Below are 112,015 nucleotides of genomic sequence, written 5' to 3' on the forward strand. Positions count from 1 at the left end.
TTCCCACTTGATCCGCTCTTCGGCCGACATGGCTGCGACACGTGCCTTTTCGGCCTCATAGGCGGCGGTTTCCTCGGCGAAGGTCGCCTGCGAGTTCGCCTCCGCCTGCGCAGCCGCGGCGACCTGCTGCTGATAGGCCGCGGTCTCAGCGTCGGCCCGCGCCTTCTGCTCGGCGTTCAGCCGCGCGGTGTTGGCGCGTTCCTCGGTCGTCGTGCCGTCGGGCAGCGGTTCGAGGGCATGCGCCGGCGCGGCGATCAGCGCCAGCGCGCTTGCCGCCATGAACAATGTCTTCGTCATCGAAGCTCTCCTTATAAGGATGATCCTGCGACCAGAACGCGCATCCGCCCCGGGCGTTCCGCGACATTTGACCGCGGCCGCGCGCCCCGCCATGCTGGTACGACCAGCACCCTTGCCGATGGAAAATCGCTTGCCCGCATCGCCTCCGCGCCGCCTCAACCGCCCGGTCTTCTTCGTGCCGCTCGCCGTGCTGGCGGCGGCGGTGCTGTCGAGCCTGTGGCAGCGCGAGGCCTTTGTCGCGGCGGAGATTGCGATCAACGACTGGGTGCTCGCATGGTTCGGCCCGGCCTTTGCCGTCGCGGGGGTCGCCTTCCTCGTCCTGCTCGCCGCGGTGGCGCTGTCGCCGCTCGGCAAGACGATCATCGGCGGTCCCGACGCCAAGCCGCTGCTCGGCCACTGGCGCTGGTTCGCGGTGATGCTCTGCACCACCATCGCCACCGGCATATTGTTCTGGGGCGCCGCCGAGCCGCTGTTCCACCTCAATACCCCGCCGCCGATGCTGGGGCTCGAACCCGGCAGCGACGGCGCCGCGGCCTTCGCGATGTCGACGATGTTCCTCCACTGGACGCTGACGCCTTACGGCATCTACACCGTCGCGGCACTCACCTTCGCGCTCGTCTATTACAACCGTCGCGAGCCGTTCAGCCTGTCGTCGCTGTTCGTCCCGCTGCTCGGCCAGCGCGCGCATGGCCCGGTCGGATCGGGCATCGACATCATCTGCCTCTATGCGCTGGTCGCGGGCATGGCGGCGTCGATGGGCGCAGGCATCCTGGCGCTGGCGGGCGGGATCGAGGGGCTCGGCGGTTTCGCGGGCGGCGCGGGACTGCGCTGGGCGATCATGATCGCGATCGTCGCGAGCTTCCTGATCTCGGCGGCGACCGGGCTGCAGAAGGGCATCGCCGGGCTGTCGGTGCTCAACACCTGGATCTTCTTCGCGATCATCGCTTTCGTGGCTGTAGCCGGGCCGACCGCCGAGATGCTCGGCCTGTCGCTGCGCGGCGGCGCCGATTATGTCGCCACCTTCGTGCCGCGCAACCTGGGGCTCGACGTCGATCGCGACTGGCACCGGCAATGGACGATCTTCAACTGGGCGAACTGGATGGCCTGGGCGCCGGTCACCGCACTGTTCCTCGGCCGCCTTGCGGTCGGCTACAGCGTCCGCGCCTTCATCCTGTTCAACCTGATCCTGCCCGCGCTGTTCGGCGCGGTGTGGATGACCGCGATCGCGGGCGCGACGATCATCCTCGACCAGCAGAGCGGCGCCAGCCTCTTCGCCATCCTGTCGAGCCAGGGTCCCGACCCGGTGCTGTTCCGCCTGTTCGACGCGCTCGGCGGCGGATCGGTGGTCACCGCGATCGTGCTGTTCGCGATCTTCCTCTCTTATGTCGCGGGCGCCGACGCCAATGTCTCGGCGATGAGCGCGCTGTCGACGCACGGCATCAGCCCCGAACGCCCCGAGGCCGCGCTGTGGATCCAGATCGTCTGGGGCGTGACCGTCGGGCTGGTCGCGATGGTGCTCGTCGCCGCCGCGGGGCTCGACGGCATCCGCATGATGTCGGTGCTCGGCGGCTTTCCCGCGCTGTTCGTGATCGTCGGCGCCGCGCTGTCGCTCGGCGTGATGGCGTGGCGGGGGCGACCGACCGCCGCCCCCGCCCTGCCTGAATAGGCTCTTACCAGATCTTGGTGCGGTCCTCGGGCTTCAGATAATATTTGGCGTCGGCGCCGACGCCGAACGCCTGATACCAGGCGTCGACGTTGCGCACCGGGCCGATGATCCGCCAGCGCGCCGGGCTGTGCGGGTCGCTCGCCACCTGCTGCTTGATCGAATCCTCGCGCGCCTTGTCGCGCCACGCCTGCGCGAAAGCGAGGAAGAAGCGCTGGTCGCCGGTCAGCCCGTCGATCACCGGCGCGGGCTTGCCGCCCAGCGAGCGGTGGTAGGCGTCATAAGCGACCTCCAGCCCCGCGAGGTCGGCGATATTCTCGCCCATCGTCAGGTCGGGGTTGATGAAGGCGCCGGGCGCCGCCTCATAGGTCGCATATTGCGCGCCGAACGCCTTGGCCGCGGCGTCGAACTTTGCCGCATCCTCGGGGGTCCACCAGTCGCGCACCGCGCCATTGGCGTCGATCTTGCGCCCCTGGTCGTCGAAGCCATGAATGATCTCGTGCCCGATGACCGCGCCGATCGCGCCATAATTGACCGCATCGTCGACGCTCTCGCTGAAATAGGGCGCCTGGAGGATGCCCGCGGGAAACACGATCTTGTTCTCGAGCCCGCCATTATAGGCGTTCACCTCCTGCGGGTTCATCGACCATTTCTTGCGGTCGACGGGCTTGCCGAGCTCGCCCAGCTGATAGGCATATTCGAACTTCCCGCTGCGCTGGACATTGCCATAGAGGTCGGCCGGATCGATCTTCAGCCCCGAATAGTCGCGCCACTTGTCGGGATAGCCGACCATCACGTCCATCTTCTGGAGCTTCGCCAGCGCCGCCTCTTTCGTCGGCGCCGCCATCCAGCTGTTCGCGCGGATGCGGTCGCCCATCGCCAGCTTCAGATTGGCGACCAGCGCCTCCATCTTCGCCTTGGCGCTCGCGGGGAAATATTGGTGCGAATAGGTTTCGCCAACCAACTCGCCGAGGCTGCCATCGACAAGCGTCAGCCCACGTTTCCAGCGCGGGCGCAGCTCGCTCACCCCGCTCAGCACCTTGGTATAGTCGAAGCGGCTGTCGACGAAGGCCTTCGACAGATAGGGCGAGGCCTGGTTGGCGACATGGAATTGCTGCCACAGCTTCAGCGTGTCGAGCGGCGCCTTGGCATAGAGCGCCGAAATGTCGCGGATCGCGGTGGTCTCGTTGACGATCATCCGCTTCTGCGGACCGATCCCCGCGCCGGCGAACCAGGCGTTCCAGTCGAGCCCGGGCGCATAGGCGGCGAGCTCGGCCGACGACATCGGGTTGTTGATCTTGCCGATGTCGCGGCGGTCGGCGATCTTCCAGCTGACCTTGGCGATCTCGGTCTCCAGCGCCATGATCGCGTCGGCTCCGGCCTCGGCGTTTTTCGCCCCGGTCAGCCCCAGCGTGCGCACGATATAGGCGCGATAGGCGTCGCGCTGCGGCTTGAACTGGTCGTCGAGATAATATTCGCGCTCGGGCAGGCCCAGCCCGCCCTGCCCCAGCCACAGCACGTTGATCGTCGGATCGTCGGTGTCCGCGTAAGGACCGCCGCCGACGATCGTCATCCCGAACGCACCCTGCGACGCGCCCATGAAGCGCGCCATTTCGCTCTTGCCCTTGATCGCCGCGACCTTCGCGAGGTCGGCCATCAGCGGCTTGGCGCCCAGCGCCTCGACTCGCGCCTCGTCGGCGAAGCTCTGGTAGAGGCCGCCGACCTGGCTCGTCGCCGGCGCCCCGGTCACGACCTGGCGCAGCTGGCGCTGGGTCAGATTATAGACGTCGTAATCGACCCCCGCCGACGCCTGGTCGGCCGGGATTTCGGTCTTGGCGAACCAGCCGCCATTGGCGAAGCGGTCGAAATCGTCGCCCGGCCGCACGCTGGTGTCGCGCGCGCCGAGATCGACACCCCAGCTGCCGAAGGTCAGCGCATTCAGCGAGGCATCGTCCTTCGCCGATGCCTCGCCCGCCCCATCGGCCTTGAGTAACGCGAAGGGCGCCATGTCGTTCGCCAGCACCGGCACCGCGACCAGGGCCGCGGCCATTGCGAGGCCCGCGGCCCCCGTCAAAAATTTCTTCATTCCCCAGCTCCTTTCGTGCGCCGGCCCCGTTCCCGACGGGCGGCGGACATGCCAAGTCTTGTCCGCCTCGCGCGAAAATGCGTCAAGCCGACGGGGGCGCATTGGTCGAAGCCATTGGGGAGTTGGTGGAAAGCCGGCACGGAGCGCGGCGTTGCAGCATGGCTCCCGACTTCCTATCTAGACCATGACCCGGCGCAAAACGCCCCCTTGCGCGCCAAGAACAAATCTGGAACACAGCCCTCCCATGAGTCTCACCCATATTTCGGTGCGCGGTGCGCGCGAGCATAATCTGAAGGGCGTGAACGTCGACCTGCCGCGCGATGCGCTGGTCGTCATCACCGGCCTGTCGGGCAGCGGCAAGTCGAGCCTCGCCTTCGACACCATCTATGCCGAGGGCCAGCGGCGCTATGTGGAGTCGCTCTCCGCCTATGCGCGCCAGTTCCTCGAGATGATGCAGAAGCCCGACGTCGAGCATATCGACGGCCTGTCGCCGGCGATCAGCATCGAGCAGAAGACGACGTCGCGAAACCCGCGCTCGACGGTCGCGACGGTCACCGAAATCTACGACTATATGCGCCTGCTGTGGGCGCGCGTCGGCATCCCCTATTCGCCCGAAACCGGCGAGCCGATCAGTGCGCAGACGGTCAGCCAGATGGTCGACCGCGTGATGGAACTGCCCGAGGGTACGCGCGCCTATCTGCTCGCCCCCGTCGTGCGCGGCCGCAAGGGCGAGTATAAGAAGGAGCTCGCGCAGTGGCAGAAGGACGGCTTCACGCGCGTCCGCATCGACGGCGAGTTTTACGAGATCGGCGAGGCGCCCGCGCTCGACAAGAAATACAAGCATGACATCGAGGTCGTCGTCGACCGTATCGCGGTGCGCGAGGGCCTCGGCACGCGGCTCGCCGACAGTTTCGAAACCGCGCTGAAGCTCGCCGAGGGGCTCGCCTATGTCGACCTCGCCGACGGCCCGGTGCCGGGGCGCGAGGAGGAAGACACCGGGGGGGCGATGAAGGGCGCGGGCATCCCCGCGAACCGGCTGATCTTCTCCGAGAAATTCGCCTGCCCCGTTTCGGGCTTCACCATCGCCGAGATCGAGCCGCGACTGTTCAGCTTCAACGCCCCGCAGGGCGCCTGCCCCGCGTGCGACGGGCTCGGCGAACGGCAGGAGTTCGACCCCGACCTCGTCGTGCCCAATCATGCGCTGAGCCTCAAGAAGGGCGCGGTCGTGCCCTGGGCGAAATCGAACCCGCCCTCGCCTTATTATATGCAGGTGCTCGAAAGCCTCGGCAAAGCCTATGGCTTCGACCTGACCACACCGTGGCAGGACCTGCCCGGCGAGGTCCAACTCGTCATCCTCTACGGCACCGGCGGCAAGCCCGTCGAGCTGACCTTCAAGGACGGCAAGCGCAGCTACACGACGCACAAGGCGTTCGAGGGCGTGATCGGCAACCTCAACCGCCGCATGCTCCAGACCGAAAGCGCGTGGATGCGCGAGGAGCTGTCGAAATATCAGACGCCGCAGCCGTGCGAGACCTGCCACGGCGCGCGGCTGCGCCCCGAACCGCTCGCGGTGAAGATCGCGGGCGAGAATATCAGCCTGTCGGCACAGCGCTCGGTGGCGGACGCGCTCGAATGGTTCGGCACGCTTGATGCGAAGCTGAACGACACGCAGCGCCAGATCGCGAAAGCGATCCTCAAGGAAATCAACGAGCGGCTCGGTTTCCTCAACAATGTCGGGCTCGACTATCTCAACCTCAACCGCACGAGCGGCACACTCAGCGGCGGCGAGAGCCAGCGCATCCGCCTCGCGTCGCAGATCGGCAGCGGCCTCAGCGGCGTGCTCTACGTCCTCGACGAACCGAGCATCGGGCTCCACCAGCGCGACAACGACCGGCTGCTCGCGACATTGAAGCGCCTCCGCGACCTCGGCAACACGGTGATCGTCGTCGAGCATGACGAGGATGCGATCCGCCACGCCGATTATGTCGTCGACATGGGCCCCGGCGCGGGGCTGCACGGCGGCGAGATCGTCGCCGAAGGGACGCTCGAACAGGTGCTCCAGAGCGACAAGAGCCTGACCGCGGCCTATCTCAACGGCACCAAGCGCATCGAGATTCCCAAGCACCGCCGCAAGGGCAATGGCTTCGACCTGGTGCTGAAGGGCGCGCGCGCGAACAATCTCGACAATGTCACGGTCAAGATCCCGCTCGGCACCTTCACCTGCGTCACCGGCCTGTCGGGCAGCGGCAAGTCGAGCCTGATCATCGACACGCTCTATGCCAGCGCGGCGCGCGTGCTCAACGGCGCGCGCATGGTCGCGGGGCCGCACGACAGCCTGAAGGGGCTGGAGCATTGCGACAAGGTGATCGACATCGACCAGTCGCCGATCGGCCGCACCCCGCGGTCGAACCCCGCGACGTACACCGGCGCCTTCACGATCATCCGCGACTGGTTCGCGGGGCTGCCCGAAAGCCAGGCGCGCGGCTACAAGCCCGGGCGCTTCAGCTTCAACGTCAAGGGCGGGCGGTGCGAGACCTGCACCGGCGACGGCCTCATCAAGATCGAGATGCACTTCCTGCCCGACGTCTATGTGACGTGCGAGACGTGCCACGGTAAACGCTACAACCGCGAAACGCTCGAGGTGAAGTTCAAGGGCCACAGCATCGCCGACGTGCTCGACATGACGGTCGAGGACGCCGCGGAATTCTTCAAGGCGGTGCCGTCGATCCGCGAGAAGATGGCGATGCTCGTCCGCGTCGGGCTCGGCTATATCAAGGTCGGGCAGCAGGCGACGACGCTGTCGGGCGGCGAGGCGCAGCGCGTCAAGCTCGCCAAGGAACTGTCGCGCCGTTCGACCGGGCAGACGCTCTACATCCTCGACGAGCCGACCACCGGGCTGCATTTCGAGGATGTCCGCAAATTGCTCGAAGTGCTGCAGGCGCTGGTCGAGCAGGGCAACAGCGTGATCGTGATCGAGCATAATCTCGACGTCATCAAGACCGCCGACCATATCGTCGACATGGGCCCCGAAGGCGGGGTCAAGGGCGGCGAGGTCGTCGCGAGCGGCACGCCGGAGCAGGTCGCGAAAAACCCGCGGAGCTACACCGGCCAATATCTGGCGCCGATGCTGGTGAAGGAGGCCGCGACGGGGTAAGAGGCCCGCGTCCCATGCGGCGGGAGTTTCACGCCATGCCCCTCGATCCCGGGCGCATTGCCCTTCGCCTCGCCCTCCCCTGCGCCTTCGTGCTGCCGGCCGCCGGTCACGCGGAAGCGACGACTGGCGCAGCCACCCCCGAACAGGCGCTCGAAGCCTATGTCGGGGGTTTGCGGGCGGGGCGCGTCGAGCTGCTCGAAGCCCTGTTCCTGCCCGACGGCCAATTCTGTACGCTGACCGAGGGCGCGGCGGCGCCGATCGGCTGCAAGCGCTTTGCCGAGGTGCTGGGCGGCTGGGCCGCGCATCCCGACCCCGCGGCCGGCGGGCGTGTCCTCGACCGCCGCGACGCGACGCCGGCGATGACCGCGGTCACCTATGAGCTGCATTTCGGCGGCGATATCTATGTCGACCAGCTGCTGCTCTATCGCACCGGCGCCGGATGGCGCGTCGTCGCCAAGACCACCGCGGTCCGCTGAGCTAGTGCCACACCGCCGACAGCGGGTAGACCGCGATCAGCCATAAAAGGCAGCCGACGACCACCCGCCGGTCCTTCGTCGCGATCGCCAGCGCCGACACGGGGAAGAAGCTCCACGTCACCACCGCGTTGCGCAGGTCGAACGCGGGCCAGGTCGCGAGCCAGGCGACCGTGCCCAGCAGCGCGATGTTGCACAGCAGCACCGCGCCGATCACCCGGCGCCGCTGCTTGTCGAAATGGGCGTTCAGGTCGTCCCACGCCTCGGCATCGTCGGGGAAGACGAGGCTGGCGGCGACATAATAGAGCGCGGTGACGAGGAAGCCGCCGAACAGCACGGGCCAGCTGATCGGGATCAGCGCGCGCACCGCCCAGCCGTACATCCAGAAGGTCACGACGTCGCACGACACGAACAGCCCGAGCAATGCGGTCGGCCAGCCGATGCGCACGCGGTGGCTGGCCTTGAGCGCGCGCGCCAGCCCGCCCAGCCCCTCGGCGAGCGCGAGGCCGAGGATCAGCCCGAACAGCGAAAAGACGAACTCGAACCCGCTCATAGGCCCCCGCGATTCGCGCCGCCGCCGCGGTCCGTGCGGGCGCGCAACAATATTCCAAAGGTCATAAAGGTCACGCTACGCTCTGGTAAAATGATACCCGCGGCAAAGCGCTGCCCGCGGTCGCGCCGCGCAAGTCCGTCCCGGGGACGGCCGTCTTTTCGTCGATGAAATGCCCCAGCCACGCATCACGCTGGCACAGCGAAATAATGTAGGAAAGCGTTATTTGCGGGGGCCTTATCCTATTTTCTCGCCGCGGGTCCTTGGCCCGGCTCAGGACGGGCTTTGCCCCAGGTTCCGGCTCGAGGACGCCGGGGCGGTTCGGGAAAAGATTATCTCACGCAAAGGCGCAAAGGCGCGAAAAAGAAAAAGAAGAGATATCTCACACAAAGACACGAAGAGGGCTGCGTCCCACCGCTACCGGTTGATTGCCCAACGACGGCCGCGTCGATCACAGCCGGACAAAGTCCGGCCATATTCCTCCAACGCCCGACCGACACGCAGCGTCCGAACCGCCAACTGCCCTCTTCGTGTCTTTGTGTGAGACTTGACACCGTTAGCGGCCGAACCCGCCGCCAAGCGCCTCACGCAACCTCTTCCGCGCCTTTGCGCCTTTGCGCCTTTGCGTGAGATAATTCTTCTTAAGCCCCCATCAGCGCCGCGGTGACATCGTCGGTGGTGTAGATGCGGATCGCCGGCGGCTCGGGCGACAGCGCGCGCATTTCGGCGACGAAGGCGCGCGACGCTGGTACCGCGAAATGGGCGCGGACCGCGTCGATGCTCTCCCATTCCTCGACGAAGACGAGGCGGTCGGGGTTTTCGACATCGATATGGCAATTATGCGCCACACACCCCGCCTCGCCCCGCGACCGCGCGCTATGCAGGGCGCCGAGCGCGATCATGCGCTCGCGATGCTCGGGAGTGAGGATGACGTGGCCGGTGATGAGGATCATAACGTAATTTACCTATTGCAATATCAAAGCAACGCGTTCTCCAAATCCTTCAGCTTGTCTATTATCCGGAACACTAATTCCTTATCATCTTGAGGATTAGGAATATTAACCACCGTACCGAGCGCGTTGTGCGCAACGTCTCCTCGGCGGCTCGCCAACGCGTCGAGATCTATGAAAAGCTGCTCGGGAATCTTCGTCTCGTCGATGCCTATCGGAACGAGCATTTTCAATACGTTGTGAGATTTGAAACCCTGATTGGAATCCACAAACCGATTATGAGCATGAATGCAGGCCACTTCTGCGGAAATTGCAAAGCGCGCCGCATCAATCTCGCCAAACTGCCCGGGAATCCCTCCCATTTTTTCTGCCTTGTAGAGGGCCATCAAGCAGCCGAACAATGGGCTATTCCGAGATTGGGTAGTTACCGCGAGCGCGTCGGCGAGCGCGTCCTTGGCAATGCTCTCGAAATATGTTTCTAGTTCCGCTCCAACCAGAATTCGAAAAATTGCCGCTCCCATAATCTGTTCATCTGAGTAACTACCTGTCGCAGAAAATCGCCGCGGCAAAAACCTTACTCGCAGGGCTTTGATGCGGCGATCTAAGCTAACCAGCCTACTCGAACGGGCCATAACACTAGCTCACCGGCGGGACATCAAGCGGCAAACCGATAACCCCAGACAAGGTTGATGCCCAAAGCGTATAGCGATCCCTCACCGCCCCTAAACTTTTGGTTGTCCCACTCACCGCCATGTCGAACTCGTAGCTGTCAGTTGATAACCTTTTAAAGGCTTCGACAACCTCTTCCTTCTTTTCATAACACTTATCGACAACCACCCTGTCTGAAAAATAGTGAGCGATGACGTCAAATACCGCTCTATTTATCCGAGTTTCAAATGAACTTCCGTTCCATTTCCTAAAAGCTTGACGGCGTCCAAATATATTCTGAGTAGCCGTTATCGATCTCTCCAAATCATCGAAGCACTTTACGATGTACGATGAAGATCCATCCCATGTCTTATTGAGTCTATTCGTTGTTAAATCTAAGATCTCTTTCAAACTACCCCTATACTCGCTAATATATAGCTTGAACGCTAAATACCGTATGACAAGCTCGTTGTCCCTCATGCGAAAGTCTGGCCGCTTTATATTAAGTGCGCTCCTCAGAACTTCACTTTGAATTACAAAATCATTGAGCGCTTTTGTGAATGGTCCGGGATGCAGCGCCTGACGAAGCTCTTGGGGCGAAAGTTGAACGCTGCCGCTATTTATTCTCAAAAACACTTCATAAAGATAGTCTTCGTCCGGCCAAGCCCGGATGACGACCGTTCTCACAGTCGCATTTTCGAAATCAGCAGATGAACCTCCTAGGAGATCTCCTTCGAAATCAGAGAATGTTCGAAGATTTAAATCTTTCCGAACATCCAATCCCTTTAAAGCGAAAGACTTATATTCCTTATCGTTTAACCTTGCTGAAAACTGCCTCAGAGAAAGAAGTCTTTGCTTTCCATCTATGACAATGTACGAGCCTCTTCTATCCTCTCTTTCTGCTAGGATTATCTGAGGGGTAGGAATACCGATTATTAGACTTTCAATATATTTACTTTTTCGATCAATAGTCCATGCATCACGCCGCTGATACTCAGGATCCAGAAATATGTTTCCCTTTCGAAGTTGGCTGATGACTGTTTCAACAGTCCAATCCGTAGCTGATATTGCAGCATTATATCTTAGCGGTTTAGCCGAGGCGACAAGATCAGACTCATCCTCTTGAGGAAATAGCGGCGCAAACTCGACGTCTTCCATTTCGGTTTCGTCAGATCTCGGCACGAAAAATCTCCTATGGTCGGCGGATGGCTGATAACTTATTCACTGCAAACTGGAAATGCGAAACGTAAATCTCACAGGGGAAACGATGACACTTCCATGACAGTTCCTGTCACAAACGCGTCACACAACTCCCCCATTGGCGGCTCAGCGAGTCGCCGCGGGGGTGGTGGTTCGCTCCGTTAGCGACCCCCGACAGGATCATTTTCATGCTGCAGAAATTCGCCCTTATCGCCGGCGCCGCGACGTGCGTGCTGGCGCTTTCCGCGTGCCAGGACCAGGCCTCCTCGGGCGGCGCGGCGCGCGATTATATCAGCGCGGTCGGCTCGTCGACCGTCTATCCCTTCGCCACCACCGTCGGCGAGCGCTTCGCCGAAGCCACCGGCAACAAGAAGCCCAAGATCGACAGCACCGGCACCGGCGGCGGCTTCGAGCGCTTCTGTTCGGGCGTCGGCGGCGACACCCCCGACATCGCCAACGCCTCGCGCCGCATCAAGAAGAAGGAATTCGACACCTGCGCCAAGAATGGCGTGACCGAGATCGTCGAAATCCAGGTCGGCATCGACGGCATCGCGCTGGGCGAAGCCGCGCGCGGCCCCGGCTTCAAGCTGTCGGAAGAGGATGTGTATAAGGCGCTTGCCGCCAACCCCTATGGCAAGGCGAACACCGCCAAGACCTGGAAGGACGTCAATCCGGCGCTGCCCGCGGTCGCGATCTCCGTCTTTGGCCCGCCGTCGACCAGCGGCACTTACGATGCGTTCAAGGAGCTGATCCTGGGCAAGGGCTGTGACGCCAATGCGGGCATGAAGGCGCTGAAGGACAGCAACAAGGACAAGCATGACGAAGTCTGCACGACCTTGCGTGGCGCGCCTTATTATGTCGAGCAGGGCGAGAACGACAACCTGATCATCTCGAAGCTCGACAAGAACCCGACCAGCCTCGGCATCTTCGGCTTCAGCTACCTCGACGCCAACAAGGACAAGATCAAGGCGGTGCCGGTGCAGGGCGTCGCCCCGACCTATGCCGCGATCGCCGACGGCAGCTATCCCGGCTCGCGCCCGCTTTTCATCTATGTGAAGAAGAAGCATGTCGGCGTGATCCCCGGCCTGGCCGAATATGTCGCCGAGTTCCTGAAGGGCGCGGGCGAAGGCGGCTATCTGGGCGCCAAGGGTCTGATCGTGTCGCCCAAGGCGATTACGGACACCGCCGCGGCCAATGCCAAGGGCATGACCCCGCTGAACGGCGCCGAGCTGAAATAAGGTCCTCCCGCAGGCGGCCGGAACGGGGCCTCATTCCCGAGCCGGCCGCCGCTTTTTTAAAAGCCGTCGGGCATTTCCTTCTCCGTTCGCATCGAGCGAAGTCGAGATGCCCATCGGTTCGGCGATCGCCCTCGGGGTGTCTCGACTTCGCTCGACACGAACGGAAATATAGTCGTGACACAAACGGAAAACGGATCGTGCCGCGAACGGATATGGATCGTGACACGAACGGGGATGTGGGCGAGAAATATGACCGCGAGTCACGAAACTGCCATGCGCGCCCGCTTTGGGTCGGCACGGGCATGATGATAACGGGGATATAGTGACCTTCAACGCCGCCGCCTTGTTGCTCCTGATCGCGGGGCTCGCGCTGATCGGCTGGATCGCCGGGCGCGCGCGGTCGACCCTGCTCGCGGGACGCGCGCAGGCCAAGCTGCACTCGCGCCCGCAATATCACGGCTGGTACGTCGCGCTGTGGCTCTTCGCCCCCGCGGCGCTGTTCCTCGCGGTGTGGAGCGCGGTGTCGCCGGGGCTGATCACCAACGACGTGCTGGCGAGCGACGCGGCGAAGCAGCTTCCCGCCTTCGGGTTCGAGCGCGGCGCGATCCTCTCCGACGCGCGCAACGTCGCGCAGGGCAGCCAGGCCGCGGTGCGCATCCCCGCCGCGGCGCCGCTGGTTGCGCCCTATGCGGAGGCGACGCACCGCTATGCCTGGATCGGCATCGGCGCGATGCTCGCGCTGGCGCTGGCGGGCGGGCTTTACGCCTTCACGCGCATCAAACCCGATTTCCGCGCCCGCACGCGGGTCGAGAAGATCGTGATGCTGGTGCTGCTGCTCGCGTCGCTCGTCGCGATCCTGACGACCTTCGGCATCGTGCTGTCGCTGCTCTTCGAATCGATCCGCTTCTTCCGCCTCGTCTCACCCGCCGAATTGCTGTTCGGCACCCACTGGGCGCCGACGAGCGGCGCGCCGGTCGACGACACCTTCGGCGGCATCCCGCTCTTCTGGGGCACCATCCTGATCGGCGCGATCATCGCGATGATCGTCGCCATTCCCATCGGGATGATGACCGCGGTCTATCTCACCCAATATGCCGCGCCGCGCGTGCGCCGCTGGGTCAAGCCTTTGCTCGAGATCCTCGCGGGCGTGCCGACCGTGGTCTATGGCTATTTCGCCGCGCTGACCGTCGCGCCGGCCTTGCGCGAATTCGCGGTGATGCTCGGCATTCCCAACGCCTCGACCGAAAGCGCGCTCGCCGCGGGTATCGTGATGGGCGTGATGATCATCCCCTTCGTCTCGTCGATGGCCGACGACAGCATCAACGCGGTGCCGCAGGCGATGCGCGACGGCTCGCTGGCCTTGGGCGCGACGCCGAACGAGACGATCCGCCAGGTGCTGATCCCCGCCGCGCTGCCCGGCGTGATGGGCGGCATATTGCTCGCGGTCAGCCGCGCGATCGGCGAGACGATGATCGTGGTGATGGCCGCGGGCCTCTCCGCCAACATGACCGCCAACCCCTTCGCCAGCGTCACCACGGTGACCGCGCAGATCGTCAAGCTGCTGACCGGCGACCAGGAGTTCGACAGCGCCAAGACGCTCGCAGCTTTCGCGCTCGGCCTCGTGCTGTTCATCGTGACGCTGCTCCTCAACATCGTCGCGCTGCGCATCGTCAAAAAGTATCGCGAAGCTTATGAATAAGATCACCTCCCCCACCGACTGGAAGGGCGGCACGATGCAGGCCCGCATCGCGAGGCGCTACGCCGCCGAGCGCCGCTTCAGGCTGCTCGGGCTGGCCGCGGTGTTGCTGTCGGGCGCCTTCCTCGCCTTCCTGCTGTTCGTGATGGTCGGCAACGGGCTGCGCGGCTTCACCTACACCAATGTCGCGGTGCCGGTCGATTTCAGGGCGATGCCGCTGACCGTCGATGCGGCGCGGCTGGGCGATGCCGACGCCGATCAGGTGATCGCAGGTGCCGGGCTCGCCGACATCGTCGCCTTTGCCGCCGACGAGGCGCTGGGCGACGGCGGGTCGGCGATGATCAGCGAAAATGCATGGAAGGAAGTGCGATCGGCGATCAAGGCCGACCCCGAATTGCTTCAGGCCTCAACGGTCTTCCATCTCCCCGCCTCGTCCGAGGTCGACATCGCCGCCAAGGACGGCGGCAAGGGCGCGATGGGGGCGAAGGTCGACGCGCTGACACGCGACGGCAAGCTGTCGACCGGCATCCACTGGCCCTTCTTCCGCAACGCCGACGCCACCGACCCCGCGGTCGCGGGCATCTGGGGGGCGCTCAAGGGATCGGTGCTGACGATTCTCATCGCCTTCCTGATCGCCTTCCCGACCGGGGTGCTCGCCGCGCTCTACCTCGAGGAATATGCGCCGAAGAACCGCTGGACCGACCTGATCGAGGTGTCGATCAACAATCTCGCGGCGGTGCCCTCGATCATCTTCGGCCTGCTCGCGCTCGCGGTGTTCATCAACTGGTTCGGCCTCTGCCAGGCAAGCGCGCTCGTCGGCGGCTTGACGCTCGCGCTGATGACGATGCCGGTGATCGTCATCGCCAGCCGCAACGCGATCAAGGCGGTGCCGCCGTCGATCCGCGACGCCGCGCTCGGCGTCGGCGCCAGCCCGGTGCAGGTGGTGTTCCACCATGTCCTGCCGCTCGCTTTGCCCGGCATCCTGACCGGCACGATCATCGGCATGGCGCGCGCGCTGGGCGAGACAGCGCCGCTGCTGCTGATCGGCATGCGCGCCTTCATCGGCGACGTCCCCGGCGGCATCTGCTCGCCCGCGACGGTGCTGCCGATGCAGATCTTCCTCTGGTCGGACGAGGTCGACCGCGGCTTCGTCGAAAAGACCTCCGCCGCGATCATCGTGCTGCTCATCGTGCTATTGTCGATGAACGCGCTCGCAATCTATCTTCGCAACAAGTTCGAAAAACGTTGGTGATCATGACCCAAGACGACCTGACCATTACCGACCCCAAGATGACGGCGCACCATGTCGACGTCTTCTATGGCGAGAAGCAGGCGATCAACGACGTGTCGATCGACGTCGGCACCGAGTTGGTGACCGCCTTCATCGGCCCCTCGGGCTGCGGCAAATCGACCTTCCTGCGCTCGCTGAACCGGATGAACGACACCGTCGCCGGCGCGAAGGTGACGGGCAAGATCGCGCTCGACGGCGAAGACATCTACGCGCCGTCGATGGACGTGGTGCAGCTGCGCGCGCGCGTCGGCATGGTGTTCCAGAAACCGAACCCCTTCCCCAAGTCGATCTACGACAATGTCGCCTATGGCCCGCGCATCCACGGCCTCGCGCCGAACAGGAGCGACCTCGACGGCATCGTCGAAAAGGCGCTGCACCGCGCCGGCCTGTGGGACGAGGTCAAGGACCGCCTCCAGGAAAGCGGCACCGCGCTGTCGGGCGGCCAGCAGCAGCGCCTGTGCATCGCCCGCGCGATCGCGGTCGACCCCGAAGTCGTGCTGATGGACGAGCCCTGCTCGGCGCTCGACCCGATCGCGACCGCAAAGATCGAGGAGTTGATCCACGAACTGCGCGGCAAGTTCGCGATCGTGATCGTCACGCACAATATGCAGCAGGCGGCCCGCGTGTCGCAGCGCACCGCTTTCTTCCACCTCGGGACGCTCGTCGAATATGGTAAGACGACGGACATCTTCACCAACCCGAAGCAGGAACGCACCAAGGATTATATCACCGGCCGCTACGGTTAAGCCCCGGTACTCAAGGACGGAACGATGGCAATTGTGAATGATCATACGGTCAAGGCCTTCGACGAAGACCTCAACCGCCTCCGCGGCCTGATCAGCGAGATGGGCGGCCGCGCCGAACAGGCGCTGCTCCAAGCGATGAGTGCGCTCAACAACGGCGACCTCGACCTCGCGGCGCAGGTCGTGCGCGACGACAAGAAGATCGATGCGCTCGAAAGCGAGGTCGAGCAGCTCGCGGTCCAGACGATCGCGCTGCGCGCCCCAATGGCCGACGACCTGCGCGAGATGATCGCGGCGCTGAAGATCGTCTCGGTCGTCGAGCGCATCGGCGACTATGCCAAGAATATCGCCAAGCGCGTCGCGCTGATGGACCAGACGCGGTCGATCGAGGCGATCCCGCTCCTCATGTCGATGTCGAACATCGTCGCCGAGTTGATCCACGACGCGCTCGACAGTTTCGCCGCGCGCGACGCCGAGCTCGCGGTGCGGGTGACCGTCCGCGACAAGAATGTCGACGATTTCTACAACAGCATCTTTCGCACCCTCGTGACCTTTATGATGGAAAATCCGAAATATATTTCGGAAAGCGCACACCTGCTGTTCGTTGCCAAGAACCTCGAGCGCATGGGCGACCATGCGACCAACATCGCCGAGATGGTCTATTATGTCGTCACGGGCGAGCGGATGGAGGAACGCGAGCGCGGCGAACAGCCCGAAGATGGCGCCGCGGAGCAGGAGCAAGGCTGATGCCGCAGCCCGACCTGCTGCTGATCGAGGATGACGAGGCGATCGCCGAGCTCATCGTCTGGCATTTCGCGCGCGAAGGCTTTTCGGTGCGCCAGACGCCCGACGGCGAACAGGCGCTGATCCTCGTCGAGGAACGCGTCCCCGACATCGTCCTGCTCGACTGGATGATCGAAAGCCTGCCCGGCATCGAGGTCTGCCGCCGCCTGCGCCGCAACCCCAAGTCGGCGAATGTCCCGATCATCATGCTCACCGCGCGCGGCGAGGAAGAGGATCGCATCCGCGGGCTCGAGACCGGCGCCGACGACTATGTCACCAAGCCGTTCAGCCCGCGCGAGCTGGTCGCGCGCGTCTCGGCAGTGCTCCGCCGCCTGCGCCCCGCGCTCGCCGGCGAACTGCTCGCCTATGCCGACATCGAGCTCGATTCGGTCGCGCACAAGGTCGTGCGCGGCGGGCAGATCGTGAACATGGGCCCGACCGAATTCCGCCTGCTGCGCCATTTCATGGAGCATCCGGGCCGCGTCTTTTCGCGCGGGCAATTGCTCGACAGCGTCTGGGGCCAGGACAGCGACATCGAATTGCGGACGGTCGACGTGCATATCCGGCGGCTCAGGAAAGCGATCAACCTGCCGGGCACCGCGGACATCATCCGCACCGTGCGTTCGGCGGGGTATGCGCTGGATTCGGGCAAGGGTTGAGCTGGCCGGTTTGGGGCGTTTGTTGCCATTCCCAACCCCTCCTCTTCAGAGGAGGGGGTGCGAGACTTACGAACTTGTTCGTTAGTCGCAGCGGGGTGGTGCTCTCGGCTGGGCGTGCTCCTTCGGCCACCACCCCGTTCGACTAAGGCCCGGCTGCGCCGGACCAAGTCTCTCTGCCCCTCCTCTGAAGAGGAGGGGTTTAGGTCCGCTCACCACCCCAAAACCGGACCCCTCTATCAAAAGTCGATCTGCGTCCGCAGCCCGAAGCTATCCGCCGAATAATCGCGATCGCCCCCCGTCGCCGCGATGCGCGCGTCGTTGATGCGCAGGCGGCCGTAGCTCGCGGTCAGGCGGATATATTCGATCGGCACCCACACCAGCGACAGCAAAGCCGCGCGCTGGCGCCCGCCGACGATGCCGGCGTCGTTGAGGTCGAGATGGTCGTAGCGCGCATTGACCTCGACCGCGCCGATCCCGCCTTCGGTGATCGGGTTCGACGGCTTCAGCCGGTCGAAGGCGCCGTCCTTATACCCGCGCTTGTCGCCCTTGGTCAGCACCATGCCGACCTCGGCATAGCCGCCGAAATAGGTCGGATTCGCTGCGCCGTCGCGCTTCGCGGTCTGCCAATAGCCCTCGCCCGCCGCGTGGAACGGTCCGGCGAGTAGCGCCGCCTCCAGCCCCATGCCGCGCTCGCCGCTGACGTCGATCTCGCCGGTGTCGACGAGGCGCACGTCGGTGGTGTGCACGAAGGGCCGCGCGCGATAGCGCACCGTGCCCGCGGGATTGTTGAGATCGCGGAGATGGATCGAGCCCCCGAAGTGCAACTGAGCATCGCCGAGCTTGGGCATGAACACCGCGCGCGCGTCGAATCCGATGCTGTGGTTGCTGTCGGTGAGGTCGGCGGCATTGTCGCCGAACACCCCGCCCTGGAGCAGCACGGCCTTGCCCTTATATTGCGCCGACAGGCCGACGCGGCGCTCGAAACCGAAGGCCGAGACGAAAGCGGCGCGTTCGAGATGGCTGGTGAACAGGTCGCTCGTCATGTCGTCGAGCCCCCAGAAGGGCTTGATCTGCCCAACCGTTACCGACAGCGGCCCGGGGCCATAGGTGAAATAGACGTCGGTCAACTCGACCGAGCTGTTCGCGACATCGGCTTCGACGCGGTAGGAAAAACCGCCCGGGATCTTGCCGTCGACGCCCAGATAGACGCGGCGGAACTCGGTCGCGGTGCCGCCGCGGTTGCCGAGCACGCCGCCCGGCGCGTCGATCCCCGCGACGTCGAGCTGGACACGCCCGCGCGGCTTGAAGCTCCAGCCGTCGGCGGTCTTGATCTCGGGGGCGCCCTTCCAGGCGATCTCGGTCGCAGGCTTGGCGGTCACCGGCGGCGCGCTCGGCGCCGGCGCGGGCGTCGGAGCGAGCGCCGGCTGCGCGGTCGCGGCGTCGAGCCGCGTCTCGAGCGTCTGCACCTGCGCTTTCAGCGCCGCGAGCTCGGCGCGCAGCGCCGCCGCCTCTTCGGCGGTCATCGCCTGCTGCGCGTGGGCGGTGGCGGGCATCGTCAGCATCGACGATACGAGGAAGGCGGCAATCAGGGTGGGACGCATGGATCGGGCTCCGGCTCGTGCGGTTGCGGGTCTGGGCGCGCTGCTATGGCGCATTGATGACAATTCCGCGACTCCATCGTGACATTAATGTTGCACTGCACGCTTCGTCGCACACATCGCTTGCCTCGCCGCGATCTCGGGCTAAGGACGGGGCCAAATCTTCTCGGGAGACCATCATGACGATCAAATTTGACGGGCGCGTTGCCATCGTTACCGGCGCCGGCGGCGGGCTCGGCCGCGCCTATGCGCTCGAACTCGCGCGGCGCGGCGCGAAGGTCGTGGTCAACGACCTCGGCGGATCGCGCGACGGCACCGGCCATTCGGACGCCGCGCTACAGGTCGTCGAGGAAATCCGCGCAGCAGGCGGCACCGCGATCTCGAACGGCGGCAGCGTCACCGAATATGAGCAGATGGTCGAAATGGTCGCACGCGCGAAGGAAGAATGGGGCGGCGTCCACGTCCTGATCAACAACGCCGGCATCCTGCGCGACAAGAGCTTCGCCAAGATGGAGCCCGAAGATTTCGACCTGGTGCTGAAGGTGCATGTCAGCGGCAGCGCCAATGTCACCAAGGCGTGCTGGGACCTGATGCGCGAGCAGGCCTATGGCCGCATCCTGATGACCGCCTCGTCGACCGGCCTCTACGGCAATTTCGGCCAGGCCAATTATGGCGCCGCCAAGCTCGGCCTCGCCGGGCTGACCAAGACGCTCCACCTCGAAGGCGCGAAGTACAACATCCGCTGCAACACGATCGCGCCGGTCGCGGGCACGCGAATGACCGAGGACATCTTCCCCGCCGAGCTGTTCGAGAAATTCACCCCCGAGAATGTCGTTCCCGCCGCGCTTTATCTCGTGAGCGAGGATGCGCCGACCAACATGATCGTCGGCGCGGGCGCGGGCGCCTTCCACGCCGCCTATGTCACCATGACCCCCGGCGTCGCGCTCCCCGAGGACGAGCGCACCCCCGAGGGCGTCGCCGCGGCGTGGGAGAAGATCATCGACCGCAATGGCGAGACCGTGCCCCAGTCGGGCAGCGAACAGTCGATGGCGGTGATGCGCGCCTTGCAGGCGCTGGGCTGAGGCTGCTACGCCCCCTCCGATCGCGAACGCCGCACGGGCGTCGCCGATCGCGGGGGCGCCGATGATCGACATGACCCTGGGCGAAGGCATCGCCCTCCTCCAGCGGCGCGGCAGGCTCGTCAAGGGCCTGCTCGTCGCGGGATTCATTTCCACTTTATTGGTATTGACCGGCGAGATCGCGGAGCTGAACGGACTGGTGTCGCTCGAAGAGCAGGCGCCGGTGGCCGGTCTCAACGCGATCTACATCGGTATCATCCTCGGCGATATAGCGCTGGCGCTTGTCACCTATGTCCTATTTTGCATGTGGACCTATCGCGCAGCTGCGAACGTAAAGGCGGCGCGCGTTCCCGGTTTCACTTTCACACCCGCATGGGCGGTAGGCTGGCATTTCGTCCCGATCGCCAATTTCTTCAAACCGTTCCGGGCGATGCGCCAGATCTGGAACGCCAGCAATGGCGCCGCCGATGGCGATCTCTATCGCGGCGATGTGCTGTTGACCTGCTGGTGGGGCGTCTGGACCTTCTCGAATATCGTTGCGACGATTGCATTTCGCGCAGGAATGGATGCCCATTCCCCCGAGGCGATCCGCGAAGAGCAGATGATCTCGATACTCTATTCGGCCCTCAACCTGGTGCTCTACCCGCTCGCCTTACGCCTCGTCGATCGCGTTACTGCCGCGCAGCGCGACCACCTGACCGCCGCGCATATCTTCGCCTGATTTATCGTATTGCATCACTAACACAGCTGTGTCATAAGCGCCGCGGGGCAAGGGGATCGGACAGAAGGACGACCCCAAATGTATAGCGAAAGCGACCTGCAAGCAGCGGTCGACGCAAAGGTCATGACGCCGGAGGCCGTAGCCGCCTTCCGGGCGCATATCGCGTCGGTGCGCGCCGCCCCCGGGGCGGACGAGGAATCATTCCGCCTCATCACCGGTTTCAACGACATCTTCGTCAGCATCGCCGCGGTGATCCTGCTCGTCGCGGTCGCGTGGATCGGCCAGTCGATCCACACCGCGCTCGCGGGCATCTTCGTCGCCGCCTCGGCCTGGTTCCTCGCCGAATATTTCACGCGCAAACGCCGCATGGCGCTGCCCAGCATCGTGCTCGTCCTCGCCTTCGCGGGCGGCGTCTTCGCCTCGATGGTCGGCTTCCTCGTCGAGCATGGCGAGGCGATCTTCGGCAACCGCCCCGACGAGACCGTCGGCGCCGTCATCGTCGGCGCGATGGCGCTGATCACCGCGGGCGCGACCTGGTTCCACTGGCGCCGCTTCATGGTGCCGATCACCGTCGCCGCCGGCACCGCCGCGCTCGCCGCCACCGCGGTCGCGCTGGTGCTGTCGATCACCGGCGTGCCGCAGAACGGCGGCGAAATGCTCGTCATGTCGCTGGTGCTCGTCGCGGGCCTCGGCGTCTTCGCGCTCGCCATGTGGTGGGACCGCAGCGACCGGGTGCGCCAGACGCGCCGCAGCGACGTCGCCTTCTGGCTCCACCTGCTCGCCGCGCCGATGATCGCGCATCCGATCTTCCACCTGCTCGGCGTCACCGACGGCAGCAATATCGGCAGCGGCGCCGCGGTGCTGGTGGTCGGCGTCTATATCCTGTTCGGGCTGATCGCGCTGGCGATCGACCGCCGCGCGCTGCTCGTCTCGGCCCTCGCCTATGTGCTGTTCGCGCTGACCGAGCTGTTCCGCACCTTCGGCGCGGTCGAGCTCAACGTCGCGCTGACCGCCTTCGTGATCGGCTCGGCGCTGCTCCTGCTCTCGGCCTTCTGGCAGAATGCGCGCAGCGTGGTGGTGGGCTTCCTGCCCGCGAACCTCGCGAACCAGCTGCCCGCCACGATAGCGCCTACTCCGATACCAGCTTCATAAGCTTGCGTTCGACGGGGGCGAGCACATTCGAAAGCTCGTCCCCGCGTTTCAGGACCGCCCCGGCTTCGGAGACAAGGGCCCACATGCCCTGCCGGCTCCGCAGCGCGGGGCGTTTCTCTATGCGATATTCGGGGCGCTCGGCGGCGCGGCGGAAGCAGGAAAAGACCGCGACGTCGCGCTGGAAATCCATCGCATAGTCGCGCCACTTCCCCGCCGCGACCATGCGGCCGTAGAGGTCGAGGATGCGCGTCAGTTCGTGGCGGTCGAACGCCGTCTGCTGGGGCAGCGAGCGGTTATGCGGCCAGGGGGTGACGATCCCCATCAGGCGCGGCTACGCCCCTTGCGCGGTGCGGGTTCGCCGGCGACGACGGCCTCGCGCTCGGCCGCCAGCGCCGCGAGCTGCTTCTGCAATTGCTCGAGCTGGCACTGGAGCAGCTCGACCTTTTGCGTCGCGGGGTCGAAACTCTCGTTGCACGTACCATAGGGGATGAACTCGCGGGCATATTCGCTGGCGTCGACCAGGGTCGAGCGCGCGGGGATGCCGACCATCACCGCCCCCTCGGGCACATCCTTGGTCACCACCGCATTGGCGCCGATGCGCGCGCGGGCATTGACCGTCACCGGGCCCAGAATCTGTGCGCCCGACCCGACGATCACGTCGTGCGCCAGCGTCGGGTGGCGCTTGCCGCCGATGCCGTTGGCGGGGTCGGTGCCGCCCAAGGTCACGCCCTGGTAGATCGAGACATTGTCGCCGATCTCGGCGGTCTCGCCGATCACCACGCCGAAGCCATGGTCGATGAACAGATGCCGCCCGATCTTCGCACCCGGGTGGATGTCGATCGCGGTCAGGAAGCGCGCGAAATGATTGACGAAGCGCGCGAGGAAGAAGAGGTCGGCCTCGAACAGCCAGTGCGCGATGCGGTGCATGCCGACCGCGAGCAGGCCCGGGTAGAGCATGATTTCCCAGCGCGAGCGCGGCGCGGGGTCGCGCGCCTTGATCGAATCGAGATAGGCGACCAGCCCGTTGAACATCAAACGTCCCCTGCGACCCTATTATGTACCGCAGTAAATAGATGTTCGGCGCCGCCTTTTCCAGCCCCGGTGCATTTTATTCGTCAGCGCCCCAGCAATCCGACGCGAAACAGCAACACTCCCTCGCTTCGCCAGCGCCGCTCGCCGTCGCGCTTCGCGATCGCCGCCGCCCAGCGGTCGAGCATCAGCAAGGCGCGGTCGCCCGCGAACGAACGCCGCGCCGCCAGCGGCGCGCGCGCCGCCGCGAACAGCGCCCGCGCCGCCGCCGGCTCCTCCTGCTGCACCGCGCCCCACAACAGGCCCCAGCGCCGCCCGCGCGGATCGTCGCCGCCCTGCGCCGAAGACAGCGCGAACAGCCGCGCCCCAAAGCGCTCGGCGGCGTCGCGGCGCCCGTGGTCATCCTCGGCGAGCAGCATCGCCTCGGCGGCATCGACCAGCGCGTCCAGCCCCGCCTGCCCGCCCCAGGTCGTGCCGAGCACGGCGAGCAAAGGCTCGCCCTTCGGCAGCGCCGCGGGATCACTCGCCAGCATCGCCATCATGTCGCGCCACCAGGCGAGCTTGATCTGTCCGATCAGCGGTTCGCGCGCCTCGCGCAGCAGCCGCGTCAGCCGTGCCGCGAGCGCCCACAGGCTGTCCGCCGCCGGGCGCCAGCCGCGCGCCACCGCGACCATCACGCGCGGATCGCGCAGGTCGGGATAGAGCGCGTCGTCGGCGCCGTCGGAGGGGGCGGTCGTCATGCGCCGCACCGCTAGCACCGCGCGCGCGGCGACCCAAGCGCTTCCTCGCCGGCTTCGTACCGTCCCGCCCTGGGACAGGCGAAGGCGAAGAATCCCGGCTTATTGGGCGATTCGGCCGCGGATTAACCATCTGCCTTAGCCCCGCCCTTACGACGCGCGCCCTAGTTGAGGGACGGTGGAAAGCGGCGGGGGCGCCGCGCGACAGGGGACACAGGGACCGTCATGGCGTCACAGCCTGCCCTTTGGCGCCGCTTGCGGCGCGACCAGCGTGGCAACACGCTGATCATGGTCGCGGGCATGCTGCTGCCGCTCGTCGCCTTCGTCGGGTCGGGGATCGACGTCAGCCGCGCCTATATGGCCAAGACCCGGCTGCAGGCCGCCTGCGACGCCGGCGTGCTCGCGGCACGCAAGGTGTCGGGCACCGGGCTGACCGACGATGGCCGCAAGGTCGGCGACGAATATTTCAACGCCAATTTCGGCCAGAGCAGCTTTGGCAGCCGCGACGTCGAATTCGCGCTGACGCAGAACGGCTCCGAAATCATCGGCGCCGCCTCGGCCAAGCTCGATACCGCGGTGATGCGCGTCTTCGGCCAGCATGTGATGGCGCTCGGCGCCAATTGCCGCGCGATGCAGGAAATCACCAACACCGACGTGATGTTCGTGCTCGATACGACGGGGTCGATGAAGGACGTCAATCCGGGGGACAGCGTCTCGCGCTTCGACGCGATGAAGGACGCGGTCACCCGCTTCCACGGCGAGCTCGAGGCGGTGAAGCCAAGCGGCGCCATCATCCGCTACGGCTTCATGCCCTATACCTCGACGGTCAACGTCGGCTATTCGCTCGATCACGACTGGATGGTCGACAACGCGACCTACCAGTCGCGGCGGATCGTCTCCAACAACTCCAAGGACGGGTTGACGCAATACGCCCGCAACGACGTCAGGAATGGCGGCACCGCCAGCGAGCAGCTCGAATCCACCTATCCCGCGGTCTATAATGACGGCGGCGAGAGCGGATTGTCCTATTACAGCTGCCCGAGCAAGCCGGCGGGCGACGCGACCTACAAGAAAACACTGATTTCGACGCGCACCGAGCCGGTGACGACGCCGGCCCCGGGAACCCGAACGATCGAGACGTTCAACGAGGTGATCAACGGCACCACCTATCGCGCCGTGCTCAACGGCACGACCTGCGAGGTTCGCGCGACCGACAACGATAATTACGACCATAGTTTCGAGTGGGTGACCGAGCCCGTCGGCCTGACCGAGATCATCTGGGAATATGCCCCGATCACCTACGACGTGAAGAAGCTGCGCGGGCTGACCGAGGGCGGGTCGGTCAAGGCGAAGATCAACAACGACGGCACCAACCGCGAAATCCTCTGGGGCGGCTGCATCGAGGAGCGGCGCACCATCGCGGCCGAAAGCTACGACCCGCTCCCCGCCGAAGCGCTCGACCTCCAGATCGACCTCGTCCCCGACCCCGGCGACCCCGACACGCAATGGAAGCCGTCGCTGCCCGGGCTCGTCTTCATGCGCCCCAATGTCGATCCGGTCACCACCACCGCCAAATATGCCAATCTGGTCGACCATTGGTCGGGCCAGCGCTTCTGCCCCGCGCCCGCGCAGAAACTGCAGCCGATGGACGGCGCGATGCTCGAGGATTATCTCGAAACGCTCGTCGCGACCGGCGCGACGCACCACGACATCGGGCTGCTCTGGGGCGCGCGCTTCCTGTCGCCGACCGGCATTTTCCGCGCCGACAACAAGGGCGATCAGGTGCGCCACCTGATCTTCATGACCGACGGCTATATCTCGGTCGGGGTCAAGGAATATGACGCCTATGGACATCCCTGGCTCGACCGGCGGCGGCAGGCGAACCCCGCGGCAACGCCGACCGCGGCGATGCTCAACCAGGAGGTCGAGAACCGCTTCCTCGCGCTGTGCAAGGCGACGCGCGCGCGCGGCATGACGATCTGGATCGTCGCCTTCGGCACCGAACTCACCCCCGCGCTCGCGCAATGCTCGGGCGGCGACAAGGCGTTCCAGGCGGCGAATTCGGTCGAGCTGCAGGCGGCGTTCCGCAAGATCGCGGGCAAGATTTCGAAGCTGCGGCTCACCAAATGACCCGGCGCGGCCCCTTCCCCGCGCTGCGGCGTCTCATCCGCGACCGGCGCGGCGTCGCGGCGGTCGAGTTCGCCTTCATGGCACCGCTGTTCCTGCTCGCGACGATGGGCATCTTCGACCTCGCGTGGCAATATTATATGAAGGCGACCTTGTCGGGGATCGTCGAGGAAGCGGGCCGTTCGGCGACGCTCCAGGCCTTTGCGAGCAACCAGGATGCGCTTGACGAAGCCGTGCGCGCGCAGGTCCGGAACGTCTATCGCGGCATCCATGTCGATATCGAGCGCCGCGCCTATGCCGGCTATGGCGATGTCCGCACCCCCGAGCGTTTCACCGACGCCGACGGCAACGGCCGCTTCGACGACGGCGAATGCTTCTTCGACAGCAACGGCAATGGCCGCTGGGACGCCGACCCGTCGGCCGACGGCAACGGCCGCGCGAACCAGGTGGTCGAGTTCACGGCCAGCGTCGATTTCGTCCGCATCTTCCCGCTGTGGCGCATGCTCGGCCAGCCGCAGGTGACGAAAATCTCGGCCAGCACGCTGCTGCGCAACCAGCCGTACAGCGATGGCGAAGGCGGCCCGGAATCGATATGCTGACCCGCCTGAAAGCCCTCGCGCGCGACACAAGCGCGGGCGCGGTGATCGAGACCGCGATCCTGCTGCCGACGGTGCTGTTCCTCGGCCTCGGCGGGATCGAGCTCACCAACCTCGCGCTCGCGCATATGCGCGTCAGCCAGGCCGCTTCGGCGCTCGCCGATGCCGCCTCGCGCGTCAGCATCGACACCGGCGCCGCGATGCCGCAAATGCGCGAGGCCGACGTCAACGAACTGCTGCATTCGATGCTCGAACGCCACGCGAGCCTGGAGCTCGAACGCGACGGGCGCGTGATACTGTCGAGCCTCGAACAAAATGCCGAGGGCGGCCAGTGGATCCACTGGCAGCGCTGCGCCGGGCACAAGGATTTTCCGTCAAGCTACGGCATCGAGGGCACGGGCAAGACGGGCACGCACTTCACCGGCATGGGCGAAGACGGCCAGCGCGTGAAGGCGCCGCGCGGCACCGCGGTGATGTTCGTCGAGATCGCCTACGACTATCAGCCGCTCGCCTATGGCAGCTGGATGGGGCCGCAGGAGATCCGCTACACCTCCTCCTTCCTCGTCCGCGACGAGCGCGACCTCGGGCAGATCCACAATCCGGCGCCCGAGGCGAAGGTGGCGGCGTGTTGAGGGGGCGGTAGTGGCAACCTAAAAGCCCTCTCCCCTTCAGGGGAGAGGATAGCGCAGCTTGCTCCGCCAGGAGCTAGCGAAGCTTGGAGAGGGGCTTGGCCGCTGACGCAGCAAACCCCCTCTCAACTCCGGCTAGCCAGCAGGCTGGCAAGCCTGCGTATCTCTCCCCTGAAGGGGAGGTCGAACTTTCGCTCGAACGAAGCTCTACCGGTTACAGACCGCCTTCACCGCCTTGATCACACGCGGCGTATCGACCAGCGCGGCCTTCTCCAGATTGGCGGCATAAGGCAGCGGCACATCCTCGTTGCACACGCGCATCACCGGCGCGTCGAGGTCGTCGAAGCCATGTTCCATCGCGACCATCGCAAGCTCGCTGGCGATCGAGCAGACCGGCCAGCCTTCCTCGACCACGACGAGGCGGTTGGTCTTCTTGAGGCTGGCGAGCACGGTGACGGTGTCGAGCGGGCGCAAGGTGCGCAGGTCGATCACCTCGGCGTCGATGCCTTCCGCTGCCAGCGCATCGGCGGCTTCGAGCGCGAGCCCGACGCCGATCGAGTAGCTGACGATGGTGACGTCGCTGCCCGCTCGCATGATCCGCGCCTTGCCGATCGGCAGCACGAAATCCTCGACCTCGGGCACGTCGAAGCTGCGACCATAGAGCAGCTCGTTCTCGAGGAAGACCACGGGGTCCTCGCTGCGGATCGCGGCCTTCATCAGCCCCTTGGCGTCGGCGGCGTCATAGGGCGATATCACGATCAGCCCGGGGACGCTGGCGTACCAGGGCGCGTAATTCTGGCTGTGCTGCGCCGCGACGCGCGATGCCGCACCGTTCGGCCCGCGGAAGACGATCGGGCAGCGCATCTGGCCGCCCGACATATAATTGGTCTTCGCCGCCGAGTTGATGATGTGATCGATCGCCTGCATCGCGAAGTTGAAGGTCATGAACTCGATGATCGGCTTCAAACCGCCCATCGCCGCGCCCGCGCCGAGCCCCGCGAAACCATATTCGGTGATCGGGGTATCGACGACGCGCTGCGGGCCGAATTCCTGGAGCAGGCCCTGCGTCACCTTGTACGCGCCCTGATATTCGGCGACTTCCTCGCCCATCACGAAGACGCGGTCGTCCTTGCGCATTTCCTCGGCCATCGCGTCGCGCAGCGCTTCGCGGACGGTGGTCTTGACCATAGCCGTGCCCTCGGGAATCGCGGGGTCGGAAGCGCGTTCGGTCGCTACGGGCTTTTCCGCCGCTGGAGCAGGCGCGGAACTTGCCGTCGCCCCCGCGGAGGCGGGGGCCGCTGGAGTTGGTTCGCTGCTGGTAGCGGCCCCCGCCTCCGCGGGGGCGACGTCCTTAGCGGGCGCCGCTTCTTCGCCCTCGCCCGTGATCGTCGCGATCACGGTGCCGACCTTCACATTGTCGGTGCCCTCGGCGACCAGAATCTGGCCGATTATGCCCTCATCAATGGCTTCGAACTCCATCGTCGCCTTGTCGGTCTCGATCTCGGCCAGGATGTCGCCCGACTTCACCGTGTCGCCTTCCTTGACGAGCCACTTGGCGAGCGTGCCCTCTTCCATCGTCGGCGACAGCGCCGGCATCTTCAATTCGATGGCCATCTCAATATTGCTCCACCAGCACGTCGGTATATAGTTCATGCAATTCGGGTTCGGGCGCGCTTTCGGCGAAGTCCGCGGACTCGGCGACGATCTGGCGGATCTCCTTGTCGATATCCTTGAACTTCTCCTCGGTGATGCCCGCATCGGTCATCAGCTTCTTGAGATGCTCGATCGCGTCCGACTTGTCGCGCACCGCCTGCACTTCCTCGCGGCTGCGATATTTGGCGGGGTCGGACATGGAGTGGCCGCGGTAGCGATAGGTCTTGAGCTCCATCAGCACGGGGCCCTTGCCCGCGCGCACCCATTCGAGCGCCGCCTCGGCCGCGCCGCGCACCGCGAGGACGTCCATGCCGTCGACCTGCATGCCGGGGATGCGGAAGCTTTCGCCGCGGCGATAGAGCTGGTCCTCGGCGCTACTGCGGTTGACCGAGGTGCCCATGGCGTACTGGTTGTTCTCGATCACGAAGATGATCGGCAGCTTCCACAGCTCGGCCATGTTGAAGCTCTCATAGACCTGGCCCTGGTTCGCGGCACCGTCGCCGAAATAGGCCATCGCGATACCGCCGTCGCCGCGGTACTTGTGCCCGAACGCCAGCCCGGTGCCGAGCGACACCTGCGCGCCGACGATGCCGTGGCCGCCGTAAAATTTCTTCTCGACGCTGAACATGTGCATCGACCCGCCCTTGCCGCGCGAAATGCCCGCGGCGCGGCCGGTCAACTCGGCCATGATCACCTTGGGATCGATGCCGTAAGCGAGCATATGGCCATGGTCGCGGTATCCGGTGATGACGCTGTCCTTCTCGCCGTCGAGCGCGGACTGCAGCCCGACCGCGACGGCCTCCTGGCCGATATAGAGGTGGCAGAAACCGCCGATCAGCCCAAGGCCATAGAGCTGCCCCGCCTTCTCCTCGAAGCGGCGGATCAGCAGCATCTCGCGATAGAATTTTTCGAGCTCCTCGGGCGTCGCGTCATAAGGCGCGGGGTCGCGCGGCTTTTCGCGGTTGGCGGTGGGCGCTGGGGTGGAAGCGACTTTTTTCGGCGCGGCAGTCTTACGCGCGGGTGCTTTGGCCAAGGCGGGTTCCTTTTGGGTTAGCCGTTACGGCAGCGCCCCCTATAGGACCGCCCAGCCATGCTTGGCAACGCCCGCTTGGACCGCGAACGGGTGCACCATTACGTATGCAGCAAGGATAAGAAAGCGGCGCCTCAGCGCGCCGCTACGTCGCTCTCGGGCGCCATCGGGATCGCGACCTCGTCGGGGTGCATCACGCCCAGCTTCTCGCGCACATATTCGTCGGCGAGGTCGGGGTCGACGCGGCGCCGGTCGAGCAGGTTGACGCGGTTCTTGAGCTCGTCCTGCTTCTTGGTCAGCGCGGCGAGCACGACGCGCTGCTTCTCGACCGACTGGCTGTAATCGCCCCAGGCATAGAGGCCGGTCGGCCCGAAGATCGCATAACCGATCATCGCCAGCACCGCGAGGACGGCGACGGTGGGACCGATGGCCCGGTTCACCGATTTCCGTACTTTGTGGCGCTGCGTCATCACATCGCTTGAATCACAAGTGATTCGCCGGGTCAAGCGCCTATACTTTGCTTTTCCACACGATAGTCTGTGCATCGGATCAACAGGGGAACCCATCGATGCGCCCGATTCTCGCCGCCCTTCTGCTCGCCACCGCCGAGGTCGACGGGAGGCAGCTTGGTCGGGGCACCGCTGCCTGGCAATAATCGCCGACGATTGACGCCGATCCTCCCCGGAACGGGGAGGGGGACCACCGAAGGTGGTGGAGGGGCACAGGCGCCGCTGCGCCACGTCTTAACAAGACAACCCTGAAAAGTAACTCACAGTCGTGTACAGGCACTCATCTTCGACAAGCGGTCATCCAAAGCTGCGAAAAATCTTGCGACTGGTCGGATAGCACCGCATCGCCTTCGATCGCGCTGACGCCTCCGACAACGACAAATCGCTGCGGCCCCGACATCCCTCCAAAGCTGTTCTTGGCGTTGACTTTGCCGCAATAGCTTCCGTTTTACGTGGCCTCTCGCGCTTTTGCTGCTTTGACATATGCAGAATCTTTGCTGTCGTCGCTCACAGCCTGCGCCCCTCCACCATGCTCCGCATGGTCCCCCTCCCCCGTTGGGGGAGGATCACTACCCGAAAATCGACGCCCCCGGATAGCGCGCCATGTCGCCCAGCTCTTCCTCGATGCGGATCAGCTGGTTGTATTTCGCGAGCCGGTCGGAGCGCGCGAGGCTGCCGGTCTTGATCTGGCCGCAGTTGGTCGCGACCGCGAGGTCGGCGATCGTCGAATCCTCGGTCTCGCCCGAGCGGTGCGACATTACCGCGGTGTAGCGCGCGCGGTGCGCCATATCGACTGCGTCGAGCGTTTCCGACAGCGTGCCGATCTGGTTGACCTTGACCAGCAGCGAGTTGGCGAGGCCGTCCTTGATGCCCTGCCCCAGCCGCGCCGGGTTGGTGACGAACAGGTCGTCGCCGACCAACTGGCACTTGTCGCCGATCAGGTCGGTGAGCGCCTTCCAGCCGGTGAAATCATCCTCGCTCATGCCGTCCTCGATCGACTTGATCGGGTAATCGGCGACCAGCGCAGCGAGATAGTCGGCCATCTGTTCGGGGCTGAGCGACAGGCCTTCGCCGCTGATCTCATACTTGCCGTTCTTGAAGAATTCGGTCGCGGCGCAGTCGAGCGCGAGCACGACGTCGCTGCCGAGCTTGAAGCCCGCCTGCTCGACCGACGCGGCGATGAAGTCCAATGCGTCGCGCGTCGAGGCGAGGTTCGGCGCGAAGCCGCCCTCGTCGCCGACGGCGGTCGCGAGGCCCTTTTGCGACAGGCCCTTTTTCAGCGTGTGGAAAATCTCGCTGCCCCAGCGCACGGCCTCGGCGAGGCTGCCCGCACCGACGGGCATGATCATGAATTCCTGCACGTCGATCGGATTGTCGGCATGCTCGCCGCCGTTGATGATGTTCATCATCGGAACGGGCAGCGTGCGCGCCGAGACGCCGCCGACATAGCGGTAGAGCGGCAGGCCGCGCGCATCGGCCGCGGCCTTGGCGGCGGCGAGGCTGACGCCGAGGATCGCATTGGCGCCGAGGCGGCCCTTGTTGGGGGTGCCGTCGAGGTCGATCATCGCCATGTCGATCTCGCGCTGATCCTCGGCGTCGAGGCCGATCAGCGCGTCGGCGATCTCGCCGTTCACCGCCGCGACCGCCTTGGTCACGCCCTTGCCCAGGTAACGTGCCTTGTCGCCGTCGCGCAGCTCGACGGCTTCGTGCGCGCCGGTCGACGCGCCCGAGGGCACCGCGGCGCGGCCGAAGCTGCCATCCTCCAGCAGCACATCGACTTCGACCGTGGGATTGCCCCGGCTGTCGAGGATTTCGCGGCCGTGGATGTCGATGATGGCGGTCATGGATGGTCGTTCCTGCTGGCGGCCGACACGGCCGAGGTCGAAAGGCGCCCGCCTGTTATCGGCGCCCTGCCCTTAGTGCAACCGCTCGCATTGGTATTTTTGGGGGAATTTTGCGGCGCTATGGAACCATTCACGCTGTGTTGCTATATTATCGCAGAGACAGGGACAGGCGCGGTCCGTTAGGACGCGTCCGGATAAGAGAAGAGGACGAACCATGGCCAAAGCCGCTACTCCCGCCAGCAAGCCCACCCCGAAGGCGCCCGCCAAGCCCGCCGCCACCAAGGCGGCGCCCGCAAGCAAGCCCGTGAAGGCGAAAGCGGCCAAGGAACACCCGATCCGCGACCAACTCGCCGCCACCGGCGCCACGATCAAGAGCGAAGCGTCGAAGAAGGCCGCCTCGCTGAAGGCCGATGCCGCGACGCTGGCCGACCAGGCCTCGACCGAGGCGCGGAAAGCCGCGACCAAGGGCAAGGACAAGGCCGCCAAGGCCGTCGGCAACCTCGCCAAGATGCTCGAGGACAGCGCGGGCACCGTCGACAGCAAATTCGGCAAGCAATATGGCGACTATGCGCGCTCGGCCGCCTCGACCGTCGCCGGGCTCGCCTCGTCGCTCGACAAGAAGGATCTCGACGAACTCGCTGCGGCGACCAAGGATCTGGTCAAGAAGAACCCGGCGGTATCGGTCGGCGCGGCCGCGGTGATCGGCTTCGTGCTCGCCCGGATGCTCAAGGGTTCGAGCAGCGACTGATCCCGACCCAGCGAGATGCCGCCCGTAAAGCCTGAACCCCCTGCCCCCTCGGATGAGGGCACGCTCAACCGCGTGAGCCACGGCTATGCGCCGGGCGGGCGTCCCGTGACGCAGCCGCCGGTGCCGCTCGAAAAGATCGTCGGCGACGTCGTCGACAATCTGCGGGCGACGGCGGAGGCGGAGGTCGCGCTGCTCAAGGCGCGCGGCGCGCTCGCCTATCACGGCGTCGGCTGGACCTCGGCCTGGGGCTTCGTCGCGGGCAGCGCGCTCGTCGTCGCGATGCTCGCGCTCGCCTTCGGGGCGATCCTCGTGCTGGCGCAATATGTCGGTCCGCTGCTCGCAACGCTGATCGTCGTGGCGGCGCTGCTGCTCGTCGCCGCCTTCTGCGGGTGGCGCGCGCGGCTCCATTATGGCGACGTCAAGGCCGCCTTCCGCGACAATTTCCTGCCCGGGGAGGACGACTGATGCGCCCGTCACGCGCCCGCCTGGTCAACGCCGCGCGCCGTGCGATGATCCAGCGCGCCGAACTCGGGCGTAAACTCGGCGTCGCGGGCGATGCGTTCAAGCCCAAGTCACTGGTCAAGCGCGGGAAATATCGCGCCGGCGTCGCCGTCGACGATGCCGCGGACGCGGTGCAGAAACAGTTCAGGGACAACCGCCTGCCGATCGCGATCGCGGCGGCGGCGGGGCTCGCCTGGCTCTTCCGCGAACCGATCAAGGAACACGCCCCGCGCCTCGGCCGCAAGCTGCGCGACCTCGCCGAAGCGGGGCTCGACAAGATCCGTCCCAGCCACGACGTGGACGACGATAGCGACCTTATGGAGGACCATGATGAAGCCGCTCAGTGAAACCGCCCGCGAAACCACCGCGAAAGTAAGTGAAGTTGCGCAGAAAACCGCCGAAAATGCGAAGCAGACCGCCGAGGCGGCGAAGGCGCGCATCCAGGACGGTTACGGCCGCGCCCGCGCTGCGACGAGCGAGTTCGCCGCGAAGGGCGCCGAGCAGGCCGCGGTCGCCCGCGACGCCGCCGGCGAAGCGCTCGCCAAAGGCAAGGTGCAGGCCAAGCGCGCCAATTCGAAGCTCAAGGACGTTGCCGAGAAACAGCCGATCGCGCTCGTCGCGGGCGCCGCGGCGATCGGCGCGCTGCTCGGCGCGCTGCTGCCCAAGGGCGGCGGCGGCGGCAAGAGCGACGATAGCGAGGCTTGAGCCGGCCTTGCCCGAACGGCGCGGCGCTGATAGGGGGCGCGGCTTCTCCCCTCCCCAGCGCTAACCCGCAAGGAAAGCCCCTATGAGCAAATTGCACCTCGTGTTCGGCGGCCGCGTCAGCGACCCGCAGGGCCTCGACTTCGTCGACCTCCACAACCTCGACGTCGTCGGCCTCTATCCCGATTACAAGAGCGCCGAAAAGGCGTGGCGCAGCGCCGCCCAGCGCACCGTCGACGACGCCGAAATGAAATATGTCGTCGTCCATTTGCACAAGCTGCTGCAGCCCGAAGCGGAATAATCGCTAACCGCCGCCATCAACACCCCGTTCGCCCTGAGCTTGTCGAAGGGCCGTTCCTTCTTTGCAACGTCGCCAAGAGAAGGACAGTGCTTCGACACGCTCAGCACGAACGGAGTTGGTTGGTCCGTCGTCCTCAGCGAAAATTGTCGGCGTAGGCCTGGATCTTGAGCTTGCGCTCGGGCGTCGCGATCACCTCGGCATCGATCCCGTTGCGCTCCGCATAAGCGACCGCCTCTTCCTGCGTCGCAAAGCCCAGCCGCAGCTGACGCTGCGTGTCGCCGCTGCCCGCCCAGCCCATCAACGGATCGGCCTTGCGCGCTTCGGCAGGCGCGAACTCGAGCATCCAGCGCTGCGTACCCGCACGCCCCGACTGCATGGCGTTCTTGGGCTTCTGGAAAATGCGCGCCTTCATAATCTCGTCCTTGGATGGAGCCTTTGCCGCGCCTTAGCGCCAAGCTGTGGCTGCGAAAAGAGGAAACCCTGTCGCCCCCGCGGAGGCGGGGGCCGCTAGAGGCTTGGCGCGAGGCTGCCAACGACCCCCGCCTTCGCGGGGGCAACAATCTATTGCCCATCCCTTCGCGCCTGCGCCGCCTTGGTGAGCAAAGTCGGCCGTGCGGTCGCCGGGTCGTCGGGCCAGCTGTGCTTGGGATAGCGCCCGCGCATCTCACGCGCCACCTCGTGCCAGCTGCCGCTCCAGAAACTGGCGATGTCGCGCGTCGTCTGGATCGGGCGATGCGCCGGCGAGGTCAAAGCGAGCACGAGCGGCACCGGCGGTTCGCCGACGGTCGGATGGCGCGCCAGCCCGAACATCTCCTGCACCCGCACCGACACCTGCGGCCCGCCGTCGGCGCCGTAGTCGATCTTGTGCTGGCTGCCCGCGGGCGTCGCATAATCGTCGGGCGCGCGCTTTTCGAGCAATTGCCGCGCCGGCCAGTCGAGCAGCCCCATCAGCGCGTCGGTCAGCCGGCGGTCGCCGATATCACGCAGCCCCCGGCATCCGGGCAGCAACGGCGCGAGCCAGATGTCGATGCTGTCGGCGAGCGCCGCAGTCGACAGCGCGTCGATCCCGGCAAAGGAAGCGCGCAGCCGCAAGGCCTGCGCAGCCGGCGCCCAGCCGATCAGCCCCAGCCCCTTTTCGCGCACCGCCGCGAGGCGCAGCGCGGCATCGTCCCCGGCGCTCTCGTCCCGCGCCGCCTTGCCGCTGGTGAGCGCGATCGCGCCGAGACGCCGTTCGCGGCGATGATCGACGCGGTCGTTCGCCGCGTCATAGCTGCTGCCCGAATGAGCGACGATGCGGTCCGCAAAAATGGCCTCCACCTCGACCTGCGCGATCGGCGCCGCGGCGAGGATGCGCACGCCGGCGGCATGGCCCTGCGCATCGGCGATGGCGAGCCAATCATGGCCCGCGAGCGGATCGACCGGGTCGAGCTTGTAGGCGCGCCCGCCGACGCTGAGATATTCGCCGCGCTGCCCAGCGCGCTGCCGCGCGACACGGTCGGGCCAGGCGGTCGCGATCCAGCCGCCGACCGAGCGCGAGGTCAAGGGGGCGCCATCCTCGACCCGCTTCTCGGCCAGCGCCGCGAGCCGCCGCGCGAGCCGCCATGCGCCCTCGGCGCGGTCGTTCCGTGAGCCTTTCCAGCGCTGGAGCCGCGCCTCGACATCGACCCCGCGCCCGCCGAGCCCCGGTTCGGTGAGCAGCACCGCGAGCCGCGCGGCAAGTTCGGCCTCGCCCGCCGCCGCGGCGTCGAGGATCATATGCGCCAGCGGCACCGGCAGCGGGATCGCGGCGAGCGCATGGCCGTGCGGGGTGATCCGCCCGTCGGCGGCGAGCGCGCCGATCGCCTGCAGCCGCGTCTTGGCCTCGGCAATCGCAGCGGGCGACGGCGGGTCGAGCCAGCCCAATTGGCGCGGGTCGATAATGCCCCAGCTCGCACAGTCGAGCACGACGGGCATCAGGTCGTTCTCGTGGATTTCGGGCGGGTCAAAGGGTGGCATGCCGGCGGTCGCCGCCGCCTCCCACAGACGGTACGCGACCCCCGGCCCTTGCCGCGCCGCGCGCCCCGCGCGCTGCGTCGCCGACGCTTGGCTCGCGCGCTCGGTAACCAGCCGCGCGATGCCCGCCGCCTTGTCGAAGCGCGGGCGCCGCGACAGGCCGGCGTCGATGACGATGCGCACGCCGTCGATGGTCAGGCTGGTTTCGGCGATGCTCGTCGCGAGGATGAGCTTGCGCTTGCCGCCGGGGTCGCGGACGAGCGCCGCGCGCTGCAGCGCCGGGTCGATCTGGCCGTGCAGCCGGTGGACGACGAGCGGCAGCCGCGCCTCCTCGACCGCGGTCGCCGCGCGTTCGATGTCGCCCGCACCGGGCAGGAAGGTCAGCATGTCGCCCTCGGGCTCGTCGGCGAGCGCCTGCCGCACCGCAGCCAGCACGCTCGCCTCGAGCCGCTCCTCGCCGCGGCGGCCTACGTGGCGCAGCTCGAGCGGCCAGCTCTTGCCATCGCTCCGCACCACCGGCGCATTGCCGAGCAAAGCGCCGAAGCGCGCGCCGTCGAGCGTCGCCGACATGGCGACGAGGCGGAGATCGTCGCGCAGTCCCTGCTGCGCATCGATCGCCAGCGCCAGCGCGAAGTCGCCGTCGAGGCTGCGCTCATGGACTTCGTCGAACAGCACCGCAGCAACCCCCGCCAGTTCGGGATCGTCGAGGATGCGGTTGCGGAACAGGCCCGGCGTCATCACCAACAGCCGCGTGTCCTTCGACTGCTTGCTGTCGAGGCGCGTCGCATAGCCCACGAGGTCGCCGACCTTCGTCCCCGTTTCCTCGGCGATGCGCTCGGCGGCGGCGCGCGCCGCGAGGCGGCGCGGCGATAGCAGCCACACCGCGCCCTTGCACCAAGGCTGCTTCAATATTTCAGGCGCGACGCGCGTGGTCTTGCCCGCGCCCGGCGGCGCGACGACGACGACATTGGGCTTCAGCGTCAGCGCCGCCATGATGTCGGGCAGCACCGCGTCGATCGGCAGGGTCAGGCTCATGTCCGTGTCGACGGATTGCCGAGTTCGAAATTAAGCCGGTACGCCTCCGCCGCGAGCCGTTCGACGAGCGCCGGATCGACGACCGTCTCCTCGGTCATCACCAGATTGCCGAGCTCATATTTGCCGCTCGCCTTGATCCGCGGTTCGATCTCGCGCAGCCTTTTGCCGCGCCAGAAGCCTAGCAGCACGCGATGCTCCTCAGCGCGGATCAAGATGCACGGACCATTCGCCAGGAAGAGGAGATTGGTCCATTTGATCGTCTCTTCAAAGGCGGCCGCGCGCATGACGGCGGCGCGGAGCATCTGACAGCGCTCAAGCTGCCAACCGGAAAGCGCAGCAATATAGGCATCGGGATTTTCCGCCGCCGGGCCCATCATCGCCATTCCACGCTCTCCCCGTCGATCGACGTAAGCCCCTCCCCTTCAGGGGAGGGGTTTGGGGTGGGGTTTCGCTGCCTTGCCCCAGGCCGATGGACCCCACCCGCTACGACTAGGGAACAAGTTCCCAAGTCTCGCTGCCCTCCCCTGAAGGGGAGGGAGGATTAAACTAATAAGCGCGCGCGACCGCGAAGGCGACGGCCTCGGTCAGCGCCGCTTTGGCCTGGCTCGCGCGGAAGCCGCCGATCGCGTCGACCGCGCGCTGGCCATAATGGCGCGCTCTCGCGAGCGTGTCGGCGATCGTGTCATGCTTGTGGAGCAGCGAGGTGGCGTAGGCGAGATCCTCGTCCGACGTCCGGTGCCCGACGATCGCCTGTTTCCAGAAGTCGCGCTCTTCGGCGCTGCCGCGGGCATAGGCGAGGATCACCGGCAGCGTCACCTTGCCGTCGCGGAAGTCGTCGCCGACGCCCTTGCCCATCGTCTCGGCGTCCGAGACATAGTCGATCGCGTCGTCGACGAGCTGGAAGGCGACGCCGAGGTTGCGGCCATAGCTGTCGAGCGCCGCCTCGACCCCGTCGTCGCGTTCGGCGACCACCGCGGCGATCTTGCACGCGGCGGCGAACAGCTCGGCGGTCTTGGCGTTGATGATCGCGAGATACTGGTCCTCGCTCGTCTCGATGCGGCGCTGGGCGGAGAGCTGGTTGACCTCGCCCTCGGCGATCACCGCCGACGCGCGGCTCAAAATCTTGAGCACTTTCAGCGAGCCGTCCTCGACCATCACCTCGAAGGCGCGGCTGAACAGGAAGTCGCCGACCAGCACCGACGCGCTGTTACCCCAGATGATGTTTGCGGTCTTGCGGCCGCGGCGAAGGTCCGATCCGTCGACGACATCGTCGTGGAGCAGCGTCGCGGTGTGGATGAACTCAACCGCAGCGGCGAGCTTGCAGTGGCGGCGGCCCGGATAGTCGAGCAGCTTGCCGCAGGCGAGCGTCAGCATCGGCCGCATCCGCTTGCCGCCGCCCGCGATCAGATGGCCCGCGAGTTCGGGGATCAGCGGCACTTCGGACTGCATGCGGTCGAGGATGACCGCGTTGACCTCGTTCATGTCGGCGGCGACGAGCGCCATCATCGGGTCGAGCGAAGGCGGCTTGTCGCCGTGGAGGCGGTGGATTTCGGCACTCATGACGCGGCGAGCCTTGGCCCCGCAAAGGCCATTTTGCAACGACTTTCGGCTTGCCAGCGCCCCCCGCGCGGTGCCAAGCGTGCCGGGTATAAGAGGAGCCGACCATGGACGACCAGCTGAGCCGTTATCGCCAGAGCATCGACAATATCGACGCGGCGCTCGTCTATATGCTCGCCGAGCGGTTCAAGGTGACCAAGGCGGTCGGCGAACTCAAGGCGCGCGAGGGCCTGCCCCCCGCCGATCCGGGCCGCGAGGAGCGCCAGATCGGGCGGCTGCGCGAACTGGCGCGCGACGCCGACCTCGATCCTGATTTCACCGAGAAATTCCTGCGCTTCATCATCGAGGAAGTGATCCGCCACCACCAGAAGGCCAAGAGGGAGCAGGACGCATGAGCCATCCGATCTTCGCCAAATGGCCCGCGCAGCATCCCGACCGGCTCCAGCTCTTCTCGGCCCCGACGCCCAATGGGGTAAAGGTCGGCATCATGCTCGAGGAAACCGGCTTGGCGTATGAGCCGCACCGTGTCGACATCATGGCGAACGAGAGCCACGACCCGGCCTTCCTCGCGCTCAACCCCAATGGCAAGATTCCGGCGATCCTCGATCCGAACGGGCCCGGCGGCAAGCCGCTGGCGCTGTTCGAATCGGGCGCGATCCTGATCTATCTTGCGGACAAGTCGGGCCAGTTCCTCTCGGTCAATCCCGCGACGCGCTACGAGACGATCCAGTGGCTGATGTGGCAGATGGGCGGCGCCGGGCCGATATTCGGCCAGCTCGGCTTCTTCCACAAATTTGCCGGCAAGGACTATGAGGACAAGCGCCCGCGCGACCGCTACGCGGCGGAATCGGCACGGCTGCTCGAGGTGCTGAACGACCGGCTGGCGACGCGCGAATGGATCATCGACGAAGGCTACAGCATCGCGGACATTTCGCTGCTCGGCTGGGTGCGCAACCTGATCGGCTTCTATGATGCGGCGGAGATCGTCGGATTCGAACGGTTCGGGCATGTGCAGCGCTGGCTCGATGCGGGGCTGGCACGGCCGGGGGTGCAGCGCGGGCTGGTGGTGACGGCGGCGTAAATGGGCGCGGCAGCACAGGCCCTACGAACGATCGCCGCGGCATCGCTGATGCTTATGGCTACGCCCGTAACGGCGCAGGCCGATGTCGAAAGCGAAGAGGAATTCGACGACGCACTCGTCCATTCGGACGTCCCGCTATACGGCTATGAAGACGGCCTCATTCCGGAGCATTTCACCGACAAGGACAGCTTCGGCTGCATGAGCCGGATCGCACTCGGCGATTGGACGTTGAAGCGCAACGACATGCCCGGGGATAGCGACCCCGAATGGCTACGGCTCCGAAATTACGGCGTCTTTCATTGCGCCATCGTAGAGAGCAAAGCCTATTCGCGCGACGACCTTGGAAAGAGCGGATACCGTTATTCCTTCTTCGTCAAGATCGGCGCAACCAGCCGCGACGGCAAGCCCGTCGAACTATGGGTGCTGCAATCGGGAACGCGCCCGGGAAGCGATTATTTGCTGCTGGCGCGGACGGCGGCGGACGGCATCATCAACGCTTTCGACGTGCTGCAATCGCGATGCCCTGACGCGAAGCGTCGCGAAGGGCCCGCGATGGATTTGTGGCCTACCGACTATTGCGCCATCAATTCACAGCGCGAGCTTGTGACTTTGGCAAAGGCGATGGCAGCGCGCCCACCGCTGGCCAAGCTGACTTTCGTCGGCGATGTGAAAGAGGATGACGCCCCGGAGGCGGCCGATGCCGGTGCCGAAGCGGAAGTCGAACCGCCGCTCATTCGCGAGTAAGAACCCCGCCCTACCCCGCCGGCAGCCGCAGCCGCACCAGCAGCCCGCCCAAATCCTCGCTCTCCTCGAGCGCGATGCTGCCGCCGTAAATCTCCGCGACGTCGCGCACGATGGCCAGCCCCAGCCCCGTTCCCGGCTTGCCGCTGTCGAGCCTGACCCCACGGTCGAAGATGCGTACGCGGTCGGCTGGCGAGATGCCCGTGCCGTCGTCCTCGACCAATATCTCGGCCATACCGCCGTCGCGCTGGACGGTGACGAACACGCTGCCGCCGCCATATTTGGCGGCATTTTCGAGCAAATTGCCGATCAGTTCGTCGAGATCCTGGCGCTCGACGCGCGCAATCAGTTCCTTGTCGCCCGCGGCGTCGAGCCGCGCGTCGGGATGGAGCAGCGCCACCGCGCGCGAGACGCTGTCGACGCTGTCGCGCACATTTGCACGCGCCTGTGCCGCGCCGCGGCGCCCGACGGCGCGCGCCCGCGCGAGGTGGTGGTCGACCTGACGCTGCATTGTCGCGGCCTCGCGCCGCACCGTTTCAGCAAGCTCGGAATTGTCGCTGGTCGCACTGTTGACGAGTACGGTCAGCGGGGTCTTGAGCGCATGCGCGAGATTGCCCGCGTGCAGCCGCGCCTCCTCGGCCTGTTTCTCGTTGTGCGCGAGCAGCGCGTTGAGTTCGTCGACCATCGGCTGCACTTCGAGCGGCAGCGGCGCGACGACGCGGCGGTGCTGGCCGCCGCGCATCGCGGCGATCGCGCGGCGGATGTGGCGGAGCGGCCAGAGGCCGTAGAAGGTCTGGAGCGCGGCGAGCAGGATGAGCCCCAGGCCAAGCAGCGCGAGGCTGGGGATCAGGGTCGCGCGCACCGCGCGGATCTGAAGGTCGAGCGCATCGCGCGACTGGGCGATCTGGAAGCGCCAGTTGACCTTGCTGCCCGGCAGGATGACGTTGCGCTCGAGCACGCGGAGCTGCTCCTCGGGGAATTGCGCGCTGTCATAGATATGGAGGGCGTTGTCGACGTGCGGGGTCGGCGCCTTCAGCGTGCGTTCCCACAAGGAACGCGAGCGATAGGGTTCCTGGCTGCCGCCGCTGATCTGCCAATAGAGGCCGCTATAGGGTTCGAGGAAGCGCTGGTCGCCGAGCGGGTCGATCAGCCGCACCTCGCCGTCGGGGCCGATTTCGGACGAGCGGATCATCGCGATGAGCACATATTCGAGGCTCGAATCGAAGTTGCGCGTGATTGCACCGGTGAGCACGCGGTCGAGCGCGAAGCCGCCGCCGAGCAGCAGCACCGAAATCCAGATCGTCGCGATCGCGATCATGCGCCGCGCGAGCGAACCGGTGATCCGGCTCGTCAGCGCGGGGCGCGAAGAGGGGTCCAATCCCTCCGCTTTTTCGTTCTCCGTCATCCCGGCGAAGGCCGGGATCTCACCCTATCGCCATGACGCACTGGCGAGATCCCGGCCTTCGCCGGGATGACGACAAGGGAACAACGACGCCTCACTTTCAGCCCTGCGGGTCGTCGAGCTGGTAGCCGAGACCGCGGATGGTGGTGATGATGTCGGCGCCGAGCTTCTTGCGGATGCGCGTCACGAAGACCTCGATCGTGTTCGAATCGCGGTCGAAATCCTGGTCGTAGATATGCTCGATCAGCTCGGTGCGCGACACGACCTTGCCCTTGTGGTGGAGCAGGTACGAAAGCAATTTATACTCCTGCGCGGTCAGCTTGACGGGTTCGCCGTCGAGGGTGACGCGGCCCGAGCGCGTGTCGAGGCGCACCTTGCCCGCGATCAACTCGCTCGACGCATTGCCCGCGGCGCGGCGGATCAGCGCCCGCAGGCGGGCGATCAGTTCCTCGGTCTGGAAGGGCTTGGCGAGATAATCGTCGGCGCCGGCGTCGAGCCCGGCCACTTTATCGGACCAGCTGTCGCGCGCAGTCAGCACCAGCACGGGGAAATTGCGCTTCTCGCGCCGCCAGCGGTCGAGCACGGTCAACCCGTCGATCTCGGGCAGGCCGAGGTCGAGGATCGCCGCGTCGTAATTTTCGGTCGAGCCGAGGAAATGCCCGTCCTCGCCGTCGGTCGCGAGGTCGACGGCATAACCCGCGCCCTCCAGCGTCGCCTTGAGCTGCGGTCCCAGCGTGGGCTCGTCTTCGACAATCAAGATTCGCATTCAGGCGCCTTTCCTAGCGCGAGCCGGGTCGGCCCGGTCGCTTTGTTCATCTGTACCACTCGGGGCGGTCATCGCAAATGTGTTGCGGATAGATGTCAGGGCTTGCGCCCGACGATGCGGCCCGAGCGCGCGTCGACATAGACGACGACAACCTGGCTGCCGTCCATGAACTTCAGCGTATAGATCATGCGCTGCGGGTCGAACTGCGCGCCGCCGAGGAAGGTCATGTCGCTGTAGGGCGGGCGCGACTTGACGTCGGCGATCAGCTTGCCGAGCGGGACGACCTTGCCCTGCGCCGCAGCATCGCGGAGATGGTCCTGGTCGCGGTCGCCGCGCGCCCCGGCGGGCACGCCGGCGGCAAGCAGCAGGGCCGAGGCCAGTGAGAGAGAGAATATGCGGAACATGGCCGGATTCCTAATGCGAACGCATTGAATAGGCGATGAATGGTCCGGTCATCCATGGTTAGGCTGGCCAACCATGGTGGGCGCGACAGGGATTGAACCTGTGACCCCACCCGTGTGAAGGGTGTGCTCTACCGCTGAGCTACGCGCCCGTCCCGGACTGGAGCGGCGGGCGCCGCGTCCGAAAGCCGGACGTCCATAGCCGCTGCGGCGGCGATTGCAACGGCGATTTTGCCGATCGCAAGGCCATAAACAAATCGGGCCGAGGCTTGCGCCACGACCCGATCGTTTTTCTTCAAAAGGCGCAGGCCAACTTAGTTGACGGCGTCCTTGAGGGCCTTGCCGGCCTTGAACTTCGGCTGGTTCGACGCCGCGATGGTCATCGTTTCGCCGGTGCGCGGGTTGCGGCCGGTCGAGGCCTTGCGCTTGCTGACGGCGAAGGTGCCGAAGCCGACGAGACGGACTTCGCCGCCCTTCTTGAGCGAACCCGTGATCGCGTCGAAAACAGCTTCCACTGCCTTGCTCGCGTCGCCCTTGGTCAGGCCGCTCGAGTCAGCAACGGCGGCGATCAGGTCTTGCTTGTTCATGCCTAAGGAACCCCTGTGATTTGTTGGTTGAATGATTCATGGCCACGGCCATGGGGCGTCACTAACGACCTTTGCCCCCCCCTTGTCAAAGCAAAAAAGGGGCAAAAACCGATGAAAATGACGTTTTTGCGACGAAAAACGCCTTGGCTGAACCACGATTAATGGCGAATCGCATTTTCGGGGTCGGTCGCGGTCGCGATCGGCGGCGATGCCGCCAGATCGTCGGCCTCGGTCCACTCGATCGGTTCGACCGGCGCGACGAGCGCTTCGGCGAGAACCTGGTCGACGTGGCTGACCGGAACGATGCGCAATCCCTCGGTGATATTCTTCGGGATTTCGACCAGATCCTTCTCATTCTCCTCGGGAATCAGGACGGTCTTGATCCCGCCGCGCAGCGCCGCGAGCAGCTTTTCCTTGAGCCCGCCGATCGGGAGCACGCGGCCGCGCAGCGTGACCTCGCCGGTCATCGCGACATCCTTGCGCACCGCGATTCCGGTGAGGGTCGAGATCATCGCGGTGACCATGCCGACGCCCGCCGACGGGCCGTCCTTGGGCACCGCGCCTTCGGGCAGGTGGATGTGGATGTCCTTGCGCGCGAACAGGCTGGGCTTGATGCCATAGCTCGGCGCGCGCGCCTTCACGAAGGACAAAGCCGCCTGCACCGATTCGGTCATCACTTCGCCGAGCTTGCCGGTGGTGCGCACCTGGCCCTTGCCCGAGGCGGTGACCGCCTCGATCGTCAGCAACTCGCCGCCGACCTCGGTCCAGGCGAGGCCGGTGACCGCGCCGATCTGGTCCTCGAGATCGCCCATGCCGTGCTTGAACTTCCGCACGCCCGAAAAGTCCGCAAGGTTTTCGGGCGTGATCGTCACGCTTTCGGCCTTGCCCTCGAGGATGCGGCGCAGCGCCTTGCGCGCGAGCTTGGCGATCTCGCGTTCGAGCGTGCGCACGCCCGCTTCGCGGGTGTAATAGCGGATGAGGTCGCGCAGCCCTTCCTCGGTCAGCTCGAACTCGCCGGCCTTCAGCCCGTGCGCTTCGACCTGCTTGGCGACGAGGTGGCGCTTGGCGATCTCGACCTTCTCGTCCTCGGTATAGCCTTCGAGCCGGATGATCTCCATGCGGTCGAGCAAGGCCTGCGGCAGGTTGAGCGAGTTCGCGGTGGTGACGAACATGATGTCCGAAAGGTCGACGTCGATTTCCAGATAATGGTCCTGGAACTTGCCATTCTGTTCGGGGTCGAGCACTTCGAGCAGCGCCGAGGCCGGGTCGCCGCGGAAATCCTGGCCGAGCTTGTCGATCTCGTCGAGCAGGAACAGCGGGTTCATCGTCCCCGCCTTCTTGAGGTTGGTGACGATCTTGCCCGGCAGCGAGCCAATGTAAGTGCGACGGTGGCCGCGAATCTCGGCCTCGTCGCGCACGCCGCCGAGCGACTGGCGGATGAATTCGCGCCCCGTCGCCTTGGCGATCGACTTGCCGAGGCTGGTCTTGCCGACGCCCGGCGGACCGACGAGGCACAGGATCGGGCCTTTGAGCTTGTTGGTACGCGCTTGCACCGCGAGATATTCGACGATCCGGTCCTTGACCTTTTCGAGCGCATAATGGTCGTCGTCGAGGACCGCCTGCGCCTTGGCGATATCCTTCTTCAGCTTCGACTTCTTGCCCCAGGGCAGGCCGATCAGCGTGTCGAGATAGTTGCGCACGACGGTGGCTTCGGCCGACATCGGCGCCATCGCGCGCAGCTTCTTGAGCTCCGCAGTCGCCTTGGCCTTAGCCTCCTTGGACATTTTCATGCCCTCGATCTTCGCCGCGAGTTCGGCGAGGTCGTCGCCGCCCTCGCCATTGTCGTTGCCGAGTTCGCGCTGGATCGCCTTGAGCTGCTCGTTGAGATAATATTCGCGCTGGCTCTTTTCCATCTGGCGCTTCACGCGGCCGCGGATCTTCTTTTCGACCTGCAGCACGCCGAGTTCGCCCTCCATGAAGGCGAAGACCATTTCGAGCCGCTTGGCGGGCTGGCCCTCGACGAGCAGGGCCTGCTTGTCCGAGACCTTGATGTTGAGATTGCCCGCGACCGAATCGGCGAGGCGCGAGGCGTCCTCGATCTGCGACAGCTGCACCGCGGTTTCGGCGGGCATCTTCTTGTTGAGCTTGGCGTAATTTTCGAACTGGTCGACGACCGAGCGCATCAGCGCCGCGGTATCGACGCTGTCGTCCTCGGCATCGGCGATCGGCGTCACGCGCGCGAGCACCGCCTTGTCGTCGTTCTCGAGCGCGACGAGCTTGGCGCGCTCCTTGCCCTCGACGAGAACGCGGACGGTGCCGTCGGGCAGCTTCAAGAGCTGGAGCACGGTGGCAATCACGCCGACGTCATAGAGGTCGTCGCGCTGCGGATCATCCTCGCCCGGATCGAGCTGGGCGACGAGGAAAATCTCCTTGTCGGCTTCCATCGCGACTTCGAGCGCGGCGACCGAGCGATCGCGGCCGACGAAGAGCGGCACGATCATATGGGGGAAAACAACTATGTCGCGCAGCGGCAACAGGGGAAAAGTCTGGCTCATCATGGCTCCTGGAGCGGCGTCCGCGATCGGCGCGCCGTCCTTACTATAGGCGTGTTTCCGCTAATATGGCGTAACTTGCGCCGCATTCAATGTCGCTACGGTGAACGACGCCGGAGCGCCCGCAAGTCAGAAGGGCAGCTTGAAGCCCGGGGGCAGCGGCAGGCCGCTGGTCATCTTGCCCATTTCCTCATTGCTCACCTGGTCGGCCTTTTCGCGCGCGTCGTTGAACGCCGCGGCGAGCAGATCCTCGAGCATCTGCTTGTCGGCAGGCACCATCAGGCTGTCGTCGATCGCGATCGCCTTGATGCGCCCCTTGGCGCTGGCGCGAATCTTCACGAGCCCACCGCCCGACACGCCTTCGACCTCGACACTGTCGAGCTTCGCCTGCGCCTCCGCCATCTGGGCCTGCACGGTTTCGGCGGCTTGCTGCGCCGCCTTGAGCATTTCTTCCATCGATTTCATGGGTTCGACCTATGGCGATTGTCGTCGTCTTCGACAAGCCTCGCGTCGGGAAAAGCCGCCAGGGCCGCTTTCACCACGGGCAATTCGCGGATGCGCTGGTCGTTGTCGGCGAGGCTCGCGGCGCGGATCTGGCCGAGGCTCGGCCGCCCCTCGCCCTCGCCGCTGCGCACCTGCCAGCGGCTACCGGTGGCGTCCAGCAAGGCGTCGCCGAGGTCGCGCGCAAAATTGGCGTCGATCCCCGATCCCTCGGCGAACAGCAGCAGGCCCGGTTCGAGCGTGACGATCCGCAGATGGTCGTGGACCACGACTGCGAGCCGATGATTGCCGGTGCTTTCGAGCAGTTGATAGATCTGCGCCACCGTGAGCGCCGAGGCCGGGGCATCGCTTTCCGCGGCGACGGGCTCGGGCGCGCTCGCGGTCGCATCCTGCGCCGGCGCGGCGGGCGCGGGCAGCGACGCCATGGGGAAGTTCCCGGTTTCGAGCAGTTTCGCGAGTTCGCCCGGATCGGGCATCGACGCCGCGTAGATCACCCGCAGCAGCAGCATTTCGAGATGCTCGAGCGGATTGTTCGCGCGCAGCACCTCGTCATGCCCCTTGAGCAGCAATTGCCACAGCCGGTTGAGCGGGGCGAAGCCGAGCTTTTGCGCCCAGTCGACAATGCGGGCGCGGTCGGCTTCGGCGAGCGCCGGATCCTCGTGGCGCGACACCTTGGCGAGCGTGATCGCATGCGTCAGGTCCATCAGCCCGCGCACCATCGCGACGGGCTCGATGCCCAGCGCATATTGGCCGCGCGCGAGGTCGATTGCGCCGCCGGCATCGCCCTCGAGGATCGTCGCCATCAGGTTCGCGATCGACGAGCGGTCCGACAGGCCGAGCATCACGCGTACCTGGTCGGCGCTCACCGTGCCGCCGCCATCGAGGTCGGCGTGCGCGATCGCCTGGTCGAGGATCGACAGCCCGTCGCGCACCGACCCCTCGGCGGCATTGGCGATCAGCCAGATCGCCGGCGCCTCGGCCTCGACGCCTTCCTTCTGCAGGATCGCGCTGAAATGCGCGAAGAGCATGTCGGGGGTGATACGCCGCAGGTCGAAGCGCTGGCAGCGCGACAGCACGGTCACCGGCACCTTGTTGACCTCGGTCGTCGCGAAGAGGAATTTGACGTGCGGCGGTGGCTCTTCGAGCGTTTTCAGCAAGGCGTTGAAGGCGTTGCGAGACAACATATGGACTTCGTCGATGATGTAGATCTTGTAGCGCGCCGACACCGCGGCGTAGCGCACCGCCTCGATGATCTCGCGCACGTCGTCGACGCCGGTGTTCGACGCGGCATCCATCTCGATCACGTCGATATGGCGCCCCTCGGTGATCGCGCGGCACGGCTCGCAGACGCCGCACGGATCGATCGTCGGCCCGCCCTGCCCGTCGGGTCCGATGCAATTGAGTGCCTTCGCGATCAGCCGCGCGGTCGAGGTCTTGCCAACCCCGCGCACCCCGGTCATCAAGAACGCGTGCGCCAGCCGGTCGCGGGCGATCGCATTGCCCAGCGTCTTCACCATCGCATCCTGCCCGATCAACTCGGCAAAGGTCTGTGGGCGATATTTGCGCGCGAGGACGCGGTACGGGCCCGATTGAGCCGAAGGCGCGGGCGTCTCCGGCAAATCCATGCCCAGCATCGTCGGTTCGTCGTCGGCGGAATCGCTCATGCGACCCGTCTTAGGGACGGTCGGTGCGCTTGTCGAAGGGGGAAATGGGTGGGAGCCGGAACGACCCGCGGCGAATTCGTTGCGGCTGCTTCCTTCCGGACCTGACCGGGTTGGCGAAGACCACGTCCGCCCGACTCCCGCGGCGCATATGGCGGCGCGATCAGCGAAAATCAAGCGCCGCTATTGGCGCAGGCTTGCGACCTTGGGCAGATCCTCGGCAATCGCGCGCGCAACATCGGCGATGATCGCATTGGCCGCCTCGCCCTCGACGACCGGCCGGTCGAGATATACCGCGACGATGAAGCGCCCGCCGCCCGGCGCTTCGACGAAGGCGACGTCGTTATAGGCGTTGCCGCAGCTGCCGGTCTTGTCGCCCGCCGCCCAACCTGCGGGCAGGCCGGCGCGGATGCGGGTCAGCCCGGTCTTGCTGTCGATCATCCATTGGCGCAACGACTTGCGATAGTCGGGGTTCAGATAGTCGCCATAGACGAGCTTCGCGGCGCTTTTCGCCATCGCCTGCGGGGTGGTGGTGTCGCGCGGGTCGCCCACAGCATTTTCGTTGAGCTCGGTTTCGAAGCGGTCAAGCCGGGTGAATTCGTCGCCCATCGCGCGCATGCGCCTGGTGAACGCCTCGGGGCCGCCGGTCGCCTTGAGGATCAGGTTGGCGGCGGCATTGTCACTAACCTTGACGATCTGCTCGGCCGCGAAGCCGAGGCGGAGTTCGCCGAGCGCGAGATTGGCCTCGGTATAGGGCGAGTGGAAGACGATATCGGCCCTGGTGAAGGGCAGCGGGGTGCGCAGCGACGGGCCCCCGTTGGTAGCGCCGCGCAGCACATGCCCCGCAAGCAGCAGCTTGAAGGTCGAGCACATCGCAAAACGCTGGTCCGCGCGGAGGCCGACAAGCAGCTTTCCATCGGCATCGGTCACCGCGACGCCCAGCCGGCCGCCGCTGCGATATTCGAGCACCGCCAATCGGGCTTCCACGGCCTGTTGCCGTGCAAATTGCGGATCGGCCACCGGGGTCTTGGCGCATGCCCCAACCGCGATCGCCGCCGACATCGCGACAGTCATCAAAGACCTGATCATCAGCGCGGCCCTTGCATGTTGCGGCTTTCGGCGGGGATGTGGACGGTCAGGCCGTCGAGATCGGGGGTCAGCACGATCTGGCACGACAGGCGGCTGGTACGCCGCGCGCCCGCGGCGAGATCGAGCATGTCCTCCTCCATTTCGCTTGCCTCGGGCAGGCGGTCGAAATCGGCTTTCTCGACAATGACGTGACAGGTCGAGCAGGCCATCTGCCCCTCACACGTCCCTTCGAGCGGCATCAGATGGGCCTGGGCGACGTCGAGCAGGATGCTGCCCGGCGCGGCCTCGGCCTCGGTGCGCCCCTTGCCGTCGGCGTGGATGAAGGTGACGCGCATCAATTAACCCCTTGGAGTCTTGCGGCATCCTTGATCGCGTTCAGCCCGTCGCGCAACTCCCGCTCGCTCGTGTAGCGGCCCCAGCCGAGGCGGATCGACGCGCGGGCGTCGGCTTCGCTCACCCCCATCGCGCGCAGCACATGGCTGACCTTGCCCGATCCGCTGCCGCACGCGCTGCCGAGCGAGAAGGCGACATGGCGCGCGTCGGACATCAGCCGCAGCCCGTTCACGCCCTCGCGGCGGATGTTGAGATTGCCGTGGTAGCGGCGTTCCGAAGAACCGTTGATCGTCCATTCGGGGAGCATGTCGAGCGCGAGCGACCAGAGGCGCTCGGCGTGCACCGCATCTTCGTCGAAGCGCTCGGCCGCGAGCGCCGCCGCGGCGCCGAAGCCGGCGCAGAGCGCGGGCGAGACGGTGCCCGAGCGCATCCCCTGTTCCTGTGCGCCGCCGAACATCAGCGGCGGCAGGTCGACGCCGTCCCGGACCCACAGGGCCCCGATCCCCTTGGGCCCATGAATCTTGTGCGCCGAGAGCGCGATCAGGTCGGGGCCGTCGGGGATGGCGACGCGGCCATAGCCCTGCACCGCGTCGCAGAGCAGCAGGCTGCCCTTCGCATGCGCGGCGGCGGCGAAATCGGCGACCGGCTGAATGGTGCCGACCTCGTTGTTCACCAGCATTGTGGCGACGATGCCCTTTTCGGGGATGAGCGCTGCATCGGGGGGCAGCGCCAGCCCCTCAGCGTCGACCGGCAGGATCGCGGCGTCCAGCCGTTCGAGGCATTGCAGCGAGGCGGCATGTTCGATGCTGAGCCCCGCGACTCCGCCCGGCATCGTCTCGGCCCCGCGCAGCAGCGCCCAGTTGAGCGCCTCGGTCGCGCCCGACGTGAAGAAGAGCCGTCCGCCCCGGGGCAGCAGCGCGGCGACCTGGTCGCGCGCGACCTCGACCGCCGCCGCGGCGGCGCGGCCGGCCTTGTGGGTGCTCGACGGGTTGGCATAGCCATCCCCCCCCAAATCGTCGGCGCCCGGCCCTTCGAGCCAGCGCAGCATCGCCTCGCGCGCCTCGGGAGCGAGCGGCGTCGTGGCTTGGTAATCGAGGTAGATCATGGGCGGCATTTGCCCCCTAAACCCGCTCGTGTCGAGCGAAGTCGAGACACACTTCAAGTTCCGCATGCCTTCGCATGTCTCGACTTCGCTCGACACGAACGGAGAAGGGGTTTGCTCGGATTTGGAGCTCTTGTTGCGAACAATTCGCAAAAGTTGCATGTCGAGACCTATTTTCTATATAGGCGCATCTCTTCGCTCCGCCACCCGCCGTCCGGCGAATCGGTGGCAAGCCCCAGAACATGAAAAGGTGCGCCCATGCCCGACGTGATTTTCCCCGGCCCCGAAGGCCGTATCGAAGGCCGTTTCTCGCCGCCGCCGCGCCCGCGCGCGCCGGTCGCGCTGATCCTGCACCCGCATCCGCAGGGCGGCGGCACGATGAACGACCGCATCACGCAGGCGATGTACAAGAGCTTCGTCGCGCGCGGTTTCGCCGTGCTGCGCTTCAACTTCCGCGGCGTCGGCCGCAGCCAGGGCACTTTCGACAACGGCATCGGCGAGCTGAGCGACGCCGCCTCGGCGCTCGACTGGGTGCAGTCGATCCATCCCGAGGCGCAGACGACCTGGATCGCGGGCTTCAGCTTCGGCGCGTGGATCGGCATGCAGCTGTTGATGCGCCGCCCCGAAATCCGCGGCTTCCTGTCGGTCGCGCCGCCGGCGAACATGTACGACTTCAGCTTCCTCGCCCCCTGCCCCTCGTCGGGCATCATCGTCGCAGGCGGACAGGACGAGATCGTGCCGCCCACGGCCGTGCAGAAACTGGTCGACAAATTGCGCACCCAAAAGGGCATCACCATCCATCACGACGAGATCCCGCGCGCGAACCATTTCTTCGAGCATGAGCTCGACCAGCTGATGAAGTCGCTCGATAACTATCTGGATATGCGGCTCGCGCCCGATTCGCCGATCCGCTGACAAACGATCCTCCCCTGTCGGGGGAGGACCCAGGCTATTTCACCGGCACCAGCCAGATCGCGACATTGGCGAACATCACCAGCGCCGCGACGAGCATCAGCAGCGCGCGGCGCCTGTCGCCCATGCGAAACACATAGACGGCACCCCCGGTCAGGACGACCCCGGTAAGCATCAGGATGGACATGATCGTGTCGGACATGGGGCTGCTTTATCGGCGGCGTCACAAATTTGCCACCTCGCTTATGGCCATTGTCGGCGCCTTGGCCTAAAGCGCGCTCATCGATTCCCTGAAGCCCTGCGGGAGCCGCATCATGCGCATCGCCATCGCCGCCGACCACGCCGCTTACGAGCTGAAAGCCCAGCTTGCGGGCTGGCTGCGCGAGCAGGGGCATGAGGTCGAGGATCTCGGCACCGACGGCCCCGACAGCGTCGATTACCCTGACTATGGCTATCGCTTGGCCGAAGCCGTCGCGAGCGGGCGCGCCGAGAAGGGCGTCGTGCTGTGCGGATCCGGAATCGGCATCTCGATTTCGGTCAACCGCAACCCGGCGTGCCGCTGCGCGCTGGTCGGCGAACCGCTGTCGGCGAAGCTCGCGCGCGAGCATAATGATGCGAACGTCATCGCGATGGGCGCGCGGCTGACCGGCATCGACATGGCCAAGGCGTGCCTCGCCGCCTTCCTGACCACCGATTTCGCCGGCGACCGCCACGCGCGCCGCGTCGACAAGCTTTCCCAGCCCCCCTTCAATCAGGCCCAATTGGAGACCAGCCGATGACCACAGAAACGCTCGATAAGCCCATCAAATCGGCCGGCTATTTCACCGACGGCGTCGCCGCCGTCGACCCCGCCGTCGCAGCGGCGATGAAGCATGAGATGGAGCGCGAGCGTTACCAGATCGAGCTGATTGCGTCGGAAAACATCGTCTCCAAGGCGGTGCTCGAGGCACAGGGCAGCGTCTTCACCAACAAATATGCCGAAGGCTATCCCGGCCGCCGCTATTATCAGGGCTGCGCGCCGTCGGACGAAGTCGAGACCCTCGCGATCGACCGCGCCAAGAAATTGTTCGACTGCAATTTCGCCAACGTCCAGCCGCACTCGGGCGCGCAGGCGAACGGCGCGGTGATGCTGGCGCTGACCAAGCCCGGCGCGACGATCCTCGGCATGAGCCTCGATGCCGGCGGCCACCTGACCCACGGCGCGGCGCCCGCGATGTCGGGCAAATGGTTCAACGCCGTGCAGTACGGCGTGCGCCCCGACGACCATCTCGTCGATTTCGACCAGGTCGCGGCGCTGGCCAAGGAACATCGCCCCGCGCTGATCATCGCGGGCGGTTCGGCCTATCCGCGCACGCTCGATTTCGCGCGCTTCCGCGCGATCGCCGACGATGTCGGCGCGCTGCTGATGGTCGACATGGCGCATTTCGCGGGCCTCGTCGCCGGCGGCGCGCATCCCTCGCCGATGGAGCATGCGCATGTCGTCACCACGACGACGCACAAGACGCTGCGCGGCCCGCGCGGCGGCATGATCCTGACCAACGACGAAGCGATCGCGAAGCGCATCAATTCGGCGGTCTTCCCCGGGCTGCAGGGCGGCCCGCTGATGCACGTCATCGCCGCGAAGGCGGTCGCCTTCGGCGAAGCGCTGCGCCCCGAGTTCAAACATTATGCCAAGGCGACGATCGCCAATGCACAGGCGCTGGCGAACCGGCTGAAGGCGCGCGGCGCCGATGTCGTCGCGGGCGGCACCGACACGCACCTCGCGCTGATCGACCTGCGCCCGCTCGGCATCACCGGGCGCGACGCCGACGAGGCGCTCGAGCGCAGCGCGATCACCTGCAACAAGAATGGCGTGCCCTTCGACCCGCTCCCGCCCGTCAAGACCAGCGGCATCCGCGTGGGTTCGCCAGCGGGCACGACGCGCGGCTTCGGCATCGCCGAGTTCGAGGAGATCGGCGACATGGTCGCGGACGTGCTCGAAGCTTTGCGCGGCAAGGGCGAGCATGGCGACGCCGACGTCGAGGCCGATGTGCGGAGGCGCGTCCGCGCGCTCTGCGAAAATTTCCCCATCTATCAGGGATAGTATAAATGGCACGGCAGCACCCCGAGGAACCGACGCTGGTCGAACTGACGATCGAAGAAGTCAAGGCGATGGGCAAGCAGGGCATGGCCCACCCCTCGACGCGGCCGGTGCTGACCGGCGGCGCTGTCGGCGCCGTCGCAGGGCTGGTGCTGCCCGTCGTCAGCTGGCCCGTCGGCCTGTTCGCCGGCGCCGCGATCGCGCTCTATACGCGGGTGAAACGCTGACCGATGCGCTGTCCCTATTGCGGCCATGAAGACAGCCAGGTGAAGGACAGCCGTCCGACCGAGGACGGCGCGGCGATCCGGCGGCGGCGGCAATGCGAGGATTGTGGCGCGCGTTTCACGACCTTCGAGCGCATCCAGCTGCGCGAGGTGGCGGTGCTCAAGGCCGACGGCGGGCGCGAACCCTTCGACCGCGAGAAACTGATGCGCAGCGTCCAGATCGCGTGCCGCAAGCGCCCGATTGACGGCGCGCGCATCGAGCGGCTGGTGTCGGGCATCCAGCGCCAGCTCGAAACATCGGGCGAGAATGAGGTGAAGGCGTCGCAGATCGGCGCAATGGTGATGGAGGCGCTGAAGGGTTTCGACAGCGTCGCCTATATCCGCTTCGCCAGCGTCTATCGCGAGTTCACCGAGGCGAAGGATTTCGAGGAATTCGCCTCGACGATCAACGAGGCGGCGCACAAGGGGTGAGCCAGGACACATCCCTCGAAGCCGCCCCGCCCCCCGTCATCGTCCTCGTCCGCCCGCAACTCGGCGAGAATATCGGCAAGGCGGCGCGCGCGATGCTCAATTTCGGGCTGACCGAATTGCGGCTCGTCAGCCCGCGCGACGGCTGGCCGAACCCCGATGCCGGCCCCGCCGCATCGGGCGCCGATATCGTGCTCGCCGACGCCCAGGTCTTCGGCAGCCTGGCCGAGGCGACCGCCGACTGCACGCACGTCTATGCGACCACGGTGCGCAAGCGCGGGGTGACCAAGCCGGTGCTGACCCCCGAGGCCGCGGCTAGCCAAGTGCACGCCACCGCGGGACGCGCGGCCTATGTCTTCGGTCCCGAGCGGTCGGGGCTGGAAACCGACGACGTCGCGCTGGCGCACAGCATCGTCACCGTGCCGATCAATCCCGAATTCGCTTCGCTGAATCTGGCGCAGGCGGTAATCCTGCTCGCCTATGAATGGTCGAAAGGCGAAGCGCTCGCGAGCCCGCCCGAGGTGCCGCTCGATCCCCCCGCGCCGCACGGCGAGCTCGAAGGACTGATCGATCACCTGGTCCGCGATCTCGATGCGACGGGCTATTTCTTCCCGCCCGACCGCCGGACGATGACCCTGCGCACGCTGCGCACCGCGCTCACCAAGACGGGATGGTCATACAACGATATCAGGATGATGCGCGGCATCATAACGGCTCTTGGCCGGACGGCAAAAAGGCGATAAGCAGCGGGAAATCGTTTCAGGAGCTACTTTCCCATGATGACCCTTATCCTGTCGCTGGCGCTCGCCGCGGCCGCTGCCGAAAACCCGCCTGCCGACGGCTCGACGACCGCTACGCAGCCCGCCAAGCCGGAAAAGCCCAAGAAGATTTGCAAGACGGTAAAGATGACCGGCAGCAATCTTGGTAAGCGCACCTGCAAGACGCAGGCACAGTGGGACGCCGGCCAGGCCGCAAATATCGACGCGATCAACCAAGGCTATAAGCAGAATGTCGGCGTCGGCGATTCGCCGCTCGGCAACTAGGCCAGGTTCGGAAAAGCGCGGCCCGCGGCCAGCCGGTTCGACGACAGTCCCCGAATGAGTCTGCGATAGAGATTGGCGGACTCCTTTCCTTTTCGGTCCGGCGCCGCTCGCTCTATCCGACCAATTCACGGGCGCCATTGCCCTTTCCCACGCCGGCGATCTTTGGCTGGATGATCGCTTGAAGCCTCACGCATGATACCATCTATATGATCGGCTTGGGGAATTGGCCGGCATTTGGAGAGGTCCGGTTGGCCATATTTCCAGGAGTCTGATGTTCCATGATGACGTTATTGCTTTCGCTCGCGCTCGCCGCGGCATCGGGCGACGCTGCCGGCGCGGCTGCGACCGGTACGACCACCACCCAGCCGGCGAAACCCGCCAAGCCCAAGAAGGTCTGTCAGCGGATCGAATCGACCGGCAGCAGCGTGCCCAAGAAGGTCTGCCGCACGATCGAGGCGCCGAAGGTCGAAACCGAGGCCGCCAACGGCGCGACCGAAAAGCCGGCCGGCAACAGCACCAACTGAACGGGGCAGCCTAGGGCCTGAACCCATAAATTACGCGAACGCGTAATTTATGGGTTCAGGCCCTAGGCCGGGTTCGCGCGAATCCGGTCCCAGCGGATCATTTCATAGGCGATCGACTGCTCGACCAGCTCGTTCCAGATCGCGCGCAGCCGGTCGGGCTCGAGTCCGGCGGCGACACCTTCTCGCGCGACATTGTCGAGCACCTGCGCCTTGCGCGCCTCGTCGCGGACGACACCCCGGTCGGTCTTGATGCGCGCCGCGGCGTCCATATAGCCGAAACGGCGGACGAGCAGCGCGACGAGTTCGCGGTCGACTTCGTCGACCCCGGCGCGGACGTCGATCATCGTTTCGCAGGCATCGGGCGATTTGGCAGCGGTCATGCGCGCGGCTTTAGCGGCTTTTTTCCCGCTGTCGAGCCGGGGCGTCGGGAGAGCGCGGCAATGCTTGACTTTGCCGCATCCTGCGTCTAACCGCGCGCCTTCGCAATGGACCCCGCACCCCGGTGAAGCGGCGGTCGCGTACGGCACAGCCCGTACGGTGCGACCCGGGAAACCGCCGAAATCCTTCGGCACACAGCATATTGGAGACGACATATGTCGAAGCGCCAGAGCGCCAAGTATAAACTCGACCGCCGCATGGGCGAGAACATCTGGGGTCGCCCCAAGAGCCCGGTCAACCGCCGCGAATATGGCCCCGGCCAGCACGGCCAGCGCCGCAAGGGCAAGGTGTCGGACTTCGGCATCCAGCTCCGCGCGAAGCAGAAGCTGAAGGGCTATTACGGCGACATCACCGAAAAGCAGTTCAAGAAGAATTATTTCGAAGCATCGCGGATGAAGGGCGACACCGGCCAGAACCTGATCGGCCTGCTCGAGCGCCGCCTCGACGCGGTCGTCTATCGCTCGAAGTTCACCCCGACGATCTTCTCGGCGCGCCAGCTGGTCAGCCACGGCCACGTCTATGTGAACGGCGTGAAGTGCAACATCGCCAGCCGCCTCGTGAAGCCGGGCGACGAAATCACCCTCGGCAAGAAGGCGCAGGAAATGGCGCTGGTCGCCGAAGCACAGAGCCTGCCCGAGCGCGACCTGCCCGAATATCTGGCCGTTGACGGCACCAAGGCGACCTACGTTCGCGTGCCCACGCTCGACGAAGTGCCGTACCCGGTGAAGATGGAACCGAATCTGGTCGTCGAATTCTATTCGCGCTGATCCGGCGGTTCATCGCAGGAAACAAAAGGGGCGGTCCGGCAACGGGCCGCCCTTTTTCGTGGCCGCATCGGCGCGTCGGCGGGGCGAACGCGGGTAGCTGAAAGTCGCAGAAAACTGCGCAACTTCACAGGGGTATCGCACGGGATCACGCAGCCCATGTCCGCGGCGCACCAGCGTGCGATCCGCAGTATTGCATGCGGGGCAAACTCGCGCGGAAGATGCCAACGCCAAAAACGGCGGAAAACTGCCGAACTTCACAGTGGATTCAATGTTCGAGCGGCACCGCCGATAGCCGAAACCGATCCTCCCTGTGGCGTAGCCATGGGGAGGGGGACCGTCCGCGAAGCGGATGGTGGAGGGGCAGCGACGGCAGCCCCCATGCCCCTCCGTCAGCGCTTCGCGCTGCCACCTCCCCATCGCTGCGCGACGGGGAGGATAATCATGGCCAATCCGACCTTTCGGTCCGGCGGCCGCCTGCCGGGACAATGCCCGATCTGGTCGGGAGGCAAAGCCGCGCAAAACTGCGCAACTTCATTCGCGAATTGCGTTTTTCGGGCGGAGGGCGGACCCCAATCACGCAGTGACGCTTTCACACGGCGCGTCGCTTCGCGCGAGCCGGGTGCTTGGGCGAACAGAAAAGATGGACAGGAGAAACGGAGGAGCTTCATCCGCCAGTTTGACGCATAGCGAGATATATTAGGAAAGCATTATTTCGTCCGAGACCGATTGGCGGCGGCACCAATGCGACTTATGCTTGCCTTCCCATGCTGCACGAAGCCCCGCTTCGAGTGACGAAGTAACCAAATCTGGTCGTCAGACTCTATTCGCGCTGATCGAGCGGTCTATTGCGAGAGACCAAAGGACGGCCGGACAACGGCCTGTTTTGTTAGTATAAAAGCCCTAGATATTCGAATCGATGCGGGGCAGCAGCCGATATTTGATTCTCCGGGAAGGACATTCTTGGGCTGTCGCAATATAGCGTATAGAAAGCGGCAACGTAATACGGATGATGTCGCTGTTCGACATCGACCGGGAATCGCCTTGGGGGATGCATGCGGAAATCGGTAAGAGTGGCGCTTAACAAGTTTCCGGCCGTCCCGGCTTCGCTCGAAAATCCAGCAAAGCCGGGAAATCCATTGCCGGAAATCATGGTAGATCTAGCTGATTTGTATCACCATTATTATTTGCAGAGCTACGACAAGGCCCCGCCGAACCCCGACCCCGCCCAGTTCGAGCACGTTCGGTATCTAGAGCCATGCACCGCGTTTCGGTTCCAGCCGAACGGCTTAGGCGCCAACAAAACGAAGAAACAAAACAACTCTAACGAGCTCGGCGAGGCATTCTGTCGCTGGTTTCTGGCCGAGCACCTCGACATCAGGCACGTCGCACGGATCGACGACGTCCGCAATCACGGCGCGCTTTCTTGGGCGTATGGTGCGTCGGTCGAATGCAATCCCGGCGCTGGGGGAGATGCCCCCGACTATTTCTGCGTGGAACCGACAGGCCAGGTGTCGCTTGCTGAGGCGAAGGGGACGATCGAGGCAGTCGGTTTCAAGGCTAAGAAATTTGCGACGTGGCGCAATCAGTTCAACCGAGTGCGCGTTCTTGATCAATCCGGAAACGCGATGAGCGTGAAGGGTTACATTGTAGCGATGCGATGGGCAGTCCACACCCATAGCCCAGCCATCTTCACAACCCTCTCAGCAGAGGATCCGCAGACTCCCGGAGAGCGTCCCTTTTTTGATGAGAATGGCGGGTTCGCGGCCGCGGTCCGCTCCCTTCATTATGCGCCGAGCCTTGCGAAGATCCGCCAGCCCGTCCTCTCGGCCGCGCTTGCGACAGGCACGACGATAGCTGACGACCTAAGCTTCGGGATCGTTCTGTGGGAATGTCTGCTGCCAACTCTTAAAGGACTGCGGTTTGTCGGAGGCTATTTCCCGACCGATCCCGAGGGCGCTCTGCCCTTCAAGTTGGAAGACGGAAAGCTGGTCGCCGGGCCGAACGATCCCTTCAGGCTCGATCGTAGTTCAGGCACGTTTATCGGCATTGAGGAGCAGACCTTTCGACATCTTGTGGACACCGCGCGAAACGGGCCGATGACGATCAATGATCTCCCGCGTATCGATCGGCGGATCACCGGGTTTAGCGGCGCGAGCTATCTTTCGGACGGCCATGTGCTGGGCCCAATCGATCTGTTCCGGCCTGTTGCTGCCGACTTGGTCTGACCGGACGATTGAAAAGCCGCCATCCATCGCGCGACCCTCAGTCCCCTGCCCTTGCATCCCCCCGCCCCCGCTGGCACAAGCCCGCTCGTCGCAAACGAAACTATCCAAGGACATATCATGCTGCGTTCCCCCCGATCCGCCGCGGCCTTCGCGGTTCTCCTGTCGCTTGCCGCGTGTGGTGGCGAGGACAAGGCGACGAGCGATGCCACCGCCGCCGCCGCGATCCCCGACGTCCAGATCCCCGAACTGTCGCTCGCGACGTTGCAGGAGGTGACCAAGGAATTGTCGTCGGACGCCTATGAAGGGCGCGCGCCGGGGACGCCGGGCGAGGAAAAGACCGTCGCCTATATCATCAAGAAATATCAGGAAGCGGGCCTGCAGCCGGGCAACAACGGCCAATGGACGCAGGACGTCCCGCTGGTGGAGATCACCGCGAAGAACGCCACACCGATCAGCTTCACCGGCGGCAAGGCGCCCGTCACCGCGCAATATGCCAAGGATTATGTCGCGTTCAGCTGGCGCGTGCAGCCCAGGACCGAGATCAAGGACAGCGACGTCGTGTTCGTCGGTTACGGCATCAATGCCCCCGAAAAGGGCTGGAACGACTATGCCGGGCTCGACGTGAAGGGCAAGACCGTGGTCGTGCTGGTCAACGACCCCGACTGGCAAACGCCGGAAACCAAGGGCGAATTCAACGGCCGTGCGATGACCTATTACGGCCGCTGGTCGTATAAATATGAGGAAGCCGCGCGCCAGGGCGCCGCGGCAGTGCTGATCGTCCACGACACCGAACCCGCCGCCTATGGCTGGAACGTCGTCGAGAGCAGCAACACCGGCACGCAGTATCTGGCCGAAAGCAAGGACGGCGGCGCGAGCCAGACCGTCGCCAACGGCTGGATCCAGCTGCCCAAGGCGAAGGAGCTCTTCGCGAGCGCGGGGCAGGATTTCGACAAGCTGCGCGATGCCGCAAAGGTCAAGGGCTTCAAGCCCGTGCCGCTGACGGGCGTGAAGGCGAATTTCTCGTTCGACAACGAGATCGCCAAGAAGATGTCGCGCAACGTCATCGGCGTGCTGCCGGGCGCCAAGCGTCCGGACGAATATGTGCTCTACACCGGCCATTGGGACCATCTCGGCCGCTGCACGCCGGTCGCGGGCGACGACATCTGCAACGGCGCGGTCGACAATGCGAGCGGCATCGCGGGCCTCGTGACGCTGGCGCAGGCGTTCAAGGCGGCGGGAGCCCCCGACCGCAGCATCGTGTTCCTCGCGGTCACCGCCGAGGAATCGGGGCTGCTCGGCTCCAAATATTATGCCGAAAACCCGATCTTCCCGCTCGCGCAGACCGTCGGCGGGGTGAATATGGACGCGCTCAACGCGGTCGGCCCGGCGAAGGACATCGTGGTCGTCGGCGGCGGCAAGTCCGAACTCGACGCCTATGTCGCCAAGCTCGCCAAGATGGAGGGCCGCACGGTCAAGCAGGAACCGACGCCCGAGAAGGGCTTCTACTATCGCTCCGACCATTTCAGCTTCGCCAAGCTGGGCGTCCCGATGTTCAACTTCGGCAGCGGCGACGAGCTCGTCGAAGGCGGGGTCGAGGCCGGCAAGAAAGCCTCGGAAGATTATGAAAAGAACCGCTATCACGCGCCGGGCGACGAATATGAGGCGATCACCGACTGGGGCGGCATGATGTCGGACCTGCGCCTCTATTACGCCGCGGGGCGGATGCTCGCGATGACCGACGCGTGGCCGAACTGGGTCGAAGGCGACGAGTTCCGCGCCGCCCGCGACAAGTCGCGCGCCGGGAAGTAAAGACGGCAATCGCTCCTCCGCAGTTGCGGGGAGCACGAGGTTCCGGCAATCCAGAACGGCGCGGGCCGTTCTGGATTGCTGCGTTCTGGACGACACGACCGATGCCATCGGCATCGACGCAAAGGACTAGCACGCGATGACATTGCGCATGCCCGCCGAATGGGCGCCCCACGACGCCGTCTGGATCGGCTTTCCGCATATGGCGGAGGAATGGTCGGGCCGGATCGATGCCGCGCGGCGCGACGTCGCGTCCTTCGCGAACGCCGTCCACGACGGCGGGCGCGGCGAGGAGGTGCGGCTGGTCGTCAACGACGAAGGCCAGGCCGAGATCGCGGCGAAGCTGGTCGATCCGGGGGTGCGCATCCTCGTCCAGCCGCTCGGCGATATCTGGCTGCGCGACACCGGGCCGATCGTCGCGGGGACCGGCGCGGCACGGCGCGCGCGCGATTTCCGCTTCAACTGGTGGGGCGAGAAATTCGTCATGCCCGGCGACCAGGAAGTCGGCGCCGCGCTCGCCGCGACGACGGGTTTCCCGGTCGACGAACAGGATTGGGTGCTCGAGGGCGGCGGCATCGATGTCGACGGCACGGGCCTCTGCGTCACGACCGAGGAATGCCTGCTCAATATCAACCGCAACCCGTCGCTGACGCGCGAGGATATCGCGGTTCGGCTGCACCAGTCGCTGGGCATCGAGCGGCTGCTGTGGCTGGGCAAGGGACTGATCGGCGACCATACCGACGGCCATGTCGACAATCTTGCGCGCTTCGTCGGCGAGGGACGGCTGGCGATCCCGGTTGCCGCGGGGGACGACGATCCCAATGCGGCGATCTATGCCGACGCGCGCGCGCGCACCGCAGCGTTCGGCGGAGTCGAGATCGTCGACCTGCCCTCGCCCGGCCGGGTCGAGCTGGACGGCGAGATTGCGGCGGCGAGCTATATGAACTTCTACATCGGCAACAGCAGCGTGGTCGTGCCGACCTATGGCGCCGCGAATGATGCGGCCGCGGTCGAGGCGCTCACCGCGCTCTTCCCCGGGCGCCGCGCGGTCGGTGTGCCCGCGCTCGGCATCATCGCCGGCGGCGGCAGCTTCCATTGCTCGAGCCAGCAGGTGCCGGCCTAGGTCCGGCACTTTCCAATCGTCATCCTGGCGAAGGCCGGGATCTTAACCCCGCGTCGGGAGCATCCGGCGGGATCCCGGCCTTCGCCGGGATGACAGAGGGGAAAGAATAGCCCCGACGGTGGTTTTTGCGCTGGCAAGACAATCGGCCTACCCTATATCCGCTCCATGACCCGCACTCTCTCCGTCGCCGCGCTCCAGCTTGCCCTGCCTGGCCCCGTCGAGCCCAATATCGAGGCCGTTTCGGCGCTCGTCGAAGCGGCGGCAGCGAAGGGCGCGCAGGTGATCTTGCCGCCCGAGCTGTTCGAGGGGCCTTATTTTTGTCAGGTGGAAGAGGAAAAGCATTTCGCCACCGCTCGGCCCACCGCGGAACATCCGAGCGTGGTCGCGATGCAGGCGCTCGCGGCGAAGCTGAAGGTCGCGATCCCGACGAGCTTTTTCGAACGCGACGGGCATCATTATTACAACACGCTGGCGATGATCGGGCCCGACGGCGGCATCATGGGGACGTACCGCAAATCGCACATCCCCGACGGGCCGGGCTATGAAGAGAAATATTATTTCCGGCCCGGGAATACGGGATTCAAGACGTGGGACCTGTTCGGCGCGCGGATCGGCGTGGGCGTGTGCTGGGACCAATGGTATCCCGAATGCGCGCGCGCGATGGCGCTGATGGGCGCCGAGATACTCTTTTATCCCACCGCGATCGGCAGCGAGCCTTATGATGCCGAGCTCGACACCAGTCGCATGTGGCGCCGTGCGATGCAGGGGCATGCGGTGTCGAATTGCATGCCCGTCGTCGCTGCAAACCGCATCGGAGCAGAAGGCGACGCGAACTTCTATGGCCACAGTTTCATCAGCGACGAATGGGGCGACCTGACGCAGGACTATGGGGCGGGCGAGACCGGGGTGCTGGTCGAGACGATCGATCTCGACCGCGCGGCGAAGCACCGGGCGGGGATGGGCTTTTTTCGCGATCGCCGCCCCCATCTCTATGGCCGGCTGGTCGAGGATATTTAAGGGGCCGTCTCAGGCTTTAGGGGCAAGCTATGGAATTACCCGAAGATATTTTCACCGAGCCCGAGGATGTCGACCCCGAGACGCTGGCCAATCTCGGTCCGCTCGCGCGGCTTGCCGGCATCTGGGAAGGCCAGCGCGGGGTCGATATCAACCCCAAGGCCGACGGCCCCGAGACGCGCCAATATTATGAGCGGATCGAGATGCAGCCAATCGACCCGCAGGCCAACGGCCCGCAGCTTTTCTATGGCCTGCGCTATCACCAGCATGTCAACACGCGCGAGGAGGATATCAGCTTCCACGACCAGGTGGGTTACTGGCTCTACGAACCCGCGACCGGGCTGATCCTGCAGACGCTGGCGATCCCGCGCGGGCAGATCGCGATGGCTTCGGGTCATGCCGAGCCCAATGCCAGACGCCTCGTCGTGAAGGCGGCCCGTGGTGAAACCGAATATGGCATCTGTTCGACGAGCTTTCTCGACCTCGCCTTCCGCACCGACGCCTATCAGCTGACGGTCGACTTTCACGACGACGGATCGTGGAGCTATGTCTCCGACACCATGCTGATCGTGAAGGGCCGCGACGAACCCTTCCTCCACCGCGACCGCAACAAGCTGGTCAAGATCGGCGAACCCGACCTCAACCCCTGGGCGAAGATCGTGCGCGGCGAAGGGCAAGCCGCAGGCAGCTGAAATAGCTATATAAAAAGAAGATTTGGGCTGAAATGGATAGGGGCGGACCCCTGTGGACCCGCCCCATGACCCCAAAAGGGACTCGAACCCTTAACGGCACCAGATCATCCTGCCTTCATTATCAATCAAGGCCATGAAAATGTTGGCCGATTCTTTCCAGAATTGCAAGGAAAATCGCCGTTTTTCACGCAATTTTCAGGGACGATTGTCGCGCTTCAGGAGGAATCGCGGCGCCTTGACCACATTGGCGGGGAAGGACGCCTCCGAAAGATTGTCCGACGCCACCCACAGGCATCGGAACATCTCCTCCTGCCCGATCTCGAGGATGGGCTGCACCGCGATGCCGATGCGCGCGATCGCGATGCGGTTGTCCGAAATCTTGAGGTAGCGGCCGATATCGCCCCACACGCGAATGCCGTGGTTGAACAGGTCGTCGCTGCGCGCGCCCGCCCAGTCGAGGGTGTTGCGCTGGATCCGCAGCGTGTCGACATTGCCGACGAAGAGCCCCATCGGCACATAGATGCCCTCGCCCGGCTTGCGCAGCGAGAGGTGGTTGTCGGCGATGGTGACATTGCCCGCGCGCACGAGCTCGGGATCGGTGCCGCTGGCGCCGACATGGACGCCGCGGACAAAGCCGAACGCCTTGTTGCCGCGGATCTGCACCGTCGTCTGGGTGCGCCCGCCGCAGGTGATCGCCTGCCGCGCGTAGCTGGGCATCTGGCTGGTGAAGCGGTCGAACCAGCCTTTCGCGCTCGGCAGCGTCTCGCGGAATTTTTCCTCGGCGCCCATGCGCGCGCCGACCTTGCGCAGATGCTTGACCAGGTCGGCGGTGCTCGACACGTCGCGCGCGGGCATCAGCTTCATCGCATTGTTCCAGTCGGTCTGGCCGATCGGCGAGTCGAAGGTCACGCCGATCGAGCCGGACCGGACCGTCACGCTGCCGTCAGCCGCGCCCGCCACCTCACGCTCGCCGCGTTCGCTGCGCGCGCTCGGTTCGCCGATCAGCACCAGCGAGCGTTTGACCTCGGCTTCGACATTCGCCATCCGCGCCTCGCCGATGCGCCCGCCCATCGTGCGGATCGCGCGCTTGAAGGTCGGCGAGCGTTCGGGGTCGGCGATCACGACATCGCTCATCCGCTTGATATAATTCTGCACCCCCGCGATCGTGCGCACCTCGTCGGAGCGCGGCGGATCGGCCTCGAACAATTTGTTCCATTCCTCCTGCGGCATCGGCGATTCGAAGGTCGCGGTGATCGAACCCGCACGAAATTCACGGTTGCCGCTCCCCTTGCCCGCCGCCTCGCGCGGCTTGGCGACCAGCAGGTCGGCGATGTTCTTGCGCCAGCGCGCCTCCTCGAGCAGCCGCCCCGGTTTCAGCCCCGCCTTGCCGGGAACCACCGCGAGTTCATTGTCGGCGATCAGGATGTGCACCGCGTCGGTGACGAGGATGCCGTCCTGCGCCAGTCCGATCGACAGCCGGTTGTGCGTCACATGCACCGAATCGAGCGGCTTTTCGGTCGAGCCGCGGATCGCGAGCCCGGTGCGTTCGGCCGCCGCGCCGCCGCCGCAGCGCAGCGACAGCCCCGACACCTCGACCGTCGGGCAGTCGAGGATCGTCACCGGCCCGTGGCGCGACACGAAATCGTCGAGCGCCCCCGACCCGTCGGGCGCCGACACCGCCATGTCGCGGATGGTGACGCTGGCGCATTGCTTGAACAGCAAGGCGCATTCGGCGCGCTTGGCGACGACCTGCGTCCCGTCGCCCGCGCCGTGGATCGTGAGATGCCCCTTGTTCGATATTTCGACCGGAATGTCGGTTTCATAGGTACCGCGCTGGAAACAGACGGCGGCATCCTCGCCGTCCTTGATCGATTTCAAGATTTCCGCCCAGTCGCTGCCCTCGGTGACGATATAGGTCGAGCAGCCGACTTGCGTCTGCCCCGCGAGCTTCTCGATCGCGCCCTGCACCGTGTTCTCACCCGCGAGCAGCGGGGTGTTCGCGGGGTCGAACGAGGTCGCCGCCGCGGTGCTGAGATTGGCGTTGAACTGGATCGGAAGATGCGTCGGCTGGCCCGCCGCGTTGAGCAGCCGCGCAACCACGCGCTGGGTCGGCGTCGCCGCGTCGAGCGACCAGTCGATCCTCGCGACGCCATCGCCGTCGGTCATCGCGATGCGTTTCTTGACATTGTCGGCGACCGGGCCGAGCCGCCCGTCGCCGGCGATGATCTCGAACTCGACGGCGAGCCCCGGCAGCGGCGTCTTGCCGCGGATCACCCCGACGCGCAGCGGTGAGGCGAGCGGGATGCGCGTCGCGGGCGCGAGCGGGTTGGGCATCGCCTCCTGCCCGTCGCCGCCGAGATAGAGGAAGCTGCGCAGCGCGGTAAGCGGCGAAAAGATGTTCCGGCAATCGCTGGCGACGGTCCAGACCCCGTTCGCGGCGCGCGTCACCAGCGCCAGTGCGGCATAATGATGGGCGATGCCTTTGGCGGGCAGCGCGGCGGGTTTGCCGATCGCGTCCTTCGACGGCCACTCGATCGTCGCGGCGAGCGAGCGCGCGGGGATCTGCCAATGGTCGCCGGTCGCCATGCGCCCCGCGCGGAACTCGACCTCGATCCCCTGCTCGACGGGGACCCAGACGTCCGCGACGATATCGATGGGCAGGCCGCCCTCCCAGCGCCGGACGATGCCCTTCGCGGGCAGCACGCTGAGGTCGGGGGCGCTGCCGCTGGTCAGCGCGGCGAGCGTGTCGGGGTGGCGCACCTCGCCGAGGCTCGCGCGCGTGCCGTTGATGTCGGACAGGCGCGCGAAAAAGCCGGGCTGACCCTTCAGCCGCCGCGCCTCGTCGAGGATCTCGACCCAGTCGTCCTTCTTGAGCGCGCTCGGCTCGTCGGGGCCGAGGCTGTCGAGGATCAGCGCGCCATTGTCGATCTCGGCATAGCGCGCCGTGCCGCCGCCATTGTCGCGCGACCATTTCCAGCGGCCACCAACTGCGCCGCCATTGTGGATTTCGACACGGTAGAGATGATTCTCGAGGCTGCGATAACCGCCGGCCGCGGGCAACGCGCAAGGATCGACCGCCGCCGCCGCGGCATTGGCGCGCGCGCGCATCGTGCCAGTGGCGGCGGGACCCAAGGGCGCCCAGCCGGGCGCGAAGCTCGCGCAGCTGACCGGCGCGGTCACCGCGCCCACAGCGACGAGATCGGCGGTGCGCGCGAACTTTACCTGCCAGACCAGCTGGTCGCGGATCGCGGTGTCGGGACCGCCGAACGCCGTCTCGCGGATCAACGGGTCGTCGGCGGCGGTCACCGGCCGCTCCCACAGGTCGAGATAGGCGAGATAGTCGCCCGCGACGGTCGGCAGGTTGTCGCCGGGCAGGAAGGGCTGGCTCTCGGCGCTGCGATAGCGGTCGACCTGCGCGTCGGCGGCGGCCGAGATCGCGGCGGCAGCCTGGAAGGTCTGGCGCCCGTCGACGTCGTCGAGCAGGGTCGCGACGCGCACCGCCTGCGCGGGCGTATTGCCGACCAGCACCAGATAATCGCCGACCGCGACGCGCGTGCCGGCTTCGACGCGCCACCGCGTCGCGGCGCCGGTGCCCGAATGGCGGAGCAAGGCCAGGCGAACGGGCGCTATGTGCGAGATGCCGATGCCGTCGAGATACGCCTGCCCGCCGCCGATCAGCAGCGTCTGCCCACCCGCGCCGGCGAGGATCGCAAAGCCCGGCGCATCCTCGGGAAAGCCGCTCGCGCCGATCACCGAGCGCGTCGTGGTGCGCAGCGCGCTGCGGTGGATGTCGCCCTCCTCATTCCAGTCGGCGTCAGTGAACAGCCGTCCCTGCTGCATCCGCACGGCGCTGTAGCCCTTGTCGGGGCGGAAGGTGTCGCGGGTGAAATCGCCAGTCATCGTCTTCGTCCTCAGGTCTGGAACAGGGGCGCCGCCACCAATCCGAACGGCAGATATTCGTCGAGCATGTCGGTGAGGTTCGCGCGGCGGAACGGCGTGCCCGCCGCGAAGCCCGCGCCCATTTCGGCGCCGCCGAACGCGCCCGCCGCCACGGCGCCGGGACAGGCCAGCGCGAGCTGGCCGAAGGCGCCGGCGGGAAAGGCGCTGGCGGTGAAGATCGGCACCATGCTGCGCGCGATGCGCTGCCGCTCAGCGTCGGCGAGCGGCGCGGGCGCCACGGCCTGCTCGGCCTCGGCGATGGCGAGGTCGGGCTGGCAGCGATAGCGGCGCGGGACGCGCGAAGTCAGCGGTGCATAGCAGAAGCGGACGCAGCCGCGCTGGCGCTGCGCGGCGCGCGTCGTGCCGATGAGCAAGCTGTTCTCGGCCTCGATCGAGCGGATGCTCGCGCGGCCGAAGATCGTGCTGCGCGCGATATCGACGTCGGCGACGGGGGCGTCGAGGACGAGCGGCAGCAGGTCAGGGTCGGCTTGCAGGTCGCGGTCCTCGCCGACGATCGAATCGGCGATGACGAGTCCACCGCCGGCGGTGCCGAGCGCGAGCGGGCCGGTGATGCAATGATCGACCCGCGTCGCGAGCCCGCCATTCTGCGAAATGACGCGCACACCTTTGGTCAGCCCAGCGGCCGAAGCGCCGATCGTGCAGTGGCGGAGCGCGAGGTTGCCGAGCGCGCCGGCCATGATCGCGACCTCGCCCTCGACCAGCAGCCCGTCGAGGATCAGACTGCCCGCCTCCTCCTCGGCGCCGGGCGCGATCGCGCGGACGCGCAGGTCGCCGCGGATGTGCGGGCGGCGGTGCGCGAGCGACAGGGCATCCAGATCGCGCGCAATCACCCCGCCCGCGCGCTGCACGGCGGGCCAGGCCGCCGCGACGATCGCGAGCCGCGCTTCGGTGGGGATGCGCAGGATATGCGCCGCGTCGCTCAGATCCTCGGCATAGCTCGCATTGTCGAGCATCACGATCAGCCCGCGCGTGCCCGTGCCCGCCGCGGCGTTCCAGCGCAGGATCGCCTCGGCGAGCGAGGCGACGACCACCCCGCCCTGCAGCACGTCGTTCGTCTGCTCCTCGGCCCGCGTCGAGACGCCGATCACCCACGGCGCGGGGGCGCCCTCGACGAAGATCGTCTCGCGCCAGGTGGCGAAGCTCGCGGTGCGATCATAGGGCCCGCCGCCGAGCGCGAAGGGCGCGGCGAAGGCGCAGCTCGCCTCGACGGCCTTGCCCTCGTCGCTGGCGTGCAGCGCGAGGCGGCCGAGTTCGGGGTCGAAGAGGATATGCCCCGCCTGCTGCGGCCGGCGCCATGTGGGGTTGCCGCCGACGGTGCGCGTCGCAAGGTTGCAGCTGTGCAGCCGCTCGGGCGGCACTTCGACGCCGCCAAGGCGGAGGCGCAGGACGGGCACCTCGTCGAACCAGCGCCCGCCGCCCGCTTCACCGGCGCGCAGCCGATTGAGGTCGCGGTGGAGCAGCCGGCGGTCGAGCGGCGCGGGCACCATGCGCATGTCGACCCGCCCGGCGATCGAGCGGTCGGCCTTGGGCTGGTTGAACAGCGCGCGATCGGCGCCGAGCGGATCGAAATGGCGGAAGCCCGGCCCGATCGCCGAGGTCCGCGGCACGAGGCCGCCGACATAGCCCGCCGCCTCGTTCGAGAGGAAACCGAGCGGATAGGCGTCGAGCCGCCAGACGAAGAGCCCGACGTGCGGGATGGCGTAGCGTCCCGAGGCGCTGTCGACCGGCCCCGCAGCGGCGCTGTGGCACGCGTCACTGAAGGCGCCCGCCGACAGGCGCGCCGCCTCGGCATCGCGGATCGACGCGGTGCCGAATGCGCCGGGGCGGACATGGTTGACGTGCTGGCTCCAGATCAGCCGCTGGAAGAATTCGACCGCGACGACGGGCCAGCCGGTGACGTCGCGCGCGATCTGTTCGATCGCGGCGGCGGTGCCCTTGGCCTGGCGATAGCCGAGCGTGTTGGCAACATAGCTGCGCAGTCCGACCTCGCCCGCGCCGAAGCTGCGCATCGGGCGGGCGCCGATCAGCGCGCCGATATAGGGGATGACCCAGGGCTCGCAGCTTTCGATGAACCAATTGTCGTAGAGCTGGTCGAGATCGCGTTCGACCACCGCGAGTTCCTCGCCGAGCAGGCCCATCAGCGCCTCGAGCGCCCTGCCCCCTTCGGCATCGCGGTTGCGCAGATGCTGCGGCAGCAGTTCGATCAGCGGGACGGGCGGGCGGTCATGCACGGGCGGCCTCCACGGTCAGCGCGATGCCGGCGTCGAAGATGGTGAGCAGCTCGGCGGCGGCATAATCCTCATCCTCCTCGGGCGGCAGCAGCCGCGCCTGCTCCGCGGGAAGCACGGTGGCGAGGCTCGCCGCGGGATCGGGGGCGCCGCCGTCGTCGATCAGCGCGAGCAGATCGAGGTCGACCCCGACGACGCCCGGCACCGCCTGCAGCGCGGCGATGACCTCGGCGGCGCTCACCACCTGCCCGATGTTGCGGCGCGCGAAGCCGAAGGCATCGAGCAGGTGCGCGCGCGCGGCGAGCTCGACATCCTCCGCACGGTAATCGGGATGGTGGAACAGGCGCGCCGCGAGCTGGAAGAAGCGCCGCGCCGCGGGGAGCACGACCATCAGGTGCGAGCGGTCGCGCGCACCGTCGGCCGACGCCTGGAGATTGGCGATCAGCGGCGCATTGGGTTCGAGAATAGAGTCGCTGGTGCCGGTGATGCTGACGAGCACGATCCGCCGGTCGCCCGACCAGAGCTGCGCCGCGAGCGCCTTGCCCACCCCGGCGAAATTCGAGGCATAGTCGCGATAATCGATCAGCGACACGATCCGCCCGAGCGTCTTGACGTCGCGCGGCGCGGCGACGCGGATATCGGCGAGACTTTCGGGCGGCGCGCTGCCGCTCGCGCGGCTGGGGTTGACCACCGAGCGGATGCCGAGCGGGCGGGTCTTCAATTGGATGATCGCCTCGTCGGCGACCTCGCCCGCGAGGCCGATGCCCGCGCGGTAGCTGGCGATGACGTTGAGCTGGCCGGTCGGCAGCCGGCTGCCGCGCAGGCCGTCGCCGAACTGAACCCAGCTGCTGCCGTCATCCTCGCCGCGCACGGCGTAGACGCGGTCGTCGGGGCCGGCATCATAGAGCGTCGGCACCTCGTGCCACAGCAACCCGTCCACGCGGATGGACAGCGACGAGGCGCGCCCGGTCGGGGTCTCGGCGCTGACATAGGTGAGTGGTGCCTTGGTGAGTTTGAAGCGCTGGAAGATCTGCGCCGCGTCGCCCGAACCGAGCTGCTCCTCATAGGCCTCGCCGTGCGTCGCTGCGGCCATATTGGCGTTCACGGTGACGCTGGGGCGGCGATAGCTGTATTCGGGGCCGCTCTTGAGCAGCAGGCGGGTGAAGCCGCCGATATGCACGACGTCGTTGACGGTCAGCGTCTCGCTCGACGCGAGCCCGTCGGCGTCGCTGCGGTCACCCGCGATCGAGATCGTCTGGCCGTCGACGAGGTCGAGATAGAGCGCGTCGAGGTCGATCGCGTCGGCGCCAGCCTCGATATCCTCGCGGATCGGCGTGCCCGCGAGGGTAAGCGGTACGCTCGCCGCGAAGATATGCGCGGTGCGGAAGCGGAAGTCGTTGAGCGGCGAGGACTCGCTCGGCGTCGGAACGTCGAGGTCGCTGCCGTCGGGCTGGCGGAAGGTTACCCCGCTGGCCTTGCCGGTCAGCGCGAAATCGGCGCGCGACTGGGTCGCGGCGGCGGCGACGCGGAACACCATCGCCTCGCCCTCGGGCGTCTCGATCGCCGCCCAGCCATCGGGGACGATCTCCTTGACCTCGCGTTCGAGGAAGACGTGCGCGCCGGTGAGCTGCGTGTTCTGGCTGTCGGTCCAGATTGCGACGCCGCCGTTGGTGTCCCAGTCGGCGCCATGGCCATGGCCGTCGGGCAAGGCGCCGTGCTTGGGCGCGGCGTTGCCGAAGAAGCCGCAATCGTCGCGGAGAATATAGAGGCCGGGAACGGCTTCCGACGTCTCGGGCGCGTCGATCTGCTTCGGGCGGCGGATGAGGTGCATCAGCTTGACGCGCGACCAGGACTGGCTGCGAACGAGCGCGGTCAGCGCGGGGCCGGTCCACACCGCCTGGCGAACGACATTGTTGATCGTCGCGCTCGTGAAGGCGAGCCGAACGGTCGGCATCGCGATGCGCTTGAACCGCGGCGAGCGGCGCTTGGGCGCACGCTTGACGCTGTCGGGCAGCCCCCCGCCCTTGCGCGCGACAAGGCGCGTGACCCCGAAATCGCGATCGTCGGTCGCGCTGACGACGTGCAGCGTCGAGGCGGCGACCTTGCGCGTGCCGTCGGAAGCGAGAGTCACGCCGATGACGACGATGCGCTGGCCGGGTTTGAGCGCCAGCCCGGTGCCGCGGAGGTAGATTTCGTCGACCGGCAGCGCGCGCAGCACCGGCTCGACCCCGGGGTTGAGCGCGTGCGCAGCAATGCGCTGGTCGAGCGCCTCGGCGAGGTCGGTCTCGGCGTCGAGGACATGGTAGCGCGCGAGCGACGCGACGGTGGTGAAGGAGCGGAGGTCGGGATCGGCGAGCGCCTCCTCGCCGAAACTATTGTCGAGGTCGAAGAGGAAGATCGCGCCATTGTCGGCGTGGTTCGCGTTGGCGGCGTCGTGGAAGAGCGCGAGCGGCTGTTGGTAAAGCGTGCGGGCGGGCATCGCATTCCATTCGGCGCGCGCGGTGATCGGCTGGACCGTCTCGAACACCTGCGGCAGTTCGCCCTTGCGCGTCGGCACCGACATCGCCTGCACGCCGACCGGGATCTCGACCGCGCGATAGGGATCGTCCGACGCCTCGACGGTGAAGGACAGCGCCACCGATGCCGCAACGCCGGGCGCGGGCTCGTAGCCGATCATCCGCGCCATTTCGACGAGCGAGCGCCGCTGCGTCGCGGTGCCGACATAGGCCTCGTTGGCGACGCGCTCGCTGTAGAAGCTCAGCACGTCGAGCGTCGCGGCGAAGCCGTCGAGCAGCGCGATGGTCGGATCGCCGACCTCGCGCGCGCGCAGCGCCGCGAGCGGATGGAGTTCGGCCTTGGTCGCGGGGTCGACCACCATCTGGCGCGGCAGGCGCCACTCCATGCGGTCCATGAATTCGGGATGCGTGCCGATGCGATAGGCGATCGCGGCGAGGCCCGGGCGATTGTCGGGGCGCTTTTCGTCGCGGTCGACCGCGCCGCAGATATTGGCGGGGGGTTTGTGCGCCATGGTCAGCGGCCTCCCGCCATCAGGAAAGCGATACGCCCGAAATCGGGATAGGTCGGATCGTTATCGAGCCGCGCGACCTCGTTGGGGGCGATCGGGATTTCGGCGTCGTCGGCATAGTCGAGGTCGGGCTGGTCAAGCCGCCCGAAGCGGCCCTTGACCGCGCCCGCGCCGTCGCGCGTGCCGATCCACTGCACCCCCGCGACCTGCATCGCGCGCGCGATGATCGGCGAGAGCAGGATATTGTCGCCGAAGCTGAAAAAGTCGGGATGGAAGAAGCCGGGGCGCCCGTCACGCATCGTCTTGGCCGAGAAGATGTCGAGCAGGTCGCGCTCGACGTCGCCGGCATAATGGTCCGAGCAGACGCAGACGAAGAGGTGGATATCGAGCGGGACATAGCGCGGTGCGACGATTTCGAGGTCGTGGCCCGCGAGGCGGTAGGTCGCGAGATGGCCGCGGAGCGCGTTTTCGAACGTCTCGTCGACCGCGCCGCCGCCGCGGCGGTCAATCGCGAGGAAGATGGTGCTCCAGCTGCCGGTCCACCGGCGCTCGGCATAGGCACGCTGGACGTCGCCATAGGCCTCGGCCGCGGTGACATAGTCGGCGGGGGTGACGGCGCGACGAAGGGTGCGAAAGTGCCGCGGGGCCGCCACGCGGATGGCAGCTACCGGCTCGCGGTCGCGGCCGCCGGTGGCGGGCAAAGGGTTACGAAGGCTCGCGATTCCGGCGCCGTCGGAGGTGACCACATGCGCGATCGCGTCGGCGCCGATATTGCCGTGGCGGCCGCCGCCGTGGCGGATGCGCGCGGTGAGCGCGGCGCCGTCGGTCGGGCGGCGCCCCCCCGCCCCGTCGCCGAAGCGGGCGTAGTGGACAGCATCCGACGCCTCGATGCAGAATTCGGTGGTGAAAGGATCGGCGGCGAGCAAGTCGGGCGCGGCGCGCCAGATGTGGCCGTCGCCGTCGATGCGCACCTGCGCGAGCGGCGCTCCGGCGGGGGCGAGCGTAGCGCGCGCGGGTTCGGACGCGGCAGCGGCAGGATCATAAGGCACGGCATGGACCACCGCTTCGCCGCGCAGCCGGAAGCGCTTGAGCGCGCCGGGGCCGTCGTCGGGGAGCAGCCCGGTGCGCAGATTGTCGCCGACCGCGATGGCGTCCTCGCCCGCCTGCGCGGGCGCGAGGCCGTAATCGACACTGCGCCCCTCGTCGGCGAGCAAGATATTGCCGCGCGCCACCGCGCCGCCCGCGGCGAGGTTGAGCGGAAAGGCGAGCGCGTCGTCGCCATGCCATTCGATGCGCACGAGATCCTCGCTCATGACGGCATCGACGACGTCGACGGGGTCGGCCGACAGGCGGACGAGCTGGCGGTGCGCGGGGTCGGGCGGGTCGCCCGCCTCGCCGCCGAAGGGGATGACCTGTTCGAACAGGAGGAGGTCGCCCTTCGCAAGGCCGAGCGCGGCGCGCGTGCCGACGAGGAAGGCAGCGGTCGCCCCCGCGGGCAGGCAGCAGGCGGCGTCGCCCCAGTCGTGGAGCGCCATCGCGTTGCGCGCGACGCGCAGCGAGCGAAGATCGTGCAGCGTTTCGAAGACGATGGCACCCGTTCCGATCAGATCCTCGAAGATTTCGGGATCGCGCGGCTGGACCGTCGCGAGCGGCGCGGTCAGGTCGGGCGGGCGCGTGAGGAGCCTTGCGCCGCGCGGCAGGATCGGGTCGGCGAGCGGACCGCGCTCGACGTCGAGCCCCGCGGCGACCGCGACCGCGACGCGCGCGTTGCAGCCCTCCGAGGCGCTGTAGCCGAGCAGCCGCGCATGACGCAGCACCGACTGGCGGAGCCGCGCGCGGCCGAAAAAGGCCTCGGTCCCCACCGCGTCCTGGAACCAACTGGTGCGGTCGGCGGCGTAAGCGAGCGCCTCGACGAGCGTAACGCCGAGGTCGGCGGGGCTGCGTTCGGTCCAGCCCGGCAGACTGACCGCCATGCGGTCGAGCATCAGCTGGCGGAAGCTGTCGTAATCCTTGGCGAGATAGTCGATCGGCGGGCCGAAGGGGCGCGGGATGCCGGCGCCGTCAGGCGCGGCGCAGTCGAAGGCCGAAGGGCATTCCGCCTTGAAGCTGAAATCGAGCGCGGCGAGCATCGGATCGAGGAAGGGCGGGATGGCGTCGTTGACCGCACCGAGCCGTACCGACAGCCGGTAGGGCGAATAATCGCCCGCGGCGTCGACGGTGAGCGTCAGGCTGTGCGGCACCGGCCCCGCCGCGACGTCGGTGACGCGGATGCCGATGACGCGCGTGCCGCCGTCGATACGGAAATTGTCGGGGTCGAGCAGCGGCACGCCCGCGGCGAGCACGCCATCGTCGCGCAGAAACGCGAGCGTCAGCAGCCGCTGGCGCAGCACCTCGCTCGGCGCGTCGCGGTCGACGACCTCGAGATAGTCGATGCCGTTCAGCAGCACCCCGCCGCCGGTGTCGATCGTCGCCTCGGCGACGCGCTGGCGGCGGCGTTCGGTGCCGCAATATTGCAGCGCCTCGGTCAAAACACGCGCTCCACGGTCACGAGCCGCTCGCGCGCCTCGTCGAGCGGGCGGTAGCGGACGGTGATCGAGAGCAGGCTGTCGACCGCCTTGGTCTCGACGCCGCGCACCTCGATCGCGGCGGAGAGCCACTGCTGGAGCGCGGCCATCACCATATGCTGCGCCGCCGCGGCGAGTTCGGGGGCGTTTTCGGAGAAGACCAGCTCGTTGACCCCGGCGCCGAAATCGGGGCGGTTGACGCGCTCGCCGCGGCGCGTGAACAGCAATTGCTCGATCATCTCCTTTATATGCGCCTCGTGCGCCGCTCCCGCGGTCATGCCGTTGGCGCCGATGCGATAGGGGAAGCCGAAATGGGTCATGTCGCCAGTACCTTGGTCTGGACGCTGGTCCAGGCGACCGGGCCCTGCGGCGCCTGCGTCGCCGCGACGCCGAGGTCGCCGGGGTTCATCTTGAGCACGGGCTTGCCCTCGACGAGCACCTTGCTCGACGCGCCGGTGAGCATCAGCGTGACGCAGGGCGACGGGGTCGGCCCGGCGGGAAGCTGGAACGGGCAGCCCGCGACCATGCCCTTGTCGCCCATCACCATCGGCGGCGCTCCCATGACCAGCACTTTCGACGCCGACGACAGCAGCGTCGCGGGGATTGCGTGAGGGCATTGGGCGAGCGACGCCATGGTGACGATCGGGATCGTCATGGCAGTATCTTCAAATTCGCGCCGTTGATCGACACGCCGTCGATCGCGAGCTTCACGGTGCTGGCGCCGTGGGTGATGGTGAGGCCGGTCGGATCGGCCTCGATCTTGGCAGGGCCCATCGCCGTCGTCAGCTCGAGCGCGAGCGTCGGCGCGCCGGGGATATCGAAGATTTCGAGGCTGAAATTCTCGCCCTTCCATGCCTTGGTCAGGAAACCCACGGGCCCCGGGGGCGCGGGTGTATCGCCGAGGTCCCACCAGCCGCCCGACCAGATCGGATAGTCGGGGTTGCCGCCCTCGAATTCGACCCAGACCTTCGCACCCATCGGCGGGATGGCGTAGAGGCCGACTTTCGGCCCCGCACCCGGCAGGCACGGCATCGCCCAGGCGAGCTTGCTGTCGCCGAGCACCGAGGGGCAGCTGACCTGGATGCGGCCGAGCCCCTGGACGTCGGCCGGGTTTTCGACCGTGCCGCGATATTTGCCGTAGAAGGCGGGGCCGCCGTCGGGGAGCCTGGTCATGGCAGCACCAGCGGGGCCATCGGCCCCCGTTCGCCGCGCGCCAGCTTGAACTGCTGCTGGTAGCTGCCCGGCTTGATCAGGTGGCGCACCTCGGACACCTTGTAGAGCCCGCCGTAGCTGAGCCCGGCGCCGCGCAGGAACACCATGTCGCGCGCCTTGAGCGCAGCGTTGTAGCGCGTCGAGTCGATCGAACCCGAGACGGTGAAGGCTTCCTTCGCGCCCTCGTCGACCTTGGCCTGCGCGCGGCCCATCGCCTGCGCGGCGTTGAGCCCCGAGGTCTCGATCGGCTGCTTGCGCGTGTCGCCGAAGCGCGCGACGGTTTCGGGCACCGCGCCGAGCGGCGGGGTGCTGCCGACGAGCGCGACGACCGGGATTTCCTGGCCGGTGATGCGGTCGATCACCTTGGTCTCGACCGAGGTGAGCACATCGTCATCCTCGGACGTCGTGACGTCATAGGCGTCCGAGCCCGGCCCCATGTCGACGGTCAGCGTGCGCTGCGGCACACCGGGCTTGACCGGCGGCCCCCAATAGAGGGTGTTCACCCCGGGCACCGGGCCGGGGTCGATATAGGTCTCGTAGCCGTGGCGCTTCGCCATCTGGTTCAGATATTGCCAGTCGCTGCCGTTCTGGATCGGCACGCGGTCGATCGGGATCGGCGGGTCGATGAACTTGGGCGGCAGCGCCATCGGGATCATCCCGAACTGCGCGTAGGAGACCGCGATCAGCATCGCGATCATCGTCTCGTCCATCGCGGGATGCTCGGTCTGCTTGACCTCCTTGTCGAGCTCCATGGTGAGATCGCGGCCGTAGAGCGTCAGCACCCCCGACGCCGACCCGGTGCCGGGGGTATAGCTGCGCTTGGTGACCAGCCCGTCGAAGATCACATAGGGCATGACGTCGAAGATCATCGTCACGATGACGCGGCAGCCGCGCTGCAATTGCGGGTGCATGATCAGCGGCGATTCGAGGAAATCGAAGGGGCCGGTGCGCCCGGTGTTGATCGACAGCTTGAACCCCGATTGCGCGGTGGCCGACAATTTGACCTCGAGGTCGGCGATCGCGCTCATCACGTCGGCGGGCGCGGGCAGCGCGACCGGGCTGGGCCCGATCAGCAGGTTGAGGCGCACGCCAAGGAGATTGCCGAGCAGGCTCATCCGGTCGTCTTTCCGGTGCCTGGGAGCGGGATCACGAAGCTGTCGCCCGGCCCGCCGGGGAGCGCCATCGGATCGACGATGCGGTTGGCGTCGGCGACCATCCACCAGGCGGTCGGCGCGCCGAGGTGGCGCCAGGCGATGAGGTCGAGCCGGTCGCCGTCGGTGGTGCGGTGCTGCGTCGCGACGACGGTGTCGGCGGGGTCGGGCAGCAGCCGCGGCGCGACATAGCGCACGCTCACCCCGTCGCCGCGGTCGGCCACCAGCTGCGGCTGGTTGACATAACGGCTGGTGAGGGTGAACATCGTCCGCTATCCCTTTCAGAACAAAGCCACATCGCCGCCGGCCATCTTGCCGACATTGTCGACGCTGGCGACGGTCGCGAGCACTTCCTTGACCACCTGATGCGCCATGAAGGCCCAGAAGCCTGGGTGAGTGACCGACAGGTCGTTGTAAGTGAGCACCTTCATCGACACCGACACGTCGGCGCGGATCGGGTTGAGGTCGGGGTCGTGCATCGTCTCGGTGATCGACAGGCTCTCGATCTTCACCGGGACGACACGTTTCCAGCCGTAGATGAAGAGGGTGAGCGGCGCCGCGGGCGGGATCACCTCCATCGTGCCGATCTGCAGCAATATCTGGTTGGCGGCGACCAGCAGCGACTTGGGATAGACGAGCATCTCGAGCGCCGCGAGATAGCCGGTGATCCCCGCGCCGAGCGGCCCCGCGTCGCCGCGCTCCATCTGGTCGATGAGGTCGAGCGTCAGGTTCGCGCTGATCGTCTCGGTCGGCGGACCCGCAAGCCGCAGCGCCTCGGCCTTGCCCCCGCCGGCTTCCGAATATTGCGGCGACAGGCTGCGTGAAATCTGTTCGGGATTATATTGGAAGATCGCGACCGAGGCGAGCGGGTTGAAGATGTCGAGGCCGACGATGGCGCCCTTGATCGTCTTGGGAGAGCCGGTGAAGTTGGTCATGGCTTGGGATCCGGTCGCCGCTGGGCGAGCCAGGCGGTGTAGCGGCGCCCCGCGACGAGGACATAGGTCATCAGAACCTTGCCCTGCTCGTCCTTGACGGTGAGCGTGATGTCTTCCTTGGTCTTGTATCCGATGCGGTTGGGGGTCTTCGGATAGGGCGGCTTGTCGACCTTTTCGATCTTGCACACCTCGATCGCGACGTGGCGTTCGTCGACATGGTAGCCATAGGTGTCGAGGATACTGATCTTGACGTCCTTGCCGTAGCAATAGCCCGCGGTCTTCTCGTCGAAATTGCCCGACTTGTCGGTCGAGAAGCCGGAATCGATGCCGTGGATGAAGCTCGCACGGTAAATCTTGGGCGTCGGGCCGACCTGGTCGACCTTGCGCTTCTCGATGGTGAAGGTCGTCGCCTGGCCCTGCGCGGCGCCCGCCTCGCCCTCGCCGCCCTGCGAGCCGCCGCCCGCGGCCTTGCTGCCCTTGTCGGCGTCGTCGCCGGTCTTCGGCGGCGGCGCAGGAGGCTGCTGGGGCTCGTCGGGCGCCGGGGCGGCCGGCGGCGGCTTGTCGGCCGGCATCGGGTTGAGCTCGCCGTCGCGGCCCTTGGGGATTTCGACCCCCTTCCACGGCAGTTCCTTCGCCGGGACCGGGTTCTGCTCCTTGTAGCGCGGGACGATCTTCTCGTCGTCGGGGATGTCGTATGTGCCGGTCTTGCTCTGGCGGTAAGGGCCGGTGTCGCTGCAGTCGCTTGGTTCGTAGCCCATAGCGGGGAAGCTCGATTCGATCGACGCCGGATCGCAGAAGAGCTCGCTCGCATGCTCGGCGTAGGTCCGGCCCTTCAGCGTCCCGAGATCGCGCAGCGTCTGGTTGTTCTTGAGCAGCGATTTCACTTCCTTGATGATCGCGACGCCGGCGACCTTGGGTAGCGTCTTGACGAAGTTCAGCTTCGCCATCATCCCGCCGATCTTGTTCTGCATCTCGCAGCTGTGGAGCATCGAGGCGACGAGATGCTCGACCGGCGACAGCCCGAACTTGCTGAGGATATAGTCGCCAAGCGCGGCGCCGCAGCCGATCGCGGCGCCCACCCCGACGGTCGCCGGCGCCGAGACGAGCCCCGCGACACACGATCCGATGCGCATCAGCTTGGTGATCTCGGCGATCATATGCGCAACTTCCATCGCGAGCTGCGCCTCGCCGATGAACTTTTCGAACTCGTCGTGGATCGGCCCGATCGTCTTGTTGACGATCTCGGCGAAGAAGGTCTCGACGTCGCTCGCGATATTCTCGACCTTGTCCTTCATCTCCTCGGCGGTCTGGATGACGTCCTCGATCACCGTTCCTTCGATAAGGTCGCGGAACTTGGCTTCGAAGCCCGTTCGGCCGCACTCGATGATCGTGTCGAACATCTTGGCCAGGAAGGGTTTGGCGAGGCGTGGCAGCACCACGGCGGCAACCTTGGCCGCCGCCTTGAGGATCGTCCCCGTGCGACCCTTCAATATCTTGCTTTCGCCGACGCCCTTGAACTTGTCGCGCACGGTCTTGCCGAATTCGCTGACCTTTTGATACGCCTTGACGAAGAAGAGCCCGAACTTCTCGCGCAATATGCCGAACGGCCGCGCCTTCAGGCCCGTCCAGAAATCGGCGCGCTTGATCGTCGCGAGATCGTCGGTGTGCTGCTTATATTCGGGCTTGTCCTCATAGGTCGTGCCGGGGGTCTCGGGCTTGGTCTTCAGCCATTCGGCCATCGCGCCATGCTCGGCGATATCCTCGCGCAGCGTATCGTCGGCGGCGTCGGCATAGTCGGCGAGCAGGCTGTTGTCGGTGGCGCCCTTGGCGAGCCCGGCGCCGGTGCGGTCGGCCTCCCACTTCGCCGCCTTGAAATCGTCCTTGACCTCCTTGCGCACGATACGCGCGGGAAGCGCGCTGGCGGTCGCGGGCGCCGCGGCGGGGGCGACCGGCGCGGTCTGCGCGAGGCGGCGCGGCTTGACCGCCGCGCCCCCGGCCGAGGCCTTGGGCGCAGTGACGAGGTCGCTCTGGATCTTCTTGATCTTGCCCGACAGGTCCTTGAACTTCTGGGTGGTCGAGCGCGGCTTGAGCGCGTCGGCGAGGTCGCCGGGATGCGGCGCGAGGAAATAGACGATCACGCCCTTGTGCGCCTTGTCGGGCGCCATCATCCAGCGGCCGCGGATCGGCTGGGTCTTGGGCCGCCCCTGGTGCGCGGTCTGCGCCTTGGGCTTGGGCTTGCCACCGTGGGTCTTCGCCTTGTCGGGCGAATAGTGGCGGATTTTGAGATCCTTTTCCTTCCACACCGTCTGCGGCTTGCTCGCGTCCCAGCCGGCGGGGATCAGCGTGCCGGTGTCGATGGCCTTCGGATTGGGTTTCCACTCGGCATTCTGGCGCAGCGAACCGGCGACCGCGTTGACCTTGGCAGCGACCATATTGATGCCGCCGATATAATTGGCGACCTGCTTTTCGCCGGACTCGCGATAATCGAGGTCATGGGCGGGTTTCATCTCGCCGATCAGGATATTCTTCGGTGCCGAGGCGACGCCGGTCAGCTGGCCATTGGCGATCTTCGGCGCGCGGCGCGTGTCGTGAACCACCGTGGCGTTCTTGCCGCCGCCCTGCTCCATCGGCACGCCGACCATCACGGGCGAGAAATTGTCGAGATCGGCGATGCTCGCCGGCGGCGTACCCGCGGGCGGGACGCCTGCCGGCTTGGCGTCGGTGCCGCCGGCGGCGGGGGGATCGGCGGCGGGCGGGTCGCCCGCGGCCGGGGGCGGCGCGGCGGGCGCCGCCGCGACGACCTGCTGGACGCCCGGCACCTTGACGTCGGGATCGGCATCGGCGGTGTAGATATCGGCGCGGCCCTGCGCCCTGACATCGACCAGCTTGCGATTGGCATTGGGGATCGGGACCTCGGTCAGGATATCGCCCCTGATCGTCCGGATCGCATCGAGCGCCGCATCGTGCATCGTTTCGTGGAGGCCCTTGGCATTTTTGGTGATGCCCGGCAGCCAGAAGGCGTTTTCCTTACGCTGGACCGCCGCATCGGCGGCGTGCGCATCGTCCCCGCCCTCCGCTTCGCGGCGCTGCGGGCCGATCGGCCCCGGCGCGGTCTGCTGCATCACATGCGCCAGTTCGTGCGCCATGGTGAAGCTGGGTGAGGCGCTCTCGCCCGCCCCCAGCCAGACGTGATTCTTGTAGGTGAAGGCGCGCGCCGCGATGCTCGCGTTCATCGCGCTAGCCTGCCCGCCCTGGTGGACGCGGACCCCGCCGAGGTCGCGGCCCATACGGCCCTCGTAGAAGCTGCGCGTCGATGCCGGCAAGGCCGAGCCGCCGCCGGTGAGCTCTGCGTCGGACGCCGCGAGGGTTTCGGCGCCGCCGTCGCGCCGCGCGCGCACCTCGGCCTCCTTCCCTTCTTCGGGGTCGCCCAAACGCCGCGCGCGCGGTTCGTCGCGCAGCGCCGAGCAAGCGCTGCATGCGCGCTGCACGGAGCCGCCCGCCGACGAGGCGTCGCCGGCGAGCGGCGCGGCGGCGGGATCGGGCATCGCCATCACCCGCGCCGCGATGCTGTCGGCCTCCTGTTCGTAGCGATCACCGACCGGGCCGACCTCGAGCCGCGGCTGGACGGCGCTCTCGTCTTCCTTCTCTTCGCACGCCGCGCAGGCGCGTTGCGGCGATGGCGCGGCGGCGGTCGCAGTCAGTCGCCGCTGGATCGCCGATTCCTTGACCTCCTCCTGCTCGCAGCTCGCGCACTGGCGCTGCACCGTCGCATGCGCCGGGATCGCCGCGAGCGAAGCGAGCGGCGGGACCGCATGACACGGCGGCGGCGCGCTCTTGCGCATCACCGGCGGCGCGGCCTTCGCGGCGCCCTTTTTGGCAGCGGTGGCGTGGAGCGCGCTCATCGCCCGCCCCCCGCCAGCCGCGCGCCGATCGCCTGCCCCGCGGCGTGCCCGAGCGCGGCGGGGCCCTGCGCGGGCGCGATGCTGAGCGACAGGCGTGGATGACTGCCCGCAAGCGCCGCAACGTCGGCGCCGGCGAGCCGCGTCTCGATCGCCATGGTCAGCGCGCGGCGCACCGCCGCGCCATCGCCGGGCGCAACGCCGACGAGCGTCAGCCTGTCGATGGTCAGCCGGATGCGGGCGGGGGTGGTCATTGGACCCACCCCTTCAGTTCGGCGCTGGTCAAAGAGCGCCCGCTTTTTTCATATTCGAGCCGCGCGGCGGCAAGGATATGGCCCATGCCGACGTCCTGCCCGCGGTCGGCGGCGGTGAAGGCGGCGGCCATCGCGACGTTGCGGATCGAGCCGCCCGCGAGGTTGAGCTGCGCCAGCCGCGCGAAGTCGAGATCGTCCTTCGGCGTATCGTCGGGAAAGATGCGCTGCCAGATTTCGGTGCGTTCGGCGACGCCCGGAAAGTCGAAATCGATGATGAAGCGAATGCGGCGCAGAAAGGCAGTGTCGATGTTCGAGCGGAAGTTGGTCGTCAGGATCGACAGCCCGCGATATTCCTCGAGCCGCTGGAGCAGATAGCTGACCTCGATATTGGCGTGGCGGTCGCGGCTCTCGTTGATCTCGCCGCGCTTGCCGAACAGCGCGTCGGCCTCGTCAAACTGGAGGATCGCCGAGCCTTCCTCGGCGGCGTCGAACACGCGGCGGAGGTTCTTCTCGGTCTCGCCGATCCATTTCGACACCATCGACGACAGGTCGATGCGGTAAACGTCGAGCCCGAGCGCCGCGCCGAGCGTTTCGCCCGCGAGCGTCTTGCCCGCGCCCGAGGGCCCCGAGAACAGCGCGCTGACGCCGAGCCCGCGGCCGCCGCTGCGCTTTTCGAAACCCCAGCTTTCGTAAACGGTCGCGCGGTTGCGCACCTGCGCGACGATTGCCTTCAGCACATCCTTCTGGTTCGGTGGCAGCACGAGGTCGTCCCACTGCGCCGTGCCGTCGATGCGCCGCGCCAGATCCTCCATGCGCGGCCGCGCGAAGCGGCGCGCGGCGTCCCAGGCGATCTCGTCGAGCGTCGGCTGGCCCTTCCTGGGTTTCGCCGCCTTGGCGGGATCGGGCGCGAGGATCGCCAGTTCGGCGGCGACGCTGTCGGCGAGTTCGGGCGAGACGGGGAAATGGCCCGCAAGCTTCTCGATCGTGCCGTTCAGCCGCTTCGCATAAGGGCCGAGGCGGTCGCGCCACACGGGCACCTGTTCCTTCGCGGTCATGCGCGGCATGTCGAGGCGAACGGTGGGCGCCTGGCCGAGCAGCACCGCGTCGGGCGCGGCGACGATCAGCGGCAGGCGCAGCAGTTCGGCGAAGAGCGCGAGCGCGGCGGGGTCGCCGCGCACGGCATCGACGAACAGCGCGCCGCCGGTGAGGATCAGGTCACGGCGCCAGAGCTGCGCGAGGCGTGCGATGTCCGACGGCGCGCCGGGCAGCATCGCGGCGCTGATCGCGTAGAGCGGGCGCTTCGAGGGCGCGAGCGCCGCCGCCGCCGCCTGTTCCTTGCCGAGCGGGTCGGCACCGCACAGCTGCAACGTCATGCCGGGCTCGCCCTCGACGCGCAGCCGGATCGCCTGCGCCAGCTTCGCGCGCGAGGGCGAGAGGTCGGCGGGCACTGCGACGGGCCGCGCCTGCAGCGCGAGTTCCTCGGCGAGCGATGGCGCGTCGACGAGCGCGAGCAGCACGGGTTCGGCCAGCGCAAAGGGCGCCGAACCCAGCCCCTCGCCGCCGTCGATGCGGATCAGCCCGTCGGCGCGCAGCGCGTCGTCGGCGCCGAGCGCGGCCCAGTTCGCGCCGGGCAGCCGGACCAGCGCGAGCCCCAGCGACGGCGCGGTACGGCGCGGGTCGCCATGGAGTTCGGCGATGCGCCGCCCCGCGGCCGGATCGAGCGCCGCCCAGGCGCCGAGCAGCAGCAGGTTGCGCCCGAAGGCGTCGAGCGCGAACCGCTCGGCGATATCGTCGGCACGCGTCTTCGGCGGCGCACCCTTCTTGCCGGCGAGCCAGCCGGCGACGGTGGCAAAGGCATCGGCGACCGGCCGCAATTTCGGGGCGGCGCTCATGACAGGTCGACCAGCGGGCCGGTGATGCGGCCGAATTCGGGCTGGGTCGGGTCGGTCCCGACCTCGGGCTGCGAGGCGAAGCCGTCGATGTCGACGCGCGCCAGATAGTCGCCGGCGGGGAGATCGGTGACCGCGAAGTCGAGCTGGCTCGCCGGGAAGGCGGCTGGCGCCTCGGCCTCGATCGCAGCGTTGCCGAGCTGGCCGGCGCCGAAGGCGTTGAGCAACAAGGTCGCCGACTGGCCGGCCTGGAGCGGCGGGTCGATATCGACGGTGACCGTGCCCGAGCGCAGCCCTGCCCCGCTGCCCGCGACCGTCGCCGCGGCGATGTTGGTCATCACCGGCAGGATCGCGAAGGCGGCGACGTTCGAGCCGCGGCGCAGCCGTTCCGGCATCGACGGGTCGGTCGGTGCCGCGACGACCTCGAGCTGGTGCGCCCCCGCCTTGGGCACCGTGCCGCCGAACAGCGCGGCGTCGAGCGTGAGCGCCAGCCCGTCGCCGACGATCGCGTCCTCGGCGAGCGGCAGCGCCTCGCCGTCGATGCGCAGGCTGTTGCCGAAGCGCGCGATGCCGCTGCCGGTCAGGTGCAGCGCGCCGCCCCACGGCGCCGGGCCCCATTGGCCCGGCGCGGGCCCGGCGCTGCGGATCTGCAGCGGGCCCATCGGCGCGGCGTAGATTTCGGGGGTCGCGACCGGGGTCGCCGGGCCGGGATCGTCCTGCGTCTCGATCGACACGCCGCGCACCACATAGGAAGCCGACAGCGCGTAGGGGACCTGGAAGAACACCGACCAGAGCTTCGACCAATCCTCGAGCGTCGGCTGGTCGGGGCCGAGCGCGATCGCCCGCCCCTCGCCCGCGAGGTCGGCGCCGGTCAGCGCGGGCTGGTTTGCCGAATCGCTGCTCGCCGCCTCGATCGCCGCGACCGACAGGCCCGGCGCATGTTCGAGCGCGAGCGCGACGGCGCCGAACAACCGCTCGGGCTCGAACTTGGCGGGGTCGCCGTAGAAGCTCAGCACATAATGGAGATCGAGGTTCAGCTTGGCGCGCGCGCGCTGGACGCCGCTGCCTTCGCGCGTCGGGAAATGGTCGTTGCGGTGCGAGCTGTTGGGCAGCACGCGGAAGAGGAAGAGGTTGACGACGGGCTTGCCCTCGTCGGCGAGCTTGGCGGTCGGCGCGCCGATGCGCACGTCGGTCTGCGCGACCGCCTGGTTCGCCGCATCCTGGAGGATATGTTCGAGCGTCGCGGTGACCACCGCGAGCGAGCGGAAATTGCTCATCGGCCGTTCCCCTGCGCGAGAAAGGCATCGAGCGAGAGCCCCGCCGAGGCGGGCGGCGGCGCCGGCGCGGCGGGCGCGGTGGCGGCGCGGACCTCGATGCTGCCGATGTGGATTTCGACGACCGGCGGCTGCGGCGCGACGGCGGGCGGCGGGGCAGCGGGATGGAGTGGCGGCATGGCAGCGGCGCGCAGCGCGGAGCGGCTGGTTTCGGGTGCGAAGGCGGCGGGCGTTGCCGATGTAGCGGACTGGTGGGTCGAAGCCAGCGGCGGTGCGGACGGGGCTGGATCGGCGCGAGTGGTGCGGGCCGGTTGGGTATCGGGCGCCGCGACCGCGGCAGGGCCGGCCGCCGTATCACGCGCGACGGGCGCGGCGCGCTGGCGTTCGCGGATCGCGTCGGATGGCTGCGGCGACGCGGGATCGAGTCTCGCAGGACCGAGCCGCGCTGCGCCAGCCGGTCGCGGCGGATCGGCGGCGCCGGGTGCGGCGGGGACGTCGATCGGCGGCGGCGTGGCGGAGGTCGCAGCCGCGGCGTGGGCGACCACTGGGGGTGCGGACGGCGGGGTCGCGGTGGCGCCTTCGGCCGCGCGTGGGGCTGCGGACATCGCGCGGCGCTGGACCGCGGCCGCCGGTACTGGCGCGGCAGCGACCGATGCGGCCGCCGCTGGTGGGACGGCGGCGAACGGCGGTGTGGTAACCATCGGAGCGGCTGCGGCTGGCGCGGCGGGGTGCGCCGGGACAGCAGAAGCGGGTGGTATCGGTATGAGCGCGGGTGGAACGGGCATCGGATCGGCAACAATCGGTTGGACGGGCGCCGGCGCTTCGCCCTCGGTCGCCATCGCCGGCTCGGGCAACCCCATTTCCTCGGGCAGCGGTTCGAAGCGCGAGGGGATGCGCGGCGCCGCAACCGGCGTTTCGCCCGCGGCGCGCGCGGCGATGCGGGCGAGCAGCCCGGTCATGCGCCCGCCGCCGCGAGATAGAAGCGCCGCCGCGCGGCGGGCAGCATCAAGATATCACGCTCGGACCAGTGGTTGACGCGCGCGAGGTCGGCGACCTGCTGGAGCAGCCGCGGGATGCGCAGCGCGATCTCGTCCCAGAAGAAGGCGGCGATGTCGAAGGCGATCTCGGCGCCCGCCCCGCATTCGGGGCAGGCGGCGGCGATGGTCAGTTCGGCGTCGGGGTCGAGCTCGGCGAGCAAGGTGCCCAGCGCGTCATCGTCGAGCGCCTCGCCGCCGGGCGCGACGCGGGCGCGGAGCAATGCGCGGGCGGCGGCTTCGCCCTGCCCTTCGATCGCGGCGAGATCGCCCGCATCGATCGCGCGCACCGCGATGCCGTCGACCAGCGCAGGGTCGTGCGTTTCGCCCGCGCCGTCGCGGCCGAGGTCGGCGGCGGTCAGCGCAAACTCATAATCCTCGCCGCACGCGGCGCAGCGCTGCGCGACCTCGATCCGCGCGCCGAACTGCGCGGCGCGCAGCGCGAACAGCTGGCGGTCGCGTTGCCCGACCGGCAGCGCTTCGGCGGCGCCGCGCGGCCAGCCGCCGGCTTCGAGCAGCATAAGTGCCCGGGCGGCGGAGCCCAGCGACGCGCCGCTTTCGCTGATTTCGATCAGCTCGAGGGCGGTCCAGCGCATGGAACGGGCCTAGAGCGTCGGCTCGGTGAAGCTCGGTTCGCTCGGTTCGGCGACGTCATAGTCGCGTTCCCAGCCCTCATTCTCCAGCTTGAGTGTCTGGATCGCGACCGCGCTCGCCGACGCATCGAGGTCGGGAAAAGCGACGAACTCCGACGGCCAGCAGCGGAACAGGCGATAGGCGAGGACGAGCTGTCCGGCCTCGTTGTAGATTTCGAGGACGAGGTCCTTGCGGAAATCCTTGAGCGAGACCTCGGCGCCGAGACCCGAGCCGAAATTCCACACCTTGTTCGCCCATTGCTCGAAGGTCGTGTCGTGGGTGACCCCGCGTTCGAGGGTGATCGCCTCATATTCGGTCTGGCCGGGCGACTTGCGCGAGGTCGAGGGGTCGCCGCCTTCGCGGAACTTGACGACCTCGGTGCTGCGCTTGAGCGCGCTCATCTTGCTGAGCCCCGCGAGATAGGCGCCGTCGGGCAGGCGCAAGCGGAATTTATATGTCTTGTACGGGTCGCGCCGCTCGGGGTTGACGCTGAAAGGTGGTGCCATGATCGCTCTCCCTTAGGGTCAGGCCGCGGTGCGGATCTGCTGGATGGAAATGACGACGAATTCGGCGGGCAGCAGCGGCGCGAAACCGACGACGATGTTGACGATGCCCTGGTTGCGGTCGTCCTGCGTCGTGGTGCTGCCGTCGCATTTGACGAAATAGGCGTCGCGCGGGCTGGCGCCCTGGAAGGCGCCCTGCTTGAACAAGCGCTGCATGAAGGTGCCGACCGACAGGCGGATCTGTGCCCAAAGCGGCTCGTCATTGCCCTCGAACACCACCCACTGCGTGCCGCGGTAAAGGCTTTCCTCGATGAACAAGGCGAGGCGCCGGACGGCGAGATATTTATAATCGTCGGAGAGCTGATCCGACCCCTTGAGCGTGCGCGCGCCCCAGACGGTGAGGCCGGTGCCGGGGAAGCTGCGCAGGCAGTTGACCCCGAGCGGATTGAGCAGGCCATTCTCCTCGTCGGTCATCCTGACCGTCAGCCCCTCGGCGCCGGCGAGCGTCGCCGACATGCCGGCGGGCGATTTCCAGACGCCGCGGGCATTATCCGTGCGGGCGATGATTCCCGCCACCGCACCGCACGGGACGAAACTGTCGAGCTGGCCGCCGCGCTTGGGATCGCGGCGCAGCAGGCGCGGGAAATAGAGGGCGGCGTTATCCGCAAAAGCGAGCGAAAGCACCGACGTCGCGCCATTGAGCTGCTTCGCCTTGACGATCGCCGCGGCTTCGTCGGGCTTGTCGTCCCAGTCGGCGGGCGGATCGACGATCAGCACCGCGCGCTCGGCCTTGCAGAATTGCGCCGCTTTCTCGTTGACCGTGCGCGGCAGCGTGCCGTCGCGCTCGTCGGGCGGGATGCAGAGCAGATTGAACAGGTCGGCTTTCTTGAGCGCATAGATGCCGGTCTTTTTGTCGCTGTCGCCGATGAAGTCGATGTCGAGCAGCGGCGCGCCGTCGTTGCCGTCGATGCCAGTCCCCGTCGCGTTGGTCGCGGGGCGGTTGCCGAGCTTGGGGGTGCCGTCGAGGTTGACCTGGCACTGGACAAGGCTTGATTCGGCGGCAAGCACGCGGTCGAAGCGCCGCGCGCCGCCGGTCGCCTTGACCGTCAGGTTGCGAAAGATTTCGACCGCCCCGGTGGTCTTGTCCTCGATCCGGAGGTCGAAGAGGTCGGCGACCGCGAGATCGTACTTCAGCGCCGCCGCGGCGGCGCCGACGGGGTCGGCGATGTCGGGATGCGTCGCGAGGCCGGTGAGCGCATTGCCCCAGGCCCCGGGGGTCGCCGCGCGCAAGGCGAGCGCGCCGACGTCGAGGATCGCGATGCCGTCGTCGTCGGCGGCAAGCGGCTTGAACAGCCGGACGATCTCCGACTGGCCGCCGCCATTGGCGTAGAAATCGTCGACCGCATAGGACAAAGGCCCCGCCGACCACAGCCCGCCGAAGCGGCGCGTGAACTCGCCATAGTTGAAGCAGGTCGTCGGCTGGTTCACCGGCCCGCGCAGCGCGCGCCCGACGAAGGCGGCGATCGAGGTCGCGACGCCGCTGACGGTGCGCACCCCCGATCCCACTTCCTGAATATAGACACCGGGATAGGTCAGAGTCTCGGGCATGGCGGCACTCCCTTGTTGCCCTTACGCGGGCATGGATCGGTTGGATCAGTCGAGCTTGAAGCCCATCAGGATGGTGATGTCGGCGGCGTCGGTGGCCGAAACATTTTTGAGCGTGAGAGTCTGGAGATCGCCCGCGAACAATTTGATCGCCTCGCCGTAAAGAATCAGTGGTCCGCTGATCTTGGTCCGCGCCGCGGTGTCGGCCTTGACATCGACCGACCCATCGTTGAGCGACGAGGTCAGGATGAAGAATTCGAGCTTTTCGACATCGTCGATCTGCAGGGCGAGTTCGCGATCCGTGGTCATCCCCTTGACGAGGGTCACCCCCGCCGAGGTGATCGCGTCGACCTCGACGCTGCCGCCGTTATTGGCCCCGGCACCCGAAGGCGTGCCGCCGCTGAACGACCATGAAAATTTCTGTGGCATGACTGCACAACCCCCTTTGCTGAGACGCAAGCGACGAAGTTTGTGCGACCGGATGTTCTGATTGAGGCGTCGGGCTAACATGAGTCGGCCCGGACCCGATTGGACGGATACGCCAAATGATACTTCGCCGTGCAAGTACGGCAAAGTAAAGCTGACGATACATCATTATTGTGGTCAAATAGACATTCGGATGTCGACCGGGAGACACTGTGCCCCGGACCTTAAGCAAAGCCTATCGAACAGGGTTAACGGGATAGCGGCGATGTTATCCGGGACCGGGTCGCGAATCGCGGGTGCACGGCAGCCTGGTCCGCGCGGCCAGACCGGCTTCGGCCGCGAGCGAACAGCCAGTTTCATCTTGCAACCCGCCGCGTGGCATGATCAAACACCGCCCGCACAGATAGGGGAGACGGGTCATGGCCACTGCGATCGAACAGGATCTAGCCGGCGAAACCACGCGCATGCACGAGGTGCTCGCGGCGCAGAAGGCGAGCTTCACCGCCGCCATGCCCGAGAGTCTCGCCGTCCGCCGCGACCGCGTCGACCGCGCGATCGCGCTGCTCGTCGACAATGCCGAGGAGTTCGCCAAGGCGGTGAGCGAGGATTTCGGCCATCGCAGCCGCGAACAGACGCTGATGACCGACATCATGCCCTCGGTCAGCGCGCTCAAGCACGCGAAGAAGCACATGGCCGCCTGGTCGAAGGGCGAGAAGCGCAAGCCCACTTTCCCGCTCGGCCTGCTCGGTGCCAAGGCCGAGGTCGTCTACCAGCCCAAGGGCGTCGTCGGCGTCGTCGCGCCGTGGAACTTCCCGGTTGGCATGGTCTTCGTACCGATGGCGGGCATCCTCGCCGCGGGCAACCGCGCGATGATCAAGCCCAGCGAATATACCGAAAATGTCTCGGCGCTGATGGCGCGGCTGATCCCCGATTATTTCGACGAGAGCGAGATCGCGGTGTTCACCGGCGATGCCGAGGTCGGGGTCGCCTTTTCGAAGCTCGCGTTCGACCATATGATCTTCACGGGCGCGACGAGTGTGGGCAAGCATATCATGCGCGCCGCCGCCGATAATCTCGTCCCCGTGACGCTCGAACTCGGCGGCAAGTCGCCGACCTTCATCGGGCGCAGCGCCAACAAGGAACAGGCGGGGCAGCGCGTCGCGCTCGGCAAGCTGATGAACGCGGGGCAGATCTGCCTCGCCCCCGATTATCTGCTCGTCGCCGAGGACCAGGAGGGCGAGGTGATCGACAGCGTCGTCCGCGGCGCGACCGCGCTCTACCCGACGCTGCTCGCCAACGACGACTACACCTCGGTCGTCAACGTCCGCAATTACGACCGGCTGCAAAGCTACCTCGCCGACGCGCGCGAAAAGGGTGCCGAGGTGATCGAGGTCAATCCGGCGGGCGAGGATTTCGCGAGCGCCAACGGCCACAAGATGCCGCTCCACATCGTGCGCAATCCGACCGACGACATGAAGGTGATGCAGGAGGAGATTTTCGGGCCGATCCTGCCGGTCAAGACCTACAAGAGCATCGACGAGGCGATCGATTATGTGAACGCGAACGACCGCCCGCTCGGCCTCTATTATTTCGGGCAGGACAAGAGCGAGGAGGATCGCGTGCTGACGCGCACCATCTCGGGCGGCGTGACGGTCAACGACGTATTGTTCCACAATGCGATGGAGGACCTGCCCTTCGGCGGCGTCGGGCCGTCGGGCATGGGCAATTATCACGGCCTCGACGGTTTCCGCACCTTCAGCCACGCGCGCGCGGTGTACCGCCAGCCCAAGCTCGACGTCGCGGGCCTCGCGGGCTTCAAGCCGCCCTATGGCAAGGCGACCGCGAAGACGCTGGCGAAAGAGCTCAAGAAATAGGTTGAGGCGGAACCCTCGTTTCCGTTCGTGCTGAGCTTGTCGAAGCACCGTCCTTCTTCTTGCGGCGCAGAAGAGAAGAACGGCCCTTCGACAAGCTCAGGGCAAACGGATTTTGTGTTGGTTAGTCCTGCCCGGCGATCCGGATGTCCTTGCCCAGCAGCGTCTTCACATAGATGCGCTGCACCAGCACATAGACCACGACGGTCAGCGGCGCGGCGAGCAGCACGCCGAGGAAACCGAACAATATCCCCGCCGCAACCACCGCGAACAGCAGCACCGCGGGCGGCACATCGACCGCCTGTTTCTGGATCATCGGCTGCAGGAAATTGCCCTGCAACTGCTGGATCAACAGGAACAGCAGCAGCGTCCACAGCGCCGTCGCGGGCGAGACGGTGAAGGCGAGCAGCACCGCGGGCACGCCGGCGATGATCGGCCCGATCATCGGGATGACGTCGAGCAGGCCGGCGATCAGCCCGAGCCCGCCCGCCGCGGGCACGCCCAGCAAAGCAAGCCCCGCCCAGGTCAGCGCCGCGACGACCAGCGACGATACCGCCTGGCCGACCATCCAGCCCTTGAGCCCGCGCCCGGCATCGCCGAGCGCCAGCGCCGCGGTCTCCTCGGCCTTGGCCGGCAGCAACAGCAGCAACCCGCGGCGATAGGTCGCGGGATCGCTGGCGAGGAAGATGGCCGCCACCAGTACGAGCACGAAATCGGCGATGCCGCTGCCCGCGGCGAGCGCATAGCCGCCAGCCTGCGACGCGAGCCGCGAGATATCGTCGCTGCCGACCTCGGCGAGTTCGCGCACGCGCTGGCCGAGCCCATAGCGGTCGAGAAAGGCCTCGACCCCGCGCAACGCTTGCGGGATCTGTTCGCGGATCGTGTCGACCTCGCGCGCCAGCTGCGATCCGAAAAGCATGAAGGCGCCGGCGAAAATCGCGACGATCCCCGCGACCGACAGCGCCAGCGCGATGCCGCGCCCGATGCGGGTCCTGCGGCAAAGCCAGCTCGCGATGGCATCGAAGATCGCGCCGAGCACCACCGCGGCGAAGACGAGCATGAAGAAGCGCGTGAGGGTGACCGTCAGCCACGCAACCCCGACGATCGCGAGCACGATCACCGCCGCGACGGCGATCCGGCCGGGCGACCAGGCGGGCGCGGGCGGCGCCTTGCTGCGCGATCGGGCGGCGGGAGCGGCGGGCGCATCGGCATTTTCGGTCATGCCGCCACCTTATCGGCGCCGCGCGGCGGCGCAACCGTCTGCTTTGTCATCATTCGCGCTGGACGCGGGCGGGGGTTTTGTGGCAACGGCGCTGCTCCACGGGCCCCTGTGGTGAAATTGGTAGACGCGCTCGACTCAAAATCGAGTTCCGCAAGGAGTGCTGGTTCGAGTCCGGCCAGGGGCACCATCGATCCTTTCCCTATGATCGACAAGGACGGTGCAGCATCACCGGTCGCGCTTTGCCTCTCGGCGCATTGCTTCCGATCCGGTAATATTTAACGCGCTGTAGTTGGAAATTATTCATATTCTAAAGGCATTCTGTGCCCAAGCCCTGATGGGTGCGTTGTCTTGTCCTTAACGATCCCGGTGGGCCAGCCGGGGAATCGGGGGCGGGCCGTAGCCGCCGGGACGGAGGTGGGGTAGAAGCCAAGCGGATGAATTTTAGCAGCTTTATGTCTCTTCTGGGCGCTGTTGGAATCAGGAGGAAGGCATGATCGAACCCCGCTTCTCTCCCCCGGGAGACGAACAGGATATGGAAAGCGATCGCCGCGGCGGCGACCGCTTTCGCACCGTGTGGCGCATCGCAAAGGTCACGCGCGATGGCGACGCGGGGCTGTGGCGCGTGCGCAACATGTCCGACGGCGGCATGATGCTGGCGGTCGATGTTCCCGTGACGATCGGCGAGCGGCTCGAAATCGCGCTGTCCGAAACCGTCGTGATCCACGGCCGCGTCGCCTGGTGCGAGGCGGGCAAGTGCGGCGTCGCCTTCGACGCCGCGGTCGACGGCAACGAAGTGCTGCGCCAGCTCGCCGCCGAACAACAGTCGGGCGACTATCGCGCCCCGCGCCTGCCGGTGCACACGCGCGCGCAGTTGATCACCGACGGCGCGGTCAGCGACATCGAACTCGCCGACCTGTCGCAAAGCGGCGCGGGCTTCGTGCACCACCACGGCCAGTTCGAGGTCGGCAAGGCACTCGAACTCGTGCTGCCGGGGGGCATCCGCCGCCAGGCGATCGTCCGCTGGTCGCGCGCCGGGCGCGGCGGCCTGTGGCTGACCGAACCGCTGGGACGCGCCGATCTGGAGAGCATCCGCCACTTTCAGGGGTGAGGGTAGCGGGCCGAACGCGACGTTTATAGCATCGTCATCCTGAACTTGTTTCAGGATCCATGGCCCGTCGTTTCCTTCGGCGCAGCGCTGGACGGGAGTGCAGGCCGTGGATGCTGAAACGAGTTCAGCATGACGAGATTTAAAGGGCAGCTAACCACCCTCAAAGCGATCGCCTGGAAGCCGTTCTCAAGCCGTTCTTTCGCGCGTCCGAGAAAGTCTTGGGCGGACAAACCGCCCCTCCCCCTTTCGCAGTTGCAGCAATTGGGCTAATCGGGCCGCCGATCTGTTTTTCCCTACGGAGTCCCCCGCCATGACCGCCACCGATCCCGTCGTCTTCCTTTCCTATGCCCGCACCCCGATGGGCGGCATGCAGGGTGCGCTCTCGGACGCGAGCGCGACCGACCTCGGCGCGACCGCGGTGAAGGCGGCAGTCGAGCGCGCGGGCGTGTCGGGCGACGATATCGAGCGCATCTATATGGGCTGCGTGCTTCCCGCCGGCCTCGGCCAGGCGCCGGCGCGCCAGGCCGCGATCAAGGCGGGCCTGCCCAAGTCGGTGCAGGCGACCACGGTCAACAAGGTGTGCGGTTCGGGCATGCAAACCGTCATCATGGGTGCCGAAGCGCTCGCTGCGGGCAGCATCGACCTGGTCGTCGCGGGCGGCATGGAATCGATGACCAACGCCCCCTATCTGCTCAAGAAGCATCGGTCGGGCGCGCGCATCGGGCACGACACCGCCTATGACCATATGTTCCTCGACGGGCTGGAAGACGCCTATGAAGCCGGCCGCGCGATGGGGACGTTCGCGCAGGACACCGCCGACGCCTATCAGCTCTCGCGTCAGGCGCAGGACGATTATACGCTGGAATCGCTGAGCCGCGCCAAGGCGGCGATCGCCGACGGCGCCTTTGCCAGCGAGATCGCGCCGGTGACGATCGCGGGCCGCAAGGGCGACGTCGTCGTCGACACCGACGAGGCGCCGGGCAAGGCGATGCCCGACAAGATCCCGACGCTGAAGCCCGCCTTTGCCAAGGACGGCACGATCACCGCCGCGACCAGCAGCTCGATTTCGGACGGCGCCGCCGCGGTGGTGCTGACGCGCCAGTCGGTCGCCGACGCCAAGGGCGCCAAGCCCGTCGCGCGCCTCGTCGCACACAGCGCGCATGCGCAGGAGCCGAAGGATTTCACCGTCGCTCCCGTCGGCGCGATCAACAAATTGCTCGCCAAGACCGGCTGGAGCATCGGCGACGTCGACCTGTTCGAGGTCAATGAGGCCTTTGCCTGCGTCGCGATGTTCGCGATGCACGACCTCGGCATCCCGCGCGAGAAGATCAACGTCCATGGCGGCGCGACCGCGCTCGGCCATCCGATCGGCGCCAGCGGCACGCGCATCATCACGACGCTGATCGCCGCGCTGCAGCGCCACGGCAAGACCCGCGGCATCGCCAGCCTGTGCATCGGCGGCGGCGAAGCCACCGCGGTAGCGATCGAGCTGGTCTGATCCGGCTTTTCGGCGAAAGTTCCGGGGCGTCGTCGCAAGACGGCGCCCTTTCGTCGTTATGGCGCGACAATTTGCGACACTAATGTCCTGAAAATAAACGCGGCATTCCGGCTCCGTTCAAACCGACTCGCCTATTCCCATCCCTGTCATCGGGCAGATCCCCTCCCCCTGACGGATGAACAAGGAATGGCACAATGAAGAGCAAATTTCTCACCGCCGGCCTGATCGCCGCGATGATGGTTCCCGCGACCATGCCCGTCGCCGCGCAGGCGCAGACGCGCGAAATCCGCAAGGATCGTCAGGACGTTCGCGAAGAGCAGCGCGAGCTGCGCGATGCCCAGCGTCGCGGCGACCGCGGCGATATCCGCGAGGAACGCCGTGAATTGCGCGATGCGAAGGGCGATCTGCGCGACAGCCGTCAGGACTGGCGCCAGGACCGCCGCTATTCGAATTATCGCGCCCCCTTCCGCTACCAGCAGTTCCGCGTCGGCGCGACCCTGCGCTCGAGCTATTACGCACCGAGCTATCGTCCGACCTGGGACAGCCGCTGGGGCTTGCCGCGCGCGGGCCGCAACCTGACCTATGTCCGCCACTATAACGACCTGCTGCTCGTCAACGAGCGCAACGGCCGGGTGGTCAAGGTCTATCGCAACCACTTCCGCTGGCGCTAAGCCCGCGGGTCATGGGGAGGGCCGGACGGGAAACCGTCCGGCCCTTTTTCCGTGGGGGAACCGCCCTTCAATTCTCGTCATGCTGAACTTGTTTCAGGATCCATGGCCGGACCTCTCGTCCGGCGCTGCGCCGAAGGAAGCGGCAGACAATGGATCCTGAAACAAGTTCAGGATGACGATGCCATAGAAGTCGGCGATCGCCGAACCTCGCCGTCAATCGCCCCAGATATGGTCGGTTTCGATCCAGCCGCGCCGGCCCTTGACGTCGAGCATGCACCAGCCGTTCGCGCAGTCGGTGATCTTTCCCACGACGCCGGGTTCGGCGCGGTAGAGGACGGGTGACGCGCCGCTCGCCGCCTCGCGGAGCGGGCGGATGTCGCCGACGACGATCGCAGTGCGCGTGCGGCTGAGCAGCCGCGCCGCCATCCAGCCCTGGGTGCCGTCGGGATCCTCTATCTTGCGCCAGGTTTCGTGCCGCGCGACGACCTTTACCGGCAGGTCCTTACGGCGATATTCCCAGATCACCGGGACGTCGGGCGACGGCCCCTTGCGCATCCGCGCCTCGTCGACGCTGATCGAGGCCCAATAGGGAAGTTCGGGGTCGGACTGCGCCGCCGCCGGTCCCACCACGGCAAGGCCAAGCAAAATAACGGCTAAATGTCGGCTGGTCATCGTTGATCCTTGTCGCAATCACTGTGCTTTTTCAACCGTCGACGAAGACATAAGCCTTGGCTTGCCCACAGGTTGCGCGCGAACCGCCCCCTTGACCCTTGGGCGCGCGCGCGCTCTATCGGCGCCATGCCCGATTCATCCCGCCCGCGGCGCCCGCGCGTCATCGTCACCCGCCAGCTGATGCCGCATGTCGAGGCGCGCATGGCCGAATTGTTCGACGTCGCGCTGTCGGCGCACGACCATGTTTTTTCGGCGGCGGAGCTGAAGGCGGCGGTCGCCGATTGCGACGTGTTCGTGCCGACGGTGACCGACGAGATCAATGCCGAGATCATCGCCGCGGCGGGCGAGCGGCTGAAGCTGATCGCCAATTTCGGCGCCGGGGTCGACCATATCGACCTCGCCGCCGCGCGCGCCAAGGGCATCATGGTGTCGAACACCCCGGGGGTGTTCACCGAGGATACCGCCGACATGACGATGGCGCTGATCCTGAGCGTCCCGCGGCGGCTGGCCGAGGGCGAGAAGCTCATGCGCTCGGGCAAATGGGCCGGCTGGGCGCCGAGCGCGATGCTGGGGCACCGCGTCGGCGGCAAATTGCTCGGCATCATCGGCATGGGGCGCATCGGCCTCGCAGTCGCGCGGCGCGCGCGGGCGTTCGGGCTGTCGATCCATTATCACAACCGCCGCCGCCTGCCCGAAGCCATTGAGGAGGAATTGGGCGCGAGCTATCATGCGAGCGTCGACACGCTGCTGCGCATCAGCGACGTGGTGACGATCCACTGCCCGCACACCGGCGAGACGCACGAGATGGTCAATGCCGCACGGATCGCGTCGATGAAGCCGACGGCGTACCTCATCAACACCGCGCGCGGCGAGATCGTCGACGAGGGCGCGCTGATCGCGGCGCTCAAGACCGGGCGCATCGCGGGCGCCGGACTCGACGTCTATACGCACGAGCCCGCGGTCGACCCCGAACTGCTCGCGCTCGACAATGTCGTGCTGCTGCCGCACCTGGGCTCAGCGACGATCGAGGGGCGCGAGGCGTCGGGCGAAAAGGTCATCGCCAATATCCGCGCGTGGAGCGACGGGCATCGGCCGCCGGATCAGGTGCTGGAGGGATGGGCCTGACAAGCGCCCTGAAATTGGCCCGCACAAAGCCACGAAGCCACAAAGCCAAAAGATATTTGAGAGCCGCTCGCCCTGAGCTTGTCGAAGGGCTGTTCTATCTTTGAACGTCGAAGAAGAACGGTGCTTCGACAGGCTCAGCACGAACGGAATAGAGAGTTTCTTTGTGGATTCGTGACTTTGTGCGAGTCTCAAATCACCCAAGCCCGCGGATCAATCCCCCGTCAGAATCCGGTCGACGAGTTGCTTCACCGTCGGGGTGAAATTGTTCGAATAAAAGGGATCGGTCTTGAAGTTGAACGCGGCGTGGCCGGCGAACATCAGATTCTGTTCGGGGTCGCCGCCGTGCGCGATGTCCTGCAGCGTTTTCTGGATGCAGAAGCTGCGCGGGTCGGCGAGGTAGCCGGTGGTGTAATCGTCATGGTCCTTCCACGACGAAAAACCGCAATGCGACAGGCAGCCCATGCAGTCGGTCTGGTCCTTGCGGATGACCGCCTTGTCGCTGTCGGTCACGAAGACGACGGTGTTGTCGGGGGTCTTCAGCGCCTCGGTATAGCCCTCGGCGAACCAGTCGCGCGCGCGGGCGCGGTCGTGGGGGGTGACCCAGAAATTCTTGCCCTTCACCCCGACATCGAGCTGGACGATATGGTCGCCGGCCTCCTGTTTCGAATAAGGAATCTGACGCTCCGAGCGCGCTTCGAGATCGCGCAGGAAGGGCGTGCGCACCGCGCTCGAATAGAAGCCGGTCGGCGAGAAACGGTGGAGGAGCACGTCGCCGTCGTCGAGGGTGCGGAGGCGATCCTTCCACGCCTGCGGGATCGGGCTTTCCTCGGTCAAGAGCGGGCGCGTGCCGTACTGGAAGACGATCTGGCCGAGTTCGGGATTGTCGATCCAATCCTCCCAGTCGCGCAGATACCAGACGCCGCCGGCCATCACGATCGGCACATCGTCCGAAATCCCCTCGGCGCGCATCGTGTCGCGCACCGCCTTGACGCGCGGATAAGGGTCCTGGGGCACCAGCGGATCTTCGGCGTTCGACAGGCCGTTGTGGCCGCCGGCGAGCCAGGGGTCCTCGTACACCACCGCGCCGAGCAGGTGCGGAACCTTGTGATAGGCGCGCTTCCACAGCGCGCGAAAGGCGCGCGCCGAGCTGATGATCGGCAGGTACATCACATTGTGGCGCTCGGCGATTTCGCTGAGCTTGTACGGCATGCCCGCGCCGCAGGTGACCCCGGCGATCATGCCCTTGGTCCGCGACAGCACGCCCTCGAGGATCTGCTGCGCGCCGCCCATTTCCCAGAGCACGTTGATGTTGATCGCGCCGTTGCCGCCCGCCAGTTCATAAGCGCGCTCGACCTGCGCCACCGCGCCGTCGATGCCGTACTGGATCAGTTCCTCGTGGCGCTCGCGCCGGGTCAGCGCGTTATAGACCTGCGGGACGATCTTGCCCTCGGCGTCGTAGCTGTCGGCGTTGACCGCCGACACGGTGCCGATGCCGCCCGCCGCGGCCCAGGCGCCGCTCGACATATGGTTGGTCGCGGACACGCCCTTGCCCCCCTCGACCAGCGGCCACACTTCGCGGCCGCCGTAAAGGATGGGCTTCAAACCTTTGAACACGTGAACCTCTTTCTCTCGCCCGGCTGCGTTTCGCGCTCAGGCCCCCTTTTTTGCCGCTTCCGTAAGCGGAAGGCGGCGATGAAAGTCAATGGGCGCGCGCTACTCCCCGGAGAAAAGGCGGCGACCGTCCAGCGCGCGACCATAGAGATTTTCGTAGGCCGCGACCATGGTTGATTCGTCGAAGCGTTCGGCGGCGGCGTGGCGGTTCGCCTCCCCCACGGCGCGGCGAAGCGCGGCGTCGGCGGCGAGTTCGGCGAGCGCGGCGCGGAAGGCGGCTTCGTCGGCGGCGACATAAGGGCGGTTCTCGGTCGAGACCATTGCCGCGACGTCGCCGACATCGGGGCTCGCGACGGGCAGCCCCGCCGCCATCGCCTCGATGACCGCGATCGGTGCCTGTTCGCTGTGCGACGACAGCGCGAGCAGGTCGAAATGGCCGATCCAGCGCGCGGGCTCGGCCATGAAGCCCGGCATCACGAGCCGGTCGGCCATGCCGCAGGCGGCCGCCTCGGCGAGGATCGCGGCGCGCTCGGGCCCCTCGCCCACGATGACGAGGCGGACGTTGGCGGGCAGCGGCGCGACGGCGCGGACGAGGCGCGGCAGGTCCTTGACCTTGCGCAGCCCCGCGACGGTGCCGATCACCACTTCGCCCGGACGCCGTTCGAAGCCGGGGATGGGCACGTCCGGTCCGCCGGCATAGGCGGCGACGTCGATGCCGTTGCGGATCAGCTGCGTGCGCCGCGCCGCGCCCCATTCGGCGGCGGCGATCCGCTCGAGCAGCCGCGACGGCACGACGAGCGCCTCCGCCGTCGGCAGCGCGAGGCGGCGGAAGGCGTTGCGCTTCCAGTTGCGCCGGGCGCTCTCGTCCTCGTTGAACCCGTCCTCGTGATGGATCAGCGGCGGCAGGCCGCGCGTCTGCGCGAACAGGCGGTGCGCCATAACCCCGTCCATCGCGCCCCAATTATAGCTGAGGATCAGGTCGAAGCCCGCCATATAGCGTGCCAGCGCCCGGTAGCGCGCCGGCCCCGGCTTGCCATGCAGCGCGGGTGCCGCCTCGCCGGGGAAATCGGCCTTGATGCCCGGATCGATCGCGCCGCGCGCGCCGAGCGCGTCGGGCACGGCCGAGAGGATTATGTGCTCGGCGCGGCCGTCCATCAGGTTCATGAGCCGCGTCGCGCGCGCTTCCTTGCCGCCGAGCGAAAAGCTCGAATGGAGGTGCAGGATGCGGACCGGACGCGCCTCGTCGGTCACGCGGCGGGCAGCTCCGCTGCCCAGGCGTCGATCGCGGCGCGGGCTTCGGGTTCGTCCATCGTCGGGGCGTGGCCGACGCCGGGCACCTCGACCAACCGCGCGGCGGGTAGTTCGGCGACCATCTTGTCGGCCGCCGGGCGCGCGAGGATGTCCGATAGCATGCCGCGCAGGATCAGCAGCGGGCCTTCGCCCAGCGCGCGATAGACGGGCCACAGATCGGCCCCGGCCTCGCCGCCGTGCGGCACGCGCAGCGGCGCCGCGATCTGCTTGTCGTAATCGGTGACGATGCGCCCCTCGGGGGTCAACCTGTGCGTGCGCTTGGTCAGGCGCAGCCAGTCGTGGATGCCGTAACCGGGGTAGACCGCGGCGTTGAGCTCGGCGACCGCGCGCGCCGCGTGAATCCACGTCGGCTGGCTGCCGCCGGTGCCGATATAGTCGCGGATGCGCGCGAGGCCGGCCGCCTCGAGCTCAGGGCCGACGTCGTTGAGCACCGCGCCGACGAGCCGCCCGGGCAGGGTCGCGGCGAGGATCATCGACACGAGCCCGCCGAGCGAGGTGCCGATCGTCGCGAAGCGCTGGATTCCGCGATCGTCGAGCAGCGCGACGACGTCCTGCACATAGGAGAGCGGGACATAGGTCATCGGATCCTTGGCGTAGGCGCTTTCGCCGCGGCCGCGAAACTCGACGACGATGACGCGGCGGCGCTCGGCGAGATGCGGCGCGAGCCCCTCGAAATCGCGGGCATTGCGCGCCAACCCGGGCAGGCAGAGGATCGGCGGGAGCGCCTCGACCGGCTCGGGCGGGTCATAGACGCGCGCGTGCAGCCGCACGCCGTCGGGCGACCACCAATAATGGTCCCACCAGCGCTCGCGATGATCCTGCTTGACCGAAATGGCGGGTCCCCTTTTGCGCCGGCTGTCGACGGGATTCGCCGCATCTATCGCCAACCCAGCGCGCGCGCGCAAGCGATGCTTGGGGCGTCGGCTTGCCGGGTCAGGCTTTCGCCGATAAGAGCAGGGGCGATGCTGCGACTGTCCTCCATCATCGCCCGCACCGGGGCGACGTCATGACCGCCGAACTGGTTTCGCACGATCCCGCCACGGGCATGGAAGTCTGGCGCCGCGCGATCAGCGACGTCGATCACGAGGTCGAGATCGGCCGCCGCGCCTGGCCCGAATGGGCGGCCAAGCCCCTCACCTTCCGCACCGAGACGATGCGCCGCTTCGCCGACCGGGTGAAGGCCGAGGCCGAGACGCTGGCGACCCTGATTTCGCGCGAGACCGGCAAGCCGCTCTGGGAAGCGCGCACCGAGGTGGAATCGGTTGCGAACAAGGTCGACATCTCGATCAACGCCTATTCGGAGCGGACGTCGAACCGCCGCATCGAGGGCGCGATGGGGCTGCGCAACGCGGTGCGGCACAAGCCGCACGGGCTGCTCGCAGTGCTGGGACCCTATAATTTCCCGGCGCATCTGCCGAACGGGCATATCGTCCCGGCGCTGATCGCGGGCAATTCGGTGGTGTTCAAGCCGTCGGAAAAGACCCCCGCGACGGGCGCGATGCTCGTCGACCTGTTCCATAGCGCGGGGGTGCCCAAGGAGGTGCTGCGGCTCGTCGTCGGCGGCCCCGACGAGGGCAAGGCGCTCGCGGGGCATCCGGGGATCGACGGGCTGCTGTTCACCGGCTCGGCGCGCACCGGGCTCGCGCTCAACCGCCAGTTCGCCAACCGCCCCGACAAGATCCTCGCGCTCGAAATGGGCGGCAACAACCCCGTCGTCGTGTGGGACACCCCCGACCTCCACACCGCGGCGATTCTGGTGGTGCAGTCGGCGTTCCTCAGCGCCGGGCAGCGCTGCACCAACGCGCGGCGGCTGATCGTGCGCGAGAGCATGGCCGACCGGCTGATCGACGAGGTCCGCCGCCTCGCGAACCGGCTGATCGTCGACGAACCCTTTGCGACCCCGGCGCCCTATATGGGGCCGGTGATCGATAACGAGGCCGCCGACGGGCTGACCGAGAGCTTTCTGATCCTGATGTCGAACGGCGGGCATGTGGTGCGCCACATGACGCGCCCGGTGCGCGACCGGCCGTTCCTGACCCCCGGGATCATCGACGTCACCGACATGGCCGAGCGTCCCGACATCGAGCTGTTCGGCCCGCTGCTGCAGGTGGTGCGCGTCGACAGTTTCGAGGCGGCGATCGCCGAGGCGAACAACACCAGTTTCGGCCTGTCGGCGGCGCTGATCGGCGGCAGCCCGCAGCTCTACGACCAGTTCTGGGCGAATGCGCGCGCGGGGGTGATCAACTGGAACCGCCCGACCAACGGCGCGTCGTCGGCCGCGCCCTTCGGCGGCATCGGCCTGTCGGGCAACCACCGGCCGAGCGCCTTCTATGCCGCCGATTATTGCGCCTATCCGGTCGCCAGCTCCGAATGCGAGTCGACCCGCGCGTCGATCGGCGTCGGGCTGCGCGACATCGACAAGGACAGCGAGCCGCTGCCGTTGATGCGGGATAAGAGGTGATGCCCGACCCCTCCTCTTCAGAGGAGGGGCAGAGAGACTTGGTCCGGCGCAGCCGGGCCTTTAGTCGAACGGGGTGGTGGCCGAAGGCTTGCGCCCAGCCGCGAACACCACCCCGCTGCGACTAACGAACAAGTTCGTAAGTCTCGCAGGCCCCTCCTCTTGAAGAGGAGAGGCTTAAAGGCGCAATTTTACCTTCACCCCCGTCAATAAAGCCTGCTTTGCGCTTTCGGGGCGCGCAAACCATGTTGCCGACCATGGAAAAGAGTCTCCCTCTCGCGGGCAAATTATGGCTCGTCGGCGCCGGTCCGGGCGATCCCGACCTGTTGACCTTGCGCGCCGCGCGGCTGCTCGAAAGCGCCGATCTCGTCGTCCACGACGGGCTCGTCGGCGAAGGCGTGCTCGCGCTGATTCCGCCGCATGTCGAGCGGATCAGCGTCGCGAAGCAGCGCAGCCGCCACACGATGAAGCAGGAGCTGATCAACGAGCTGCTCGTCCGCGAGACGCTCGCCGGCAAGCAGGTCGTGCGGCTGAAGGGTGGCGATCCCTTCATCTTCGGGCGCGGCGGCGAGGAACTCGATGCCGCGCGCGAAGCGGGGGTCGCCTGCGAAGTCGTCCCCGGCATCACCGCGGCCGCGGGCTGCGCCGCGCAGGCCGGTCTCCCCCTCACCCACCGCGAGGATGCGAGCGCGGTCAGCTTCGTCGCAGGCCAGTGCAAGGATCTGACCGACCAGGACTGGTCGGGGCTCGCAGGCCACGGCCGCACGCTCGTCATCTATATGGGCCTCGCGACGGCCAGCGCCATTGCTGACAAGCTGATCGCCGACGGCGTGTCGCCCGAGCTGCCCGTCGCGGTCGTCGAACGCGGCACCACTGCCGACGCGCGCGTCCTGCGCACCCTGCTCACCGATCTCGGCGACCTCGTCGCGCGCGAGAAGGTCGCGAGTCCGGCGCTGATCATCGTCGGCAAGGTCGCAGCACGCGCCGACGCGCTCGACTGCCTCGGCGCGCCCGGCGTTGCTAAAAACATAGAAAATATAAGGGACTTCACATGAAATTGCTCACGGGCAACGACCTGAAAACAGGCTTCGTCACCTGGTGGACTGGCGCCGACTGGTCGCTGCACATCGAGGACGCCGCCGACGTCGGCGAGCAGGGCGAGGCAATCCTCGCTGCCGAGGAAGGCGCGCGCCGCGTCAACGCGCCTTACATTATCGCGGGCGAGCAGACTGCCGACGGCCCGCGCCCCGCGCATATCAAGGACCGCATCCGCGCGCTCGGCCCGACCGTGCGCCCCGACCTGACGTTGAAACCCGCCGATCCCGCGGCCGGCGACTGGGTGATCTGACATGTATAAATATGACGAATATGACCAGCAAATGGTCGATGCCCGCGTGGCCGAGTTCAGCGACCAGGTAAAACGCCGCTTGGCAGGCGAGATCAGCGAGGACCAGTTCAAGCCGCTGCGGCTGATGAACGGCCTCTATCTCCAGCTCCACGCCTATATGCTGCGCGTCGCGGTGCCGTACGGCACGCTCGACGGCCGCCAGATGCGCATGCTGGCGCATATCGCGCGCAAGTACGACCGCGACTACGGCCATTTCACCACGCGCCAGAACATCCAGTATAACTGGATCAAGCTCGAGGATGCGCCCGCGATCCTCGCCGATCTGGCGTCGGTCGAGATGCACGCGATCCAGACGAGCGGCAATTGCATCCGCAACATCAGCTCGGACCAGTGGGCGGGCGCGGCCGCCGACGAGATTACCGATCCGCGCCCCTGGGCCGAACTGCTCCGCCAATGGTCGAGCTTCCACCCCGAATTCAGCTACCTGCCGCGCAAGTTCAAGATCGCGGTGATCGCCGCCGACGAGGATCGCGCCGCGATGCGCCTGCACGACATCGGCATCCAGATCGTCGAGAAGGACGGCGTCCATGGCGCGGCCTTCTATGTCGGCGGCGGCATGGGCCGCACCCCGATGATCGCGCCGCTGATCAAGGATTTCGTGCCGCTCGACGACATGCTGAGCTACGCCGAGGCGTGCCTGCGCGTCTACAATCGCTACGGCCGCCGCGACAATATCTACAAGGCGCGGATCAAGATCCTGATCCACGAATTGGGCGCCGACGAATATCGACGCCAGGTCGAGGAAGAATGGGCGCATGTGAAGTCGCTCGGCATCGACCCGCCCAAGGCCGAGTTCGACCGCATCGCCGCGCAATTCGCGCCGCCGCCGCTCGACGCCTCGGCGCCCGACGCGATCGACCGCAGCGATCCGGACTTTGCGGTGTGGGTCGACCAGAATGTCGCCGCGCACAAGGTGCCGGGCCATGCGATCGTCAACATCAGCCTGAAGCCCGTCGGCGGCATCCCCGGCGACGCCAGCTCGGCGCAGATCGACCTGATGGCCGACCTCGCCGAGACATACAGCCACGACGAGCTGCGCGTCACGCATGCGCAGAACATCGTGCTGCCGCACGTCCGCAAGGCCGATCTCTACACGATCTGGCAGGCGCTCGACGCGGCGGGGCTCGCGACGCCGAACCTCGACCTGATCAGCGATATCATCGCCTGCCCCGGACTCGATTATTGCAGCCTCGCCAATGCGCGCTCGATCCCGGTCGCACAGAAGATCGCGACGCGCTTTTCGGACCTTGGCCGCCAGAAGGAACTCGGCGAGCTGAAGCTCAAGATTTCGGGCTGCATCAACGCCTGCGGGCATCATCACGCCGGCCACATCGGCATCCTCGGCGTCGACCGCAAAGGCACCGAGAATTACCAGCTGCTGCTCGGCGGATCGGGTGCGGAGGACGTCAGCCTCGGCACGATCACCGGCCCCGGTTTCGACGAGGATGGCGTCGTCGATGCGATCGAGCGCGTGACCGACAAATATCTCGCCGAACGGAGCGAGGGCGAGCGCTTCGTCGACACCTTCCGCCGCATCGGCATGGCCCCCTTCAAGGAGGCGATCTATGGTTGAGCATCTGCACAGCGACGGCGAGGAACCCTGCGTCACGCTCGATGCCTTCCTGCAGCAGTCGAACGCGACCGCGGTGCGACTCGAATCCGACGAGGATGCGCGCGCGCTGATCCCTTTCCTCGACCGGCTCAAGCTGATCGAGGTCGCCTTTCCGAAATTCCGCGACGGTCGCGGCTATTCGTCGGGGCGCATCCTGCGCGAAGCCGGTTTCACCGGCGAACTCCGCGCGCAGGGCGACGTGCTGGTCGACCAGATCGCCTATCTGAAGCGCTGCGGCTTCGACAGCTTCGCGCCCGAAAAGGATCTCAATCCGGCGGACGTCGAAGCGGCGCTCGCCCGCTGGCCCGAACATTATCAGGGCGCCGCCGACGGCGCGGTGCCGATCTGGAAGCTGAGGCATGGCTGAGGTGACCGCCTTTTCCCCCAAAGGCAGCGAAGACCGCACGCGCGACCGGATCGACGTCGCGCCGCGCTTCACCCAGGCCGACGTCATCCGTTTGAACAACCTCTTCCGTGGCCAGGACGCCGCGGAGGTGGTGACGAGCGTGATCGGCGCGGGGCTGCTCGGCGAAACCGCGATCGTGTCGAGCTTCGGCGCCGAAAGCGCGGTGCTGCTGCACCTCGTCAGCCGTGTCGCGCCCGACATGCCGGTGCTGTTCCTCGACACCGGCAAGCATTTCCCGGAGACGCTCGCCTATCGCGATGAACTGGCCGCGAAGCTGGGGCTCAATATCGTCAACCTGACCCCCGATCCCGAAGAGCTGGCGAAGAAGGACGCGACCGAACTGCGCTGGTCCTACGACCCCGACGGCTGCTGCGAGATTCGCAAGGTCAAGCCGCTCGAAAAGGCGCTGACCGATTTCGACACCTCGATCACCGGGCGCAAGGGCTTCCAGTCGTCGACGCGCAGCGGCCTGCCGCGCTTCGAACTCGACGGCAGCACCGGCCGGCTGAAGTTCAACCCGCTCGCCAACTGGTCGCGCGCCGATCTCGACGCCTATTTCGAGGCGCACGACCTGCCGCGCCACCCGCTCGAGGCCGAGGGCTATCCCTCGATCGGCTGCTCGCCCTGCACGTCGAAGGTCAAGCCGGGCGAGGATCCGCGCTCGGGCCGCTGGCGCGGCTGGGACAAGACCGAATGCGGCATCCATGAAAGCGTGGTGTCGCCGATCGACGACGACCCGGCGAACGATCCGGCGTTCTGAACCCCAAATCAAACGCCCGTTCGTGCCGAGCTTGTCGAAGCACCGTCCTTGTCTTTGACACCGCAGAAAGAACGAACGGCCCTTCGACAAGCTCAGGGCGAACGGTGTTGAGGGCGCTAGCTACTCATAATCCTCATACGCCATGCTGTCGTCGGCAAGGTCGCTGAACTTGGTGGTCTTCGCCTCGAAATGCATGCGGATCTTGCCGGTCGAGCCGTGGCGCGATTTGGCGACGATGACTTCGGCGAGGCCGAAGACGCGTTCCATTTCGGCCGCCCATTCCTCGTGCTGCGCATGGACCTTGACGTCGTCGCCCTCGATCGGGCGTTTGGGTTCGCGCGCGGCGACGTAATAATCCTCGCGGAACACGAAGAGCACCATGTCGGCGTCCTGCTCGATCGAGCCCGATTCGCGAAGGTCGGAGAGCTGCGGGCGCTTGTCCTCGCGGCTTTCGACCGCGCGGCTGAGCTGCGAGAGGGCCATCACCGGTACGTTCAGCTCCTTCGCCAAGGTCTTCAAACCGCGCGAGATTTCCGAGATTTCCTGCACCCGGTTGTCGCCGCTGCGCGACGAGCCCTGGAGGAGCTGGAGATAGTCGACGATGATCAGGCCGATGTCGTGGCGCCGCTGCAGGCGCCGCGCGCGGGTGCGCAGCCCCGCGATCGTCAGCCCCGCGGTGTCGTCGATGAACAGGGGCAAAGTCTGCAGCGCCTGCGCCGCGCGGCTCAACTGCTGGAACTGGTCCTTGCTGATCTTGCCCATGCGCAGCGCCTCGCCCGACACCCCCGACTGTTCGGCGAGCACGCGCGTCGCAAGCTGGTCGGCGGACATTTCGAGGCTGAAGAAGGCGACCTTGGCACCCATATTCTTCTCGGGCGGAATGCCGTCTTCCTCGTCGCGGCGGAAACGTTCGGCGGCGTTGTAGGCGATGTTGGTCGCGAGCGAAGTCTTGCCCATGCCCGGGCGGCCCGCGAGGATCATCAAGTCCGAATTGTGCATGCCGCCGATCTTGGCGTTCATGCTCGAAATGCCGGTGGTGATCCCCGACAGGTGACCGCCCGAGTTGAGCGCGCGTTCGGCCGCCTGCAGCGCGACGAGGCTCGCCGTGTTGAAGCTCTTGACCGTCCCCATTTCGGCCTCGCCGCCCGCGACGCGGTAGAGTGCGGTCTCGGCCTCCTCGATCTGCGCCTGCGGGTCGACGCTCTCGCTGGTGTCGAGCGCGCTGTCGACGAGGGTGCGGCCGACCCCGACGAGTTCGCGGAGCAGCGCGAGGTCGTAGATCTGCCGCGCGAAGTCGCGCGCGCCGATCAGGCCCGCGCCGCTGCCGGTCAATTGCGCGAGATAGCCGGGGCCGCCGACCGCCTTCATCGCCTCGTCGGCCTCGAAAAAGGGCTTGAGCGTCACGGGAGTCGCGATGCTGTTGCGCTCGATCAGCGCCATCGTCTGCTGGAAGATGCGGCCGTGGAGCGGCTCGAAGAAATGATCGGGGGTGAGCGCGACGGGAAGGTCCTCGACGACTCGGTTGTCGATCAGGATCGCGCCGAGGAAGGCCGCTTCCGCCTCGATATTGCGCGGCAGTTGGCGGTCTTCCCCGGCGGGCGCCGGGGTGGGAAAGAGAGCTAGTTCAGCCATGATGAAACCTAATGGAACCGCCTGAAACCATATGCAACGATGATCGTCGGGGTAATTCCCCCCGTCGTGGAGCGTTCTGGGGATAGTTTTGAATGGCCTACGGCTCCCCCATTTTTGTTCGCCCTGAGCTTGTCGAAGGGCCGTTCTTTTCCTTGCGCCGCCGCAAGAAAGAACGGTGCTTCGACAAGCTCAGCACAAACGGCTGAGAGGGGAGCGCAAGTCGCCCCCTTGCCCTTCGCGGCGCGCCAAGTAGAAGCCGAACGATATGACCGACGCCGACCCCGCCCAGCAGCGCATCATTTCGATCGAGCTCGACGAGGGGTCGATCGTCTGGCGCAACGCCGATGTGGAGCAGGAACGGCGTGTCGCGATCTTCGACCTGATCGAGGAAAATAAATTCGTGCCGCAGCGCGGGCACGCCGACGGCTATGCCGGTCCCTACCGGCTCAAGCTGCGCGTCGAGGAAGGTCGGCTGATCTTCGAGATCGGACGCGAGGATCATTCGCCGCTCGAGGCGATCATTCTGGGGCTCGGGCGCTTCCGCCGCCCGATCCGCGACTATTTCGCGATCTGCGACAGCTATTATCAGGCGATCAAGACCTCGACCGCGCAACAGATCGAGACCGTCGACATGGCGCGGCGCGGGCTGCATAACGAGGCCGCCGAGATGCTGATGGACCGGCTCGACGGCAAGATCGCGGTCGATTTCGACACCGCGCGGCGGCTGTTCACGCTGATCTGCGTGCTGCACATCAAGGGCTGACGATGGCGACGGGGGCGGCAGGCACGAAGAAGAAGCCGGCAAAGTCGGGAGCGGGCTGGCGCGCCGCGCTGCTACGCTGGTTGCGACGGCTGGGCGCCGCGCTGCTGCTGGTGCTGCTCGCCGCGGGGCTAGCGCTGTGGTGGGCGGCGCGCTGGGCGCCGGCGCGCGACGAATATCCGTGGCAGGGCGCGACGATCGACGCCAGCAACGGCGAGGTCCATTGGGGATCGGTCAAGGCCGCGGGCGCCGATTTCGCCTATCTGCTCGCGACCGACGGCGCCGACCGCGCCGACGCGATGTTCGCGCGCAACATGCGCGAGGCGCGGCTCGCCGACGTCCAGACCGGGGCGATCCACCGCTACGACCTCTGCCGCCTCGCGACCGACCAGGCGGCGAATTTCATCCGCCACGTGCCGCGCCGCGCCGACATGCTGCCCGCGGCGGTGTGGCTCGATTATGACGACCGCTGCCCCGATCGGCCGACGCGTGCGCTGCTCTACTCCGAACTCGCGACCTTCCTCGCCCAGATCGAGGCGCATATGGGCAAGCCGAGCATGATCGCGCCGAGCCCGACCTTCGACGCCGATTATCAGGTGACCAAGGGTATCGCGCGCACCGCCTGGCTACGCCGCGATTTCTTTGCGCCCGATTATGGCGCGCATCCCTGGGCGATGTGGCAGGCGAACGACTATATGCGCATTTCGGGCGCCGACGGCACGATCGGCTGGAACGTCGTGCGCCCCGACGGAGACATCCAATGAGCGAGACCCGCGACGCGCTGATCGAAGCGGC

Annotated in this window: 106 protein-coding genes, 2 tRNA genes and 1 other RNA gene (2 of these 109 only partly in view); 52 read left to right on the plus strand and 57 right to left on the minus strand. The window is 66.7% G+C overall.

The window, feature by feature from the left end:
- Positions 1–297 carry the 5' portion of a hypothetical protein gene (locus AC1RNQ_RS12170; RefSeq protein ID WP_493171416.1) on the minus strand. It extends 72 nt beyond the left edge of the window, so the window shows 297 of its 369 coding nt (coding positions 1–297); its start codon is at positions 295–297; its stop codon lies off the left edge, out of view.
- A gap of 130 nt (positions 298–427) precedes the next feature.
- Here AC1RNQ_RS12170 and AC1RNQ_RS12175 point away from each other — a divergent pair, with 130 nt between their 5' ends.
- On the plus strand, positions 428–1,963 hold the full coding sequence (locus AC1RNQ_RS12175) for a BCCT family transporter (protein WP_493171417.1): 1,536 nt from the start codon (positions 428–430) through the stop codon (positions 1,961–1,963).
- Positions 1,964–1,967: 4 nt separating this feature from the next.
- Here AC1RNQ_RS12175 and AC1RNQ_RS12180 read toward each other — a convergent pair whose 3' ends face one another.
- Positions 1,968–4,046 carry a M13 family metallopeptidase gene (locus AC1RNQ_RS12180; protein WP_493171418.1) on the minus strand — a complete coding sequence of 693 codons (2,079 nt, stop codon included), beginning with the start codon at positions 4,044–4,046 and terminating at the stop codon, positions 1,968–1,970.
- 244 nt (positions 4,047–4,290) lie between these two features.
- Between AC1RNQ_RS12180 and uvrA the strand changes: the two genes are divergently transcribed.
- Both uvrA and AC1RNQ_RS12190 read left to right on the plus strand, forming a co-directional pair.
- Positions 4,291–7,200, plus strand: coding sequence for an excinuclease ABC subunit UvrA (gene uvrA / locus AC1RNQ_RS12185; protein WP_493171419.1), 2,910 nt, complete (start codon positions 4,291–4,293; stop codon positions 7,198–7,200).
- Between the two features lie 35 nt (positions 7,201–7,235).
- Positions 7,236–7,676, plus strand: coding sequence for a nuclear transport factor 2 family protein (locus AC1RNQ_RS12190; protein ID WP_493171420.1), 441 nt, complete (start codon positions 7,236–7,238; stop codon positions 7,674–7,676).
- A gap of 1 nt (position 7,677) precedes the next feature.
- Here the strand turns inward: AC1RNQ_RS12190 and AC1RNQ_RS12195 are convergent, their stop codons facing one another.
- The 4 genes from AC1RNQ_RS12195 to AC1RNQ_RS12210 form a co-directional block, all read right to left on the minus strand.
- Entirely contained in the window at positions 7,678–8,226 is a 549-nt protein-coding gene (locus AC1RNQ_RS12195) for a hypothetical protein (protein WP_493171421.1), read from the minus strand.
- A 638-nt stretch (positions 8,227–8,864) separates the two neighbouring features.
- A complete protein-coding gene (locus tag AC1RNQ_RS12200) occupies positions 8,865–9,176 on the minus strand; it encodes a putative quinol monooxygenase (RefSeq protein ID WP_493171422.1) in 312 nt (103 codons plus the stop codon).
- Positions 9,177–9,199: 23 nt separating this feature from the next.
- The gene (locus AC1RNQ_RS12205; protein ID WP_493171423.1) at positions 9,200–9,805 is read right to left on the minus strand and encodes a hypothetical protein; all 606 of its coding nucleotides are present in this window, start codon (positions 9,803–9,805) and stop codon (positions 9,200–9,202) included.
- Positions 9,806–9,809: 4 nt separating this feature from the next.
- A complete protein-coding gene (locus AC1RNQ_RS12210) occupies positions 9,810–11,003 on the minus strand; it encodes a GmrSD restriction endonuclease domain-containing protein (protein WP_493171424.1) in 1,194 nt (397 codons plus the stop codon).
- Between the two features lie 206 nt (positions 11,004–11,209).
- Between AC1RNQ_RS12210 and AC1RNQ_RS12215 the strand changes: the two genes are divergently transcribed.
- The 6 genes from AC1RNQ_RS12215 (at position 11,210) to phoB (ending at position 17,431) form a co-directional block, all read left to right on the plus strand.
- Positions 11,210–12,259, plus strand: a complete 1,050-nt coding sequence (locus tag AC1RNQ_RS12215) for a substrate-binding domain-containing protein (protein ID WP_493171425.1) — start codon at positions 11,210–11,212, stop codon at positions 12,257–12,259.
- 322 nt (positions 12,260–12,581) lie between these two features.
- A complete protein-coding gene (gene pstC / locus AC1RNQ_RS12220; RefSeq protein ID WP_493171426.1) occupies positions 12,582–13,958 on the plus strand; it encodes a phosphate ABC transporter permease subunit PstC in 1,377 nt (458 codons plus the stop codon).
- Entirely contained in the window at positions 13,951–15,207 is a 1,257-nt protein-coding gene (pstA, locus tag AC1RNQ_RS12225) for a phosphate ABC transporter permease PstA (RefSeq protein WP_493171427.1), read from the plus strand. The genes pstC and pstA overlap by 8 nt, the downstream gene beginning before the upstream one ends.
- A gap of 2 nt (positions 15,208–15,209) precedes the next feature.
- Complete coding sequence (pstB, locus tag AC1RNQ_RS12230; protein WP_493171428.1) at positions 15,210–15,992, plus strand: phosphate ABC transporter ATP-binding protein PstB; 783 nt, start codon at positions 15,210–15,212, stop codon at positions 15,990–15,992.
- A 24-nt stretch (positions 15,993–16,016) separates the two neighbouring features.
- The gene (gene phoU / locus AC1RNQ_RS12235; RefSeq protein ID WP_493171429.1) at positions 16,017–16,736 is read left to right on the plus strand and encodes a phosphate signaling complex protein PhoU; all 720 of its coding nucleotides are present in this window, start codon (positions 16,017–16,019) and stop codon (positions 16,734–16,736) included.
- Positions 16,736–17,431: a phosphate regulon transcriptional regulator PhoB gene (phoB, locus tag AC1RNQ_RS12240; RefSeq protein WP_493171430.1), complete on the plus strand. Its 696-nt coding sequence runs from the start codon at positions 16,736–16,738 to the stop codon at positions 17,429–17,431. Before phoU ends, phoB begins: the two co-directional genes overlap by 1 nt.
- Before the next feature lie 236 nt (positions 17,432–17,667).
- Here the strand turns inward: phoB and AC1RNQ_RS12245 are convergent, their stop codons facing one another.
- On the minus strand, positions 17,668–19,032 hold the full coding sequence (locus AC1RNQ_RS12245) for an OprO/OprP family phosphate-selective porin (protein WP_493171431.1): 1,365 nt from the start codon (positions 19,030–19,032) through the stop codon (positions 17,668–17,670).
- Between the two features lie 176 nt (positions 19,033–19,208).
- Here AC1RNQ_RS12245 and AC1RNQ_RS12250 point away from each other — a divergent pair, with 176 nt between their 5' ends.
- The 3 genes from AC1RNQ_RS12250 to AC1RNQ_RS12260 all read left to right on the plus strand — a co-directional run bounded on the left by AC1RNQ_RS12250 (position 19,209) and on the right by AC1RNQ_RS12260 (position 21,981).
- Positions 19,209–20,111, plus strand: coding sequence for an SDR family oxidoreductase (locus tag AC1RNQ_RS12250; RefSeq protein WP_493171432.1), 903 nt, complete (start codon positions 19,209–19,211; stop codon positions 20,109–20,111).
- Positions 20,112–20,172: 61 nt separating this feature from the next.
- Positions 20,173–20,829: a DUF4328 domain-containing protein gene (locus AC1RNQ_RS12255; protein ID WP_493171433.1), complete on the plus strand. Its 657-nt coding sequence runs from the start codon at positions 20,173–20,175 to the stop codon at positions 20,827–20,829.
- A 78-nt stretch (positions 20,830–20,907) separates the two neighbouring features.
- Complete coding sequence (locus tag AC1RNQ_RS12260; protein ID WP_493171434.1) at positions 20,908–21,981, plus strand: hypothetical protein; 1,074 nt, start codon at positions 20,908–20,910, stop codon at positions 21,979–21,981.
- Here the strand turns inward: AC1RNQ_RS12260 and AC1RNQ_RS12265 are convergent.
- From AC1RNQ_RS12265 to AC1RNQ_RS12275, 3 genes are all read right to left on the minus strand, one after another.
- The gene (locus AC1RNQ_RS12265; RefSeq protein ID WP_493171435.1) at positions 21,959–22,303 is read right to left on the minus strand and encodes a DUF2794 domain-containing protein; all 345 of its coding nucleotides are present in this window, start codon (positions 22,301–22,303) and stop codon (positions 21,959–21,961) included. The two genes, AC1RNQ_RS12260 and AC1RNQ_RS12265, sit on opposite strands and share 23 nt — an antisense overlap.
- Positions 22,303–23,013: a serine O-acetyltransferase gene (cysE, locus tag AC1RNQ_RS12270; RefSeq protein ID WP_493171436.1), complete on the minus strand. Its 711-nt coding sequence runs from the start codon at positions 23,011–23,013 to the stop codon at positions 22,303–22,305. Before cysE ends, AC1RNQ_RS12265 begins: the two co-directional genes overlap by 1 nt.
- An 83-nt stretch (positions 23,014–23,096) precedes the next feature.
- On the minus strand, positions 23,097–23,750 hold the full coding sequence (locus AC1RNQ_RS12275) for a hypothetical protein (protein WP_493171437.1): 654 nt from the start codon (positions 23,748–23,750) through the stop codon (positions 23,097–23,099).
- 222 nt (positions 23,751–23,972) lie between these two features.
- Here AC1RNQ_RS12275 and AC1RNQ_RS12280 point away from each other — a divergent pair, with 222 nt between their 5' ends.
- From AC1RNQ_RS12280 to AC1RNQ_RS12290, 3 genes are read left to right on the plus strand one after another with little or no spacing between them, the layout of a single operon-like run.
- On the plus strand, positions 23,973–25,877 hold the full coding sequence (locus AC1RNQ_RS12280; RefSeq protein WP_493171438.1) for a TadE/TadG family type IV pilus assembly protein: 1,905 nt from the start codon (positions 23,973–23,975) through the stop codon (positions 25,875–25,877).
- The gene (locus AC1RNQ_RS12285; RefSeq protein ID WP_493171439.1) at positions 25,874–26,473 is read left to right on the plus strand and encodes a TadE/TadG family type IV pilus assembly protein; all 600 of its coding nucleotides are present in this window, start codon (positions 25,874–25,876) and stop codon (positions 26,471–26,473) included. Before AC1RNQ_RS12280 ends, AC1RNQ_RS12285 begins: the two co-directional genes overlap by 4 nt.
- Positions 26,467–27,102 carry a TadE/TadG family type IV pilus assembly protein gene (locus AC1RNQ_RS12290; RefSeq protein ID WP_493171440.1) on the plus strand — a complete coding sequence of 212 codons (636 nt, stop codon included), beginning with the start codon at positions 26,467–26,469 and terminating at the stop codon, positions 27,100–27,102. The genes AC1RNQ_RS12285 and AC1RNQ_RS12290 overlap by 7 nt, the downstream gene beginning before the upstream one ends.
- Before the next feature lie 204 nt (positions 27,103–27,306).
- Here AC1RNQ_RS12290 and AC1RNQ_RS12295 read toward each other — a convergent pair whose 3' ends face one another.
- The 4 genes from AC1RNQ_RS12295 to eno all read right to left on the minus strand — a co-directional run bounded on the left by AC1RNQ_RS12295 (position 27,307) and on the right by eno (position 32,135).
- Positions 27,307–28,713, minus strand: coding sequence for a pyruvate dehydrogenase complex E1 component subunit beta (locus tag AC1RNQ_RS12295; protein WP_493171441.1), 1,407 nt, complete (start codon positions 28,711–28,713; stop codon positions 27,307–27,309).
- A gap of 1 nt (position 28,714) precedes the next feature.
- Positions 28,715–29,785, minus strand: a complete 1,071-nt coding sequence (pdhA, locus tag AC1RNQ_RS12300) for a pyruvate dehydrogenase (acetyl-transferring) E1 component subunit alpha (protein ID WP_493171442.1) — start codon at positions 29,783–29,785, stop codon at positions 28,715–28,717.
- A gap of 131 nt (positions 29,786–29,916) precedes the next feature.
- Positions 29,917–30,252, minus strand: coding sequence for an FtsB family cell division protein (locus AC1RNQ_RS12305; RefSeq protein ID WP_493171443.1), 336 nt, complete (start codon positions 30,250–30,252; stop codon positions 29,917–29,919).
- Positions 30,253–30,860: 608 nt separating this feature from the next.
- Positions 30,861–32,135, minus strand: coding sequence for a phosphopyruvate hydratase (gene eno / locus AC1RNQ_RS12310; protein ID WP_493171444.1), 1,275 nt, complete (start codon positions 32,133–32,135; stop codon positions 30,861–30,863).
- 214 nt (positions 32,136–32,349) lie between these two features.
- Between eno and AC1RNQ_RS12315 the strand changes: the two genes are divergently transcribed.
- From AC1RNQ_RS12315 to AC1RNQ_RS12335, 5 genes are all read left to right on the plus strand, one after another.
- On the plus strand, positions 32,350–32,883 hold the full coding sequence (locus tag AC1RNQ_RS12315) for a hypothetical protein (protein WP_493171445.1): 534 nt from the start codon (positions 32,350–32,352) through the stop codon (positions 32,881–32,883).
- A 72-nt stretch (positions 32,884–32,955) separates the two neighbouring features.
- The gene (locus AC1RNQ_RS12320; protein ID WP_493171446.1) at positions 32,956–33,348 is read left to right on the plus strand and encodes a phage holin family protein; all 393 of its coding nucleotides are present in this window, start codon (positions 32,956–32,958) and stop codon (positions 33,346–33,348) included.
- Entirely contained in the window at positions 33,348–33,731 is a 384-nt protein-coding gene (locus AC1RNQ_RS12325; RefSeq protein ID WP_493171447.1) for a hypothetical protein, read from the plus strand. Before AC1RNQ_RS12320 ends, AC1RNQ_RS12325 begins: the two co-directional genes overlap by 1 nt.
- Positions 33,715–34,089: a hypothetical protein gene (locus tag AC1RNQ_RS12330; protein WP_493171448.1), complete on the plus strand. Its 375-nt coding sequence runs from the start codon at positions 33,715–33,717 to the stop codon at positions 34,087–34,089. The genes AC1RNQ_RS12325 and AC1RNQ_RS12330 overlap by 17 nt, the downstream gene beginning before the upstream one ends.
- Positions 34,090–34,171: 82 nt before the next feature.
- Complete coding sequence (locus tag AC1RNQ_RS12335; protein ID WP_493171449.1) at positions 34,172–34,387, plus strand: DUF4170 domain-containing protein; 216 nt, start codon at positions 34,172–34,174, stop codon at positions 34,385–34,387.
- A gap of 133 nt (positions 34,388–34,520) precedes the next feature.
- Here the strand turns inward: AC1RNQ_RS12335 and AC1RNQ_RS12340 are convergent, their stop codons facing one another.
- The 4 genes from AC1RNQ_RS12340 to AC1RNQ_RS12355 form a co-directional block, all read right to left on the minus strand.
- A complete protein-coding gene (locus AC1RNQ_RS12340; RefSeq protein WP_058809769.1) occupies positions 34,521–34,799 on the minus strand; it encodes an ETC complex I subunit in 279 nt (92 codons plus the stop codon).
- 149 nt (positions 34,800–34,948) lie between these two features.
- Entirely contained in the window at positions 34,949–37,414 is a 2,466-nt protein-coding gene (gene hrpB / locus AC1RNQ_RS12345; protein WP_493171450.1) for an ATP-dependent helicase HrpB, read from the minus strand.
- Positions 37,411–37,797 carry a DUF1801 domain-containing protein gene (locus AC1RNQ_RS12350; protein WP_493171451.1) on the minus strand — a complete coding sequence of 129 codons (387 nt, stop codon included), beginning with the start codon at positions 37,795–37,797 and terminating at the stop codon, positions 37,411–37,413. Before AC1RNQ_RS12350 ends, hrpB begins: the two co-directional genes overlap by 4 nt.
- Positions 37,798–37,960: 163 nt before the next feature.
- Positions 37,961–38,974, minus strand: coding sequence for a polyprenyl synthetase family protein (locus AC1RNQ_RS12355; protein ID WP_493171452.1), 1,014 nt, complete (start codon positions 38,972–38,974; stop codon positions 37,961–37,963).
- A 104-nt stretch (positions 38,975–39,078) separates the two neighbouring features.
- Here AC1RNQ_RS12355 and AC1RNQ_RS12360 point away from each other — a divergent pair, with 104 nt between their 5' ends.
- From AC1RNQ_RS12360 to AC1RNQ_RS12370, 3 genes are read left to right on the plus strand one after another with little or no spacing between them, the layout of a single operon-like run.
- A complete protein-coding gene (locus tag AC1RNQ_RS12360) occupies positions 39,079–39,366 on the plus strand; it encodes a chorismate mutase (protein WP_058809773.1) in 288 nt (95 codons plus the stop codon).
- The gene (locus AC1RNQ_RS12365; RefSeq protein ID WP_493171453.1) at positions 39,363–40,052 is read left to right on the plus strand and encodes a glutathione S-transferase N-terminal domain-containing protein; all 690 of its coding nucleotides are present in this window, start codon (positions 39,363–39,365) and stop codon (positions 40,050–40,052) included. The genes AC1RNQ_RS12360 and AC1RNQ_RS12365 overlap by 4 nt, the downstream gene beginning before the upstream one ends.
- Positions 40,053–40,796: a hypothetical protein gene (locus AC1RNQ_RS12370; RefSeq protein ID WP_493171454.1), complete on the plus strand. Its 744-nt coding sequence runs from the start codon at positions 40,053–40,055 to the stop codon at positions 40,794–40,796.
- Positions 40,797–40,806: 10 nt separating this feature from the next.
- Here the strand turns inward: AC1RNQ_RS12370 and AC1RNQ_RS12375 are convergent, their stop codons facing one another.
- The 12 genes from AC1RNQ_RS12375 to AC1RNQ_RS12430 form a co-directional block, all read right to left on the minus strand.
- On the minus strand, positions 40,807–42,111 hold the full coding sequence (locus AC1RNQ_RS12375) for a sensor histidine kinase (protein ID WP_493171900.1): 1,305 nt from the start codon (positions 42,109–42,111) through the stop codon (positions 40,807–40,809).
- Positions 42,112–42,295: 184 nt separating this feature from the next.
- Positions 42,296–42,961: a response regulator transcription factor gene (locus AC1RNQ_RS12380; RefSeq protein WP_058810093.1), complete on the minus strand. Its 666-nt coding sequence runs from the start codon at positions 42,959–42,961 to the stop codon at positions 42,296–42,298.
- Positions 42,962–43,056: 95 nt separating this feature from the next.
- Entirely contained in the window at positions 43,057–43,365 is a 309-nt protein-coding gene (locus AC1RNQ_RS12385) for a PepSY domain-containing protein (protein WP_493171455.1), read from the minus strand.
- Positions 43,366–43,439: 74 nt separating this feature from the next.
- A tRNA-Val gene (locus AC1RNQ_RS12390) sits at positions 43,440–43,514 on the minus strand.
- Between the two features lie 162 nt (positions 43,515–43,676).
- A complete protein-coding gene (locus AC1RNQ_RS12395; protein ID WP_037510426.1) occupies positions 43,677–43,949 on the minus strand; it encodes an HU family DNA-binding protein in 273 nt (90 codons plus the stop codon).
- A 158-nt stretch (positions 43,950–44,107) separates the two neighbouring features.
- Complete coding sequence (gene lon, locus AC1RNQ_RS12400; RefSeq protein ID WP_493171456.1) at positions 44,108–46,504, minus strand: endopeptidase La; 2,397 nt, start codon at positions 46,502–46,504, stop codon at positions 44,108–44,110.
- Between the two features lie 126 nt (positions 46,505–46,630).
- The gene (locus tag AC1RNQ_RS12405; protein WP_493171457.1) at positions 46,631–46,966 is read right to left on the minus strand and encodes a YbaB/EbfC family nucleoid-associated protein; all 336 of its coding nucleotides are present in this window, start codon (positions 46,964–46,966) and stop codon (positions 46,631–46,633) included.
- On the minus strand, positions 46,963–48,666 hold the full coding sequence (locus AC1RNQ_RS12410) for a DNA polymerase III subunit gamma/tau (protein ID WP_493171458.1): 1,704 nt from the start codon (positions 48,664–48,666) through the stop codon (positions 46,963–46,965). The genes AC1RNQ_RS12405 and AC1RNQ_RS12410 overlap by 4 nt, the downstream gene beginning before the upstream one ends.
- Before the next feature lie 44 nt (positions 48,667–48,710).
- Positions 48,711–48,808: signal recognition particle sRNA small type (ffs, locus tag AC1RNQ_RS12415), an RNA gene on the minus strand.
- Between the two features lie 38 nt (positions 48,809–48,846).
- Positions 48,847–49,752: a class A beta-lactamase gene (bla, locus tag AC1RNQ_RS12420; RefSeq protein WP_493171459.1), complete on the minus strand. Its 906-nt coding sequence runs from the start codon at positions 49,750–49,752 to the stop codon at positions 48,847–48,849.
- Positions 49,752–50,090 (minus strand): 2Fe-2S iron-sulfur cluster-binding protein, encoded by a 339-nt coding sequence (locus AC1RNQ_RS12425; protein WP_493171460.1) that lies wholly within the window; start codon positions 50,088–50,090, stop codon positions 49,752–49,754. Before AC1RNQ_RS12425 ends, bla begins: the two co-directional genes overlap by 1 nt.
- Entirely contained in the window at positions 50,087–51,190 is a 1,104-nt protein-coding gene (locus AC1RNQ_RS12430) for a cysteine desulfurase family protein (protein ID WP_493171461.1), read from the minus strand. The genes AC1RNQ_RS12425 and AC1RNQ_RS12430 overlap by 4 nt, the downstream gene beginning before the upstream one ends.
- 255 nt (positions 51,191–51,445) lie before the next feature.
- Between AC1RNQ_RS12430 and AC1RNQ_RS12435 the strand changes: the two genes are divergently transcribed.
- A complete protein-coding gene (locus AC1RNQ_RS12435; protein ID WP_493171462.1) occupies positions 51,446–52,102 on the plus strand; it encodes an alpha/beta hydrolase in 657 nt (218 codons plus the stop codon).
- A 34-nt stretch (positions 52,103–52,136) separates the two neighbouring features.
- Here the strand turns inward: AC1RNQ_RS12435 and AC1RNQ_RS12440 are convergent, their stop codons facing one another.
- A complete protein-coding gene (locus AC1RNQ_RS12440) occupies positions 52,137–52,301 on the minus strand; it encodes a hypothetical protein (RefSeq protein WP_493171463.1) in 165 nt (54 codons plus the stop codon).
- A gap of 112 nt (positions 52,302–52,413) precedes the next feature.
- Between AC1RNQ_RS12440 and rpiB the strand changes: the two genes are divergently transcribed.
- The 7 genes from rpiB (at position 52,414) to AC1RNQ_RS12475 (ending at position 56,438) form a co-directional block, all read left to right on the plus strand.
- Positions 52,414–52,878: a ribose 5-phosphate isomerase B gene (gene rpiB, locus AC1RNQ_RS12445; protein WP_493171464.1), complete on the plus strand. Its 465-nt coding sequence runs from the start codon at positions 52,414–52,416 to the stop codon at positions 52,876–52,878.
- Entirely contained in the window at positions 52,875–54,182 is a 1,308-nt protein-coding gene (gene glyA, locus AC1RNQ_RS12450) for a serine hydroxymethyltransferase (RefSeq protein ID WP_493171465.1), read from the plus strand. The genes rpiB and glyA overlap by 4 nt, the downstream gene beginning before the upstream one ends.
- Before the next feature lie 5 nt (positions 54,183–54,187).
- Entirely contained in the window at positions 54,188–54,406 is a 219-nt protein-coding gene (locus tag AC1RNQ_RS12455) for a hypothetical protein (RefSeq protein ID WP_493171466.1), read from the plus strand.
- A 3-nt stretch (positions 54,407–54,409) separates the two neighbouring features.
- Entirely contained in the window at positions 54,410–54,874 is a 465-nt protein-coding gene (gene nrdR, locus AC1RNQ_RS12460) for a transcriptional regulator NrdR (RefSeq protein ID WP_493171467.1), read from the plus strand.
- Positions 54,875–54,966: 92 nt separating this feature from the next.
- On the plus strand, positions 54,967–55,614 hold the full coding sequence (locus AC1RNQ_RS12465; RefSeq protein WP_493171902.1) for an RNA methyltransferase: 648 nt from the start codon (positions 54,967–54,969) through the stop codon (positions 55,612–55,614).
- Positions 55,615–55,647: 33 nt separating this feature from the next.
- A complete protein-coding gene (locus AC1RNQ_RS12470) occupies positions 55,648–55,914 on the plus strand; it encodes a hypothetical protein (RefSeq protein WP_493171468.1) in 267 nt (88 codons plus the stop codon).
- A gap of 278 nt (positions 55,915–56,192) precedes the next feature.
- The gene (locus tag AC1RNQ_RS12475; RefSeq protein WP_493171469.1) at positions 56,193–56,438 is read left to right on the plus strand and encodes a hypothetical protein; all 246 of its coding nucleotides are present in this window, start codon (positions 56,193–56,195) and stop codon (positions 56,436–56,438) included.
- 62 nt (positions 56,439–56,500) lie between these two features.
- On the opposite strand, the gene AC1RNQ_RS12480 is transcribed toward AC1RNQ_RS12475, so the two are convergent.
- The gene (locus AC1RNQ_RS12480) at positions 56,501–56,818 is read right to left on the minus strand and encodes a chorismate mutase (RefSeq protein ID WP_493171470.1); all 318 of its coding nucleotides are present in this window, start codon (positions 56,816–56,818) and stop codon (positions 56,501–56,503) included.
- A gap of 213 nt (positions 56,819–57,031) precedes the next feature.
- Here AC1RNQ_RS12480 and rpsD point away from each other — a divergent pair, with 213 nt between their 5' ends.
- From rpsD to AC1RNQ_RS12510, 6 genes are all read left to right on the plus strand, one after another.
- Positions 57,032–57,643 carry a 30S ribosomal protein S4 gene (gene rpsD / locus AC1RNQ_RS12485; RefSeq protein ID WP_077029377.1) on the plus strand — a complete coding sequence of 204 codons (612 nt, stop codon included), beginning with the start codon at positions 57,032–57,034 and terminating at the stop codon, positions 57,641–57,643.
- Positions 57,644–58,695: 1,052 nt separating this feature from the next.
- Positions 58,696–59,868 (plus strand): hypothetical protein, encoded by a 1,173-nt coding sequence (locus AC1RNQ_RS12490; RefSeq protein WP_493171471.1) that lies wholly within the window; start codon positions 58,696–58,698, stop codon positions 59,866–59,868.
- 117 nt (positions 59,869–59,985) lie between these two features.
- Complete coding sequence (locus tag AC1RNQ_RS12495) at positions 59,986–61,677, plus strand: M28 family metallopeptidase (RefSeq protein ID WP_493171472.1); 1,692 nt, start codon at positions 59,986–59,988, stop codon at positions 61,675–61,677.
- Positions 61,678–61,813: 136 nt separating this feature from the next.
- Positions 61,814–62,797, plus strand: a complete 984-nt coding sequence (locus AC1RNQ_RS12500; protein ID WP_493171473.1) for an agmatine deiminase family protein — start codon at positions 61,814–61,816, stop codon at positions 62,795–62,797.
- Positions 62,798–62,962: 165 nt separating this feature from the next.
- Complete coding sequence (gene aguB / locus AC1RNQ_RS12505; RefSeq protein ID WP_493171474.1) at positions 62,963–63,814, plus strand: N-carbamoylputrescine amidase; 852 nt, start codon at positions 62,963–62,965, stop codon at positions 63,812–63,814.
- A 29-nt stretch (positions 63,815–63,843) separates the two neighbouring features.
- Positions 63,844–64,503 carry an FABP family protein gene (locus tag AC1RNQ_RS12510; protein WP_493171475.1) on the plus strand — a complete coding sequence of 220 codons (660 nt, stop codon included), beginning with the start codon at positions 63,844–63,846 and terminating at the stop codon, positions 64,501–64,503.
- A 195-nt stretch (positions 64,504–64,698) separates the two neighbouring features.
- Here AC1RNQ_RS12510 and AC1RNQ_RS12515 read toward each other — a convergent pair whose 3' ends face one another.
- The 19 genes from AC1RNQ_RS12515 to AC1RNQ_RS12605 all read right to left on the minus strand — a co-directional run bounded on the left by AC1RNQ_RS12515 (position 64,699) and on the right by AC1RNQ_RS12605 (position 91,098).
- The gene (locus AC1RNQ_RS12515) at positions 64,699–68,403 is read right to left on the minus strand and encodes a DUF6519 domain-containing protein (protein WP_493171476.1); all 3,705 of its coding nucleotides are present in this window, start codon (positions 68,401–68,403) and stop codon (positions 64,699–64,701) included.
- An 11-nt stretch (positions 68,404–68,414) separates the two neighbouring features.
- On the minus strand, positions 68,415–70,694 hold the full coding sequence (locus tag AC1RNQ_RS12520) for a hypothetical protein (RefSeq protein WP_493171477.1): 2,280 nt from the start codon (positions 70,692–70,694) through the stop codon (positions 68,415–68,417).
- Positions 70,687–73,719, minus strand: a complete 3,033-nt coding sequence (locus AC1RNQ_RS12525) for a putative baseplate assembly protein (protein ID WP_493171478.1) — start codon at positions 73,717–73,719, stop codon at positions 70,687–70,689. The genes AC1RNQ_RS12520 and AC1RNQ_RS12525 overlap by 8 nt, the downstream gene beginning before the upstream one ends.
- A gap of 2 nt (positions 73,720–73,721) precedes the next feature.
- On the minus strand, positions 73,722–76,244 hold the full coding sequence (locus AC1RNQ_RS12530) for a baseplate J/gp47 family protein (protein ID WP_493171479.1): 2,523 nt from the start codon (positions 76,242–76,244) through the stop codon (positions 73,722–73,724).
- Positions 76,241–76,600: a GPW/gp25 family protein gene (locus tag AC1RNQ_RS12535; protein WP_493171480.1), complete on the minus strand. Its 360-nt coding sequence runs from the start codon at positions 76,598–76,600 to the stop codon at positions 76,241–76,243. The genes AC1RNQ_RS12530 and AC1RNQ_RS12535 overlap by 4 nt, the downstream gene beginning before the upstream one ends.
- Complete coding sequence (locus AC1RNQ_RS12540; RefSeq protein ID WP_493171481.1) at positions 76,597–76,935, minus strand: hypothetical protein; 339 nt, start codon at positions 76,933–76,935, stop codon at positions 76,597–76,599. The genes AC1RNQ_RS12535 and AC1RNQ_RS12540 overlap by 4 nt, the downstream gene beginning before the upstream one ends.
- Complete coding sequence (locus AC1RNQ_RS12545) at positions 76,932–77,453, minus strand: phage baseplate assembly protein V (RefSeq protein ID WP_493171482.1); 522 nt, start codon at positions 77,451–77,453, stop codon at positions 76,932–76,934. The genes AC1RNQ_RS12540 and AC1RNQ_RS12545 overlap by 4 nt, the downstream gene beginning before the upstream one ends.
- Complete coding sequence (locus tag AC1RNQ_RS12550) at positions 77,450–78,607, minus strand: hypothetical protein (protein WP_493171483.1); 1,158 nt, start codon at positions 78,605–78,607, stop codon at positions 77,450–77,452. Before AC1RNQ_RS12550 ends, AC1RNQ_RS12545 begins: the two co-directional genes overlap by 4 nt.
- On the minus strand, positions 78,604–78,909 hold the full coding sequence (locus AC1RNQ_RS12555) for a hypothetical protein (RefSeq protein ID WP_493171484.1): 306 nt from the start codon (positions 78,907–78,909) through the stop codon (positions 78,604–78,606). The genes AC1RNQ_RS12550 and AC1RNQ_RS12555 overlap by 4 nt, the downstream gene beginning before the upstream one ends.
- 15 nt (positions 78,910–78,924) lie before the next feature.
- A complete protein-coding gene (locus AC1RNQ_RS12560) occupies positions 78,925–79,578 on the minus strand; it encodes a hypothetical protein (protein WP_493171485.1) in 654 nt (217 codons plus the stop codon).
- Complete coding sequence (locus tag AC1RNQ_RS12565) at positions 79,575–83,480, minus strand: eCIS core domain-containing protein (RefSeq protein ID WP_493171486.1); 3,906 nt, start codon at positions 83,478–83,480, stop codon at positions 79,575–79,577. Before AC1RNQ_RS12565 ends, AC1RNQ_RS12560 begins: the two co-directional genes overlap by 4 nt.
- Positions 83,477–83,731 (minus strand): hypothetical protein, encoded by a 255-nt coding sequence (locus tag AC1RNQ_RS12570; RefSeq protein ID WP_493171487.1) that lies wholly within the window; start codon positions 83,729–83,731, stop codon positions 83,477–83,479. The genes AC1RNQ_RS12565 and AC1RNQ_RS12570 overlap by 4 nt, the downstream gene beginning before the upstream one ends.
- Positions 83,728–85,623 carry an ATP-binding protein gene (locus AC1RNQ_RS12575; protein ID WP_493171488.1) on the minus strand — a complete coding sequence of 632 codons (1,896 nt, stop codon included), beginning with the start codon at positions 85,621–85,623 and terminating at the stop codon, positions 83,728–83,730. Before AC1RNQ_RS12575 ends, AC1RNQ_RS12570 begins: the two co-directional genes overlap by 4 nt.
- Positions 85,620–86,897 carry a Pvc16 family protein gene (locus tag AC1RNQ_RS12580; protein WP_493171489.1) on the minus strand — a complete coding sequence of 426 codons (1,278 nt, stop codon included), beginning with the start codon at positions 86,895–86,897 and terminating at the stop codon, positions 85,620–85,622. The genes AC1RNQ_RS12575 and AC1RNQ_RS12580 overlap by 4 nt, the downstream gene beginning before the upstream one ends.
- Positions 86,894–87,595: a hypothetical protein gene (locus AC1RNQ_RS12585; protein ID WP_493171490.1), complete on the minus strand. Its 702-nt coding sequence runs from the start codon at positions 87,593–87,595 to the stop codon at positions 86,894–86,896. The genes AC1RNQ_RS12580 and AC1RNQ_RS12585 overlap by 4 nt, the downstream gene beginning before the upstream one ends.
- A gap of 254 nt (positions 87,596–87,849) precedes the next feature.
- Positions 87,850–88,524 (minus strand): hypothetical protein, encoded by a 675-nt coding sequence (locus tag AC1RNQ_RS12590; protein WP_493171491.1) that lies wholly within the window; start codon positions 88,522–88,524, stop codon positions 87,850–87,852.
- 9 nt (positions 88,525–88,533) lie between these two features.
- Positions 88,534–89,067 (minus strand): phage tail protein, encoded by a 534-nt coding sequence (locus AC1RNQ_RS12595; protein ID WP_077029356.1) that lies wholly within the window; start codon positions 89,065–89,067, stop codon positions 88,534–88,536.
- 18 nt (positions 89,068–89,085) lie between these two features.
- Entirely contained in the window at positions 89,086–90,672 is a 1,587-nt protein-coding gene (locus AC1RNQ_RS12600) for a phage tail sheath family protein (protein ID WP_493171492.1), read from the minus strand.
- Between the two features lie 45 nt (positions 90,673–90,717).
- Positions 90,718–91,098 carry a hypothetical protein gene (locus AC1RNQ_RS12605; RefSeq protein ID WP_493171493.1) on the minus strand — a complete coding sequence of 127 codons (381 nt, stop codon included), beginning with the start codon at positions 91,096–91,098 and terminating at the stop codon, positions 90,718–90,720.
- A gap of 416 nt (positions 91,099–91,514) precedes the next feature.
- Between AC1RNQ_RS12605 and AC1RNQ_RS12610 the strand changes: the two genes are divergently transcribed.
- Positions 91,515–92,969 (plus strand): coniferyl aldehyde dehydrogenase, encoded by a 1,455-nt coding sequence (locus tag AC1RNQ_RS12610; RefSeq protein WP_493171494.1) that lies wholly within the window; start codon positions 91,515–91,517, stop codon positions 92,967–92,969.
- A gap of 121 nt (positions 92,970–93,090) precedes the next feature.
- Here AC1RNQ_RS12610 and AC1RNQ_RS12615 read toward each other — a convergent pair whose 3' ends face one another.
- Complete coding sequence (locus tag AC1RNQ_RS12615) at positions 93,091–94,188, minus strand: AI-2E family transporter (protein ID WP_493171495.1); 1,098 nt, start codon at positions 94,186–94,188, stop codon at positions 93,091–93,093.
- 102 nt (positions 94,189–94,290) lie between these two features.
- Between AC1RNQ_RS12615 and AC1RNQ_RS12620 the strand changes: the two genes are divergently transcribed.
- The 4 genes from AC1RNQ_RS12620 (at position 94,291) to AC1RNQ_RS12635 (ending at position 97,465) form a co-directional block, all read left to right on the plus strand.
- A tRNA-Leu gene (locus AC1RNQ_RS12620) sits at positions 94,291–94,375 on the plus strand.
- Between the two features lie 303 nt (positions 94,376–94,678).
- Entirely contained in the window at positions 94,679–95,296 is a 618-nt protein-coding gene (locus tag AC1RNQ_RS12625; protein WP_493171496.1) for a PilZ domain-containing protein, read from the plus strand.
- A 310-nt stretch (positions 95,297–95,606) separates the two neighbouring features.
- Positions 95,607–96,794, plus strand: a complete 1,188-nt coding sequence (locus tag AC1RNQ_RS12630) for an acetyl-CoA C-acyltransferase (protein WP_493171497.1) — start codon at positions 95,607–95,609, stop codon at positions 96,792–96,794.
- A 194-nt stretch (positions 96,795–96,988) separates the two neighbouring features.
- The gene (locus AC1RNQ_RS12635) at positions 96,989–97,465 is read left to right on the plus strand and encodes an RcnB family protein (protein WP_493171498.1); all 477 of its coding nucleotides are present in this window, start codon (positions 96,989–96,991) and stop codon (positions 97,463–97,465) included.
- A gap of 213 nt (positions 97,466–97,678) precedes the next feature.
- Here AC1RNQ_RS12635 and AC1RNQ_RS12640 read toward each other — a convergent pair whose 3' ends face one another.
- Positions 97,679–98,137 (minus strand): SH3 domain-containing protein, encoded by a 459-nt coding sequence (locus AC1RNQ_RS12640; RefSeq protein ID WP_493171499.1) that lies wholly within the window; start codon positions 98,135–98,137, stop codon positions 97,679–97,681.
- A 126-nt stretch (positions 98,138–98,263) separates the two neighbouring features.
- Here AC1RNQ_RS12640 and AC1RNQ_RS12645 point away from each other — a divergent pair, with 126 nt between their 5' ends.
- Positions 98,264–99,262, plus strand: coding sequence for a 2-hydroxyacid dehydrogenase (locus tag AC1RNQ_RS12645; RefSeq protein WP_493171500.1), 999 nt, complete (start codon positions 98,264–98,266; stop codon positions 99,260–99,262).
- 210 nt (positions 99,263–99,472) lie between these two features.
- Here the strand turns inward: AC1RNQ_RS12645 and AC1RNQ_RS12650 are convergent, their stop codons facing one another.
- The 3 genes from AC1RNQ_RS12650 to AC1RNQ_RS12660 all read right to left on the minus strand — a co-directional run bounded on the left by AC1RNQ_RS12650 (position 99,473) and on the right by AC1RNQ_RS12660 (position 103,017).
- Positions 99,473–100,876, minus strand: coding sequence for an NAD(P)H-dependent flavin oxidoreductase (locus AC1RNQ_RS12650; protein WP_493171501.1), 1,404 nt, complete (start codon positions 100,874–100,876; stop codon positions 99,473–99,475).
- Between the two features lie 99 nt (positions 100,877–100,975).
- Entirely contained in the window at positions 100,976–102,124 is a 1,149-nt protein-coding gene (locus AC1RNQ_RS12655) for a glycosyltransferase (RefSeq protein ID WP_493171502.1), read from the minus strand.
- The gene (locus AC1RNQ_RS12660) at positions 102,121–103,017 is read right to left on the minus strand and encodes an alpha/beta fold hydrolase (protein WP_493171904.1); all 897 of its coding nucleotides are present in this window, start codon (positions 103,015–103,017) and stop codon (positions 102,121–102,123) included. Before AC1RNQ_RS12660 ends, AC1RNQ_RS12655 begins: the two co-directional genes overlap by 4 nt.
- A gap of 173 nt (positions 103,018–103,190) precedes the next feature.
- On the opposite strand from AC1RNQ_RS12660, the gene astD reads away from it, so the two are divergent.
- From astD to AC1RNQ_RS12690, 6 genes are all read left to right on the plus strand, one after another.
- Positions 103,191–104,645, plus strand: a complete 1,455-nt coding sequence (astD, locus tag AC1RNQ_RS12665) for a succinylglutamate-semialdehyde dehydrogenase (RefSeq protein WP_493171503.1) — start codon at positions 103,191–103,193, stop codon at positions 104,643–104,645.
- A gap of 254 nt (positions 104,646–104,899) precedes the next feature.
- Positions 104,900–105,697: a uroporphyrinogen-III C-methyltransferase gene (gene cobA, locus AC1RNQ_RS12670; protein ID WP_493171504.1), complete on the plus strand. Its 798-nt coding sequence runs from the start codon at positions 104,900–104,902 to the stop codon at positions 105,695–105,697.
- Positions 105,694–105,990, plus strand: a complete 297-nt coding sequence (locus tag AC1RNQ_RS12675) for a DUF2849 domain-containing protein (RefSeq protein ID WP_327466942.1) — start codon at positions 105,694–105,696, stop codon at positions 105,988–105,990. Before cobA ends, AC1RNQ_RS12675 begins: the two co-directional genes overlap by 4 nt.
- A 1-nt stretch (position 105,991) precedes the next feature.
- On the plus strand, positions 105,992–107,623 hold the full coding sequence (locus tag AC1RNQ_RS12680; protein WP_493171505.1) for a nitrite/sulfite reductase: 1,632 nt from the start codon (positions 105,992–105,994) through the stop codon (positions 107,621–107,623).
- Complete coding sequence (locus tag AC1RNQ_RS12685; RefSeq protein WP_493171506.1) at positions 107,616–108,029, plus strand: DUF934 domain-containing protein; 414 nt, start codon at positions 107,616–107,618, stop codon at positions 108,027–108,029. Before AC1RNQ_RS12680 ends, AC1RNQ_RS12685 begins: the two co-directional genes overlap by 8 nt.
- Positions 108,022–108,828, plus strand: coding sequence for a phosphoadenylyl-sulfate reductase (locus tag AC1RNQ_RS12690; RefSeq protein ID WP_493171507.1), 807 nt, complete (start codon positions 108,022–108,024; stop codon positions 108,826–108,828). The genes AC1RNQ_RS12685 and AC1RNQ_RS12690 overlap by 8 nt, the downstream gene beginning before the upstream one ends.
- Positions 108,829–108,948: 120 nt before the next feature.
- On the opposite strand, the gene AC1RNQ_RS12695 is transcribed toward AC1RNQ_RS12690, so the two are convergent.
- Positions 108,949–110,460: a replicative DNA helicase gene (locus AC1RNQ_RS12695; RefSeq protein WP_493171508.1), complete on the minus strand. Its 1,512-nt coding sequence runs from the start codon at positions 110,458–110,460 to the stop codon at positions 108,949–108,951.
- Between the two features lie 265 nt (positions 110,461–110,725).
- Between AC1RNQ_RS12695 and AC1RNQ_RS12700 the strand changes: the two genes are divergently transcribed.
- The 3 genes in view from AC1RNQ_RS12700 to AC1RNQ_RS12710 are tightly spaced (at most 2 nt apart) and all read left to right on the plus strand, a layout consistent with a single transcriptional unit that may run on beyond the window.
- Positions 110,726–111,223: a UPF0262 family protein gene (locus tag AC1RNQ_RS12700; RefSeq protein ID WP_493171509.1), complete on the plus strand. Its 498-nt coding sequence runs from the start codon at positions 110,726–110,728 to the stop codon at positions 111,221–111,223.
- 2 nt (positions 111,224–111,225) lie between these two features.
- Positions 111,226–111,984, plus strand: a complete 759-nt coding sequence (locus tag AC1RNQ_RS12705; protein ID WP_493171510.1) for a glycoside hydrolase family 25 protein — start codon at positions 111,226–111,228, stop codon at positions 111,982–111,984.
- Positions 111,981–112,015, plus strand: partial view of a cytidine deaminase gene (locus AC1RNQ_RS12710; RefSeq protein WP_493171511.1) — the beginning only. Its footprint extends 415 nt past the window's final position; the window shows 35 of its 450 coding nt (coding positions 1–35); it begins with the start codon at positions 111,981–111,983; the stop codon falls past the right edge of the window. Before AC1RNQ_RS12705 ends, AC1RNQ_RS12710 begins: the two co-directional genes overlap by 4 nt.

It is taken from the genome of Sphingopyxis sp. GW821-FHT12F08 (assembly GCF_058806755.1).

Bases quoted from the DNA above. Each gene is read 5' to 3' on its own strand.
- AC1RNQ_RS12180 (WP_493171418.1), bottom strand. From the start codon at position 4,046: ATGAAGAAATTTTTGACGGGGGCCGCGGGCCTCGCAATGGCCGCGGCC.
- uvrA (WP_493171419.1), top strand. From the start codon at position 4,291: ATGAGTCTCACCCATATTTCGGTGCGCGGTGCGCGCGAGCATAATCTG.
- AC1RNQ_RS12190 (WP_493171420.1), top strand. From the start codon at position 7,236: ATGCCCCTCGATCCCGGGCGCATTGCCCTTCGCCTCGCCCTCCCCTGC.
- AC1RNQ_RS12195 (WP_493171421.1), bottom strand. From the start codon at position 8,226: ATGAGCGGGTTCGAGTTCGTCTTTTCGCTGTTCGGGCTGATCCTCGGC.
- AC1RNQ_RS12200 (WP_493171422.1), bottom strand. From the start codon at position 9,176: ATGATCCTCATCACCGGCCACGTCATCCTCACTCCCGAGCATCGCGAG.
- AC1RNQ_RS12205 (WP_493171423.1), bottom strand. From the start codon at position 9,805: ATGGCCCGTTCGAGTAGGCTGGTTAGCTTAGATCGCCGCATCAAAGCC.
- AC1RNQ_RS12215 (WP_493171425.1), top strand. From the start codon at position 11,210: ATGCTGCAGAAATTCGCCCTTATCGCCGGCGCCGCGACGTGCGTGCTG.
- pstA (WP_493171427.1), top strand. From the start codon at position 13,951: ATGAATAAGATCACCTCCCCCACCGACTGGAAGGGCGGCACGATGCAG.
- pstB (WP_493171428.1), top strand. From the start codon at position 15,210: ATGACCCAAGACGACCTGACCATTACCGACCCCAAGATGACGGCGCAC.
- phoU (WP_493171429.1), top strand. From the start codon at position 16,017: ATGGCAATTGTGAATGATCATACGGTCAAGGCCTTCGACGAAGACCTC.
- phoB (WP_493171430.1), top strand. From the start codon at position 16,736: ATGCCGCAGCCCGACCTGCTGCTGATCGAGGATGACGAGGCGATCGCC.
- AC1RNQ_RS12245 (WP_493171431.1), bottom strand. From the start codon at position 19,032: ATGCGTCCCACCCTGATTGCCGCCTTCCTCGTATCGTCGATGCTGACG.
- AC1RNQ_RS12250 (WP_493171432.1), top strand. From the start codon at position 19,209: ATGACGATCAAATTTGACGGGCGCGTTGCCATCGTTACCGGCGCCGGC.
- AC1RNQ_RS12255 (WP_493171433.1), top strand. From the start codon at position 20,173: ATGATCGACATGACCCTGGGCGAAGGCATCGCCCTCCTCCAGCGGCGC.
- AC1RNQ_RS12260 (WP_493171434.1), top strand. From the start codon at position 20,908: ATGTATAGCGAAAGCGACCTGCAAGCAGCGGTCGACGCAAAGGTCATG.
- AC1RNQ_RS12265 (WP_493171435.1), bottom strand. From the start codon at position 22,303: ATGGGGATCGTCACCCCCTGGCCGCATAACCGCTCGCTGCCCCAGCAG.
- cysE (WP_493171436.1), bottom strand. From the start codon at position 23,013: ATGTTCAACGGGCTGGTCGCCTATCTCGATTCGATCAAGGCGCGCGAC.
- AC1RNQ_RS12275 (WP_493171437.1), bottom strand. From the start codon at position 23,750: ATGACGACCGCCCCCTCCGACGGCGCCGACGACGCGCTCTATCCCGAC.
- AC1RNQ_RS12280 (WP_493171438.1), top strand. From the start codon at position 23,973: ATGGCGTCACAGCCTGCCCTTTGGCGCCGCTTGCGGCGCGACCAGCGT.
- AC1RNQ_RS12285 (WP_493171439.1), top strand. From the start codon at position 25,874: ATGACCCGGCGCGGCCCCTTCCCCGCGCTGCGGCGTCTCATCCGCGAC.
- AC1RNQ_RS12290 (WP_493171440.1), top strand. From the start codon at position 26,467: ATGCTGACCCGCCTGAAAGCCCTCGCGCGCGACACAAGCGCGGGCGCG.
- AC1RNQ_RS12295 (WP_493171441.1), bottom strand. From the start codon at position 28,713: ATGGCCATCGAATTGAAGATGCCGGCGCTGTCGCCGACGATGGAAGAG.
- AC1RNQ_RS12305 (WP_493171443.1), bottom strand. From the start codon at position 30,252: ATGACGCAGCGCCACAAAGTACGGAAATCGGTGAACCGGGCCATCGGT.
- eno (WP_493171444.1), bottom strand. From the start codon at position 32,135: ATGACCGCCATCATCGACATCCACGGCCGCGAAATCCTCGACAGCCGG.
- AC1RNQ_RS12315 (WP_493171445.1), top strand. From the start codon at position 32,350: ATGGCCAAAGCCGCTACTCCCGCCAGCAAGCCCACCCCGAAGGCGCCC.
- AC1RNQ_RS12325 (WP_493171447.1), top strand. From the start codon at position 33,348: ATGCGCCCGTCACGCGCCCGCCTGGTCAACGCCGCGCGCCGTGCGATG.
- AC1RNQ_RS12330 (WP_493171448.1), top strand. From the start codon at position 33,715: ATGAAGCCGCTCAGTGAAACCGCCCGCGAAACCACCGCGAAAGTAAGT.
- AC1RNQ_RS12335 (WP_493171449.1), top strand. From the start codon at position 34,172: ATGAGCAAATTGCACCTCGTGTTCGGCGGCCGCGTCAGCGACCCGCAG.
- AC1RNQ_RS12340 (WP_058809769.1), bottom strand. From the start codon at position 34,799: ATGAAGGCGCGCATTTTCCAGAAGCCCAAGAACGCCATGCAGTCGGGG.
- hrpB (WP_493171450.1), bottom strand. From the start codon at position 37,414: ATGAGCCTGACCCTGCCGATCGACGCGGTGCTGCCCGACATCATGGCG.
- AC1RNQ_RS12350 (WP_493171451.1), bottom strand. From the start codon at position 37,797: ATGGCGATGATGGGCCCGGCGGCGGAAAATCCCGATGCCTATATTGCT.
- AC1RNQ_RS12355 (WP_493171452.1), bottom strand. From the start codon at position 38,974: ATGAGTGCCGAAATCCACCGCCTCCACGGCGACAAGCCGCCTTCGCTC.
- AC1RNQ_RS12360 (WP_058809773.1), top strand. From the start codon at position 39,079: ATGGACGACCAGCTGAGCCGTTATCGCCAGAGCATCGACAATATCGAC.
- AC1RNQ_RS12365 (WP_493171453.1), top strand. From the start codon at position 39,363: ATGAGCCATCCGATCTTCGCCAAATGGCCCGCGCAGCATCCCGACCGG.
- AC1RNQ_RS12370 (WP_493171454.1), top strand. From the start codon at position 40,053: ATGGGCGCGGCAGCACAGGCCCTACGAACGATCGCCGCGGCATCGCTG.
- AC1RNQ_RS12375 (WP_493171900.1), bottom strand. From the start codon at position 42,111: ATGATCGCGATCGCGACGATCTGGATTTCGGTGCTGCTGCTCGGCGGC.
- AC1RNQ_RS12380 (WP_058810093.1), bottom strand. From the start codon at position 42,961: ATGCGAATCTTGATTGTCGAAGACGAGCCCACGCTGGGACCGCAGCTC.
- AC1RNQ_RS12385 (WP_493171455.1), bottom strand. From the start codon at position 43,365: ATGTTCCGCATATTCTCTCTCTCACTGGCCTCGGCCCTGCTGCTTGCC.
- AC1RNQ_RS12395 (WP_037510426.1), bottom strand. From the start codon at position 43,949: ATGAACAAGCAAGACCTGATCGCCGCCGTTGCTGACTCGAGCGGCCTG.
- lon (WP_493171456.1), bottom strand. From the start codon at position 46,504: ATGAGCCAGACTTTTCCCCTGTTGCCGCTGCGCGACATAGTTGTTTTC.
- AC1RNQ_RS12405 (WP_493171457.1), bottom strand. From the start codon at position 46,966: ATGAAATCGATGGAAGAAATGCTCAAGGCGGCGCAGCAAGCCGCCGAA.
- AC1RNQ_RS12410 (WP_493171458.1), bottom strand. From the start codon at position 48,666: ATGAGCGATTCCGCCGACGACGAACCGACGATGCTGGGCATGGATTTG.
- bla (WP_493171459.1), bottom strand. From the start codon at position 49,752: ATGATCAGGTCTTTGATGACTGTCGCGATGTCGGCGGCGATCGCGGTT.
- AC1RNQ_RS12430 (WP_493171461.1), bottom strand. From the start codon at position 51,190: ATGATCTACCTCGATTACCAAGCCACGACGCCGCTCGCTCCCGAGGCG.
- AC1RNQ_RS12435 (WP_493171462.1), top strand. From the start codon at position 51,446: ATGCCCGACGTGATTTTCCCCGGCCCCGAAGGCCGTATCGAAGGCCGT.
- AC1RNQ_RS12440 (WP_493171463.1), bottom strand. From the start codon at position 52,301: ATGTCCGACACGATCATGTCCATCCTGATGCTTACCGGGGTCGTCCTG.
- rpiB (WP_493171464.1), top strand. From the start codon at position 52,414: ATGCGCATCGCCATCGCCGCCGACCACGCCGCTTACGAGCTGAAAGCC.
- glyA (WP_493171465.1), top strand. From the start codon at position 52,875: ATGACCACAGAAACGCTCGATAAGCCCATCAAATCGGCCGGCTATTTC.
- AC1RNQ_RS12455 (WP_493171466.1), top strand. From the start codon at position 54,188: ATGGCACGGCAGCACCCCGAGGAACCGACGCTGGTCGAACTGACGATC.
- nrdR (WP_493171467.1), top strand. From the start codon at position 54,410: ATGCGCTGTCCCTATTGCGGCCATGAAGACAGCCAGGTGAAGGACAGC.
- AC1RNQ_RS12465 (WP_493171902.1), top strand. From the start codon at position 54,967: ATGCTCAATTTCGGGCTGACCGAATTGCGGCTCGTCAGCCCGCGCGAC.
- AC1RNQ_RS12470 (WP_493171468.1), top strand. From the start codon at position 55,648: ATGATGACCCTTATCCTGTCGCTGGCGCTCGCCGCGGCCGCTGCCGAA.
- AC1RNQ_RS12475 (WP_493171469.1), top strand. From the start codon at position 56,193: ATGATGACGTTATTGCTTTCGCTCGCGCTCGCCGCGGCATCGGGCGAC.
- AC1RNQ_RS12480 (WP_493171470.1), bottom strand. From the start codon at position 56,818: ATGACCGCTGCCAAATCGCCCGATGCCTGCGAAACGATGATCGACGTC.
- rpsD (WP_077029377.1), top strand. From the start codon at position 57,032: ATGTCGAAGCGCCAGAGCGCCAAGTATAAACTCGACCGCCGCATGGGC.
- AC1RNQ_RS12490 (WP_493171471.1), top strand. From the start codon at position 58,696: ATGCGGAAATCGGTAAGAGTGGCGCTTAACAAGTTTCCGGCCGTCCCG.
- AC1RNQ_RS12495 (WP_493171472.1), top strand. From the start codon at position 59,986: ATGCTGCGTTCCCCCCGATCCGCCGCGGCCTTCGCGGTTCTCCTGTCG.
- AC1RNQ_RS12500 (WP_493171473.1), top strand. From the start codon at position 61,814: ATGACATTGCGCATGCCCGCCGAATGGGCGCCCCACGACGCCGTCTGG.
- aguB (WP_493171474.1), top strand. From the start codon at position 62,963: ATGACCCGCACTCTCTCCGTCGCCGCGCTCCAGCTTGCCCTGCCTGGC.
- AC1RNQ_RS12510 (WP_493171475.1), top strand. From the start codon at position 63,844: ATGGAATTACCCGAAGATATTTTCACCGAGCCCGAGGATGTCGACCCC.
- AC1RNQ_RS12515 (WP_493171476.1), bottom strand. From the start codon at position 68,403: ATGACTGGCGATTTCACCCGCGACACCTTCCGCCCCGACAAGGGCTAC.
- AC1RNQ_RS12525 (WP_493171478.1), bottom strand. From the start codon at position 73,719: ATGGCGCACAAACCCCCCGCCAATATCTGCGGCGCGGTCGACCGCGAC.
- AC1RNQ_RS12535 (WP_493171480.1), bottom strand. From the start codon at position 76,600: ATGACCCATTTCGGCTTCCCCTATCGCATCGGCGCCAACGGCATGACC.
- AC1RNQ_RS12540 (WP_493171481.1), bottom strand. From the start codon at position 76,935: ATGACGATCCCGATCGTCACCATGGCGTCGCTCGCCCAATGCCCTCAC.
- AC1RNQ_RS12545 (WP_493171482.1), bottom strand. From the start codon at position 77,453: ATGACCAGGCTCCCCGACGGCGGCCCCGCCTTCTACGGCAAATATCGC.
- AC1RNQ_RS12550 (WP_493171483.1), bottom strand. From the start codon at position 78,607: ATGAGCCTGCTCGGCAATCTCCTTGGCGTGCGCCTCAACCTGCTGATC.
- AC1RNQ_RS12555 (WP_493171484.1), bottom strand. From the start codon at position 78,909: ATGTTCACCCTCACCAGCCGTTATGTCAACCAGCCGCAGCTGGTGGCC.
- AC1RNQ_RS12560 (WP_493171485.1), bottom strand. From the start codon at position 79,578: ATGACCAACTTCACCGGCTCTCCCAAGACGATCAAGGGCGCCATCGTC.
- AC1RNQ_RS12565 (WP_493171486.1), bottom strand. From the start codon at position 83,480: ATGAGCGCGCTCCACGCCACCGCTGCCAAAAAGGGCGCCGCGAAGGCC.
- AC1RNQ_RS12570 (WP_493171487.1), bottom strand. From the start codon at position 83,731: ATGACCACCCCCGCCCGCATCCGGCTGACCATCGACAGGCTGACGCTC.
- AC1RNQ_RS12575 (WP_493171488.1), bottom strand. From the start codon at position 85,623: ATGAGCGCCGCCCCGAAATTGCGGCCGGTCGCCGATGCCTTTGCCACC.
- AC1RNQ_RS12580 (WP_493171489.1), bottom strand. From the start codon at position 86,897: ATGAGCAATTTCCGCTCGCTCGCGGTGGTCACCGCGACGCTCGAACAT.
- AC1RNQ_RS12585 (WP_493171490.1), bottom strand. From the start codon at position 87,595: ATGGTTACCACACCGCCGTTCGCCGCCGTCCCACCAGCGGCGGCCGCA.
- AC1RNQ_RS12590 (WP_493171491.1), bottom strand. From the start codon at position 88,524: ATGCGCTGGACCGCCCTCGAGCTGATCGAAATCAGCGAAAGCGGCGCG.
- AC1RNQ_RS12595 (WP_077029356.1), bottom strand. From the start codon at position 89,067: ATGGCACCACCTTTCAGCGTCAACCCCGAGCGGCGCGACCCGTACAAG.
- AC1RNQ_RS12600 (WP_493171492.1), bottom strand. From the start codon at position 90,672: ATGCCCGAGACTCTGACCTATCCCGGTGTCTATATTCAGGAAGTGGGA.
- AC1RNQ_RS12605 (WP_493171493.1), bottom strand. From the start codon at position 91,098: ATGCCACAGAAATTTTCATGGTCGTTCAGCGGCGGCACGCCTTCGGGT.
- AC1RNQ_RS12610 (WP_493171494.1), top strand. From the start codon at position 91,515: ATGGCCACTGCGATCGAACAGGATCTAGCCGGCGAAACCACGCGCATG.
- AC1RNQ_RS12615 (WP_493171495.1), bottom strand. From the start codon at position 94,188: ATGACCGAAAATGCCGATGCGCCCGCCGCTCCCGCCGCCCGATCGCGC.
- AC1RNQ_RS12625 (WP_493171496.1), top strand. From the start codon at position 94,679: ATGATCGAACCCCGCTTCTCTCCCCCGGGAGACGAACAGGATATGGAA.
- AC1RNQ_RS12630 (WP_493171497.1), top strand. From the start codon at position 95,607: ATGACCGCCACCGATCCCGTCGTCTTCCTTTCCTATGCCCGCACCCCG.
- AC1RNQ_RS12635 (WP_493171498.1), top strand. From the start codon at position 96,989: ATGAAGAGCAAATTTCTCACCGCCGGCCTGATCGCCGCGATGATGGTT.
- AC1RNQ_RS12640 (WP_493171499.1), bottom strand. From the start codon at position 98,137: ATGACCAGCCGACATTTAGCCGTTATTTTGCTTGGCCTTGCCGTGGTG.
- AC1RNQ_RS12645 (WP_493171500.1), top strand. From the start codon at position 98,264: ATGCCCGATTCATCCCGCCCGCGGCGCCCGCGCGTCATCGTCACCCGC.
- astD (WP_493171503.1), top strand. From the start codon at position 103,191: ATGACCGCCGAACTGGTTTCGCACGATCCCGCCACGGGCATGGAAGTC.
- cobA (WP_493171504.1), top strand. From the start codon at position 104,900: ATGGAAAAGAGTCTCCCTCTCGCGGGCAAATTATGGCTCGTCGGCGCC.
- AC1RNQ_RS12675 (WP_327466942.1), top strand. From the start codon at position 105,694: ATGAAATTGCTCACGGGCAACGACCTGAAAACAGGCTTCGTCACCTGG.
- AC1RNQ_RS12680 (WP_493171505.1), top strand. From the start codon at position 105,992: ATGTATAAATATGACGAATATGACCAGCAAATGGTCGATGCCCGCGTG.
- AC1RNQ_RS12685 (WP_493171506.1), top strand. From the start codon at position 107,616: ATGGTTGAGCATCTGCACAGCGACGGCGAGGAACCCTGCGTCACGCTC.
- AC1RNQ_RS12690 (WP_493171507.1), top strand. From the start codon at position 108,022: ATGGCTGAGGTGACCGCCTTTTCCCCCAAAGGCAGCGAAGACCGCACG.
- AC1RNQ_RS12695 (WP_493171508.1), bottom strand. From the start codon at position 110,460: ATGGCTGAACTAGCTCTCTTTCCCACCCCGGCGCCCGCCGGGGAAGAC.
- AC1RNQ_RS12700 (WP_493171509.1), top strand. From the start codon at position 110,726: ATGACCGACGCCGACCCCGCCCAGCAGCGCATCATTTCGATCGAGCTC.
- AC1RNQ_RS12705 (WP_493171510.1), top strand. From the start codon at position 111,226: ATGGCGACGGGGGCGGCAGGCACGAAGAAGAAGCCGGCAAAGTCGGGA.